Here is a 113,842-nt window from a genome sequence, read left to right on the forward strand (position 1 = left end):
CCACGACGGCCAGGTCGACCTGATCGTCAACACCCCGTACGGCACGGGCGGCCGCCTCGACGGCTACGAGATCCGTACGGCCGCCGTGGCGCGCGGCGTCCCGTGCCTCACCACGGTCCAGGCACTCGCCGCGGCCGTCCAGGGCATCGACGCGCTCAACCGCGGCGACGTAGGCGTCCGCTCGCTCCAGGAGCACGCGAAGCGCCTGACGGCGGCCCGCGACTAGGTCCGGGCAGGACCGACAAGCCCGTACGGCCCGTAGGAGGGGAGGGGGACACCGGATGCGCGACACGCGCCGGGTGTCCCCCTCTTCATGAGCGCACAAGGGAACCCCTCGATGTACAAACTCTTCTTCAACCTGGTCTTCAAGCGGATGGACCCCGAGCGGGCCCACTACCTGGCCTTCCGCTGGATCCGCCTCGCGGCGGCCACGCCGGTGCTGCGCACCTTCGCCGCCGCCGCCCTGGCCCCCCGCTACGAATCGCTGCGCACCGAGGCCCTCGGGCTGCGGATGCACGGCCCCTTCGGGCTCGCGGCGGGTTTCGACAAGAACGCCGTCGCCATCGACGGGATGTCGATGCTCGGCTTCGACCACATCGAGATCGGCACGGTCACGGCCGAGGCACAGCCGGGCAACCCGAAGAAGCGGCTGTTCCGGCTCGTCCCGGACCGCGCGCTGATCAACCGGATGGGCTTCAACAACGAGGGCTCCGCGGCGGTCGCCGAGCGCCTGGCCGCCCGTAACCCGGTCTTCGCGACGGTCGTCGGTGTCAACATCGGCAAGACCAAGGTGGTCCCGGAGGAGGAGGCGGTCGCCGACTACGTCGCCTCCACCGAGCGGCTCGCCCGCCACGCCGACTACCTGGTCGTCAACGTCTCCTCGCCGAACACCCCGGGACTGCGCAACCTCCAGGCGACCGAGTCGCTGCGCCCGCTGCTGACGGCCGTACGGGAAGCCGCGGACCGCGTCGTCACCGACCGCCGGGTCCCGCTGCTCGTCAAGATCGCCCCGGACCTGGCCGACGAGGACGTGGACGCGGTCGCCGACCTGGCCCTGGAACTGGGTCTCGACGGCATCATCGCCACCAACACGACGATCGCCCGCGAGGGCCTCGGCCTCAAGTCCTCCCCGTCCCTGATCAAGGAGACGGGCGGACTGTCCGGCGCCCCGGTCAAGGAGCGCTCCCTGGAGGTCCTGCGCCGCCTGTACGCCCGCGTGGGCGACCGGCTGGTCCTGGTGGGCGTCGGCGGCATCGAGAACGCCGAGGACGCCTGGCAGCGCATCCTGGCCGGCGCGAGCCTCGTCCAGGGCTACAGCGCCTTCATCTACGAGGGCCCCTTCTACGCCCGCGCCATCCACAAGGGCCTGGCCGCGCGCCTGGCCGCCAGCCCCTACGCGACCCTCGCCGAAGCGGTGGGCGCCGAGAACCGAGAGGCCGCGCTGTGACCGCTGTGACCCCTGTGATCCCCTTCGGTGCCCGCCTGCGCGTGGCGATGGACACCCGCGGTCCGCTGTGCGTGGGCATCGACCCGCACGCGGCGCTGCTGGCCTCCTGGGGCCTGAACGACGACATCGCCGGGCTGGAGAAGTTCTCCCGCACGGTGGTCGAGGCGCTGGCCGACTCGGTGGCGGTCTTCAAGCCGCAGGCGGCGTTCTTCGAGCGGTTCGGGTCGAAGGGCATCGCGGTGCTGGAGCAGACCGTGGCCGACGCCCGTGCGGCCGGCACGCTGGTCGTCATGGACGCGAAGCGGGGCGACATCGGCTCGACGATGGCCGCGTACGCGGAGACCTTCCTGTCGCCCTCCTCGCCGCTCTTCTCCGACGCGCTCACCGTCTCCCCGTACCTGGGCTACGGCTCGCTCGCCCCGGCGGTCGAGCTGGCCCGCGCTTCCGGGGCCGGGCTCTTCGTCCTGGCCCTGACCTCGAACCCGGAGGGCGCGGAGGTCCAGCGGGCGGTGCGCGAGGACGGCCGGACGATCGGCGCGACGATGCTCGGGCACCTGGCGGCGGAGAACGCGGGGGCCTCCCCGATGGGCTCCTTCGGCGCCGTCGTGGGCGCGACCCTCGGGGACCTGTCGTCCTTCGACCTCGACATCAACGGGCCGCTGCTGGCGCCCGGCATCGGTGCGCAGGGGGCGACGGCGGCGGACCTGCCGCGGGTCTTCGGCGCGGCCGTCCGCAATGTCGTGCCGAACGTGTCGCGCGGCGTGCTGAAGCACGGGCCGGACGCGGCCGCGCTGCGCGCCTCGGCGCGCGCCTTCGCGGACGAGATCCGCGAGGCCGTCGCGGCGTAGCCCGCCGCGTCCCCGCCCGGTCGCCGGGCGCGTCGCCGCCGGGGTGCGGCCTCGCCCCGGCGCGACCGGTTTCCTTCGCTCCCGCACATCCGGCCCCGCTCCGCCGGCGCCACCGTCCGCCGGGACCCTGCCCGAGGACGTCGGCATGCCGGGGGCGCCTGGTGCCCTGGTCACCCTCCCCGCCCGCCGGGATCGAGGCCGGCCGACCCCTGTGTGACACGGATCACCGACATCGCCGCGGCCTGTACGGACGCGGGCGCCGACGGGCTCTCGGTGGTCAATACCGTTCTCGGCGCGGCCATCGGCCCCGAGGGGGTCGACGGCGGCCTCCCGGGCCCGCGATCCGGCCCGCCGCCGGGCGGTGCCCGCACCGGGTCCACGGGGCGATGCCCGCCGGCGGAGTACGGGGGGTTCCCCTCCCCGGCCTGCGCGGATTGCCTCCGGCCGGGTCGCGCTCGCCGTCGTCCTCGCCGCGGCTCGCGGCGTGGCGGCCGGGACGGCGCCGGTCGACGATCCGTTCGCGCCGCCGAGGAACGCGACGACCCGCGTTCGGCACTCACCGCACGCGGAATCCGGAGCGTTCGAGGGCGCCGTCGGGCCGGCTCGTCGCACTGTCTGACGAAATTCGAACGTCATTCACCGGACAAAACCGGGGTAGTTTGCCCGTGATGTACGGTTCAGTGGAGGCTGACCAGGACTTTTCGTCCGTTCTCGCTGACTGGAGCGGTCATGGCCGCTAGTCTCCGACCAGAGTGAACGAGCAGCGATCGAGCAACACCGCTGTTCGGGCGCTTCCCTGGTGTGGTGCCCACGGGCTCCCCACCGGTCCCTAACCGACAGTTCGACATCCGAGGTGACGTAGGCGTGGCTCTTCCGCCCCTTACCCCTGAACAGCGCGCAGCAGCGCTCGAAAAGGCCGCCGCGGCTCGCCGGGAGCGGGCCGAGGTGAAGAATCGACTCAAGCACTCCGGCGCCTCCCTCCAAGACGTCATCAAGACGGGCCAGGAGAATGACGTCATCGGCAAGATGAAGGTCTCCGCACTTCTGGAGTCCTTGCCTGGCGTGGGCAAGGTGCGCGCCAAGCAGATCATGGAGCGCCTCGGCATCTCCGAATCCCGGCGTGTCCGAGGTCTCGGTTCCAACCAGATCGCCTCTCTGGAGCGTGAGTTCGGCACTCCTGCGGCCTGACGCGTCGCCTGAAGTTCCACCGGCGTTCTCAGGCAGTCCCGAGAAGCTGGATAATCGCTCTATGGCAGCAGAGGTTCGTCCGCGGCTGACCGTGCTCTCCGGCCCTTCGGGGGTCGGCAAGAGCACGGTCGTCGCGCATATGCGCAAGGTCCACCCCGAGGTCTGGCTCTCGGTGTCGGCCACCACCCGCAAGCCGCGGCCCGGTGAGCGACACGGAGTCCACTACTTCTTCGTCAACGACGACGAGTTCGACAAGCTGATCGCCAATGGCGAGCTGCTGGAGTGGGCCGAGTTCGCGGGCAACCGCTACGGCACACCGCGCGGCGCAGTACTGGAACGCCTGGAAAACGGCGAGCCGGTCCTGCTGGAGATCGATCTCCAGGGCGCCCGGCTGGTCCGGGAGTCGATGTCCGAGGCGCAGCTGGTCTTCCTGGCGCCTCCGAGCTGGGACGAGCTGGTCCGCCGGCTCACCGGCCGGGGCACCGAATCGGCGGAGGTCATCGAGCGGAGGCTCGCCACCGCGAAGATCGAACTGGCTGCCGAGTCCGAGTTCGATTCGACCCTGGTCAACACCTCGGTCGAGGATGTGGCGCGCGAGCTGCTAGCCTTGATGAATGTTGTTTGATCGTTGATCGATGTTTCAGTCGATCGGTGTTCGTCAACGGATCTTTCAACCCATCTTCGGAAGGTAGAGCGTGTCCTCTTCCATCACTGCGCCCGAGGGCATCATCAACCCGCCGATCGACGAGCTGCTCGAGGCCACGGACTCGAAGTACAGCCTCGTGATCTACGCGGCCAAGCGTGCCCGTCAGATCAACGCGTACTACTCGCAGCTCGGTGAGGGCCTGCTCGAGTACGTCGGCCCGCTGGTGGACACCCACGTCCACGAGAAGCCGCTTTCGATCGCGCTGCGCGAGATCAACGCGGGTCTGCTGACCTCCGAGGCCATCGAGGCCCCGGCTCAGTAAGGCACGAGTTTTTCCTTCACCACAGGCCCGGCAGAACATCTGCCGGGCCTGTGGTGTGTCATATGTGTCATAGGTGAGTACGGGGACCAGCCGAAGGGGCGTGTGTGGTGGGTAAGCCGAAGGTCGTGCTCGGAGTCAGCGGCGGGATCGCCGCTTACAAGGCGTGCGAGCTGCTGCGCCGGCTGACCGAGTCGGGACACGACGTACGGGTGGTGCCGACGGCGGCGTCGCTGAACTTCGTCGGCGAGGCCACGTGGTCCGCCCTCTCCGGGAACCCGGCGTCCACCGAGGTCTGGGAGAGCGTCCACGAGGTGCCGCACGTGCGCATCGGGCAGTCGGCCGACCTCGTCGTCGTCGCCCCGGCCACCGCCGACCTGCTCGCCAAGGCCGCCCACGGGCTGGCCGACGACCTGCTCACCAACACCCTGCTCACCGCGCGCTGCCCCGTGGTGTTCGCACCCGCGATGCACACCGAGATGTGGGAGCACCCGGCCACCCAGGAGAACGTGGCCACGCTGCGCCGGCGCGGCGCCGTCGTCATCGAGCCGGCCGTCGGCCGGCTCACCGGCAAGGACACCGGCAAGGGGCGACTGCCCGACCCCGAGGAGATCTACGAGGTCTGCCGCGGCGTCCTGCGCCGGGGCGCCCTGCCCGGCGGTACGGGGGGGCCCGACCTCGCCGGCCGGCACGTGGTGATCAGCGCGGGCGGAACGCGGGAGCCGCTGGACCCGGTCCGTTTCCTGGGCAACCGCTCCTCCGGCAAGCAGGGCTACGCGCTGGCCCGTACCGCCGTCGCGCGCGGGGCCCGGGTCACCCTGGTCTCCGCCAACGCCGCGCTCGCCGACCCGGCCGGGGTGGACGTCGTACGGGTCGGGACCGCCACGCAGCTGCGCGAGGCCGTGCTGAAGGCGGCCGCGGACGCCGACGCCGTGGTCATGGCCGCGGCCGTGGCCGATTTCCGGCCGGCCCAGTACGCGGGCGGGAAGATCAAGAAGAAGGACGGCGAGGAGCCCGCGCCGGTGGCCCTCGTACGCAATCCCGACGTCCTCGCCGAGATTTCCGCCGACCGGGCCCGGGAGGGCCAGGTCGTCGTCGGATTCGCCGCCGAGACGGACGACGTGCTCGCCAACGGGCGCGCCAAACTCCTCCGCAAGGGGTGCGACCTCCTCGTGGTGAACGAGGTCGGCGAGAGCAAGACCTTCGGTTCCGAGGAGAACGAGGCGGTCATCCTGGCCTCTGATGGCAATGAGGTGACTGTCCCCTATGGTCCGAAGGAAGCGCTCGCGGACGTGATTTGGGACCAGGTCGCACCGCGCATCGGATCGCGACGCGCCTGAGTGGCGCCTCTTTCCGCGGGCAACTCCTTGCGTCAGAATGGAGTGCCGCAGGTCACACGCCTCCCACAGGGCGAGACGGGTGGTCCGGTGGACGGTGGCGACCGATAAACTGCATCCGGAACGTGATCGGGCGCAGCCTCCGATGTGGTTCCGCCAATGATTCAGCCAGCAGCCGCTGCAACCTCAGGGAGCGTTGTGTCCCGTCGCCTTTTCACCTCGGAGTCCGTGACCGAGGGTCACCCCGACAAGATCGCTGACCAGATCAGCGACACCATCCTCGACGCGCTCCTCACCGAGGACCCGACCTCGCGCGTGGCCGTGGAGACCCTCATCACCACCGGTCTCGTGCACATCGCCGGCGAGGTGACGACGAAGGCGTACGCGCCGATCGCGCAGCTCGTCCGCGACAAGATCCTGGAGATCGGCTACGACTCCTCGAAGAAGGGCTTCGACGGCGCCTCCTGTGGCGTGTCGGTGTCCATCGGCGCGCAGTCCCCGGACATCGCGCAGGGCGTCGACACCGCTTACGAGCAGCGCGTCGAGGGCGATGAGGACGAGCTCGACAAGCAGGGCGCCGGCGACCAGGGCCTGATGTTCGGCTACGCCTGCGACGAGACGCCCGAGCTGATGCCGCTGCCGATCCACATCGCGCACCGGCTCTCCAAGCGGCTCTCCGAGGTCCGCAAGAACGGGACCATCCCCTACCTGCGCCCCGACGGCAAGACCCAGGTCACCATCGAGTACGACGGCGACAAGGCCGTCCGCCTCGACACCGTCGTCGTGTCCTCGCAGCACGCCGCGGACATCGACCTGGACTCGCTGCTCGCTCCCGACATCCGCGAGTTCGTCGTCGAGTACGTGCTGGCCCAGCTCATCGAGGACGGCATCAAGCTCGACACCGAGGGCTACCGCCTGCTGGTGAACCCGACCGGGCGTTTCGAGATCGGCGGCCCGATGGGCGACGCCGGTCTGACCGGCCGCAAGATCATCATCGACACCTACGGCGGCATGGCCCGCCACGGCGGCGGCGCCTTCTCGGGCAAGGACCCGTCCAAGGTCGACCGTTCCGCCGCCTACGCCATGCGCTGGGTCGCCAAGAACGTCGTCGCCGCGGGCCTGGCCTCGCGCTGCGAGGTCCAGGTCGCCTACGCCATCGGCAAGGCCGAGCCCGTCGGCCTCTTCGTCGAGACCTTCGGCACCCACAAGGTGGACGTACAGAAGATCGAGGACGCCATCGGCCAGGTCTTCGACCTGCGTCCCGCCGCGATCATCCGCGACCTCGACCTGCTCCGCCCGATCTACGCCCAGACCGCCGCCTACGGCCACTTCGGCCGCGAGCTGCCGGACTTCACCTGGGAGCGCACCGACCGCGTCGACGCGCTGCGCGCCGCCGCGGGCCTGTAAGCGCCGCAGCTCGTGACGGAAGGCCCCGGACCGCACGGTCCGGGGCCTTCCGCGTGTCCGGGAGACCGGGTGGGCATCGCCGGGCCCCGCCGTTGTCGGTGGGGTTTGGTAAGAATGCGGGTGTGAGCAGCACGAACGAATCCGGGCAGCAGGGCGGGGACGGGCCCGGCGGCCCGCCGGAGCAGCTCGCGCTGATGCGGGAGATGGTCGCCGAGGCGAAGGCCAAGGCACCCAAGGCGAAGCCGCGGACCTGGCGCGGAGCCGCCCTGGCCGAGGAGCTGCCGGTCGCCCGGATCCTCGTCAACAAGGGCGTCCTCCATCTCGACCAGCTGTGGGACTACGCCGTCCCCGCGGAGCTCGCCGAGACCGCGCGGCCCGGCGTCCGGGTCCGCGTCCGCTTCGGGGCCGGCTCCCACCAGGTCCACGGCGGCCGCCGCGAGGGCGGCGGGCTCATCGACGGCTTCATCGTCGAGCGCCGCGCCGAGTCCGACTACAACGGCGCGCTCGCCGCCATCGCCCAGGTCGTCTCGCCCGAGATCGTCCTGGGCCCCCGCATGCTCGCCCTCGCCCGGGCAGTGGCCGACCGGTACGCCGGCAGCCTCGCCGACGTGCTCCAGCTCGCCCTCCCCGCGCGCAGCGCCCGCGCCGAGGCCAAGCCGTCCCCCGAGCCGCTGCCCCCGCCCGGCGCCCCCGAGCCCGTGGGCTGGGAGCGCTACGGAGCCGGCCCCGCCTTCCTGCGGGCCCTGGCCGCGGGCTCCGCCCCGCGCGCCGTGTGGACGGCGCTGCCCGGCCCCGGCTGGGCCGACGAACTGGCCCGGGCCATGGCCGCGACCCTGGCCTCCGGCCGAGGCGCCCTCGCCGTGGTCCCCGACGGGCGCACCGCGGCCCGCGTCGACGCCGCCCTGACCGCCCTGCTCGGCGAGGGACGGCACGCGCTGCTGACCGCGGAGTCGGGACCGGAGAAGCGCTACCGGCAGTGGCTCGCCGTCAGCCGGGGCTCGGTGCGGGCCGTCGTGGGCACCCGGGCCGCGATGTTCGCGCCCGTACGGGACCTCGGACTGGTCGCGATCTGGGACGACGGCGACTCCAGCCACAGCGACGACCACGCCCCCTTCCCGCACGTCCGGGAGGTACTGGAGCTGCGCGCGGTCACCGACGGCTGCGCCTTCCTGGTGGGGAGCACCAGCTGCACCGTGGAGGCCGCCCAGCTCGTCGAGTCCGGCTGGGCCCGGCCGCTGGTGGCCGACCGCGAGACCGTACGGGCGTGCGCGCCCCGGATCCGGACCGTCGGCGACGAGCTGCTGGCCCGGGACGGGGCGGCGCGGGCCGCGCGCCTGCCGAGCCTGGCGTGGGAGACCGTACGGGAGGGGCTCAAGACCGGGCCCGTCCTCGTCCAGGTGCCCCGGCGGGGCTACGTGCCCCGGCTGGCGTGCGAGCGGTGCCGGACGCCCGCCCGGTGCACGGTGTGCGCGGGTCCTCTGGAGGCCCCCGACGAGCGGGACCTGCACTGCGGCTGGTGCGGCCGGCAGGAGAGCGCCTGGCACTGCGAGGAGTGCGGGTCGTTCCGGCTGCGGGCCCAGGTGGTCGGCGCCCGGCGCACCGCCGAGGAACTGGGGCGGGCCTTCCCGGCCGTGCCCGTACGGACCTCCGGGCGCGACCACGTCCTGGACGAGGTCCCGGACCGGCCCGCGCTCGTGGTGTGCACGCCGGGCGCCGAGCCGGTCGCGGCGGGCGCCGGGTACGCGGCGGCGCTGCTGCTGGACGGCTGGGCCATGCTGACCCGGCCCGACCTGCGGGCGGGCGAGGACGCGCTGCGGCGCTGGATCGCGGCGGCCTCGCTGGTACGCGGCGAGGGGCAGGTCGTGGTGGTCGCGGAGCCGACCCTGCGGCCGGTGCAGGCGCTGGTGCGGTGGGACCCCGTCGGGCACGCCGTGCGCGAGCTCGCGGAGCGGTCCCAGCTGGGCTTCCCGCCGGTCTCGCGGATGGCGGCGGTGGCGGGGCGCGGGGAGGCGGTCGAAGCCTTCCTGGCCGGGGCCGCGCTGCCGCCGGACGCCGAGATCCTGGGACCGGTCCCGCTGCCGGGGCGGCGCGGTGAGCCGTCGGCGGGGGAGCGGGCACTGGTCCGGGTCCCGCCGGGCAGCGGTGCCGCTCTGGCGGCTGCCCTGAAGTCGGCCCAGGCGGCCCGGATGGCGCGGGGCGTCCCGGCTTCGGAGGCGGTCCGGGTCCGTATCGACCCGCTGGACATCGGCTGACGGCGCGCGGCCGCGGTGCCGCCGCGCGGGGCCTTCTCCCCGCCCCGCCCTTCCCCCGTTCCCTGGGCTCCGCCCGGACCCGGTCCTCGAACGCCGGACGGGCTGAGTGGCCTGGGCTCCGCCCGGACCCGGTCCTCCAACGTTGGACGGGCTGAAAGACCCCGGGGACGCAGGACGCCCCCGGCGGGGCGACCGGGTGGGTCGCTCCGGCGGGGGCGGGTTCCGTCGGGGGTCGGCGTCCCGGCGGTCTCGGGTCAGCCGTTGCGCGGGCCGGGGAAGGCGGCGGAACGCGCCCCGGCCGCCGAGGCGGCGTGGGATTCCTCGCGCATCGGCTGCGGCGGGACCGAACGGGCCGCCGGGACCGTGGGCAGGGGCCCCAGGGCCCGGGTGGTGGAGCCCTCGGCCACCGGCTCGCGCTCGACGGACTCGGCGCTCTGCGCCCGCCGGGCACCGTAGCGCCGGTGTACGGCCTGCTTGGTGACGCCGAGCGCCGAGCCGACCGCGTCCCACGAGAAGCCGAGCGAGCGGTCGAAGTCCACCGCGGCGGTGACCAGCGTCTCGACGCTGTCCCGCAGCTCCTGCGCGAGACGGACGGTGGGCGCGGGCGCCCGGCCGTAGACGACGAAGCCCGTGGAGGGACCTGAGCGGCGGGGGCGGTAGACGTTGCCGAGCTGGGCGGTGAGCGTACGCAGAGCATCCACCTGCCGGCGAACCCGCTCGATGTCCCGCACCAGGAGGTGCAGGCTGGCCCGTGCTTGGGCGTCGTGGGTGGCGTGGTCGGCCATGAAGAAGCCTCTCGAACCGGTGCTGAAGAGCGGATAGGGCCGCAGACACCGTTCTGTTTCGCGGCCCGTTTCGGTCAATCTCTCTTGACCAACGCGCCACCGGGCGGCCAGGTCACGCTGTGGGGGCGTGTCGGCATATGCGAGGAGCGCGCGTGTGTGCGTACGCCCCCTCGCAGGGCATATGCGTGCAGTCATCTGGTAGCTTTGGGTCGCTCCGCAAGGGGTCGGTTCGGGCTGGACCGCAACCTTCGGGTTGGAAGCCCGCCGCTTCAGCGGTGGGCGGAGTCACAGACTGGTGCGCTGCTGAGCGCCCAGATAGCGAGGTTGGACCCCGTGAAGCTTGTCTTCGCAGGCACCCCCGAGGTTGCCGTGCCCGCCCTGGATGCCCTCATCGCCTCCGGGCGCCACGAGGTCGCCGCCGTCGTCACCCGGCCCGACGCTCCGGCCGGCCGCGGCCGCCGCCTCGTCGCCAGCCCCGTCGCCGAGCGTGCCGAGGAAGCCGGCATCGAGATCCTCAAGCCCACCCGGCCGCGCGATCCGGAGTTCCAGGCTCGGCTGCGCGAGATCGGCCCGGACTGCTGCCCGGTCGTCGCGTACGGCGCGCTCCTCCCCAAGAGCGCCCTCGACATTCCCAAGCACGGCTGGGTCAACCTGCACTTCTCGCTGCTGCCCGCGTGGCGCGGTGCCGCGCCCGTACAGCACTCGATCATGGCGGGTGACCAGGTCACCGGCGCCTCCACCTTCCGCATCGAGGAAGGGCTCGACTCCGGCCCCGTCTACGGGATCCTCACCGAGGAGGTCCGCGCCACCGACACCAGCGGGGACCTGCTGACCCGGCTCGCCTTCGCGGGCTCCGGTCTGCTGCTCGCCACCATGGACGGCATCGAGGACGGCACCCTGCGCGCCGTCGATCAGCCGGCCGACGGGATCTCCCTCGCGCCGAAGATCACCGTCGAGGACGCCCGGGTCGACTGGACGGCGCCCGCGATGCGCGCCGACCGGCTGGTGCGCGGCTGCACCCCGGCGCCGGGCGCGTGGACGGTCTTCCGGGGGGAGCGGCTCAAGCTGATCTCCGTCGGACTGGTCGGCGACCGGACGGACCTCGCGCCGGGCGACCTGAGCGCGGCCAAGAACAACGTCTACGTCGGCACCGGCTCGCACGCCGTCGAGCTGCTCTGGGTGCAGCCGCAGGGCAAGAAGCCGATGAAGGCCGCCGACTGGGCGCGCGGGGTGCGGATCGCTCCCGGCGAGCGCCTGGGCGCCGCCGACGTAGGCTGATTCGGTCCCACTCGGTCCCACTCGGGCCGATGCCCGCCGATGTCCACAGCAGTCGCCCCCGGCGCTGCCCTTCGTTCCATCCCCAGCGTTACGTAACCCCGGAGCACCTTTCACGTGAGCGAACAGCCCCGTAGCCGACCGGCAGCCACCTCGGGCAAGGGCGGCGGCAAGCCGGCCAAGTCGGGCAAGCCGTACCGCCGGCCGCAGAAGGACCCCGTCCGGATGCTGGCCTTCGAGGTGCTGCGGGCGGTGGACGAGCGCGACGCGTACGCGAACCTCGTGCTGCCGCCGCTGCTGAAGAAGGCCCGCCAGGACGAGAGCTTCCAGGCGCGGGACGCGGCACTGGCCACCGAGCTGGTGTACGGGACGCTGCGCCGCCAGGGCACCTACGACGCGGTCATCAAGGCGTGCATCGACCGGCCGCTGCGCGAGGTGGACCCGCCGGTGCTGGACGTGCTCTCGCTGGGCGCGCACCAGCTGCTGGGGACCCGGATCCCCACGCACGCGGCGGTGTCGGCGAGCGTGGAGCTGGCCCGGGTGGTGCTCGGGGACGGGCGCGCGAAGTTCGTGAACGCGGTGCTGCGGAAGATCTCCGCGCACGACCTGGACGGCTGGCTGGAGAAGGTCGCGCCGCCGTACGAGGACGACGCCGAGGAACACCTCGCCGTCTACCACTCGCACCCCAGGTGGGTCGTCAGCGCCCTGTGGGACGCGCTGGGCGGCGGGCGGGCCGGCATCGAGGACCTGCTGGAGGCCGACAACGAGCGGCCCGAGGTCACGCTGGTGGCGCGGCCCGGCCGGTCGACCACCGAAGAGCTGCTGGAGGCGGTCGGCGAGGACTCGGCGCTGCCGGGGCGCTGGTCCCCGTTCGCGGTGCGGATGGCCGAGGGCGGCGAGCCGGGTGCGCTGGAGGCGGTCCGCGACGGCCGCGCCGGCGTCCAGGACGAGGGCAGCCAGCTGGTGGCGATGGCGCTGGCGGCCGTGCCGGTCGAGGGCCGCGACGCGCGCTGGCTGGACGGCTGCGCGGGCCCCGGCGGCAAGGCCGCGCTGCTGGCCGCGCTGGCCGCGGAGCGCGGGGCGTTCCTGCTGGCCTCCGAGAAGCAGCCGCACCGGGCGCGGCTGGTCGAGCGGGCGCTCGCCGGCAACCCCGGCCCGTACCAGGTCATCACCGCGGACGGGACGCGGCCGCCGTGGCTGCCGGGGTCCTTCGACCGGGTCCTGATGGACGTGCCCTGCTCGGGCCTCGGCGCGCTGCGCCGCCGCCCGGAGGCCCGCTGGCGCCGCCGGCCCGAGGACCTGGAGAGCTTCGCGCCGCTCCAGCGCGGGCTGCTGCGCGAGGCCCTGTCGGCCGTCCGTGTGGGCGGCGTCGTGGGCTACGCGACGTGCTCGCCGCACCTGGCGGAGACCCGGGTGGTCGTGGAGGACGTACTGAAGGGCCGGGGCGCGGGCGCCGCCCCGATCGCGGCGGAACTGATCGACGCGCGGCCGTACATGCAGGGGGTGCCGGCGCTGGGCGACGGGCCGGACGTGCAGCTGTGGCCGCACCTGCACGGGACGGACGCGATGTACCTGGCGCTGCTGCGCAGGACGGCGTAGGGGCGGGTACCGAGGCGCGGCGGCGGGTCGCGGCGGGGGTCGTGCGGGCCCCCCGCCGGGCCGGTTTCCCTGCCGGGGGCGGGAGTTTCGGGGTAGTGGCCGGAACCGTTCGGCGGCATGGCACGCTTGGGGCATGGCCGTTCAGATCAATCCCAGCATCTTGTCCGCCGACTTCGCCCGGCTCGCCGAGGAGGCGAAGGCCGTCCAGGGCGCGGACTGGCTCCATGTCGACGTCATGGACAACCACTTCGTCCCGAACCTCTCGCTCGGCGTGCCGATCGTGGAGTCGCTGAGCCGGGCGACGGACATTCCGCTCGACCTGCACCTCATGATCGAGGACCCCGACCGCTGGGCCCCGCAGTACATCGAGGCGGGCGCGGGCTCGGTCACCTTCCACGCCGAGGCGGCCGCCGCACCCGTGCGGCTCGCGCGGGAGATCCGGGCCAAGGGGGCCCGCGCGTCCATGGCGCTGAAGCCCGCGACGCCCATCGAGCAGTACGAGGACCTCCTCCCCGAGCTCGACATGCTGCTGATCATGACGGTCGAGCCCGGCTTCGGCGGCCAGCCCTTTCTCGACATCATGCTGCCCAAGATCCGCCGTACCCGGGAGCTGATCTCCAAGCACGGTCTGGAGCTGTGGCTCCAGGTCGACGGCGGGGTCTCCGCCTCGACCATCGAGCGGTGCGCCGAGGCCGGCGCCGACGTGTTCGTCGCGGGCAGCGCGGTCTACGGAGCGGTCGACCCGGCGGCCGCCGTGCGCACGCTGCGTGAGCAGGCGGGTGCGGCCATCGCGGCGGCCCCCTGGGCTTGCGACCACTGAGACAAGGCTTGGTGAACAGCTCGGTGAACGGGAGCTGTCCAGGCTGATCAACGGCCGCCGTATCTGACAGGATGAACGGCGAGTCGAGAGTGTGAACAGCAGTGAGGAGAACGCGGTGTCTGCAATGTCGGCGGGACGGTCAGCCCTGCGGATGGGACCCGCGGAGCTGGTGCAGGCGGCGGCCATGGCGCGCCGCTTCTACCTGGAGGGCAAGTCCAAGATCCAGATTGCCGAGGAGTTCGGCGTGAGCCGCTTCAAGGTGGCCCGGGTCCTGGAGACCGCTCTGGAGCGCGACCTCGTACGCATCGAGATCCGGGTGCCGGCGGAGCTGGACGCGGAGCGCTCGGACGCGCTGCGCTCCCGGTACGGGCTGCGGCACGCCGTGGTCGTGGAGTCCCCGGCCGATGCCACCGAGGACGCGCCGGACCCGGAGAACCTGGGCGCCGTGGCGGCCGATCTGCTGGGCGAGCTCGTCAACGAGGGCGACGTACTGGGCCTCGCGTGGGGGCGCTCCACCATCCACATGGCCGCCTCCCTGCACCGGCTGCCTCCCTGTACCGTCGTCCAGCTGACGGGCGTGTACGACGCCGGGACGGCCGAGCGCGGGTCCGTGGAGGCCGTACGCAGGGCCGCGCAGGTGTCGGGCGGGGACGCGCACCCCATCTACGCGCCGATGCTGCTGCCCGACCCCGCCACCGCGGCCGCCCTGCGCAACCAGACGGGGATCGCGCGGGCCTTCGAGTACTTCGACAAGGTGACGGTCGCCGCCGTCTCCATCGGGTCGTGGGAGCCGGGGATCTCGACCGTCCACGACATGCTGAGCGACGAGGAGCGGGCGCACTACGCCTCGCTGGGCGTCGCCGCCGAGATGTCGGCCCACCTGTTCGACGCGCAGGGCCGCCGGGTCGGACGTGACCTCGGCGAGCGCTGCATCACCGTGGAGGCGGACCGGCTGCGCCGGATCCCCGAGGTCGTCGCCATCGCCGGCGGACTGCGCAAGGCCTCCGCGATCGGGGCGGTGCTGCGGTCCGGACTCGTGACCAGCCTGGTCACCGACACCGCCGTGGCCGACTACCTGCTCACGGAATCCCAGCCCGGGCTGCGGCCCGCCCTGGAGCGGGCCGACCCCGACGAGTGAGTGTTCGGATTGGTCCCATTGGCCCGACGAACGGCGGCCGAACACGCGCCGCGGGGGTTCGCCGATGCGGATGGTGCCGTAATTGAGATCCGAACGGCGGACCGTTCGACGGCCTGCGGGGCGCATACTGGGTGCAATGACAAAGTCCGCAGTACCTCGCCGCCATTTGCCGTCCAGCCCGTTCAAGGCCCCCGTGGAAGCGCCGCTCCGGCACTTCAGCGTCGGCGACCGGGTTACTCACGACGAGCACGGCCTCGGCCGTGTCGTCGCTGTTGAGGAGGGGATCGCTGTCCTCGTCGAATTCGGGCCGGAGGTCCGCAAGCGCATCCTGAGTCCCTACACCAAGATGGCCGCGCTCTGAAGAGAGCGCGCGATTCGCGGGCGAATCGGATATTTGGCACGATCGGTGCATGATCTTTCGGAACGTGCCCCGATCGTTGCTGCGTGTGCTGGGGGCCGTGTTCCTCTGTGCGGCGCTGGTCGGCGCGGTGGGCTGCGGTGGGAAGAAACCCGCGCCTACCGCCGCCACCACCGGTGCCGCTAGTCCCGGTGCCCCGGTAGATGCCGCCCCGAGCGGGGCGGCGAGTTCCGCCGCGCCCGTGCCGACGCCCGGGTGGCGAAGGGGATGGCCACCGTACGGGCTGCCGCGCTGCCGCAGCAGGCCCGGGACGTACTCGCGCTGATCGACAAGGGCGGGCCGTACCAGTACCGGCAGGACGGGACCGTCTTCGGCAATTTCGAGAAGGCCCTGCCCAGGCAGAAGCGTGGCCATTACCACGAGTTCACCGTGAGGACGCCCGGTGAGCGGGATCGCGGGGCCCGCCGGATCGTGACCGGCGAGGGCGGGGAGTTCTTCTACACGGACGACCACTACAAGACCTTCAAGGCGGTTCTCCGATGACCCTGGACCCGCGGCCGCTGGCCCCCGCGCTCGAAGCCGCCGAAGCCGCGGGCTGGACGACCGTCCGGCTGGATCTGGACGGCGTACGGAGCAAGGCGGAGCTGATGCGGCGGTGTGGCGGGGCGCTGCGGGTTCCCGAGTACTTCGGGGGGAACTGGGACGCGCTGGCCGATGCGCTGCGCGATCTGTCGTGGCTGCCGGACGCGCCCGGGCGGCTGGTGGCGGTGACGTCCTGGCGGGGGTACGCGACCGCGCGCCCCGACGACTGGGAGACCCTGCGGGAGATCCTGGAGGAGGCCGTGGACTTCTGGCGCGAGGGCGACGGGGCCGGTCTGACCGTGCTGCTGGCCGCGTCGCCGGGTGGCAGGGTGCGGCGGAAGCCCGGCGGCGGGCACTGAGCCGGGCCCCGTGACGCCGGCGGGGCCGAGTGGCCGGCTGGGGGTGGCGGAGCCCCGGGGGTGGCCCGGGGCTCCCTGGTGCTAGCCCTTCGGGATCCAGGGCGGGGTCTGCCCCCAGGACCAGACGGGGATCGCGGCCGCGTCGACCGGGGGCGGGTTGGGCCCCGAGTAGATCAGGGCCATGCGGGTGCCCCACTCGATGTAGTAGGCGAAGACCGCGCGGAACTCCGGGTCGCTGGGCAGGCCCACCTCGTCGGCGGTGTCCATCAGCAGGTCCACCCAGCGGCGGCGCTGCCGTTCGGTGATCGCGCGGCCCAGGTGCTTGGTGGCCATGTGCCGGTGACCGCCGTGCGAGGCCGTGTACCGCGCCGGGCCGCCGAAGACCTCCGCCAGCCAGACCGCGACGTGCCGGGCGTGCCCGGAGTCCATGGCGGCGAAGACCGGGGCCAGGATCTCGTCTCGCAGGACATGGGCGTAGAAGGCGTCCGTGAGGCGGTTCATCGCCTCCTCCCCGCCCATCCACTCGTAGATCGTGGGCGTGGTGTCGGGTGTGGTGCTCATGACGGGGTCGACGCCTTTCCCGGGCCGGCCACCTCGGTGACGACGTAGTGCTGCATCTCCTCGATGGCCGTCACGTACGGCCGGATCGCCGTGAAGAACGCCGGGAAGTGCTCTCCCTTGCGGAATCCGTCGAGGTGGGCGTCGACCGAGGTCCAGCGGATGCGCAGGATGTAGAGCTCGGGCTCCTCCTCGCAGCGGGCCAGCTCGTAGTCGATGCACTCCGGCGAGGCCGCCAGGGCGTCGGCGGCCCTGGCGTAGGCGTCCTCGAAGGCCGGTTGGTCGTCCAATGCGATCCGGTAGCGGATGTATTCGACGGTGGTGGTCATGGTGTGCGTCTCTCCCTGGGGTCGGTCGTTGATCGCCGTTGGTCTGGGTCAGCGTCGCGTGATCACGCGCGGATGCGGAGCTGTCGCGGCGTTATGACCCGGACTTCTTGGAGTCGGTGACGTCCGGGCCCTCGGCCCGCACCTGCCGGACCCGGTCCAGGGACTCCCGAAGCTCCGTCAGCCAGGTGTCGGTGTTGCGTCCGACCAGGCGGACGCACCAGGCCAGCGCGTCGGCACGGCTGCGGGCGACGCCTCCCGCGACCAGGGTGTCGAGGACCTGGCGCTCGGGCTGGCGCAGGCGGGTCATGACCGGGACCGAGAGATGGGTGAAGAGGGTCGTGTCCTCGCCCGACCGGACGGCCCAGGACACCTTGCGGCGGTAGAGCTCCTCCGCCTCCCGGGCGACCTCGATCCGCTGTTCACGGGTGCGCTCGCGGAACGCGGCGACCGACTCGGCCGCCGGGAGGGCTCCGACGACCGTGATCTCCTCCCGGTCCACCGTGACCGACAGGAGCGACTCGTAGACGTCCACCGGCAGGCGCTCGGCGAACCATGCCCGGAGCTGTTCGTTCTGCTCGGATGTAATCATGTAATCAACGGTGCGTCCGGTGTGGCCTTGATCGCAAGGGCCCGGGCCGTGTTCGCGGCGTTCGGGACGCTCTTCGTCCGCGATGGCCGGATCTGGCGCCAGGTCGCCGGATGCGGCGGCCGACTGCCGATATCTGGGTAACGTGTGCGGCGAGGGCGGGCCGGCGGCCTCCCCGTGTGCGGACCGCGCGGCAGCCGTTCTCCATGCTCGAGCAGGTTGTCGGATCCAGCTGGTCGCGGGGGAGGCCCGGATGGCTCGCTTAGTCCTGCCGGAGGAATCCGGCAAGGAAATCTCCGAATTGATCGATGTGGCGATCTCGCTGTTCTTCGAGTCCTTACCCCGGCGGGACCAGCGGAACTGGGCCCGCGTATATCTGAACGGCCTCGTGCGCACCGGCGGAAAGAAAACCATCCGCAACATCGCCGGAGCGGGGGCCGGTTCCGTGGAACAGAGCCTGCAGCAGTTCATCAGCAAATCCCCCTGGGAGTGGGCGCCCGTCCGCCGCTCCCTCGCCCAGCACCTCGAACGCGCCGTCCGGCGCCCGCTGGCCTGGGTGGTTCAGCCCATGGTCATCGAAAAGGCCGGCGACCGCTCGGTGGGAGTGGGCCGACAGTTCGTCCCCCAGCTCGGCCGCACCGCCAACTGCCAGCAGGCCGGCGGAATCTGGCTCGTGTCCGGCGACGCCGGATTCCCCGTCGAATGGACGCTCACCCTCCCGCGGCCCTGGACGGCCGAACTCCCGCGCCGCCGGCGGGCCGGCATTCCCGACACCGCGCGCTCGCTCACCCCCGCCCAGGACGCCGTACACGCCGTCCAGCGAATGGCCGCCACCTGGCAACTCCACCGCAGGCCCGTGGTGATGGAGGTGTCCAATGCCGAACTCGCCCAGTGCGTGGAGTCCTTCGCGCTCCAGGACATCCCCTTCGTCTTCAAAGTGGACGGCACCCTGCCCGTCTCCTTCGGTGGGGCGGGCCGGCAAAAACCCGGACCGCACACCGCGCCCGCCCGAGAACTCATCGACTCCCTCCGCGCCCGGCGCCGCGCCGTCGAATGGACCCGGCACGGCCGCGCCGGGGAAGCGGTGGCCCTGCTCGCCTCCGCCGCCGTGTCCGCGGCCTCCGGGGAGGAGCGGCTCGTACCCGCGCCGCCCACCCCGCTGCTGCTCGTCGGAGCGTGGGCCGAGACGGCCCCGCTGCCCTCGGAGTTCTGGATCACCAACATCGGCGACCGGCCGCTCGCGCAGCTGTTCCTGCTGGCCAAGCTCGCCGACCGGGTCGCGCTCGACTTCACCGAGGTGTGCGAACCCGCCGGCATCCGGGATTTCGAGGGCCGCTCCTTCCGGGGCTGGCACCACCACGCCACCCTCGCCAGCGTCGCCCACGCCGCGATGCTGATCGGGGCCCGCGGCCGGGAGCCCGAGCCGTACCCCGGCCCGGTCCGCGGCACCCGCCCGGTCGTCGCGCGCGCCGACGGCCGGGCCGCTGCGCCTCGGCGGGCCGGCGGGACCAAGGTCCCGTAGGAAACGACCAGACGGCCCTATATGTCCTGGACGATCGGCCCGGGACGTGTAAACGCCGGGGCATGGGAGAATGAAGTACGTGCGTTTCCTCGGCTGCCCTGACGTGGGTAGGACGGGCTCCTCCGATTCGACTGGGATGTTCTGCACGTGCGTTTTCTAAATGACCTGAAGCCGCCGTACGACCTGACGTACGACGATGTGTTCATGGTGCCGAGCCGCTCCGCGGTCGGTTCCCGGCAGAGTGTCGACCTCTCCGCCCCCGACGGCACCGGCACTACCATTCCGCTGGTCGTGGCCAACATGACCGCCATCGCCGGCCGCCGGATGGCCGAGACCGTCGCCCGCCGCGGCGGCATCGTCGTCATCCCGCAGGACATCCCCATCGAGATCGTCACCGACGTCATCTCCTGGGTGAAGACCCGCCACCTCGTGCTCGACACCCCGATCACGCTGGCGCCCACCCAGACCGTCGCCGACGCGCTGTCCCTGCTGCCCAAGCGGGCGCACGGCGCCGGCGTCGTCGTGGACTCCGAGGGCCGCCCGGTCGGCGTCGTCACCGACCACGACCTGACCGGCGTGGACCGCTTCACCCAGCTCTCCGAGGTCATGTCGAAGGAGCTGCTGCTCATCGACGCCGACATCGACCCCCGCGAGGCCTTCAACAAGCTCGACGCCGGCCACCGCAAGCTGGCCCCCGCCGTCGACAAGGACGGCAAGCTCGTCGGCATCCTCACCCGCAAGGCCGCGCTGCGCGCGACCCTGTACACCCCGGCCACCGACGCCGACGGCAAGCTGCGCATCGCCGCCGCCGTCGGCATCAACGGCGACTTCGTGGAGAAGGCCAAGCAGCTGCTCGACGCGGGCGTGGACACGATCGTCATCGACACCGCGCACGGGCACCAGGAATCGATGATCAGCGCGATCAAGGCCGTCCGGGCCCTCGACCCGCAGGTCCCGATCGTGGCCGGCAACATCGTCGCCGCCGAGGGAGTCAAGGACCTCATCGACGCCGGCGCCGACATCATCAAGGTCGGTGTGGGCCCCGGCGCCATGTGCACCACCCGCATGATGACCGGCGTGGGCCGCCCGCAGTTCTCCGCGGTGCTGGAGTGCGCGGCCGAGGCGAAGAAGTACGGCAAGCACGTGTGGGCCGACGGCGGCGTCCGCCACCCGCGCGACGTGGCGATGGCGCTGGCCGCCGGCGCCTCGAACGTCATGATCGGCTCCTGGTTCGCCGGTACGTACGAGTCCCCGGGCGACCTGCAGCAGTCGGCCGACGGCCGCCTGTACAAGGAGTCCTTCGGCATGGCCTCGGCGCGCGCGGTGCAGAACCGCACCTCGGAGGAGTCGGCGTACGACCGCGCCCGCAAGGGCCTCTTCGAGGAGGGCATCTCCACCTCGCGGATGTTCCTCGACCCGGCCCGTCCGGGCGTCGAGGACCTGATCGACTCGATCATCGCCGGTGTCCGCTCCTCCTGCACCTACGCCGGTGCGGCCTCCCTCGCGGAGTTCGAGGAGAAGGCCGTCGTGGGCGTCCAGTCCGCGGCCGGCTACGCCGAGGGCAAGCCGCTGCACGCCAGCTGGAGCTAGTCCCCCGCCCGCCTGGTACCCGCGCCGCGGCCCCGGCCCCCGTCCTTCCCGGACGGAGGCCGGGGCCGCGGCCGTTTCGGGTACCGGTCCGGCTGCCGGTCCGGCTCCCGGTCCCGGTCCGGTCAGCGCCTGGGGAGCCGGTCGGCCGGGGCCGAACTGTGCACTCCCGCCCGGTATTTGGGAATGCGTACGGTGATCTTCATGCCGGCCCCGACCCCCGTTTCGATGACGAGGCCGTGGCCGTCCCCGTAGACCTGGCGCAGTCGCTCGTCCACATTGGGCAGCCCGACGCCCGAGGAGGAGCCCGCGTGCTCCCCGGCCAGGATCCGGCGCAGCAGGGCCGGATCCATCCCGACGCCGTTGTCCTCGATGGTGATCAGCGCCTCCGAGCCCGCGTCCCGGGCCGCGATCGTGATCCGGCACTCCTCGGTGGAGTCCTCCAGCCCGTGCTTGACCGCGTTCTCCACCAGCGGCTGCAGGCACAGGAACGGCAGCGCCACGGGCAGCACTTCGGGCGCCACCTGCAACGTCAGCTTCAGCCGCTCCCCGAACCGGGCCCCGGCCAGCGCCAGGTACTGCTCGATGGAGCGCAGCTCCTCGGCCAGCGTGGTGAAGTCCCCGTGCCGGCGGAAGGAGTAGCGGGTGAAGTCCGCGAACTCCAGCAGCAGGTCCCGGGCCCGCTCCGGATCGGTGCGCACGAACGAGGCGATCGCCGCGAGGGAGTTGAAGATGAAGTGCGGGGAGATCTGCGCACGCAGCGCCTTGATCTCCGCCTCCATCAGCCGGGTCCGCGAGCGGTCCAGCTCGGACAGCTCCAGCTGTACGGAGACCCAGCGCGCGACCTCGGTCGCGGCCCGCACCAGCACCGCCGACTCCCGGGACCCGTAGGCCACCAAGGCGCCCAGCATCCCGTCCTCGCCGGTCAGCGGTGCGACCACCGCCCACTTCAGCGGGCACTCGGGCCGCTCGCACTCGGTCCGCACGCTCTGGCTGCGCCCCGAGTCCAGCATCACCGCGACCCGGGCCATCACCCGCTCCTCGTGGTGGTCGGCGCCGGGGCCGTCCCAGGCGAGGACGTGGCCGCGGTCCGTCAGGCACAGGGCCTCGGTGCCGAGCAGGGAGCGCAGGCGTTTGGCGGCCTTGCGGGCCGCGTCCTCGGTGAGGCCGGCGCGCAGCGGGGGAGCGGCCAGCGAGGCGGTGTGCAGGGTATGGAAGGTGGCCCGCTCGACGGGGGTGCCGAGGTCGAGGCCGAGGGCGCGTTCGCCGCGCCGGGCCTGCCACCGGCCGCCCGCCCAGCCGGCGCCGAGCAGCAGCGCGGCGCCGGCCGCCGCAAGGATCGAGAGCACCGCTCCGGTCATGGAGCACCGCCCTTGCCGCCGGCCGCGCCGCCGCCCACACGGGCCGGCGCCTCACCCGCCACGTCCTCCGGCAGGTGCAGCCGGGCCAGGGTCGCCGCCGTCCCCGCCGGGATCCGCCCGCGCGTGCCCAGCGACACCGCCACCATCGTCAGGAACCCCAGCGGGACCGACCACACCGCCGGCCACGCCAGCAGCGTGTTCGCCCAGCCCGCCGGAGCCATCCCGGCCCGCGTGGCCAGCACCGCGCTGAGCGCCGCCCCGCCCCCCGTCACCAGCCCGGCCACCGCCCCCGGCGGGGTCAGCCCGCGCCACCAGATCCCCAGCACCAGCAGCGGGCAGAACGAGGACGCCGACACCGCGAAGGCCAGCCCCACCGCGTCCGCCACCGGCACGTCCGTCGCCGCCACGCTCCCCGCCAGCGGCACCAGGATCGCCACCAGCACCGCGACCCGGAAACTGCGCACCCCCCGCGAAGGCAGCACGTCCTGGTGCAACACCCCGGCCACCGCCATCGTCAGCCCCGACGCCGTCGACAGGAACGCCGCGAAGGCGCCCCCGGCCAGCAGCGCCCCCAGCAGCTCCCCGGCCGTCCCGCCCACCATCCGGGCCGGCAGCACCAGCACCGCCGCGTCGGCCTCGCCGGTCAGGGCCAGCTCGGGGGCGTAGATCCGGCCCAGCGCCCCGTACACCGGCGGCAGCAGGTAGAAGGCGCCGACCAGCCCGAGCACCACCAGCGTGGTCCGCCGCGCCGTCCGCCCGTTCGGGCTCGTGTAGAAGCGCACCGCCACGTGCGGCAGCCCCATGGTCCCGAGGAAGGTGGCCAGGATCAGCCCGTACGTCGCGTACAGCCGCAGCTCGGGCCGGTCCCCGGACAGCGGCTCCGACCAGCTCGACGCGCCGGGCCCGGCATCGGTGCGGGTCTGGGGCACCGGCGAGTCCGGGGCGAAGGCGAGGCGCGCGTGCGCCCGTACGGAATGGTGCCCGGCGCCCAGGGTCACGGACTCGCCCTCGTACGCGTGCCCGTCCACCCGGCCGGTCACCGTCACCGTCAGCGGCGCGTCGAGGGACAGCCGTACGTCCTCGGCCAGGGTGACGGCGGTGTGCTCGCGGAAGACCGCGGGAGCGTCGAAGCTGGCGCGCGGCGCGCCGTCCCCCACCCAGGCCGCCAGCAGGAAGAACACCGGGACCAGCAGGGCGGTCAGTTTCAGCCAGTACTGGAAGGCCTGTACGAAGGTGATGCTGCGCATGCCGCCGGCCGCGACCGCCGTGGTCACCACACAGGCGACGACCACCCCGCCCACCCAGTGCGGGGCCCCGGTCAGGATCTGCAGCGTCAGGCCCGCGCCCTGGAACTGCGGCAGCAGGTACAGCCAGCCGACCCCGAGCACGAACAGCACCGCGATCCGGCGCACGGCCTGCGATTCGAGGCGGGCCTCGGCGAAGTCGGGCAGCGTGTAGGCGCCCGAGCGGCGCAGCGGGGCCGCCACCAGCACCAGCAGGACCAGGTACCCGGCCGTGTAGCCCACCGGGTACCAGAGCATCTGCGGCCCCTGGAGCAGCACCAGGCCGGCCACGCCGAGGAAGGAGGCGGCGGAGAGGTACTCGCCGCCGATGGCCGCCGCGTTGAGGCGGGGGCCGACCGTGCGCGAAGCCACGTAGAAGTCGGAGGTGGTACGCGATATCCGCAGGCCCAGCGCGCCGACCAGCACCGTGACCAGGACGACGACGGTGACCGCGGTCAGCGCGTACGTCTGGTTCACCGGTCGGGTCCTTCGGCTGGGGGCCGCGGGGCGGCGGGGCGGAGCGGGGTCACGGGAGTCTACGCATGCCCCCGGGCCGGTCGACAGGCCCTCCGCACACCGTCCCGCACGCCCGGCCGGATGCCGTCAGAGCGCGGGGTCGCGGTGCTCCGCGCAGTCGCGCAGGGCGATCTCCAGCTCCACGTACGATTCCTCGGCGCGCCGGAAGGCCAGCGTCAGCGCCGCCTCCGCCCGGGGAGGCACCTGCCCGCGCACACCCTCGTGGGCCTCGTACAGTACGTCGGCCCAGCGCGCGGCCGCGCTGCGCAGGCGGGCCAGCAGGGCCTCGGCCTCGACCGGCCCGGCCGGACGGGTACGGGGCAGTCCGGTCAACGTGTCGAGCAGCGCCTGGATTTCGGACATCTGCTACCTCCCGGGGCGGAAGATCCACGATACGCGCGGCCGACCCGCCACGAGGCCGGCCCCGCCACCGCTGCGGCCGACGGCCCCGGCGGATCGCCGTACGCCCCTCCCGGCACGGTGAACGGCCGGCCCGCGCGCCGGACGGTCGCGCGCGGCCCGCCGGCCGGCCCTCGCTCTCAGCCCATCGCCCGGCGCATCAGCAGGTCCCGCAGCTCCCGCGCGTGCCGCCGGCTCACCTGGAGTTCGGCCGGTCCGACGCGGACCGTGGTGGTGCCCGCGTCCAGGCGCAGTTCGTCGATGCGGCCCAGCGCCACCAGGTGGCGTCGGTGGATGCGGACGAACCCGCGCGCGGCCCACCGCTCCTCCAGCGTGGACAGCGGTATCCGCACCAGGTGGCTGCCGTCGTCGGTGTGCAGCCGGGCGTAGTCGCCCTGGGCCTCCACGTACGCGATGTCCGCGATCGCCACGAAGCGGGTGACGCCGCCCAGTTCGACGGCGATCTGGTCGGGGGCGCGATCGGGGCCGTGGTCGGCCGCGGGGCCCGCTTCGGGTGCCGGCAGGCGCGGCGCCGCTTCGGGGACGGCCGCCGCCGGCGGCTCGGCCCGGCCGGACTGCGCGCAGGCCCGCCGCACGGCCTCGGCCAGCCGCTCCGGCCGCACGGGCTTGAGCACGTAGTCCACGGCCTTGAGGTCGAAGGCCTGTACGGCGAACCCCTCGTGGGCGGTGACGAACACGATCAGCGGCGGCCGCGCGAACCCGGCCAGCAGCCGCGCTATGTCCAGCCCGGTCAGGCCCGCCATGTGGATGTCGAGGAAGACCACGTCGATGCCGTCGGCCCCGTCCGGGCCGCTCTCCAGCGCCCGGGTGATCCGGCGCAGCGCCTCGGTGGCGTCCGAGGCGCCCTCGGCGCTGAGCACCCGGGGGTCGGAGCGCAGCAGGTAGAGGAGCTCTTCGAGCAGGGGCGTCTCGTCGTCGACGGCCAGTACGCGCAGCATGAGGCGGATTCTAGGGGGTGTGTCCCGGATCTCCGCGGGAGAAGGAGCGGGCTCCGGTGCGTGCGATCGCGAGGCGCCGGGAGGTCCTGGCAGCGGAGCCACCCGGACGTCGCGGCAACACTGCGGGCGTGCGCGACGGGGCCCGCGGCGCCGCGGGCATCCGAGACGCGCCCCGCTTCGTCGCAAGGGTGCGCGACCCCTGCCTCGGGGGGAGGAGAGGCAGGGGCCGCGCGGTCAGGTGGTCCGGGGAAGTGCCGCGCCGGCGCGCGGGGTGCGGCTACTGGACGGTGATGAGCTTGCCGTCGGGGGCGACCGCGTACCAGGTTCCGCCGACGCCCTGGCCGTTGGTGTCGCCGGCCTGCTTGTCACCGGTGAAGGTGTAGACGGGCCAGCAGTTCACCGTCTGCTGCTTCTTGCCGTCGGGGCGGTCCAGTACCAGGTAGTTCTTCTCGATGATGCCCTTGGCGTCGGCCTTGTCCACCGGGGCCACGACCGGCCACTTGGCCACGCAGTCGCCCTCGCACTTGGAGACCATGGGCCAGGCGGTGTCGGGCTTGAACCGGTACACGGTCATCCCGTTGCCGTCGACGATGTGGTCGCCCAGCTTGGGGTCCTTGGCCACGGTCAGCGCGCCCGAGGCCTGGCCCGCGCCGGCCGGCGGGGCGGCGGGCTTCGCCGCCTTCTTGCCGTCGGGAGCGGCCGCGAACCAGGTTCCGCCGACACCCTGCCCGTTGGTGTCGCCCGCCTTGGTGTCCTTGGAGAAGCGGTACACGGGCCAGCCGGCCACCGTCAGCTGCTTGCTGCCGTCGGTGCGGACCACCTCGCCCAGCAGCGCCGCGTCCATGCCCGCGGCGGCGGTCGCGTCGCCGGCGGCCACCACCGGCCAGGTCGTCGCGCAGTCCCCGTCGCAGTTCGACTTCGACGGCTTCGCGGTGTCCTTGTCGAAGCGGTACAGGGTGAAGCCCGCGCTGTCGGTGAGGACCGAACCCAGCTGGTCGTTCGGCGCGATGGCCAGCTGGCCGGCGGACTTGGCGGCGCTGTCCGAGCCCGATCCCGAGCCCGCGCCTTCGCCGTAGCCGTAGCCGTCGCCGGAGGTCTGGGCGGAGGCGACGGCACCGGCCGGCGCGGTGGTGTCGCCGGCCTTGTCGTCCCCGCCACAGGCGGTCGCGCTGAGTGCGACGACGACCGCCACGGCCGCCAGGGTGGTTCCGCGCTTGATGCCCATCTTGATCTCTCCCACGTTGTGCGTCCCGGTGTCCGCCGCTGCGCCCGTCGGTGCGGAGCGGCGGCAACTGTGTGCAGGACACGCCTCGTTGGAGTCCTTCTGTTCAATCCCTGCGATGTGGGCTGTTTCACTCACCCCGCACCGAACCCGGCCCGCCGCATGGCCGTGGCCACAGCGAGGCCGAGCGTGTGGTGACCGGAGTCGTTGGGGTGCAGGCCGTCCGCCAGGTGCTCGGGGCCCAGCAGGTCACGCCCCGGCAGCAGGGCGAGGCGGTCGTCCCCGGCGGCGATCCGGTCCCGGGTGGCGCGCTCCATCGCGTCGCGCAGGGCGCCGAGGGTGGCGCCCAGCTTGTTCGGGGTGCGCTCCGCGTCGGGCCGCAGCACGGGGGAGAGCAGCAGCAGCGGTGTCCGGGGGTGGCCCTGGCGGACCAGTTCGATGAACACGCGTGTGGTCTCGTACAGGAGCGGGGCCGAAAAGGGCACCCGGGACCAGCAGTTGGTTCCGAAGGCGAGGGTGAGGGCGTCGGCGGGGAGTTCGGCGAGCTGCTCGGCGGTGGCCAGCTCCCCGCGCGCGGCGCCCGCGTAGCCGAGGTTGACCGTGTCCCAGCCGAGCGCCCGCCCGGCGATCGCCGGCCAGCCGTGCGCGGGCCGGGTGGACCACCAGCCCTCGGTGATCGAGTCGCCGTGCACCACCCAGCGCGGGGCGGGCGGCGCGGGGGCGATGCCGCCGCCGACCCCGCGTACGCCGAGGATCAGCGGGGATTGCGTCTCGGGCGGATGGACGGTGAACGGGCCGCAGCCGCCGGGCAGTTCGATGCGTACGACGGCCTCCGGCGCCGGCTCGGTGTACAGCTCGCGCACCACACCGTGCCGGTCCCAGAGGGCGAAGCCGTGCGCGAGGTCGCGCAGTGCGTCGGTGGGACCGGGCACGGTCGCCCGGTAGCGGATCTCCACCGCCCGCGCGCCCTGGGCGGTGAACTCCAGGCGCACTCCGATGGGCAGGGTGGCCCGCTCGCCGGTGTCCCAGGGCAGCCGCATCGTGTCGGCGGGGTCGGCCCGCACCGGGCGGCCCTCGTCCAGCCAGGCCACGCCGCGCAGGAACGGGCCCGGGTCCAGCCACCGTCCGGCGTCGGCGCCGGTCCTGGCGCTGGTGTCCGTGTCCGTGTGCCGCGGGGTTTCCCGCGGCGGGGTCCGCTCCCGGCCCGTGTCCTGGCTCTCGCGCGTGCTCACTGCTCGCCTCCGATCGTCGGGTACGGGAACTTCACGCCGACCCCGCCGTCCACCACGAGCGTCTGCCCCGTGATGTACGAGGACTGCGGCGAGGCCAGGAAGTACAGCGCGGCCGCGATGTCCGCGGTCTCGGCGACCCGGCCCAGCGGGGCGTTCTCCGCGTTGCGCCGCCGCCCCTCCGTGCCCAGCAGCGCCGCGACCCGCGGGGTCCGCACCACCCCCGGTGCCACCGCGTTGACCCGTACCCCGCGCGGGCCCAGTTCGACCGCCGCCGAGCGCACCAGTGACATGAGGCCGGCCTTCGCGGCCCCGTACGCGGCGTGTAGCGGAGCGGCGGTGAGCCCGGAGACGGAGGCGACGAAGACCAGCGGGCCGCCGCCGGCCGCCGCCACGGCCTCGCCGCCGTACTGGACGGCCAGCCAGGCGTGCCGCAGCACCAGGTCGAAGTGCCAGTCCCAGCCGGCGTCGTCCAGCTCGGGCAGGGCGGCGTAGCGGGCCATGCCGACGATGTCGACGACCCCGCCGACCGGGCGGCCGCCGAGCAGCCGCGGGGCTTCGGCGAAGAGCTCCCGCATGGGTTCGCGGCGCGTGACGTCGGCGGTGTACGGGATCCCGCCGGTCTCGGCGGCGACCGCCCGGGCCCGTTCCCCGTCCACGTCGACGCACAGCACGCGGGCGCCGCCGGCGGCCAGCGCGTGCGCGGTCTGGCGGCCGATGCCGTTGCCCGCGCCGAGCAGGACGAGGCCGCGCCCGTCGAGGCGGTGCAGGGCGGCGTAGTCCGGGACGGGGGAGGTGTCCAGGGGAGCGGCGGGCACGGGGGAGGCGTCGGGGGCGCCCGGTGGCTCCGCGGTCATGCCCGCCCCCGGCCGGGCTCGTAGCGGGCCAGTTCCGGGATGACTTCCTTGCCGAGGATCTCCAGGGTCCGCAGGATCTCCCGGTGCTCCAGGTATCCCCACTGGACGTAGCAGATGAGCTGGTCGACGCCGAGGTCCGCGTACCGCTTGGCCTTGGCGACGATCGTCTCGGCGTCGCCGATGAGGATCATGTCGCCGTCGCTGAACTCTCCTACCGGTACGTTCCCTTCGAGGATCGGCGTGAGCAGCGGGAAGGTCCGCTCGCGCTCCTGCGGGCTCAGGTGCGGCAGCTCCCACTCCAAGGTGAACCGCGCGAGGTTCGAGTACCACCAGGCGACCGACTCCCACACTCGGGCGTCCGGGGCCGTGCGCGGCCGCGTCGCGTGGACCAGGGTGTAGGCGGCGACCCGGTCCGTGGTGACGTCGGTGAGCGGGCTCGGGGCCGCGGCCGCCCGGTACGCGGCCACCTGGGCGGCCATCGCCTCCAGCGGCTGCATGATCGAGAAGGAGAGCAGTCCGAGCCCGTGCGCGCCCGCGACCTCCGCCGACCCGGGGGAGGTGGCCGCCATCCAGGCGGGCGGGTGCGGATCCTGCACCGGCTTGGGGGTGACCATGCGGCGCGGGAAGCGGAAGCGCTCCGACTCGTAGGCGAAGTACTCCTCGCGCCACATTCCGGTCACGATCTCGATGGCCTCGCGCCAGTCGTCCCGGGACTTCTCCCGGTCCACCCCGAAGGCCGTCTGCTCCATGGGCGTGGAGCGGCCGGTGCCCCACTCGACCCGGCCGCCGGAGAGCACGTCGACGGTGGCGACCTTCTCCGCGATGCGCTGGGGCGGTGTGAAGGCGAAGGGGGTGAGGGTCACGCCGAAGCCGAGCCGGATCCGCTCCGTGAGCCCGGCCAGGTGCCCGAGGAGCACCTCGGGGGCCGGACAGTGCGAGCGGCCCTCGCGGAAGTGGTGCTCGACCGCCCAGACGGTGCGGAAGCCCATCCGGTCGGCGAGCCGGATCTGCTCGACGGCCTCCCGGTAGGCGCGCTGCTCGGCGGCCCGCTGGCCGTGCGGATGGGCACCCGGCCAGGGCCTCGGTACGTCGATCTCGTAGAGCACGTCCAGATCCATGACGGCACGCTGCGGCAGATCTGACGAAGTGTCAATAATCGGGGTCGTGGAGGGGCTGCGCAGCGATCGATCATCCGTACGCAACAAAGGACCATCCGGGACAGATCCGCGCAACGATCGTGCGCCAATGTGCAAGGATGGTGCATTACGGGCGGTATCACTCAGCTCGTAGGCTCACTCGCTGTACGTGGAGTGGCGTGGACCGCCCGCTCGGCGGTCCCCCCATGCCAGGCAGGCTCCTGCTCTGCCTGCTCCTGCTCCGGACCGCTGCGGTCGACGCCGACAACCCCACCCGCAGTGACAAAGGAGTCCCCTCGTGCTCGATCACGGCCAGGCGCCACCGCTCACCTCCGAGCCCCGCAAGCCTGCTCACCCCCTGCTGCGCCGCAAGCCGGTGGAGCAGTTGGTCGCCGAGGGCGGCCAGGGTGAGGGCGGCGCGCTCAAGCGCTCGCTCACCATGTGGCAGCTGACCATGATCAGCATCGGCGCGACGCTCGGCACCGGCATCTTCGTCGTCCTCGGCGAGGCCACCCCGATCGCGGGCCCCGCCGTCTTCATCGCGTTCATCGTCGCGGGCCTGACCGCGCTGTTCTCCGCGCTCTCCTACGCCGAGCTGGCAGGCTCCATACCGGTCTCGGGCTCCTCGTACTCGTACGCCTACGCCACCATGGGCGAGCTCATCGCCTGGGTCTGCGGCTGGTGCCTGGTCCTGGAGTACGGCGTCTCGGTCGCGGCCGTCGCCGTCGGCTGGGGGCAGTACCTCAACGAGCTGCTCGACGGCACGCTCGGCATCACCATCCCCCAGGGCTTCTCCGCCCCGCTGGGCGAGGGCGGCTACATCAACCTGCCCGCCCTGGTCGTGGTGCTGCTCTGCATGGTGTTCCTGCTGCGCGGGGCCAAGGAGAGCGCCCGGATCAACTCGATCATGGTCGGCGTCAAGATCGTCACGCTCGTGCTCTTCTGCGTCATCGGCTTCATGGGCATCAAGGCCGGCAACTACACCCCGCTGGCCCCGCTCGGCGTCACCGCCATCAGCACCGCCGCCTCCATGCTGTTCTTCTCGTACATCGGCTTCGACGCCGCCTCCACCGCCGGTGAGGAAGCCAAGAACCCGAAGAGGGACCTGCCCCGCGCGATCATGCTCTCGCTGCTGATCGTCACCGCGCTGTACTGCCTGGTCGCCCTGGTCGCCGTCGGCGCCATGCCGTGGCAGGACTTCGAGGGCAGCGAGGCCGCCCTGGCGCAGATCATGGAGAACGTCACCGGGCACGCCTTCTGGAGCGTCATCCTCGCCGCCGGCGCGGTCGTCGCCATCGCCAGCGTCGTCTTCGCCGTCCTCTACGGCCAGACCCGCATCCTGTTCGCGATGTCCCGCGACGGCCTGATGCCGAAGGTCTTCGCGAAGGTCGACCCGAAGTCCGGCACCCCGCGGATCAACACGATCATCGTCTGCCTCTTCTGTGGCACGCTGGGCGCCTTCATTCCGCTCGGCGAGCTGGCCAACGCCACCAGCATCGGCACGCTCTTCGCCTTCGGCCTGGTCAACATCGCCGTCGTCATCCTGCGCTACACCCGCCCCGACATGAACCGCACCTTCCGGGTCGCCCTCTTCCCGGTCACCCCGATCGTGGGCTTCCTCCTGTGCGCCTACCTGATGACGGAGCTGCCGGGAATCACCTGGCTGGTCTTCGGTGGCTGGATGGCGGTCGGGCTCGTGATCTACTTCTTCTACGGCATGCGCCGCTCCAGCCTGGCCACTGTGGCCGCCCTGGCCGCCTCGGCCGCGGAGGCCGCTGAATAGAAGCGATCCACCCCGTGCGACTGAACGATCTCGACGAACGCATCGTGCACGCCCTCGCCGAAGACGCCCGCCGCTCCTACGCGGACATCGGCTCCGAGGTCGGACTATCCGCCCCCGCCGTCAAACGGCGCGTGGACCGGCTGCGCGCCGAAGGGACCATCACCGGTTTCACGGTCCGCGTCGACCCCGCCGCCATGGGCTGGGAGACCGAGGGCTTCATCGAGATCTACTGTCGCCACAACACCTCGCCGGACGACATCCGGCGAGGGCTGGAGCGCTACCCCGAGGTGGTGTCCGCGTCGACCGTCACCGGCGACGCGGACGCCCTCGTCCAGATCTTCGCCTCCGACATGCGGCACTTCGAGCGGGTCCTGGAGCGGATCGCGGGCGAGCCCTTCGTGGAGCGCACCAAATCGGTCCTCGTCCTTTCCCCGCTGCTGCGCCGCTTCACCTCCGGCGCGCCGGCGTAGCGGTCCTGTCCGGCGCGGTCGCCGGGCTCCTCCCGGCCCGGGAAGGGCGCGGCAGCGCGCGGCGCTCCTCCTCGGTCAGGCCGCCCCACACGCCGAAGGGCTCCCGCGTGCGCAGGGCGTAGTCCAGGCAGGCCGTCCGTACCGGGCAGCCCGCGCAGACCCGCTTCGCGGCCGCGTCGCGCTCCTCCCGGTCCTCACCCCGCTCGCCCGCGGGATGGAAGAACCGGGTCGAACCCAGATCGCGGCAGGCCGCGCGGGACTGCCATTGCCAGTGGTGGAGGGCGGAACCGGGCAACCGGGTCACATCGGCCTTGGGTGTCCCGGGAGACGCGGGGGACACGGGGGCCGTGGCGGTCCTGGAGTTCCTGCCGATCATGGTGGTTCGTTCCCTTCGCGTTGCGGTCGACGGACGCTCTCTGCGCGTGTGACCGCTCCGCGTCGTGCCAAACCCCCCGTGCGCGAAGGTCTTCGTGCCGCACACGCGTACCCGCCGCCCGGCCGCTGCCCGGCCCCGCCGCCCGGCCGCCGCCGGCTACCCGCGCCGGGCCCCACTCCCGGACCGGCCGACGGCTCATAGGCCGCCCGGCAGGCTGTGGCCACCTCCAGCGCGCCCGCCGGGCTGACGTGGCAATTCGCCGCGAACGGCGGCCCGTTGGCCCCTGCGGTCGCCGCACTCACCCCGGCACCGCTGCCCAGGATCCACACCCGGCCCCCCTCACCGGGCACGGGATGCGCCGGGACCCGGCCGGCGAGCGGTACTCCCCGCCCAACAGGGCCAGTACGTCGCCCACTTGCCCGGAGTGCTCCGGCGGCTCGGCCCCCGGCGGACGCGGCAGCCGGCGCCGGAGCGCGACGCGGGGTGACGGGCTCGCCGCCGGTCGTCAATCCTTCGTGTCGGGAGTGCGAAGCCCGATGAAGAACGGCTCCCGGCGCAGGGTGAAGCCCATCGCCTCGTAGAGCCCTATGGCCGAGGTGTTCGACGCGGCCGCGTGCAGGAACGGGTTGTCGCCGCGCTCCTCGACGGCGGCCACGACCGCGCGGATCAGCCGCCCGGCCAGCCCCTGGCCCCGGTGGCCGGGGTGCGTGCACACCGCGCTGATCTCCGACCAGCCCGGCGGACGCATCCGCTCGCCGGCCATCGCGATGAGCCGGCCGCCGCGGCGGATCCCGAGGTACGTACCCAGCTCCACGGTGCGGTCGCCGAACGGGCCGGGCTTGGCCAGCTCGACCAGCTCCAGCATCTCCGGCACGTCGGCGAGGCCCAGCAGGACCGCCTCGGGCTCCTCCTTGCCCCGCACCGGCCGGCCGTCCAGCTGTACGCCCGGCAAGGACAGTAGGGTCTCCCAGCCGGCGGGCGGCGTCGGCAGGCCGGTCACCCAGACCTCCTGGCCGGGGCCGACGAGCGCGGCAAGATCGGCCCAGGCGTGCGGGTCCTCGGGGTCGGCGAGCGCGGCGAAGGGCGATACGCCGGAGGCGTAGCGGGCGGCGAGCCCGGCGGGCCCGGTCTCGGCGAAGTCCCGGTGCGGGCCGTCGAGCGCCGCCCAGACAGGATTGTCGAGGACCGCGTCGGGCCGGGACTCACGGGACATGGGAGGAGATTCCTTCCGTACGGCGCGGGCGGTCTTGACGGCCCCGGGCGGCGGCGTGAGGCTGCGATTGCCGCCAGCCTAACGGGGGCCGCGGACGCGAGGGGGACCCGGTGGATCAGCTCATCACGCCGCCGACGGCTGTCCGAGCTGTCTCGGCGTCGCTTCCGCGCTCGCCGGCCTCGGGCTCCGGGACGCCGTGGCCCTGACCGTCCTGCCGCCCGGCTCCGGCTCCGCCGCGCACGAGGGGCTCCGCCGCGCCTACGAGGCCGCCGGGCACCACCACGACGGCGCCCTCACCGTCCCCGCCCTCTGTGACGGCTGGAGCGGCCGGGTGGTCTCCCACCACACGCCCGACATGCTGGAAGACCTCCGCCGGCTCGGCTCGGACCCCGCTTTCCGTACGGCCGGGTAGGGCGCCGAGGGGGGGGGCGACGCGGGAACCGCCCGGGACCCGCTCGGGACGGTCCCAGAGCCCATTCGGGGCCCTCGGGCGGGCCCCGCACAACGAATCGCCGCGTCGGCCCGGCAATGCGCAACGAATCGATGCGCGGAGCGCAACGGTGACGGCTTGTCGCGGTCGAACGCGCGAACGTACCGTCTAAGGAACCCCACCCCTCCTGCCACAGAGGTACGCCCATGCCCCCGCTGCGCACCGCCCTCCTCCAGAGTTCCGGACGGCTCGGCGACACCGCCGACAACCTGAAGGCGCTCGACGAGGCAGCGGCACGTGCCGCACAGGCGCGGGCCGGGCTCCTCGTGACCTCGGAGATGTTCCTGACCGGCTACGCGCTGGAGATCGAGGACATCGCCCGGCTCGCCGAACCGGCCGACGGCATGTCCGCCCGCGCCATCGGCGAGATCGCCCGCCGCCACGGCGTGGCCGTGCTCTACGGCTACCCCGAGCGGGACGGCGAGGCCGTCTACAACGCGGCGCAGCTCATCGGCCCCGACGGGGACCGGCTGGCGAACTACCGCAAGACCCACCTCTTCGGCTGCTTCGAGCAGGACGCCTTCACCCCCGGCGACACCCCCGTGGTCCAGGCGGACCTGAACGGTCTCCGCATCGGCATCATGATCTGCTACGACGTGGAGTTCCCCGAGAACGTACGGGCGCACGCGCTCGCCGGCACCGACCTCCTCCTGGTGCCGACCGCGCAGATGCACCCGTTCCAGTTCGTCGCCGAACAGCTCGTCCCCGTACGGGCCTTCGAGAACCAGATGTACATCGCGTACGTCAACCGCACCGGTCCCGAAGGCGAGTTCGAGTTCGTCGGACTGAGCTGCCTGGCGAGCCCCGACGGGGTCACCCGGACCCGGGCCGGCCGCGGCGAGGAGCTGGTGTTCGGCGAGGCCGACCCCGAGCTGCTGCGGGTCTCGCGCGAGACCAACCCCTACCTGCGCGACCGCCGTCCCGGTCTGTACGCCTCCCTCGTCTGACCGCGGCCGAGCCGCCGCCCCCCGCCTGCCCTTCCCCCCCTGCCCCACCCCGCTAGGAGTCGTACCCCATGACGTCCACGGTGCCCACCACCGCCGTCCCGCACAGTGACGCCTCGCTGCCGATCACGATGTTCGGTCCGGACTTCCCCTACGCGTACGACGACTTCCTCGCCCACCCGGCGGGCCTCGGCCAGATACCGGCGACCGAGCACGGCACCGAGGTCGCGGTCATCGGCGGCGGGCTGTCCGGCATCATCTCCGCGTACGAGCTGATGAAGATGGGCCTCAAGCCCGTCGTGTACGAGGCCGACCAGATCGGTGGCCGACTGCGCACCGTGGGCTTCGAGGGCGCGGGCACCGAGGAGCTGACCGCGGAGATGGGCGCCATGCGCTTCCCGCCGTCCTCCACGGCGCTCCAGCACTACATCGACCTCGTCGGCCTGGTCACCGAGCCCTTCCCGAACCCGCTCGCCGAGGCCACCCCCTCGACCGTCGTCGACCTCAAGGGCGAGACCCACTACGCCGAGACCATCGCCGACCTCCCGCAGATCTACCGCGACGTGGCCGCCGCGTGGAACGACTGCCTCGACGAGGGCGCCGACTTCTCCGACATGAACACCGCGATGCGCGAGCGGGACGTCCCGCGCATCCGCGAGATCTGGGCGAAGCTCGTCGAGAAGCTCGACGACGAGACCTTCTACGGGTTCCTCTGCAAGTCGGAGGCCTTCAAGTCCTTCCGCAAGCGCGAGATCTTCGGCCAGGTCGGCTTCGGCACCGGCGGCTGGGACACCGACTTCCCGAACTCGATCCTCGAGATCCTGCGCGTCGTCTACACCGAGGCCGACGACCACCACCGCGGCATCGTGGGCGGCTCGCAGCAGCTCCCGCTGCGCATGTGGGACCGCGAGCCGGAGAAGATCGTCCACTGGGCGCAGGGCACCTCCCTCTCCTCGCTCCACGAGGGCGCGCCGCGCCCGGCGGTGACCCGCCTGCACCGCACGGCGGGCAACCGCATCACGGTGACGGACGCTTCGGGCGACATCCGCACGTACCGTGCGGCGATCTTCACGGCCCAGTCGTGGATGCTCCTGTCCAAGATCGCGTGCGACGACTCGCTCTTCCCGATCGACCACTGGACGGCGATCGAGCGCACCCACTACATGGAGTCGTCCAAGCTCTTCATCCCGGTGGACCGGCCGTTCTGGCTGGACAAGGACGAGGAGACGGGCCGCGACGTCATGTCGATGACCCTGACCGACCGCATGACCCGCGGTACGTACCTCCTGGACAACGGCCCGGACAAGCCCGCCGTCATCTGCCTCTCGTACACGTGGTGCGACGACAGCCTGAAGTGGCTGCCGCTGTCCGCGAACGAGCGGATGGAGGTCATGCTGAAGTCCCTCGGCGAGATCTACCCGAAGGTCGACATCCGCCGCCACGTCATCGGCAACCCGGTGACCGTGTCGTGGGAGAACGAGCCGTACTTCATGGGCGCGTTCAAGGCCAACCTGCCGGGTCACTACCGCTACCAGCGGCGCCTGTTCACCCACTTCATGCAGGACCGCCTCCCCGAGGACAAGCGCGGCATCTTCCTCGCGGGCGACGACATCTCCTGGACGGCCGGCTGGGCGGAGGGCGCGGTCCAGACGGCCCTGAACGCGGTATGGGGCGTCATGCACCACCTCGGCGGCTCCACGGACTCCACCAACCCGGGCCCGGGCGACGTCTACGACGAGATCGCCCCGGTCGAACTCCCGGAGGACTGACCTCCCCGGCCCCGCCGGCCCCCGATCCGGGCCGTCTTCGCGCGCGCGAGCGCGGAGGCGGCCCGTTCTCATGCCTCCAGGCCGCGCGTCCAGATCAGGTGCTCGCGCCGGCGGAACGCGGCGCGCACCTCGGTGCGCTCCCGTACGTCCGGCAGCTGCGGCGGCCTCCGGTCCAGCCCGAGGCCGCACCGCGCGCACAGGGTGTGGATCCCGTACCCGTCGAGGCCCCATTCCACCGTCCCCCGGTCGGCCGCGCACACGGGGCACACGCCGTCCCGCCCCTGGTGGCCGTCGACGTCCGGCCGGAGCCGCATCACCGCGGGCATCACCTCGACGAGCCGGCCCTCGGGATGGAGCTCGGGGTTCGGCCACCGCAGCCCCTGCGACGGCTGGTGCGGTTCGGGCCCGCGCACCCCGGCCCGCTTCTGCGCCCGCCTCCCGACCTGCCACACGGCGAGCGCGTCCAGCCACAGCAGCCGTGCCTCGTGCAGCTCCTCCACCGCCCGCACCAGCGACTCGGGATCCTCGTCCAGGTCGCGGGGGATCCCGGCGCTGCGGCACAGATGGTGGTAGGTGGCGTAGAAGCCGTACGGGCTGAACTCCGTCAGGCAGGTGCGCAGCGCGGACAGCCGGCGGTAGGGCGCGCGCGTGGTGTCGTGCACCCTGAGCCGGTGTTTGGCGAAGCTGGTCACCGCCCCAGGCTAGGCAGGCGGACGCCCGGGCCGCACCGGGGTTTCAGCCCGTCGGGGTCAGCAGGCAGCGGCCCACGAGGCCGACGCCCGCGTCGAGGGACTCGGTGAACTCCTCGGCCAGATCGGGGGAGCGGCGCAGCGACCACAGCAGCCGGGCCGAGGCCCATGCCCCGTCGCGGGCCCGTTCCAGGCTCCAGGCGCCCAGCAGGTGCGTCAGCGGGTCCGCGATCTCCAGGACGTCCGGCCCCGGCATCAGGTCCTCCCGGATGTGCTCCTCCAGGGAGACCAGCGTGTCGCCGACCCGGTCGAAGTCCGCTTCGAGCGCGGCCGGCTCGCAGTCCAGGGAGCGGCACGTGGCGACCACCGCCAACGCCAGGTCGTGGCCGATGTGCGCGTTGATCCCGGCCAGCGCGTGCTGGAGCGGCCGGATTCCGGGATGGCGGCGGTACTGGAGCAGCGGCCGCCAGCACGCCGGGGCCCGGTCCGTCTCCACCGCCGTCAGATAGCGCTCGGCGAAGCGGACACTGAGCGTCTGCGCCCTGCGTGGCGAGGGGAACGCCCCGCAGGAGATCCGCTCGTGGAGCGTCTGGGTCACCGTGAGGTACACCCGGTTGAAGACGGCGACGCCGTCCCGCTCGGGGAGCCGCTCGTCCAGGGCGCGCATCCGCGCCAGCACCGCTTCCATGGGGACCATGGGAGGCAGCGTCGCAGCCGCGGGCCGGGATCAGGGGAACTTGGCCGTGCGCTTCGCCGGTTCGGGCGAAAAGACGTCAACCCCGCTTGTCGCCGGCCGGTTCGTCCGTCGCGTCGCCCGTCTCGCCGCCCGTCTCGTCGTACGCCGACGTCCCCGCGTCGAGCAGCGGCCCCTGCTGCTTCAGGTGCGCCGGAGCGAAGTACCGCAGCGCGTGGTACCCCGTGATGACGACGATCGTGCCGAGCGCGATGCCGCCCAGTTCGAAGCTGTCGGTGATGTTCAGCTTGACCCCGCCGACGCCGATGATGATGCCCGCCGCGGCCGGCACCAGGTTCAGCGGATTGCGCAGGTCCACCCCGCCGTTGATCCAGATCTGCGCGCCGAGCAGGCCGATCATGCCGTAAAGGATCACGGTGATCCCGCCCAGGACCCCGCCGGGGATCGCGGCGACGACCGCGCCGAACTTGGGGCACAGGCCGAAGAGGAGCGCGAAGCCGGCCGCCGCCCAGTAGGCCGCCGTGGAGTAGACGCGGGTGGCGGCCATGACGCCGATGTTCTCGGAGTAGGTGGTGTTCGGCGGGCCGCCGACCGCGGTGGAGAGCATCGACGCGGCGCCGTCGGCCGCGATGGCGGTGCCGAGCTTGTCGTCGAGCGGGTCGCCGGTCATCTCGCCGACCGCCTTGATGTGCCCGGCGTTCTCCGCGATCAGCGCGATGACGACCGGCAGGGCGATCAGGATCGCCGACCACTCGAAGGCCGGCGCGTGGAAGGCCGGCAGCCCGATCCAGTCGGCCTTGGCGACCCCGGACAGGTCGAGCCGCCAGTGGTCGACGGCCTCCGCCCCGCCCAGCGTGGAGTGGATCTTGCCGAAGACCAGGTCGAAGACCCAGGAGATGCCGTACCCGAAGATCAAGCCGAGGAAGATCGCGATCCGCGACCAGAAACCCCGCAGGCAGACCACGGCCAGCCCGGTGAACAGCATGGTCAGCAGCGCCGTCCACTGGTCCTGCGGCCAGTACGTGGACGCCGTCACGGGCGCCAGGTTGAAGCCGATCAGCATGACGACCGCGCCCGTCACCACCGGCGGCATCGCCGCGTGGATGATCCGGGCCCCGAACCGCTGGACGGCCAGACCGGCCAGGAACAGCGCCGCGCCGACCACGAACACCGCGCCCGTGACCGTCGCGCTGTTCCCGCCGCCCGCCCTGATCGCCGCCGCGACGCCCACGAAGGAGAGCGAGCAGCCCAGGTACGAGGGGACCCGGCCGCGCGTCGCGAGCAGGAAGATGACGGTGGCGACGCCCGACATCATGATGGCGAGGTTCGGGTCCAGTCCCATCAGGACCGGGGCGACGAAACTCGCTCCGAACATCGCCACGACGTGCTGGGCGCCCAGCCCGGCGGTCCGCGGCCACGACAGCCGCTCGTCCGGCCGCACCACCGCGCCGGGGGCGGGGGTCCGCCCGTCTCCGTGCAGGGTCCAGCGCACGCCGAGGCCCATGTTCCACCGCATTTCGTTCGTCCGGTCAAGCTGCGGGGCCGCAGGCGGCCAGGCGCCATATTACGGCTGGATAGCGGCACGTTCGTCCTGATTGACGGCGCCGGCGGACCCCGAGGCCGTCCCGGGCCCGGCCGGGGGCTCCGCACCGGTCCGGGCCGCCGCCGGCCGCTGCCGCAGTACGGCCGCCCCCGCGATCAGCGCGAACGCCAGCAGCGTGACCAGCCCGAACGACACCACCAGCGAGGTCGCGTCGGCCACCGCGCCGATCGCCGACGGGGCGATCAGACCCGAGGTGTACGTGATCGTCGCGACGCCCGCGATGGCCTGCGCCGGGGCCGGGCCGCTGCGCGCGGCGGCAGCGAAGGCCAGCGGGACCACCACGGCGATGCCGAGCCCGATCATTCCGAAGCCGGCCAGGGCCGCGCCCGGATGCCGGACCGTGACCACCAGGAGCCCGCCCGCGGTGGCCAGTACCCCGCCCGCGCGCACCGTGCGTACCGGCCCGAAGCGGTCCACGACCCTGTCCCCGACGAGCCGGGCCAGCGCCATGGTGAGCGCGAAGGCGGTGGTGGAGGCGGCGGCGAGGCCGGCGTCCGTGTGCAGCACGTCCCGCAGGTACACCGCGGACCAGTCCATGCTCGCGCCCTCCGCGAAGACCGCGCAGAAGCCGATGGCCCCGATGAACAGCGCGGACTTGGGGGGCAGCGCGAAGTGCGGCGGCGCCTCGCCGTCCGCGTCGGTGCGAAGGTCCAGTACGCCCCGTACGGCGACCAGCCCGGCCGCCGTCAGGGCGAGCGCGGCGATCAGGTGGTGGAGGCGGGTGTCGGCGCCGGTGTGCGCGGCGACCGTGCCGGCGGCCGAGCCGATCAGGGCGCCCACGCTCCACATGCCGTGCAGGGAGGACATGACCGAGCGCTTCAGCCGGTTCTCGGTCTCCACGCCCAGCGCGTTCATCGCCACGTCCGACATGCCGGCCGTGGCTCCGTAGACGAAGAGCGCGAAGCAGAGCGTCACCAGGTTCGGGGCGAGGCTCGGCAGGGCGAGCGAGAGCGTCCACAGGGCCAGCAGCAGCCGCAGGGCGGTGCGCGCGCCGAGCCGGTGGTTGATCCGCCCGGCGAGCGGCATCGTCAGCGCGGCGCCGAGGGCGGGGAAGGCGAGGGCCAGGCCCAGGGTGCCCGCGCTGAGCTGCGCGTGGTCCTGGATCCAGGGGATGCGGGTCGCGAAGGAGCCGGTGACGGCGCCGTGTGCGCAGAAGACACCGGCTATGGCGAAGCGGGCGCGGCGCAGTCGCGCCGGGCAGAGGTCTGGTTCCCCGGTCATGAGCGCTAAACTATCAGGGACCCTGCCTGATGGTTAATCCCCCCGAAGCTCCTAAGATGACGCCGTGACTCCCGCCAACGCCCCGACACGCGCCGCCACCGCCCCGTCCCGGGGTCCGTCCCCGTCGCCGCCCCCGTCGCCGGCCTCGCCGAGCACGGCCCGGGCCATCAACGACAGGCTCGCCCTGCGACTGCTCCAGGACGAGGGCGCGCTGACGGCCACCCAGCTCAAGAAGCTCACCGGCCTGTCCCGCCCCTCCGTCGCCGACCTGGTGGAACGGCTCACCCAGGCCGGGCTGATCGAGGTCGTCGGAGAATCCGGCGAACAGCGGCGCGGACCCAATGCCCGGCTCTACGGAATCGTCGCGCGGCGGGCGTACCTCGCGGCGCTCGACGTGCGGACGGACAGCGCGACGGCGGTCGTCGCCGACCTGCTCGGGCGGCCTCTGGCGCAGGCGGCGCTGCCGGTGGACGCCGTGGACGAGGCGGTGGACCGGCTGGAGGAGCTCGCGCGCGAGGCGGGCGCGGACGGGCTGCACACGGTGGTGATCGGCGCGCCGGGGCTGGTGGCGCCCGGCAGCGGCGAACTCGGCAACACCCTCGGACTGCCGGCCTGGCACCGGAACCTGGTGGCGGCGATGCAGCGGCGGCTGCCGGCGGTGGTCGTGGTCGAGAACGAGACCAATCTGGCGGCCCTGGCCGAACAGCGCGTCGGGGCGGCGCGGGACGTGGACTCCTTCGTACTGCTGTGGCTCGGCGAAGGCGTCGGGGCGGCGGTGGTCCTGGACGGCCGGCTGCGCCGGGGCGCCTCCGGCGGGGCGGGGGAGATCGGCTTCCTGCCGGTACCGGGCCCGAACGGGCTGCCGTCGGCCACGGACTGCGCGGGCGGCTTCAACTCGCTGGCCGGGCGGGGCGCGGTGGCCGCACTCGCGGCCTCGTACGGATTCCACGGCCCGGTGGAGGAGGCGGCCGCGGGCGCGGCGGGCGACGCCTTCCTGGAGGCCCTGGCCGAGCGGCTCGCGCTGGGCGCGGCGGCCGTCGCGGCGATCCTGGACCCCGGCTGCGTCGTGCTCGGAGGCGAGCTCGGCCGCGCGGGCGGCGCGGGGCTGGCGGCCCGGGTCGCGGGCCGTCTCGCCGCGATGTCCCCGGTCCCGACCGAGGTCCGGGCCACCGCCCTCGGCGATCCCGCGGTCCTCACGGGCGCCCGCCTGGCGGCCCGCGAGGCGGTCCAGGCGGTGCTGTTCGGCTGAGTCGGGGCCGCGGAGGTCGGGTTGCCCCCACTGCCCGCGGCGGTCGGGCACGCGACCTCGGGTCACGCCACCTCGGGCCCGCGGCGGTCGGGTTACCCCCACCCCTGGCCGGGTGGGCCGCCGGATGTACCCGCCCCCTCGCCGACCCGGATGCTGGGCGGCGTCAGCAGAGTCAAAGGGGCTTCGGCGAACGGGGACAGCACGATGACCGGTACACGCATCTTCCAGGGCGTGGCCGCCACGGCCCTGCTCCTCGCCCTCGCGGCCACCGCCGCCGGCCCCGCCGCGGCCGCCACCGGGGCCGCGGGGCGCGCGCCCGCGGGGCCCGTCGGCGTGTGGCAGCTCGACGGCTACGGCACCGTGCTGCGCGTGGAGTCCGGCCGGCTCCAGGAGTACCAGCTCACCGGCATCAGCTGCCTGCCCGGCGAGAGCGCCCGGCGGGTTCCGGGCGGCGCCCCCGGGAACAGCGCTTTCCGCTACGCCACCGAGGACGGCGAGGTCCTCACCGTGCGCCCCGGTTCGGTGCACCTCGACGGCTCCGTCGGCGACCGCGCGACCCGCCGCCTCGCCGCCCTGCCCGAGCGGTGCCGCGAGGCCCCGGAGCCGGGACCGGCCGCGGACCCGGTCACCACCTTCGACGTGTTCTGGCAGACCTTCGCGGAGAACTACCCCTTCTTCGCCGCCAAGGGCGTCGACTGGAACGCCGTACGCGAGAGCCACCGCCCCCGCGTGCACGCCGGCACCACCGAGGACGAACTCTTCGCCGTCTTCCGGGAGATGCTCGCCCCCCTGCACGACGCGCACGTCCACCTCCTCGCCGGCGGCGAACGGTTCTTCGGCGAGGGCCGCCCGGGCACCGCCATCCCCACCCTCGAACTCGACACGCGCGTCAAGGCGTACATCCAGGAGGTGGACCTCGCGGGACGCGCGCCGCAGGAGTTCGCCCAGGGCCGGATCTCCTACGCCGACCTCCCCGACGGCCGCGGCTACCTGCGGCTCTCCGGCTTCGGCGGCTACACCGAGAGCGGGGGCTTCGCCGCCGAGAGCGCCGAGCTGGACCGGGCCCTGGACACCGTCCTCACCGCCGAGTGCACCGCCCGCCTGCGCGGCCTGGTCATCGACCTGCGGATCAACGGCGGCGGCTCCGACGAGCTCGGCCTGCGACTGGCCGCCCGGCTCACGGACCGCCCGTACTTCGCCTACGCCAAGCGCGTGCGCAACGACCCCGCCGACGCGACCCGGTTCACCCGGCCGCAGCCCCTCTACGTCCAGCCCGCGCGGGCCCCCCGCTACACCGGCCCGATCGCCGTGCTGACCGGCGGATCCACCATGAGCGCGGGCGAGACCTTCACCCAGGCCCTACAGGAGCGCCCCGGCCGCACGGTCCGGATCGGACAGCCGACCCAGGGCGTCTTCTCCGACGTCCTCGGCCGCACCCTCCCCAACGGCTGGCGACTGGGCCTTCCCAACGAGCAGTTCCTGACCCGCACCGGGAAGACCTTCGACGGTCCCGGCATCCCGGTCGACCACACCACCCCGGTCTTCACCGAGGAGGAGTTCGACCGGCGCCGCGACTCCGCCTTCACCGCCGCCCTCGACCGCCTTCCGCGCGGTTAGGCCGTCTCCGACCCGTCCGCCCGCCGCGCGAGGAACTCGGCGAAGGTCACCTTGCCCACCGCGTGGGACGGGGTCAGGTGGCCGCCGCGCTTGAAGCCCGCGTACGCCTTCCCCGCGAGCGGGACCGGGACGAGGCGCCGGTGCTTGCCGACCGCCGCCAGGTAGGCGCGGGCCGCGTCCTCGAAGGTGATCACCTCCGGGCCGCCCATGTCCGGGACCCGGCCCGCCGGCGGGGCCGCCGCCAGGGCGGCCAGCCGGTCCGCGACCTCCGCGACCGCGATCGGCTGCCCGCTGACCCCGGCGGGGAGCGGCATCACCGGCAGCTTCGCCACCGCGGCCAGCGCCCGGGCCACCAGGTCGTGGAACTGCGTGGTGCGCAGCACGGTCACCCCGAGGCCGGAGTCCGCCAGCATCCGCTCGACCTTGAGCTTCGTCTTGTAGTAGGGGAGCGGGACCTCGTCCACCCCCACGATCGAGATGTAGACGATGTGCGTGACCGTCCCGGCCCGCCGCGCCGCCGCGATCAGGTGCCCGGCGGCCACGTCGTCACCGCCGCGCGGGCTGCTCGCGCAGTGCACGACCACCCGCACGCCCGCCATCGCGGCGTCCAGGCCGCTGCCGTCCCGCAGGTCGACGGGGTGGTCGGCGGAGTGCCGGCTCAGGACGCGCACCTCGTGGCCCGCGTCCCGCAGCCGCCGTACGACCGGCGCGCCCAGGTTCCCGGTGCCGCCGGTGACGAGGATGGTGTGCTCGCTGCTCATGGTGTCCGTCCTTGGCTGGAGAGTGGATTCATCAGCTGGGACCGGACAGCCCCCGGGAATGTGACAACTGGCGGCGGAGGAATTCCAGCTTCTCCGGGTTGACCACCGTCCACAGGCCGCTCACCAGCCCGTCCTCGAATTCCAGGAGCAGTACCGCCGCCTCGCCGAGGACCAGCGCGGGTTCCCCGTTGACCTCGGCGAAGGAGACCGGCAGGTCCGCCGCGAACTTGCGCAGGGCACCCAGCAGGAAGCGGGCCACGGCCTCCCGGCCCACGACCGGCCGCCGCGCCGCGTTGACGCCGCCGCCGCCGTCCGCCACGTACCGGGCCTCGGCCGCGAGCAGGCCCTCCAGCCGGGCGAGGTCCCGGCCGCGCGCGGCCGCGAGGAAGGTCTCCACCAGGCCCCGCCACTGGGCCGGGTCCGGTGCGAAACGCCGTTCGGGCGCGGCGAGCCGCCCGGCCGCCCGCCGGTGGAGCTGGCGGCAGTTGGCCTCGGAGAGGTCCAGGAGCCCGGCGATCTCCCGATGCCCGTACGCGAAGGCCTCGCGCAGCACGTACACCGCCCGTTCCGTGGGCGTGAGCCGCTCCAGCAGAACCAGCAGCGCCATCGACACGCCGTCCCGCTGCTCGGCCGACTCCAGGGGACCCAGCGTCCCGTCCCCGGTCAGCACCGGTTCCGGCAGCCACGGGCCCACGTACTCCTCGCGCCGGGCCCGTGCCGAGGTGAGCCGGTTGAGACACAGTCGGGTGACGACCTTGGAGAGCCAGGCGCCGAGGTGCTCGATGGAGTCGCGGTCGGCGGCGGAGCTCCAGCGCAGGAAGGCGTCCTGGACGGTGTCCTCGGCCTCCGCGGCCGATCCGAGCACGCGGTAGGCGATGCCGAACATCCGCGGCCGGTGTTCCTCGAAGTCCGCGGCGGGGGCGGCGGGGTGTGCCATCACGGGGACCAGCCTACGGAGGGCCCGTGAGCGCACGCGCGAGGACCCGGTGGCCGCCGGGCCACCGGGTCCTCGCGTTCTCCCCTCACGGGGGACCTTCACCTACGCGGCATCCCCGGGGGGTGTCAGCAGGCGCCCTGGTCCTTCCAGACGCCCCACTCGCCGGTGGTGCCGGGCTCTTCGTTCTGCGTCCACCACTGGGCCTTCCAGTTGTGGCCCTTGTGGGAGACGAGGTTGCCGCTGTTGTAGACCGTGCCCGGCACGTACGCCGGGTTGGTGCACGCGCCACCCGTCGGAGGCGTGGTGGTGGGGGGCGTGGTGGTCGGCGGGGTCGTCGTGGGCGGGGTCGTGGTCGGCGGGGTGGCGGCGCCCGGCTGGACCACGGTGACGCCGCGTGCCAGGTCGCCGGCGAGCGAGTACGTCGTGCCGGAGATGTTCACCGTCCAGTTGGAGGGCGTGGAGACCGGCAGGTAGTAGTTGAAGGCCAGGTCGACGGAGGCGCCCGGGGCCAGCGTCTGCCACGCCGGGAGCTTCAGCGAGACCCGGTGGAAGTCACCCTTCAGACCGCCGGCGTTGCCGCCGGTGTGGTCGCTCTTGATCACCTTGGTGCCGAAGCCCGACTGGTCGGAGGCGTTGGGCGGAGCCGAGGTCGAGTAGTCGAACTGGAACTCCGTGCCACCCGGCAGCGTCGTCTGCGTGTTGTTGGTGATCTTGAGCTTCGGCGTGATCGGGTAGTTGGAGTCGCCCAGCTTGAACTCGGTGAACTCCGTCTTGATGTCCACGGCCTGCGTCGGCAGCACGGCGTTGGACTTCTTCGCGCCGTACGGGGAGGCCGCCTTGAACTTGTCGTACATCAGGGAGGTGAGCGTGTCGCCCATCTCGTACTGGCCCTTCGCGGCGTTCCAGCCGTAGTCGCCGGCCATCTCCCAGACCATGGTGCCGCCGATGCCGCGGTCGACCACGTAGTCGGCCTTGGCCGCCACCGACTGCTCGTCCTCCGTGGAGAGGAAGACCTTCTTCTGCGCGTTCCACAGCCACGGCGCGACCAGGGTCGAGTCGTACTTGCGGGCGTAGGTGCCGGTCAGCGTGGTGTTCGCCGGGAAGCCGTACTTGGTGACGTAGTCGCCGACGATCCCCTTCTCGAGGTTCTTGGCGTGCCACATCGGGTTGGAGCCGGCCGGGGACTCGACGCCGTTGGTGTCCTTGTCGTGCCACAGGTTGTCGATGCCGACCGCGCCGTCACCGCACTTGGTCAGGCCCGCGCCGGCCGGGCAGGTGGTCGCGGAGGCCTTGCCCCACAGGCCGTCGGTGCCGCCCTGTACGTTCTTGTGGCCGCGGGTGTAGTACGGCAGGCCGATGTTGATGCGGCCGGCCGGCATGGAGCCGCGGAAGTAGTGGTAGGCCCAGTCGGTGTTGAGGTACCCGACGCCGCCGTACTGCGAGCTGCCGTAGACGTTCGCGGCGGCCAGCTCGGCGTCCTTGCCGTCGTCGAACAGCGAGGCGTTCGGGCCGACGAACTCGTTCCAGGCGCCGTGCAGGTCGTAGGACATGATGTTGACGTAGTCCAGGTACTTCTGCATCTGGAACGTCTCCATGCCCCGCAGCAGGTAGCCGGAGGAGGGGGCGGCGACGGTCAGCAGGTAGTGCTTGCCGTCGGTGGCGCCGGCCCGGTCGAGCCTCTCGCGCAGGCTCTTCATCAGGGCGTCGTAGCCCTTGACGAGACCGGCCCGGCGGGCGTTGGACAGCTGCCAGTCCAGCGGGTTGCCCGCGTCCTTCATGGTGGTGGGGTACTCGTAGTCGATGTCGACGCCGTTGAACCCGTACTTGCGGATGAACTCGACCGAGGAGTCCGCGAAGGTGTCGATGCCGGCCTGGTTGACCGAGCCGTCGGCGTTGGTGGCCATCGAGTAGAAGCCGCCGGAGGCGACGCGGTTGCCGTCGTCGCCGAAGTAGCCGCCGGTCTCCGCCCAGCCGCCGACCGAGATCAGCGTCTTGACGTTCGGGTTCTGCTTCTTGAATTTGTTCAGCAGGTTGAAATTGCCCTTGTACGGGAGGGCGGGGTCCATCTCGGCGCCCGCGACGCCGGGCCAGGTCATCCCGGTGGCGGAGTTGTTCGCGTTGTCGGCGCCGACGGAGATCTTGTTGTCGCCGCCCACGTGGGCGAATGCGTAGTTCAGGTGCGTGACCTTGGACCACGGGATGTTGTGGGGCAGGTAGGCGGGGGTGCCGTCCTTGCCCGTGCGCCAGCCGGTGAAGTAGCCGATGACGCGCCGCTGGTGGTCGGCGCCCATCTTCTCGCGGCCCTCGGTGTCGTAGACCGAGCAGTACGGGACGTCGACGCCCGGGGTCTTGTACAGGCCGTCGGGGCGACAGGACTCGTTGTCGGCGGCGTGCGAGACGCCTGCCGAGAGGCCCGCTACCAGCAGACCGGCGATTGCGGCGCCGGACGTCAGGAGCATGGCTCTCATCCGTGTGGGGGACAGCATTGTGCCTCCTGGGGAGGGGAGGATGGCAGGACACAACAGGCGTGGAAGTGGTGCGTGTTGGCCCGCGACGTGCGCACATCTGACGGGCTGTCTCCCGGGGAAGATGAAGGGAACGTTAAGAGGACTAGACCAACCCGTCAATAGGTCTGGACCAAAGTGGGGCCGGCTCGCCCCCGGATCGGTCCCGTATCGATCCGGATTCGGGCAGGACCGGGCTGCCGTCCGGGCGGGATCCGACGGGATCGGCCGAATGGCGCAAGGAAAGTGTCGGAGAGTGACCGAATGTGTGACCCAGGCCACATTGACTCACTCGCGTGGCCGCCGATCACCCGTGGCACACTGGCTGCAGTACCAGTAGCAGCGCACTCCGGGGTCGGTGTAATTCCGAACCGGCGGTATAGTCCGCGACCCGTCCGCAGCCAGCGGCCGGTTGACCAGGTGAAATTCCTGGACCGACGGTTAAAGTCCGGATGGGAGGCAGTGCGCGGCGGGCCAGTCACCGGTACGCCGCCGTCGGCGGTCCATCGGCGTATCCCTCGGGATGCGTGATCGATCGGACCGTTTTCCGGCCTCGGCGTTCCCGCGTGTGCTACCCGCTTCATCTGTCGTATCCCGACAGGCCCCGGAGTCCGTGCCCTATGAGGCAGGAGGACCCGGTGGCGACACACGCCGACGCGCACGACAGCGGCAGCCCCGTCAGCGGCGCCGATGACGCGGACACCCGCGACGCATCCGCCATGGCCCGAGCCATCGAGCTCGCGGCCCGCGCGATCGGCTCCACCCACCCCAACCCGGTCGTCGGATGCGTGATCACCGACGCCGCGGGCACCGTCGTGGGCGAGGGCTGGCACGAGCGGGCCGGCGGCCCGCACGCCGAGGTCCACGCCCTGCGGGCGGCGGGCCCCGCCGCCCGCGGCGGCACCGCCTACGTCACCCTGGAACCCTGCAACCACACCGGCCGTACGGGACCCTGCGCACAGGCACTCGTCGAGGCCGGCGTCGCCCGCGTCCTCTACGCCGTCGCAGACCCGAACCCGCAGGCCACCGGCGGCGCCGACACCCTGCGCGCCGCCGGGATCACTGCCGAGGCCGGGCTGCTGGCCGCCGAGGCCGAGGAGGGCAACGCCGCCTGGCTGACCTCCGTACGGCTCGGGCGCCCGTACATCCTGTGGAAGTACGCCGCCACCCTCGACGGCCGCGTCGCCGCCGCGGACGGCACCAGCCGCTGGATCAGCTGCCCCGAATCCCGGGCCGACGTCCACCGGCTGCGCGCCGAGGCCGACGCCGTCGTCGTCGGCTCGGGCACCCTGCGCGCCGACGACCCGCACCTCGCGGTGCGCGGCCGGGACGGCTTCGCCGCCGCCGACCAGCCGCTGCGCGTGGTCCTCGACACCCACGCCACCATCCGGCCGACCGCCCGGGTCCTCGACGACGCGGCCCCGACTCTGGTCGTCGTAGCCGAGAACCTCGAAGACAGAGCCACCCGGCACCTCGCCGGCGTGGAGCTGGCCCGCCTGCCCCACGACAAGTACGGCATCTCGGTCGACGCCCTGCTCGCCGAACTCCACCGGCGCGGGATCCGCTCCGTACTCCTCGAAGGCGGCCCGACCCTGGCCGGCGCCTTCGTCGCCGCCGGAGCGGTCGACAAGGTCGTCGGCTACCTCGCCCCGGTCCTCCTCGGCGCCGGCCCGAACGCGCTGGCCGACGCCGGCATCTCCACCCTCGCCGAAGCGCTCCGGCTCGAGATCACCGAGACCGTCCGCATCGGCACGGACATCCGCGTCACCGCCGTACCCGCGGTCCGCGCCGTCCCCACCCTCCTGACCTCCCACACCGCCCTCAAGGAGCACTGAGTGTTCACCGGAATCGTCGAAGAACTGGGCGAAGTCACCGCCGTCGAGGAACTCCCCGAGGCCTCCCGCTTCCGCCTGCGCGGCCCCCTCGTCACCGAGGGCGCCAAGCACGGCGACTCGATCGCCGTCAACGGCGTCTGCCTGACCGTCGTGGAGACCGCCGACGGCGAGTTCACCGCCGACGTCATGCAGGAGACCCTGAACCGCTCCAGCCTCGGCGCCCTGACCGCGGGCTCCCGGGTCAACCTGGAGCGCCCGATGGCCCTGGGCGGACGCCTCGGCGGCCACCTGGTCCAGGGCCACGTGGACGGCACCGGCGCGATCCTCTCCCGCACCCCCTCGGAGCACTGGGAGCTCGTCAAGGTCGCGCTTCCGGCGAACCTCTCCCGCTACGTCGTGGAGAAGGGCTCCATCACCGTCGACGGCGTCAGCCTCACGGTGGTCGAGGCCGCGGCCGACTGGTTCACCATCAGCCTCATCCCCACCACCCTCGCGCTGACCACGCTGGGCATCAAGCAGCCCGGCGACCCGGTCAACCTCGAGGTCGACGTCCTCGCCAAGTACGTCGAGCGCCTGCTCGTCGCCGGCACCGACCCGCTGCACACTCAGGAGACGGCCCAGTGAGCGCCCTGACCTGGCTCAACACCGAGGCCTTCGAGGTCTTCGACCAGAAGGTCATCTGGTCCGACATGATCGGCAACCTGATGGGCCTGGGCGCCCTCGCCCTCGGCTGGCGCCGCTCCATATGGACCTGGCCCGCCCAGCTCCTGTCCGGGCTGATCCTCGTCGGCGCCTACGCCTCCGCCCATCTCGCCGGGGGCGTCGGCAAGCAGCTCCTCGTCATCGGCGTGGCCGCGTTCGGATGGCAGGCCTGGCAGAAGGGCAAGCGGAAGGCCCAGGACGGCTCCATCGCCGTACGCACCGCCACCTGGAAGGAACGCGGCATCCTGCTGGCCGGCGCGGCCGCCGGGACGCTGGCCGTCGGCGGCCTCTTCACGCTCTACCCGAGCCTGTCGTGGAGCCCGTGGGCCGACGCCTACATCTTCGTCGGCACCATCGTCGCGATGGTCGCCCAGGCCCGCGGCCTCGTCGAGTTCTGGTTCGCCTGGCTCCTCGTCGACCTGGTCGGCGTCCCCCTCGCCTTCAACAGCGGACTGGCCTTCTCCGGCCTCGTCTACGTCGTGTACTTCGCCCTCGTCCTCTGGGGCGCCTACGACTGGTACCAGCGCTCGCGCACCACCCCCGCCCCGGCCCTGGAAGGAGCAACGGCATGACCTCCCTGAACCCCGTCCTGAAGCCCGTGCCCGACGTCGAGCTGGAGGAGACCTTCCGGCTCGACCCCGTCGAGCAGGCCATCCGCGACATCGCGGCCGGCCGCCCGGTGGTCGTCGTGGACGACGAGGACCGCGAGAACGAGGGCGACCTCGTCATCGCGGCGGAGAAGGCCACTCCCGAGATCATCGCGTTCATGATGAGCGAGTGCCGCGGCCTGATCTGCGCCCCGATGGAGGGCCCCGAGCTGGACCGCCTCGAACTCCCGCAGATGGTCCAGCACAACACCGAGTCGATGCAGACCGCCTTCACCGTCTCCGTCGACGCGAGCGGCGCCCACGGCGTCACCACCGGCATCTCGGCCGCCGACCGCGCCACCACCCTGCGGCTGCTGGCCGACGGGGTCTCCGGCCCCGGCGACTTCGTCCGCCCCGGCCACGTCTTCCCGCTGCGCGCCAAGCCCGGCGGCGTCCTGGTCCGCAACGGCCACACCGAGGCCGCGGTCGACCTCGCCCGCCTCGCGGGCCTGCGCCCGGCCGGAGCCATCGTGGAGATCGCCGGCGAGGACGGCGTCATGCTGCGGCTGCCCGAGCTGATCCCCTTCGCCCGCAAGCACGGCCTGACGATCATCTCGATCGAGGACCTGGTCGCCTACCGCCGCTCCGCCGAGCCGACCGTGCGCCGCGAGGCCCAGGTCAGCCTGCCGACGTCCTTCGGCCACTTCACGGCGTACGGCTACCGCTCCACCGTCGACGGCGTCGAGCACGTCGCCCTCGTCCACGGCGAGATCGGCGACGGCGAGGACGTCCTGGTCCGGATGCACTCCGAGTGCCTGACCGGAGACATCTTCCAGTCGCAGCGCTGCGACTGCGGCCCCCAGCTGCACGCCGCCATGGAGCGCGTCCAGGCCGCGGGCCGCGGTGTGATCGTCTACCTGCGCGGCCACGAGGGCCGCGGCATCGGACTGCTGTCCAAGCTGCGCGCGTACGAGCTCCAGGAGCTCGGCCGCGACACCCTCGACGCCAACCTGGAGCTGGGCCTGCCCGCCGACGCCCGCGACTACGGGGCCGGCGCGCAGATGCTCGCCGACCTCGGCGTCCACAGCGTGCGACTGCTGACCAACAACCCCGACAAGGCGGCAGCCCTCGTGAGCCACGGCATCGAGGTCTCCGACCGGGAGTCGATGCCCGTGGAGGCGGGCGAACACAACCTGCGCTACCTGCGCACCAAGCGGGACCGGATGGGCCACGACCTGCCCTGGCTGGACGCGGTCGTCACCACGTCCGCCTGCGGCAACCAGTAGCCGGCAACCCCCCAACACCTTCACCTTTCACCCACCAGACACGGAAACACCGAGGAGCAGAGCTGTGAGCGGCAAGGGCGCACCCGAACTGAGCGTGAAGAACTGCGGAGACCTGCGAGTCGCCGTGATCGCGGCCCAGTGGCACGAGAAGGTCATGGACGGCCTGGTGGACGGCGCCCTGCGGGCCCTGCACGAGCTGGGGATCGACGAGCCCACCGTGCTCCGCGTCCCGGGCAGCTTCGAGCTCCCGGTCGTGGCGAAGGTACTGGCCGGTCGCGGTTACGATGCCATCGTCGCCCTCGGCGTGGTCATCCGCGGCGGCACCCCGCACTTCGACTACGTCTGCCAGGGCGTCACCCAGGGCCTGGTGCAGGTGTCGATCGACACCGGAGTCCCCGTCGGCTTCGGCGTACTGACCTGCGACGACGACGAGCAGGCACTGGACCGTGCCGGCCTCGAGGGGTCGAACGAGGACAAGGGGCACGAAGCGGTCACCGCCGCCGTCTCCACCGCCATGACCCTGCGCACCGTCAGCGAGCCCTGGCGCTAGGCGGCAGCCGCACACCCCGTATTCTGAGGACCATCATGGCCAACACACCCCCCAAGAGCTTCGAAGAGCTCTTCACCGAGCTCCAGCTCAAGGCCGCCAACGGCGACCCCAGCACCTCCCGTACCGCCGAGCTCGTCGCCAAGGGCGTCCATGCCATCGGCAAGAAGGTCGTCGAGGAGGCCGCCGAGGTCTGGATGGCCGCCGAGTACGAGGGCAAGGAAGCCGCCGCCGAAGAGATCTCCCAGCTGCTCTACCACGTCCAGGTGATGATGGTGGCGCGCGGGATCTCCCTCGACGACGTCTACGCGCACCTCTAGGCCGCGACAGTTCCGCGCGTGCCCCGGCGCAACGGCGCCGGGGCGTCCGCGCGCCCGTACCCGTACCAGCACACCCTTTCGCACCTACGCACCAAAGGAAGCCCCATGCTGCGCATCGCCGTCCCCAACAAGGGTTCACTCTCCGGACCGGCGTCGGCGATGCTCCATGAGGCCGGCTACCGGATGCGCAAGGAGTCCAAGGAGCTCGTGGTCGTCGACCCCGAGAACGAGGTGGAGTTCTTCTACCTCCGCCCCAAGGACATCGCGATCTACGTGTCCTCCGGCAAGCTCGACATCGGCATCACCGGCCGCGACCTGCTGCTCGACTCCGGCGCCAGCGCCGAGGAGATCCTGCCGCTGAACTTCGGCCGCTCCACCTTCCGCTACGCCACCATCCCCGGCACCGCGAAGGGCCTCGAGGACTTCCACGGGATGACCATCGCGACCTCGTACGAGGGAATCGTCGCCAAGCACCTCGCCGAGAAGGGCATCGAGGCCTCCGTCGTCCACCTCGACGGCGCGGTCGAGACCGCCATCCAGCTCGGCGTCGCCCAGATCATCGCCGACGTCGTCGAGACCGGCACCAGCCTGCGCAACGCCGGCCTGGAGGTCATCGGCGAGCCGATCCTGACCTCCGAGGCCGTCGTCATCCGCGGCAACGGCACCGACCCCGATGACCCGCAGGCCCAGCAGTTCCTGCGCCGCCTCCAGGGCGTCCTGGTCGCCCGCAGCTACGTGATGATGGACTACGACTGCCGCGCCGAGCACCTGGAGCGCGCGGTCGCCCTCACCCCGGGCCTGGAGTCGCCGACCGTCTCCCCGCTGCACAACGAGGGCTGGGTCGCCGTCCGCGCGATGGTCCCCGCCAAGGAGGCCCAGCGGATCATGGACGACCTGTACGAGCTCGGCGCGCGCGCGATCCTCACCACCTCGATCCACGCCTGCCGCCTCTGACACGTGCGCCGGTCCTCCGGGCCGGCGCCCGATCCGCCGGCACCCCGATCCATCACGCCGCCACCCGCCGCCACCCGAAGGCACTGACGAACATGGCCGACGCCACCGCCCAGCCCGCACTGCCCGCCCTGCCGGTCACCTTCCGGCCGACCCGCACCCGGGCCGTCCTGCTGGGCGTCGGCGCCGCCATGTTCGCCACCATCACGGTGATCGCCCTGATCCTCGACACCCTGCACCCCGGTGAGCGGATCGCCTTCGTCTTCACCGCGGCCCTGCTGTCCTCGGTCCTCGTCCTGCTCAGCCGCCCCAAGGTGGTCGCCGACCGGGACGGGGTCACCGTCGTCAACCTCACCAACACCCGCCGCCTGGAGTGGGCGCAGATCCTGCGCGTCAACCTCCGCCCCGGCGACGCGTGGGTCTTCCTCGACCTGAGCGACGGCACCAGCCTGCCCGCCCTCGGCATCCAGCCCGGCGTCGCCAAGGCACAGGCGATCGCCGACGCCCGCGCCCTGCGCGCCCTCGCCGAGGCCCACGGCACCGGCTCAAAGAACGACTGAGCCCGGCAGGCCTCGTCGCTGCGTCCCATTGCGGCGGCGATCTCAATGACTACCCTGGTGTGGGGGCGCGACGGTGCGCCCTCCCACCGGCCCCGGACCCCGCGGCCCGTGGGCACCTGCAACTTGAGGAGTGACTCCCTCCAGCAATGGACGGATCGTCCGGTAGTACCCGCGCCGCCCTCCCCATGGAGCCGGCGGCATGACCATCCCGCTACTCCTGCTCACGGCGGCATTCGCCCTGATCCTCGCCAACGGTTTCTTCGTGGCGGCCGAATTCGGCCTCGTCACGGTGGAGAGACCCGAGGCCGAACGCGCCGCCGCCGAAGGTGACCGCCGTGCCCGCACGGTCGTCAAAGCCCTGCGGGAGCTGTCCTTCCAGCTCTCCGGCACCCAACTCGGCATCACCATCACCTCCCTCGTGGTCGGCATGCTCGCCGAGCCCGCCCTCGCCGCCCTGCTGGCCGGGCCGCTCGCCGCGACCGGCCTTCCCGGGGGCGCCGTCCCCGGCGTGGCCGTCGTCATCGGCATGCTGCTCGCCTCCGCCGTCCAGATGGTCGTCGGCGAGCTCGTCCCGAAGAACTGGGCGGTCTCCCGGCCGCTCCAGGTGGCCCGCTTCGTCGCCGGCCCGCAGCACGCCTTCTCCAGCGCCTTCCGGCCGGTCATCGCGGCCCTCAACGCCGTCGCCAACCGGCTCGTCCGGGCGCTGGGCGTCGAGCCCACCGAGGAGATGGCCTCCGCCCGTACGCCGGGCGAACTGGTCTCCCTGGTCCGCCACTCGGCCCAGGCCGGCGCCCTCGAACAGGACACCGCCGACCTCTTCGTGCGCACCCTCTCGCTGGGTGAGCTCACGGCCCAGCTGGTCATGACCCCCCGGGTCAAGGTCAGCGCCCTCCAGCACACGGCCACCGCCGCCGACGTGCTCAACCTGACGCGCGCCACCGGCCTGTCCCGCTTCCCGGTCTACCGCGAGCGCATCGACGAGATCACCGGGGTCGTCCACCTCAAGGACGCCCTCGCCGTGCCCGAGGCCGAGCGCGCCCGCACCAGCGTCAGCCGGATCTGCGTAGCCCCGCTGCTGGTGCCCGGCTCCCTGCCGGTGCAGCCGCTGCTGGAACGGCTGCGCAGCGAACAGCCCATGGCCGTGGTCGTCGACGAGTACGGCGGCACCGCCGGCGTCGTCACGCTGGAGGACATCGTGGAGGAACTCGTCGGCGAGGTCCGCGACGAGCACGACCTCGCGGAGGACCAGAGGCCCGAACTGGCCGCCGTACCCGCCGAGGACGGCCGCCCCTCCTGGGAGGCCGACGGCAGCTGCCGCGTGCAGACCCTGCGCCGGATAGGCCTGGAGGTCCCCGAAGGCCCGTACGAGACCGTCGCCGGCCTCGTCGCCGACCTGCTCGGCCGCATCCCCGCCCCCGGGGACCGCGCCGAACTCCCCGGCTGGAAGCTCTCCGTCCGCCAGGTCGGCCGCTACCGCGCCGAACGGGTCCGGCTCGTACGCACCGCCCCGCTGGGCTCCGGCGCGCTGGGACACGTACCCGCCCCCGCCGAGCTGGAAGCGGTGGGTGGCCGGTGAACGCGCTCCAGCTCCTCTTCGCCCTGCTCCTCGTCCTGGCCAACGGCTTCTTCGTCGGCGCCGAGTTCGCGCTCGTCTCCGTCCGCCGCAGCCAGATCGAGCCCCTGGCCGCCGGCTCCAAGCGGGCCCGCCAGGTGCTCCACGGCCTGGAGAACCTGCCGCGCATGATGGCCGCCGCACAGTTCGGCATCACCATGTGCTCGCTCACCCTCGGCGCGGTCGCCGAACCGACCGTGGCCCGGCTGCTGGAGCCCGTCTTCCACGCCGCCCACGTGCCCGAAGGCCTGATCCACCCCCTCGGTTACGCGCTCGCGCTCGCCGCCGTGGTCTTCCTGCACCTGGTCATCGGCGAGATGGTCCCCAAGAACCTCGCCATGGCCGCGCCCGAGAAGACCGCCCTGTGGTTCAGCCCCGGCCTGGTCGCCTTCGCCCGCCTGTGCGGGCCGGTCACCACCGCCCTCGGCGCCTGCGCCACGCTGGTCCTGCGGCTCTTCAAGGTCGAGCCCAAGGACGAGGTCGAGGCCGTCTACACCTCCGCCCAGCTCGGCCGCCTGCTCAAGGACTCCCGGCAGGCCGGGCTCCTGGAACCGGTCGAGCAGGAGCGCCTGGAGGACGCGCTGGAACTGGGCAGCCGCCCCGTCACCGACGTCCTCCTCGCCCCGGACCGGCTCGTCACCGTCGGCCCCGCCGTCACCCCGCGCCAGATCGAGCAGCTGACGGTCCGCACCGGGTACTCCCGCTTCCCCGTCCGCGCGGAGAGCGGCGCCTTCATGGGCTACCTGCACGTGAAGGACGTACTGGACCTGGAGGACCGGGAACGGGCCGTGCCCCAGCGGGTCTGGCGGCGGATGACCACCGTCTGCTCCACCCTCCCGCTCGACGACGCCCTCAGCGTCATGCGCCGGGACGCCACCCACCTCGCCCAGGTCGCCGACCCGGCCGGCCGGGTGCTCGGCCTGGTCGCCATGGAGGACGTACTGGAAACCCTGGTCGGAGAGGTACGCGACCCCGCGCACCGCACGGCTCCGCCCGCCCGGCGGGCGGCTGCCACCGTCCCCGCCCCCGTCTCGCAGGACGTCCTGGCGAGCTGACCCCGCCCGGCCGGAGCCCCCGCTTCCTACAGAGGCGGGGGCTCCGGCCGTTCCTGGGGACCCCGGCCCGAAAGGACCTCCCCGTAGGCCTGCATCAGGTCCGCCAGCCGCAGCGTGGACAGATCGTCCCGGGACGGCTCGCCCGCGAAGCCGGCCAGCCGCAGGTCGCGGTAGGCGCAGCTCTTCTCGTACAGGGTGCGCAGGAACCGGCCGTTGCCGAGCTCGTCGATCCAGCCCTGCTCCACCACGTGGCCGCTGATGCTCCGCAGCTCCTCCTGTGCCTCCTCGTCCCACCGGTCGCCGTTGGAGTCCGCCAGCACCCCGCCGATCGAGGACAGCTCCAGCGGCCGGTAGCTCGGGAAGTCCACCCGCGTGGTGAACCGCGAGGACAGTCCCGGATTGGTCGCCAGCAGCCGGTCCATCCCCGCCGGATAGCCCGCCAGGATCACCACCAGGTGGTCGCGGTTGTCCTCCGCCCGCTTCAGCAGCACCTGCAGGGCCTCGTCGCCGTACGCGTCGCCCTTGCTGTACCCGGAGTTGGAGAGGCTGTACGCCTCGTCCACGAACAGGACCCCGCCGATCGCCGAGTCGATCAGCTCGTTGGCCTTCACGGCCGTCTGTCCGAGGAACTCGCCGACCAGGTCCGCGCGCCCCGCCTCCACCAGGTGGTCGCCGCCGAGCAGGCCCAGCGCGTAGAACACCCGGCCGAGGATCCGCGCCACCGTCGTCTTGCCCGTGCCCGACGGCCCCGAGAACACGAAGTGGCGCTTCGGCGGCTGCACCGGCAAACCCTGGACCGCCCGCAGCCGGGCCATGTGCAGCTGTGCGGAGAGTGCCTTCACCTGCCGCTTGACCGGCTCCAGGCCCACCATCCGCTCCAGCTCCGCGAGCGCCTCGGCCAGCGCCGCCGGATCCGCGGGCCCGGCCGGCAGCCCGACGGGCCCCGGCTGCGCGGGCAGCGTCACCTTGTGCCGTACGCCGGCCGGCCGGCCCGCGCCGGGTCCCGGCGGCGGCGCGCCCGGGCCGTGCCGCGGCTCCGGCGGCTCGGCCGCCGTCAGCGGGTCCGGCTCCGCCTGCCCGTCCGCCGCGATGTCCTGGACCGGGCCGCCGCCCAGCGCCACCGCCGCGAAGTCCCCGCCCGAGGGGGGCAGGCCGTGCCCGCCCGGGCCCTCGTAGCCCAGGCCGCCCGCGTACCCGGCCAGCCCGTCGGCGTCCTCGCTGTCCTCGATCGCCGTCAGCCGGGCCGCCGTGTCCATGAACGCCGGGTCCACCCGGTGCACCGCCCGGTACAGCGGCAGCGCCGCCGCGCTGCGCCCGGTCCCCTCGTGCGCCCGCGCCAGCCAGTACCGCAGCTCCTTGCGCTGTGGCTGCTCGCTGCGGCAGCGCATCAGCGAGGCCGACAGCAGCGGCTCCGCCTGCCCGTACATCTCCAGCCGGACCCGGGCCATCCCGCCGAACAGGCCCGCCTCGATGCCCAGCAGCGGATCGTCCACCAGGGACTCGGTGTGCCGGACCAACTGCTCCCAGTCCTTGACCAGATAGGCCCGGCAGGCGTGCAGGAAGCGCACCTGCTGATCGGTGTCCACGGGCGGCAGGGCGGCGAGCGCCTGGTCCAGCTCGGGCACGTGGCGGCCGTCCAGCCAGTGCGAGGCGTGCGCCAGCAGCAGGTCGCGCCGGCTCTCCAGTACCGGCTGCACCCACCAGCCCAGCCAGTACCAGGAGTTGAGGGTCCGCCGGTGGCGGGCCCGCTGTTCCCCGAAGCGGTCCCGGTGTGCGTACATCCGCAATAAGGCGTTGGTGGTGTCGACCCGGAGCGCGTGCAGGCCCAGCCAGGCGTCGGCCATCGCCGGATCCAGTCGTACCGCCGTCCGGAACTCCTCCTCGGCCTGCGGGTATGCGCCCATCGTGCAGGCGTCGACGCCCCGCAGCCAGGCGAGTTCGGCCGGGGCGTGTGCGCTGCCCACCGCGGCGAAATCCATCACGTCCCCCACAAGCCTGCCCCCGTGGTGCGTGACAACCCCCGTGTCGCGCACGCGAGTTGTCCCAGCGCTGATGAAATCAGGGGTGCATCGTACCTGCGGTTACGCACCTTACGTAGGGTGCGTCGAAGACGGGTCGGGTGTGCGCCCACGGCATGCATGGTGACACAGGGTGAGGGTCCGGCGCGCATCCGCTCCGTGTGATGGCGCCGCAAGGGGTGGTCGCGGGGCGGCGCGGGGGCAGAACGAAGCCCCCGATCGCGGGGGAACAATCGGGGGCCTCGCGTCCGCGGCGGCCTGTGAGGGCCGCGTATTCAGAACGTAGGGCCGCTGCCGCCCCCGGTCAAGCGGCCGGGTGGAGCCTGCGGCCGGCGGATTTCCGGGGCCGTCAGGCCCGGGGGAGTTCGTGACCCTGGGTGACGGAAGTCGTGGTTCCAGCGGTCTCAGCAGTCCCGGAAGACCACTCGTATCCCGTACCGCTCTGCCGTACCAGGATGTCCGCGAAGGGGCGCGAAGGATCATCCGAGAAGTGCGCGAGCTCCGCGCGCTCCCATCCGTCCCAGAAGTCGGAAAGTTCACGCCCGTCCCGGTTTCGCCCGCACCCCCAGGACTTCGCGCGCGGCGTCTCCATCCACAACAGCCGCGCCAGCCGCGGGCGCAACGCGCGCCGCCCGGCGCCGACCCCCTCGACGAGCAGGACCGGAGCCGGCTCCAGCACCCGCTCCGGCCCGAAGTGCCGCAGGGTCCAGTCGTACGGGGCCCAGTGCGCGGGCCGGCCCGCGGCGAGCGGCTCCAGCACCTGCGCGCGCAGCCGCTCGTCCCAGCCGAAGAGCTCCTCGTGCGTGGCCACGTCGTCCAGGTGCAGTACGGGCGCACCGCCCAGCGCCTGCGCGAGCAACCCCGCGAAGGTGCTCTTCCCGGACCCGGCATGCCCGTCGATCCCGATCAGCCGCACCGGTCCGAGCGAGGCCGGCAGGCCGGCGAGCTCGCTCGCGAGCGACTGAAGTGACTGAGGCGACGACTGGGACTCCACCGCCCCAGCCTATGGTCCCCGCCGGAGGCCCGGCCCCGGCCCCGGCCCCGCGTCCCGCCCCCGCGCCCCGGCCCCGCGTCACCCCGACACGTGCCCCCGGCTTCGCCGCCCGGCGGGCGGGAACTGGAAGGGTGGAGCAGTCGACACCGCACCGACCCTTGGGGGCCACGCCGATGACCGCAGCCACACCACGCCGGGCCCTGCTGGCCGTAGCCCTCGCGGCCGCCACCGCGGTCACCGTCCCGGGCGGGAGGGCTTCGGCGGCCGGCCCGGCGCCGAGCGGCCGCCCGAACGCCGGCGCGGGGCCCGAGCCCGCGAGCCCCGCCGACCCGCAGGCCGCGACCACGGCCGAAGCCGCGGCCGCGGCCACCCGCAAGACCGTGGACAACCGGTTCTGGTACTCCCACGCCCACTGGACCGCCGGCACCCACCAGGGCACCACCGCCATCGCCGGCGCCCGCCCGGGCCTGGAGATCAAGACCGCGGTCGGCCGCACCGAGTACGCGGACCCGCACACCGCAAAGAAGAGCACCTGGGAGTACGCCGTCTGGACCTCCCCCGTGCACGCCTCCACCGTGCCCGCCACGGAGGCCATCGCCTCCTGGAACGCCCGTACCCCGGCCGGCACCTGGATCCAGATCGAACTGCGCGGCACCTACACCGACGGCACCGCCACGCCCTGGTACGTGATGGGCCGCTGGGCCGCGGGCGACGGGGACATCCGCCGCACCTCCGTGGACGGCCAGACCGACGGCAAGTCCACCGTCTGGACCGACGCCCTGGCCGTGGACGCCCCCGCGACCGGGCTGCGGATCAAGGACTGGCGGCTGCGCCTGACCCTGTACCGCAAGCCCGGCGCCGGGCGCGGACCGACGGTGTGGCTCGCGGGCGCCATGGCCTCGGACGTCCCGGACCGCTTCACCGTCCCCGCCTCCGTACCCTCCGGCACGGCCCACGAGCTGAAGGTGCCGAGGTACTCGCAGGAGACGCACGCGGGCCAGTACCCCGAGTACGACAACGGCGGCGAGGCCTGGTGCAGCCCCACCTCCTCACAGATGATCATCGAGTTCTGGGGCCGCAGGGCCAGCGCCAAGTCCCTGACCTGGGTCAAGAAGGACTACGCCGACCCGCAGGTCTGCCACGCCGCCCGCTCCACCTACGACGCCGCGTACAAGGGCTGCGGGAACTGGCCGTTCAACGCCGCCTACGCCGCCACCTACCGGCAGCTGGCCGGCATCGTCACCCGGCTCGGCTCCCTCGCCGACCTGGAGACCCTGGTCCGGGCCGGAGTCCCGGTCATCACCTCGCAGTCCTTCACCGCCGAGGAGCTCACGGGCGCGGGCTACGGCACGGCGGGCCACCTGATGACGGTCGTCGGCTTCACCGCGGCCGGCGACGTGATCGCCAACGACCCGCACTCGGCCGACAACCCGGCCGTACGCCGCGTCTACCGGCGGCGGCAATTTGAAATCAACTGGCTGCGCACCAAGCGCCGCAACGCCGCGGGCAAGGCCGTCTCCGGCACCGGCGGCATCTGCTACCTCTACGGACCGGTCCGCCCGAACGCCGCCCAGATCCTCGCGCTGCGGGCGGTCGGGGTGATGTGAAACTTCCATTGACCCGGATGTATGACAAGCGGACCATAGGGGAATAAAGGGCACATAAAGGCTTCACGCTTCAATAGGAGGCGGCCCGCCATGACCACCCACCCCATCGAACACCACCCCGACCTCGCTGAGATGCGCACGCGGTTCGAGCGCGTGACCAGCACCCCGGCCGCCCAGGCCGTCGAGGCGCTGGCCCTCCTCACGGGCCTGTTCCTGGCAGCATCGCCCTGGATCGTCGGATTCAGCGTCCTCAGCTCGCTGGCGATCAACAACTTGATCGCCGGCTTGGCTTACTGCCTGTGCATGGGCGGGCTCGGTTCCGCGTACGAGCGCACCCACGCGATGGCGTGGACGGCGGTCGGCCTCGGGGCCTGGACGATCGTCGCGCCCTGGGTCATCTCGGGTGAGGTCGACACGACCCGCACCGTGCTGACCAACGTCATCACGGGTGCCATCGCCCTCTGCCTCGCCCTGGCCATGGCGGCCATGGCGGGCCGCGAACGCGCCACCTGATCCGCCGCACGCTCCGCACTCCCCGCGCCCCCGGCTTCCCGCTCCACCGCCGGGGGCGTGAGGTTCGTCACCCAGGTGGGCTGGTTCTTCTAGCCTCCGGGTCCGGCTCCGGCTCGACCCGCCAGTGCCGGTCCGGCACCCCCACCAGCGCGTACAGCCTCCGCACGGGTGAGCGCCCGGGCGCCAGCACCACCCCGGCCAGCGCCGCGAACACCCCCGCGCCCGGCCACCAGCCCAGCAGCCGTACGAGGACGCTCGCACCCAGCGCCCCCGCGAACGGCAGCAGGTAGACCCCCGCTCCGGCGATCGCCACCGCGATCACCCGGGGGACCTTCAGGTCGGCCGCCGCCCCCGGCAGCCGCCAGCCCTCCACCAGCCAGCCGATCTCCGCCAGCAGCATCGTGCCGATCACGGCCGTGCCGAAGACCAGCAGGGCCAGGAAAGTCCCCGTGGTCGCGAAGGCGAGGCAGTGGTTGAGGGCCGAGTCCCCGGCCGCGCCGGTCGCGGACCATCCGGCGAAGGCCCGCGGATCGGCGCTGAGCAGCCGCTGGTACCCCGTGCCGTCCCACCCGTGGATCAGGGTGAAGAACAGCAGGAAGTACCCGGCCACCGCCTGGAGGTACCCCCAGTACCCGGCCCCGACCAGGACGAACAGCCGCGCCGCCAGGAAGCCGAGCAGCGCGCCGACGACCGGCGAGGCCGCCTGGAAGAGCGCGAAGCCGGCCCACACCCCGTCGTGGCCGCGCGCCGCGTGCATGGTCGACCAGGCCGGGTTCTGCCACAGCAGGTACACCCCGGTCGGGGCCGGCAGCAGCGCCGCGTAGAGCAGGGTCAGGGCCAGGTACGGATTGGCCGCGCGGCTCCTCGTGCGGACCCCCTCGCCCCGGACCGACCGCTCCCACCACTGCAACTGGCGCCCGGCGGCCACCGCGAAGGTGGCACCGACCCCGTACGCCCACAGCGGCGCGGCCTGCACCGGGATCACGAGGCGTCCAGCCGTAGGCCGTCGGTCTCGATCACGTCGGAGGTGACGAGCGCCTGCTCCGCCGAGACCCGGGTCATGAAGACGAACGGCGGGATGACCGGGGGAGCGGGCAGCCCGTCCGGGCTGAAGGTGACGCACAGCAGCCCTTCGATGCACCCGCTGAACTTCGTCAGGTACAAGGTCACGTCTCCGCGCAGGTCGAGCGTCCTGGCGGCAAGCCCGTACTCGTCGTGGCCGTCGCGGGTGCGCAGCCGGTAGTCGGTCAGCGTGGCCGCGCGCATCCGCAGCACCAGTACCTTCAGTGGGCCGTCCGCCGTGGGCACGTGGGTGACGCCCGCGAAGGTGAAGCCCTGGGGTGCGAAGAGCGAGGTGGTCACGGTCGGGGGAGTGCGCGCGGCCATCGGCGCCGCCGGGGCCGCCGCCTTCGCCCCGGCCGCCCGCGCCTCGGGGGCGCCCGCCCCCGCCACCAGCGAGATGAGCAGCACCACCGGCAGCGCGGCGGCCAGCGTGCGCGGCCCGCTGCCGTCCAGGCTGGGGACGTACGGGCCCTCGTCCTCGGCCTCCGGATCGGGCAGCGGGGTCCAGCCGAAGGCCAGCGCGCTGCCCGCGATGCCGAGCAGCATCCCGAGGAGGAAGCCGCCGAGGTTGGTCGCCACGAAGGACAGCACCGAGAGCAGCAGCGCGTGGACGGAGACGTAGGCCCGGGCCTGCGGCAGCAGCCACAGGAACAGGCCCGCCGCGATCAGCGCGGCCCCGATCCCGATCGCGGCGATCCCGCCGAGGCCCAGGCTGACCAGCACGGTGAGCGGGGAGAGCGGGACCAGCAGGAGCTCGGTCCCGCCCAGGATCACCAACAGCCCGCCCCAGAAGGGGCGGGTACGGCGCCAGGCGCGCAGCCGCCGCCGGGGGCCGGGCAGCGGGAGCCGCCGCTCCAGCCACCCGCCGCCCGGCCCCACGGGCCCGCGGGGCCCTAGAAGCACTTCGTGCCGTCCAGGCTGACGTTCAGCTTCAGGCCCTTGAGGTGGAAGTTGCCGCCGGTCGCCGACCAGGCGTGCGACTTCACGTCCAAGACCTCGATGTTCCCGGCCTGGAGGCCGAACTTGCCGGCCTCGCCCGTCACCCCGGCGACCTGGTCCAGGGTGGAGGCGTCGCGGCCGATCTGGGCAGTCCCGAAGACGGCGTCGCCGGCCAGGTCCTCGCCGTCGATGACGAGATTGCTGGCGGTGACCTGACCGGCCTGGCCGCCGGCGGTCAGCTTGAAGACCACCTTGCCCACCGGGGTCTCCACCTCGGCGGCCTGGCAGATGTCCGCGAGGGTGGCCTCGCCGATGCCGAGCAGCGCGACCGGGTGCCCCTTGCCGTCGACGGAGCGGTCCGTCTGTACGTAGGAGGCCAGGCCCTTGCTGCTCAGTTTGGAGGAGGAGACCTGGAAGCTGGTCCCCGAGACTGCGAAGGAGGCGGCGAGCGCGCCCTGTGCCATGACCATCGCCATCGCCCCGACCGCGACGACCGCGGGCATCGCGACGGCGGCCGTCCTCTTCCAGTCGACCCGGCCCTCGGCCGGTGTTCTCGTCTTTCCGTTGCCCATGATGTGTTCCTCCCGTACGTCGTCCGGTGCGCAGGGGGAGTGCAAGGGGGAGTGCGCGCAGGTCTGCCATACTTCGGGCATCCTGTGGCAGTTCGAGGCTAGGGCTGAATTTGAATAATAGTCAACAGCGCGGAACGACCGGGCGTTCGCAGGTTCGGCGGGCCGAACTGATAGCGATCGGGCGCAAGTTGTTCGCCGACACCTCGTACGACGCGCTCTCGATGGACGACATCGCCAAGCACGCCGGAGTCGCCAAGGGGCTCATCTACTACTACTTCAAGAGCAAGCGCGGCTATTACCTGGCCATCGTCGAGGACTCGGTGGCCGAGCTCGTCACCCGCGCCGCCGCCGACGCCGAGATGCCCGCCGCCGAGCGCGTGCGCACCACCATCGACGGCTACCTGTACTACGCCGAGCACCACCAGGCCGCCTACCGCACCATCGTCACCGGCGGCGTCGGCTCCGACTCCGAGGTCCTCGCCATCCGCGACGCGGTGCGCGAGGAGCTCGTCGCGACCATCGCCGAAGGCGCGTACGGCCACCGCTCCGTCCCGCCGCTGGCCCGGCTGGCGCTGGTCGGCTGGCTGTCGGGCGTCGAGGGCAGCACGCTCGAGTGGATCGGCTCGCCCGAGGCCCCGGAGGCCGGGGCGGCGGGCGCGCGTGGCACGGAGATCGCGGGCGGCACGGTGATCGCGGGCGGGGCGTCAGGAGCCCCCGGCCGCCCCGGCCGGGACGAGGTCGGAGCCCTGCTGGTGCGCACGCTGCGCGCGACACTGACGGTGATCGGGGAGTTCGTCCCCGAGTGCCCGGCCCCGCCCCTGCCCGAGGACGATCTCCTGCCCGTGACGGGAAGCCCCTGATCGGGCATACTCAACCGCCGCAGCCCCTTGAACTGGTCCTTCCCGCGATCCGGGACGGCACCATCGGCTGTGAGCCCCGAGACCCGGCGTCGCGTACCACCCTCACGCGCCGCCCCGTGCTTGACGAGTGAGGAGAGCGCCGCCATGACCGACCGCGCGCAGCAGCCGGTGGAACGTCAGCTGCCCACCGAGGAGTCCCGCGACCTGCTCGCACTCGTACGCGAGATCGCGCAGCGGGAGATCCGCCCCCGAGCCGCCGAGGAGGAGGACACCGGCCGCTTCCCCCGGGAGGTCTTCGGTCTGCTCTCCGAGTCCGGGCTGCTCGGCCTCCCCTACGCCGGTGAGTTCGGCGGCGGCGACCAGCCCTACGAGGTCTACCTCCAGGTGCTGGAGGAGCTGGCCGCGGCCCGCCTGACCGTCGGACTCGGCGTCAGCGTGCACTCGCTGGCCTGCCACGGCCTGGCCGGCTACGGAACCAAGGAGCAGCAGGCCGCCCACCTGCCCGCGATGCTCGGCGGCGGCCTGCTCGGCGCGTACTGCCTCTCCGAGCCGGGCGCCGGCTCGGACGCGGCCTCGCTGACCACCAAGGCGGTCCGCGACGGCGACGACTGGATCATCGACGGCACCAAGGCGTGGATCACCCACGGCGGGGTCGCCGACTTCTACACCGTCCTGGCCCGCACGGGCGTGGACGGCCCGAAGGGCATCACGGCCTTCCTGGTGCCCGGCGACGCGGCGGGGCTGACCGCCGCCGTTCCCGAGAAGAAGATGGGCATGAAGGGCTCGCCCACCGCCCAGCTGCACTTCGACGGCGTACGGGTCCCCGACACGCGCCGCATCGGCGAGGAGGGCCAGGGCTTCACCATCGCCCTGGCCGCCCTGGACGCCGGCCGCCTCGGTATCGCCGCCTGCGCGATCGGCGTGGCCCAGGCCGCCCTGGACGAGGCCCTGGTCTACGCCCTGGACCGCAAGCAGTTCGGCCACCCCATCGCGGACTTCCAGGGCCTGCGGTTCATGCTGGCCGACATGGCGACGAAGATCGAGGCGGGCCGCGCGCTGTACCTGGCGGCGGCACGGCTGCGGGACGCGGGCAAGCCCTTCTCCCGGCAGGCGGCGATGGCCAAGCTGTTCTGCACCGACGCGGCGATGGCCGTCACCACCGACGCGGTGCAGGTGCTGGGCGGCTACGGCTACACGGCGGACTTCCCGGTCGAGCGGCTGATGCGCGAGGCGAAGGTCCTCCAGATCGTGGAGGGCACGAACCAGATCCAGCGCATGGTGATCGCCCGCCACCTGGCGGGCCCCGAGTCCCGCTAGCTCTGTGACCGGCAAGGTTCACCGGGTCGCGCCGCGGGCCGCCCGCCCGCCCCTGACCGACGCCGGGCCGGACGGGCTGTTCGCCGCGTACGGGCCCGGCCACCGGGACGCGTCCTTCGGGCGACTTCCACGCCCGGTGCGGTTCGCGCCCGGCGGCGGCGGGCCTGCTCGTGCTCCGAGCGGTCAGCCGCCGAAGAGGGGGCCGCTCGGCCAGATGGGCGAGGAGGCGATCTTGGACCACTCGGGATCGCGCCGCCCGGGCACGGTCCGGCCGTCTTCGGCCCAGCGGGTGAGCAGCGCACTGTAGATGGGCGGGTCGGCGGTGAGCTGAACCGATTCTTCGTGCCCTGCCGCCGGTGCCCGCCGGCGGCGTCCCACCCTCGGCGCGGAAGTCTCCATCGTGGTCATGCCGGGCCAACGCGCCACCGGACCCACGGGTAACCCCGCCCATCCGTTCGACCGTTCAGCAGCCGCCCGGCCCGGCGCCCCGGGCAGCCGCCCCGCGCCGCCGCCTCCTGCCGCCGCCTCCTGCCGCCGCCCCGCCCCGCGCCGCCGCCTCCTGCCGCCGCCCTGTGCCGCCGCGCCGGGGCACCGCCCCGGGTAGCCGCCCCGCCGCCCGCTCCCACTCGTGTCGCACGACGTGTCGCTCTGACAGTCCGTGCCACAACTCTGGCCCCCGCCCGGCAATCTGACGTACCGTCATTTCCGCCCGAGGTGCCGTCCCGCGCACCCGTCCCCGGAGGTTCGCCATGCCCGCCGACCGGCCCGTATCGCTCGACGAATACCCCATCCACCAGGCCCCGTTGTCGATGAAGCACCTCGTCACCGGCGACCGCAACGCCTACGACCGCTGCATCTTCCACGTCTTCGACCACGCAGGCCGAGCCGTCCTCATCCTCGGACTCGGCGTCTACCCCAACGCCGGCGTCATCGACGCCTACGCGACGCTCCGCCTGGGCGACGAACTCCTCGCCGTCCGCGCCTCCGACGCCCTCACCGACGACCGGATGAACCTCTCCGTCGGCCCGCTCCGCATCACCGTCGACGAACCCCTGAAGCGGATCACCCTCAGCTGCGCCGCCGACCCCGCCGACCCCGAAGGGCTCGCGTACGACATCACCTGGACCGCCGAGTTCCCCGCGCTCTGGGAGCCGCACCACACACAGCGCCGGGGCGACCGGCTCATCCTCGAAGGCCGCCGCTTCGTCCAGGCGGGCAACGTCACCGGCACCATCCGCGCCAAGGGCGAGGAGTTCGTCCTCGACGCCGCCGAGTGGACCGGCACCCGCGACCGCAGCTGGGGCGTGCGACCGATCCCCGGGGAGGACGGCGGCCGGGCCGCCGAGGAGCACCGGCCCGAGGGCTTCCACTGGCTCTGGATACCCGTCCGCTTCGAGGACCGCTTCCTGATGGTCATCGCCCAGGAGGACGCCGACGGCCACCGGGGCCTCAGCGAAGCCGTCCAGGTCTTCCCCGAAGGCAGCGGCCTGGGCGACGTCCAGCTCGGCTGGCCGCACACCGACATCCGCTACCGGCCCGGCAGCCGCCACCCCGTGAGCGCCGTCGTCCACCTCACCGACCCGGCCGGACGCAAACCCCTCGAACTCGGCGTGGAGATCCTGAACTCCTCCCCGCTCGCCGTCGGCGCCGGCTACCCGCCCGCCTCCGACTGGCAGCACGGCAGCTGGCAGGGCCGCGGCTGGACCGACCGCCGCGTGTACGACCTGTCCGACCCCGCCGCCCACCCCATGGCCGCCTTCGGGGTCACCGACCACTCGGCCCGCTTCACCCTCGACGGCCGCACCGGCTTCGGCATCTTCGAGCACGGCAGCTTCGGCCGCCACGACCCGAGCGGCTTCGCCGACTACGGCTCCGTGGCCCCGTAGGAGCGGACCGCGAAGCCCGCGGGCCGGCCGGCTGACCGGCCGTCCTGCCGGGCCCGGCGTCCGCGGCACGGAAGAAGCAGCAGCCAAGCCAGAGAAGGGGTACCCCATGGCAGGACCGGCACCACGCCCCCGCACCTCCACCCGCGAACCAGAGGAGCTCGGCCGGCGCCTCGCCGCCTGGCTCGACGCCGAACTACCCGGCGCCAAGGTCGCCAACGTCTCGGTGCCCGGCTCCAATGGCATGTCCAGCGAGACCCTGCTCTTCGACATAGAGCACCCCGACGCCCCGATCCGCGCCTGCGCGCTGCGCCTGGCCGCCGATCCGGCCGCCTACACCGTCTTCCCCTCCTACGACATGCCCCGCCAGCACCGCGTGATGAGCCTGGTCGGTGCACACACCGACCTGCCCGTCCCGCGCGTGCAGTGGCTCGAAGAGGATCCCGGGCCGCTCGGAGCCCCGTTCTTCGTCATGGCCCGCGCCGAAGGCCGCGTACCGCCCGACGTGATGCCCTACACCTACGAGGGCAACTGGCTGCACGCCGCGACCGACGCCGAACGCGCCGTGCTCCAGGAATCGAGCGTCTCCCTGCTGGCCCGGCTGCACGACCAGTTCCCGCCGGAGGAAGCGGAGTTCCTCCTGCCGGAGGGCGACGGCAGCCCGCTGCGCCGCCACGTCGAGGCCCAACGCGCCTACTACCACTGGGTGGTTACCGGCAAGTCCCGGTCCCCGCTGCTGGAACGGGCCTTCGACCGGCTCGAGGAGCTCTGGCCGGCCGACGAGGGCGGGCCGGCCGTCCTCAACTGGGGCGACGCGCGCATAGGCAACGTCATCTACGCGGCGGACGGGTTCGAGCCCGTCGCCGTGCTCGACTGGGAGATGGCGGCCTGCGCCCCGCGCGAGGTCGACCTCGGCTGGACCGTCTACCTGCACCGCTTCTTCCAGGACCTGACCGTCGGTTTCGGCCAGCCCGGTCTCCCGGAGTTCCTGCGCCGCGAGGACATCGAGAGCCGGTACGCACAACTCACGGGCCACACGCCGCGGGACATGGAATTCCACACCCTCTACGCCGCCCTGCGGCACGGGATCGTGATGCTGCGCATCGCCTACCGGCAGGCCCACTTCGGCGAGGTGGAGGTCCCGGCGGATCCGGACGGCCTGATCCTGCACCATGCCAGCCTGGCCGCCATGGTGCAGGGAACGTACTGGTAGTGCGCTCAGGCCGCCTGCGCGTGCTGCCGCATCTGCGGCAGCACCGCGGGCGCGGGCGTGCGTACCGGACGCGAGCCGGGGCCGCCGACGTGCGAGAACGGCTGCGTCCGCCAGTCCAGCCCCTGCGGCAGCGCCAAGTGCACGACGGGCTCCAGCTCCTGGGCCTCGTCGGTGCCGAAACCGAGGGTGGGCAGCGCGTCGGAGGCGGGCCGTCCCGTGCCCGCGCACACCGTGAGCCCGAAGGGGTTCCACGGGGTCAGGCAGAGAGCGTGCTGCGGCAGGTACTCCTCGCCCGCGACGAGGGCGATCGACTGCCCGCAGTCGGGGCAGGTCGCGTGGTGGATCTCGAACCCCTCGGCGTATCCGAGGTAGTCGTCATCGTCGGCGTAGTCGCCCTCGACGGATTCCAGGGGCTCCGGTTCGATGCGACCGGCGCGCTTGGTGTTCAGCATGGATGTACTCCCCCTTGGGTGGGCCGGGCGGGCAGGTTCCTCGGCCACGGCCACCCCAAGCATTTCCCGCCACGCGGCACGAGTAACCACTTCCGGCCGCCGTACGCCCTCATACCCTTGTGGCCTTGGTCACATGCCTGCCGCAGATGCCACCTCAATCCGTGGACACGGCTGTGCCGGAAGCGGTTCAGGGCCGTAGGTTGTGCGGCTATGAGCGCAATGGAGGAGCTGGACCGCCAGATCGTGGATCTGCTCGTGCGGGACGGGCGGATGAGCTACACGGACCTGGGGAAGGCCACCGGACTGTCGACGTCGGCGGTCCATCAGCGAGTACGCCGCCTGGAGCAGCGCGGGGTCATCCGCGGCTACGCCGCCGTGGTCGACCCCGAGGCCGTCGGGCTGCCCCTGACGGCCTTCATCTCGGTCAAGCCCTTCGACCCGAGCTCGCCGGACGACATCGCGGAGCGGCTGGCCGGGGTCCCGGAGATCGAGGCCTGCCACAGCGTCGCGGGCGACGAGAACTACATCCTCAAGGTCCGCGTCGCGACCCCGCTGGAACTGGAAGACCTGCTGGGCCGCCTGCGCACCCTCGCCCACGTCGCCACCCGCACGACGGTGGTCCTCTCCACCCCGTACGAATCCCGCCCGCCGCGCGTCTGATTCCTTCTCGACGCGCCGCTTGCACGGCTCGGCCCCGAAGGGCTTCCCCGGCTTCGCGCCGCTGCGCCGGACTCCGTCCGGCGGCCGCCGCACGACGAGCCGGACTCCGGGGCGGAGCCCCGGTTTCGGGAAGGGGCGGGTAGGGAGCAGCGCCGCAGGCCCCCACGCGCACCGGCCGGCCCGCCCGCTCCAGCCCCGCGCCCGGAAGCGCGCCGTCGACGAACGGTGCGAGCACCCCGTCGAACAGGGGAAACTTCTCGCATGACAGACCGCACCGCCGACTCCGACTCCGCCACCGCCGCCGGAGGCACCCGCACGGTCCTCCTCCGCGGCGGAGAGGTCCACAGCCCCGCCGACCCCTTCGCCACCGCGATGGTGGTCGAGCGCGGCCACGTCGCCTGGGTCGGCTCCGAGGGCGCGGCCGACGCCTTCGCCCAGGGCGTGGACGAGGTCGTCGACCTCGACGGCGCGCTGGTCACGCCCGCCTTCACCGACGCCCACGTCCACACCACCTCCGCCGGCCTCGCCCTCACCGGGCTGGACCTCTCCACGGCCGCCTCCCTCTCCGAAGCCATCGGTCGCGTACGCGCGTACGCGGACAGCCGCCCCGCCGACCGGGTGCTCCTCGGCCACGGCTGGGACGCCTCCCGCTGGCCCGAGCGGCGCGCCCCCCGACGGAGCGAGCTCGACGAGGCCACCGGCGGCCGGCCGCTCTACCTCAGCCGCATCGACGCGCACTCCGCCGTGGTCACGACCGCCCTGCTCCGGCTCGTACCCGGCGTCGAGGCGGTCACTGACGAGCCGCTGACCCGCGACGCCCACCACGCCGTACGCCGCGCCGCGCTCGACGCCCTCACCCCGGCCCAGCGCGCCGAGGCCCAGCGGGCCGCCCTCGACCGGGCGGCCTCCCTCGGCATCGGCTCCGTCCACGAGTGCGGCGGCCCCGAGATCTCCTCCCCGGAGGACTTCAGCGCCCTCCTGGAGCTGGCGCGCACCCACCCCGGCCCCCGCGTCTTCGGCTACTGGGCCGACCGGGACCTCGGCCGGGTCAAGGAGCTCGGGGCCGTCGGGGCCGCCGGAGACCTCTTCGTCGACGGCGCCCTCGGCTCGCACACCGCCTGCCTGCACGCCCCGTACGCCGATGCCGGCCACACCGGCACCGAGTACCTCGACGCCCGGGTCGTCGCCGAGCACGTGGCCGCCTGCACCGAGGCGGGCCTCCAGGCGGGCTTCCACGCCATCGGCGACGCCGCGATCACCGCCGTGGTCGAGGGCGTCAGGGCCGCCGCCGACAAGGTCGGCCTCGACCGCGTCCGCGCCGCCCGGCACCGCGTCGAGCACGCCGAGATGATGAGCCCGGCCACCATCGCCGCCTTCGCGGAGTTCGGCCTCACCGCCTCCGTGCAGCCGGCCTTCGACGCGCTGTGGGGCGGCGAGGAAGGCATGTACGCCGACCGGCTCGGCGCCGAGCGCGCCCGCACCCTCAACCCGTACGCCGCCATGCTCAAGGCGGGCGTGCCGCTCGCCTTCGGCTCCGACGCCCCCGTCACCCCGCTCGACCCCTGGGGCACCGTCCGCGCGGCCGCCTTCCACCGCACGCCCGCCCACCGCATCTCGGTACGGGCCGCCTTCGCCGCCCACACCCGAGGCGGCTGGCGGGCCCTGGGCCGCGACGACGCCGGCATCCTCGTCCCCGGGGCCCCGGCCGACTACGCCGTCTGGCAGACCGCGGAACTGGTGGTCCAGGCCCCCGACGACCGGGTCGCCCGCTGGTCCACGGACCCCCGCTCCGGCACCCCCGGGCTGCCTGACCTGACCCCCGGCGCGGACCTGCCGGTCTGCCTGGCCACGGTCGTCGGCGGCCGGGAGGTATTCGTACGGCCACAGGGGTGATCCGGGGGGCCGTGGTTCGGTAAGGGCGCCCGGACCCGGATAGGTTCGGCCGGGTCCACCACCGGACGTCCGTACCGGACGGATCCGTCCGCTCAGCCGCGCCCGCGCCTCGGGGGCGAGGGAAGGTTTCGCCGGGCGGCGGGTGGCCTCAGGTCGGGGCCCGGCGGTCCAGTAGACAACGGTCAGGCGGCCCGCAGCCAGCGGGAGCCGGTCCGGCCCGAAGGACCGCGGGCCCCGATCGCTGTTCTAAAATCATCCTCTGCGACACGACGTACAGGATGTACGAGAACGCAAAAGGGGAATCAGTGAGCGACGGCGGACAGCGAAGCTACGGACCGCTCGGCACGGCCTTGGTGATCATTCCGACCTACAACGAGGCGGAGAACATCGGGCTGATCGTCGGCCGCGTCCGCGCGGCTGTACCCGAGGCCCACATCTTGGTCGCGGACGACAACAGCCCGGACGGCACCGGAAAGCTCGCCGACGAGCTGGCGGCCTCGGACGAGCACGTGCACGTCCTGCACCGCAAGGGCAAGGAAGGGCTCGGAGCCGCCTATCTGGCCGGTTTCGGCTGGGGCCTGGAGCACGGCTACGGCGTCATCGTCGAGATGGACGCCGACGGCTCCCACCAGCCCGAGGAGCTGCCCAGGCTGCTCACCGCGCTGGAGGGCGCCGACCTGGTGCTGGGCTCCCGCTGGGTGCCGGGCGGCCGGGTGGTCAACTGGCCCAAGAGCCGCGAGTTCCTCTCCCGGGGCGGGTCCACGTACTCCCGGCTGATGCTCGGGGTTCCGATCCGCGACGTCACCGGCGGCTACCGCGCCTTCCGTCGCGAGACCCTCGAAGGCCTCGGCCTGGCGGACGTGGCCTCGGCGGGCTACTGCTTCCAGGTCGACCTGGCCCGCCGGGCCGTCCGCAAGGGCTTCCGCGTGGTCGAGGTGCCCATCACCTTCGTCGAGCGCGAGTTCGGCGACAGCAAGATGAGCAAGGACATCGTGGTGGAGGCCCTGTGGCGGGTCACCCAGTGGGGCCTGAAGGAGCACGCGGACAAGCTGACCGCCAAGGTCCGCGGGAAGTAGCCCCGCCGCCCGCCGCCGCCCCCTAGGGGATGCCCGGTACCTCCGGCTGAGGACGTTTTTACACCGGCCCAGGCACACTGGGGGGTATGACGACCGGAGTTCCGACCTCTACGGCCCCCCGGCGGCGTTCGCCCGCCCGTACGATGCTTCCCCTGGCCATCGCGGCCTGGCTGATCCTGGAGATCTGGCTGCTCAGCCTGGTCGCGGGAGCGGTCGGCGGCGGGGCCGTCGCCCTGCTGCTCGTGGGCGGCCTGGTGCTGGGTGCGGTGGTCATCAAGCGGGCCGGGCGGCGCGCCTTCAAGAATCTGGCGGACACCTTCCAGCAGGCGCAGGCCGGCAAGCAGCCCACCGCGCAGCAGCCCGGCTCGGGCAACGGCATGACCATGCTGGCCGGCCTGCTGCTGATGATGCCGGGCCTGCTCTCCGACGCGGCGGGCCTGCTCTTCCTGCTCCCGCCCGTCCGGGCCTGGGCCGGGCGCCGGGCCGCCCGCTCGCTGGAGCGCAAGATGGCCTCCGCGCCGGCCGGCACCTTCGGCGACGCCTTCCAGCAGTCCCGCATCCACTACCCGGACGGCAAGGTCGTCCAGGGCGAGGTCGTCCGCGAGGACCAGCCGGGCGGACAGGGGCCGGCGTCCGGCCCGGAGAGCGGCTACCGCCCGCCGCTCACCCCCTGACCTGCTCCCGGTCCCTGGGAACGGACGGGAAGAACGGACGGGACGAACGAACGCGAAAGCCGAGGGGCCCCGCCACACTGTGTGGCGGGGCCCCTCGGCTTCGTGCTGTCTTGCTGTGGTGCTGCTGTGCTGTGCTGTCGTCCGGCTGTCAGGCGGACTTGCGGCTGTCCCGCGGATGCACGGCAATGTTCATGGCGCCGGAACGAAGGACCGCCAGCCTCTCGGCCAGCACTTCCTCCAGCTCCTCGCGGGTACGCCGCTCCATGAGCATGTCCCAGTGCGTTCGCGCAGGCTTGCCCTTCTTCTCTTCGGGCCCGTCCCCGTCAACCAGGAGTGCCATGGCGCCGCACGCCTTGCACTCCCACTCCGGCGGAATATCTGCCTCAACCGAGAACGGCATCTCAAATCGATGTCCGTTCTGGCATGCGTACTCCACCGCCTGGCGCGGGGCCAGATCGATGCCGCGGTCCGTCTCGTAGCTGGTAACCACGAGCCGCGTACCGCGGAGAGCTCGCTCACTCATGAATCGTGCCTCCCGGGCTTGTCGCCCACAGGACAGGTGTCGCTGTCGTCGTCATCCGGTCAACGTCCGGTCGGCGGTATAGATTCCCGCTCCGGGTCATGCGTCGCCCGTCGTGCCGCCCCTTGTTGTACCCACCAGTGCCCGTTTTGTCACATCTGGCAGCAGATGTCACCCAGCGTCTTCGCTTCATCAGCACGCAGTAACGGTCCGCCTGGCAGGCCAAAGGCGTACACTACCGGCCCTTCGCTTGAACGTCGAAATTCGTTCCGAATTCGCGTCCAGGGCCCGTAGTGGATCCGGGCGGATCCGCCCGGATCCGGGTCGATCGCCGCTCAGATCCGCTCGGGTACAGGATTGCCCGCCGCCTCCACCGCGCGCCGCACCGGCACTCTGGCGAGCAGCACGAAACCCAGTGCGAAGAAGACCACCAACGAGATGATCGCGTCCCGGTAGCTGCCCGTGACCTGGTAGGTGAGCCCGAAGACGAGCGGCCCCACCCAGCTCAGCCCGCGGTCGCTCATCTCGTACGCCGAGAAGTACTCGGCCTCCTTCCCCGCCGGGACCAGGTGCGAGAACAGCGAGCGCGACAGCGCCTGGCTGCCGCCCAGCACCAGTCCGATCATCGAGGCGAGCGCGAAGAACCACATCGGGGTCCGGGCCGGCAGGAAGTATCCGGCGGCCAGCGTGACCCCCCAGGCGAGCAGCGATCCGAGAATCGTCCGCTTGGCTCCGTACCGCACGGCCAGCCGGCCCATGCCCAGCGCACCGGCCACCGCCAGGACCTGCACCAGCAGGACGGCCACGATCAGCGTCGACTGCTCCAGCTCCAGTTCTTCCGATCCGTAGATCGAGGCCTGGGAGATCACGGTCTGCACGCCGTCGTTGTAGATCAGGTACGCCAGCAGGAACGACAGGGTCAGCGGATAGCGCCGCATGTCCTTCAGCGTGGCCACCAGCTGCTTCCAGCCGCTGACGGCCGGCCCCGCGCCCGGCTCCCGGACCACGGCCCGGTCCCGCAGGCGCCGCAGCGGGATGACCGCGAAGGCGCCCCACCACAGCCCCGCCGAGGCCAGGCAGATCCGGACGGCCTCGCCCTCGGTGAGCCCGAAGGAGTCGTGGCCCTGGTAGACCACCAGGTTCAGCACCAGGACGAAGGCGCCCGAGGTGTACCCGAAGGCCCAGCCGCGCGAGGAGACGGTGTCCCGCTCGTCCGGTGTGGAGATCTGCGGCAGGTAGGCGTTGTAGAGCACCATCGAGACCGACAGCGAGGCGTTCGCGACGATCAGCAGCAGTCCGCCGAGCAGATAGCGGTCGCCGCCCAGGAGGAACATCCCGGTGGTCGCCGCCGCGCCCGTGTAGGCGGCCGCCGCCAGCAGCGGCTTCTTGCGGCCGCTGCGGTCCGCCAGCGCGCCCACCAGCGGCATGATCAGGACGGCCACGATCACCGAGGCCGACACGGAGTACGCGAAGTACGAGCCGGCCCGGACCGGGATGCCCAGCGGGTGGACGTACCCCTCGGAGTCGGCGGCCGCCTTGGCCACCGCCGTCAGGTACGGCCCCAGGAACACGGTGAGCACGCTCGACGAATACACCGAGCAGGCGAAGTCGTAGAAGTACCAGCCCTGCTGCTCCCGCTTGCGGGAGGCGGCGGCCGTTCTCTCGCCCTCGGCCCCCGGTTCCGCTTCTGCCGTCGTGCGCGCACTCATCGGTGCCCCCTCGCTGGTCCCCGTACCGCAGCGGCCGCCGCGCCGGGCGCGGAGGCCGAACGGGCTTGTCAGGCCCAGGCCCCGCGCCGGTCCAGCACCGTGCGCAAGATGTCGATCCGGTCGGTCATGATGCCATCGACTCCCAGGTCGAGGAGTGCCTCCATGCGTTCCGGTTCGTTCACGGTCCACACGTGCACCTGGAGCCCCCGCGCGTGGGCCGTCCGCACGAAGCGCCGGTCCACCACCCGGATCCCCGCCTGGGTCTCCGGGACCTGCGCCGCGACCGCGCCCGCGCGCAGGGCCGCCGGGATCGCGAACGAGCGCAGCCGCAGCCCGAGCACCCCGCGGACCCCGTACGAGGTCGCCAGCCGGGGGCCCGCGATCTTCTGCGCCCGGGCCACCCGGGTCTCCGAGAAGGAGCCCACGCACACCCGGTCCCAGACCCCGGCCCGCGCGATCAGGTCGACCAGCGGGTGCAGGGCGGACTCGTCCTTGAGGTCCACGTTCCACCGGGCGTCCGGGAACTCCTCGAGGAGGTCCTCGAAGAGCGCCAGCGGCTCCGTCCCGGCGACCCGGGCCTCACGGATCCGGCTCCACGGCTGCTCCCGGATGCGGCCGTGCCCGTCGGTGACCCGGTCCAGGGTCGCGTCGTGGAAGGCGACCAGCTTCCCGTCGGCGCTGGCGTGCACATCGGTCTCGAAGTACCGGTACCCGGCGTCTGCGGCCCGCCGGAACGCGGCGGCGGTGTTCTCCAGCCCGTCCGCGGCCCCGCCGCGGTGCGCGAAGGGGATCGGAGCCGGGTGGTCGAGATACGGATGGCGAAGTCGTACGTGCGTCACCGCGGCAGTATGCCCGCTGTTCCCCCAGGGGCGGGAGCGCCCCGATGGCCGCGCGATGAACGCCACACCCCCGCGCCCGCCCGCCGCCCCGAGGCCGGCACAGGGCCCCCTGGTCCGCCCGGCGCGGTCCGTGCCACCCTGTAACCGCAGAACGATCCAATCCGGCTCCCCGTGGGCCGGCAGGGGCCAATTCGACGAAGGTGGACCGGACCCATGGCGCAGTGGACCTCGGCCGTAGGGGCCGCACAGCTCGGCCGGCTCATCACCTCCCAGCAGGGGCGGCCCGCCGTGCCCGGCGCGCGCAAGCTGCCCGCGTACCGCACGCTCGCCGACGGCATCCGGCTGCTCGTCCTCGAGGGCCGCGTGCCCGTCGCCGCCCGGCTCCCCGCCGAGCGGGAGCTCGCCGTGGTGCTCTCCGTCAGCCGCACCACCGTCGCCGCCGCCTACGAGGCCCTGCGCGGCGAAGGGTTCCTGGAGTCCCGCCGGGGCGCCGGCAGCTGGACCGCCGTACCCGCCGGCAACCCGATGCCGGCCCGCGGCCTGGAGCCCCTGCCCCCCGAGTCCCTCGGCTCGATGATCGACCTCGGCTGCGCCGCCCTCCCGGCCCCCGAGCCCTGGCTCACCAAGGCCGTCCAGGGCGCTCTGGAGGAGCTCCCGCCGTACGCGCACACCCACGGCGACTACCCGGCCGGGCTGCCCGCCCTGCGCCGCATGCTCGCCGACCGCTACACCGAGCGCGGCATCCCGACCATGCCCGAGCAGATCATGGTCACCACGGGAGCGATGGGCGCCATCGACGCCATCTGCAGCCTCTTCGCGGGGCGCGGCGAGCGGATCGCCGTCGAATCCCCCTCCTACGCCAACATCCTGCAGCTGATGCGCGCCGCCGGGGTCCGCCTCGTGCCCGTGGCCATGGGAGAGGGGCTGAGCGGCTGGGACATGGACGTCTGGCGCCAGGTGCTGCGCGACTCCGCGCCCCGTCTCGCCTACGTCGTCGCCGACTTCCACAACCCGACCGGGGCGCTCGCCTCCGACGAGCAGCGCCGCGCGATGGTGGAGGCGGCCCGCTCGGCGGGCACCGTGCTCGTCGCCGACGAGACCATGATCGAGCTCCAGTTCGACCCGGCGATGGAGATGCCGCGCCCGGTCTGCTCCTTCGACCCGGGCGGCTCCACCGTCATCACCGTCGGCTCCGCCAGCAAGGCCTTCTGGGCCGGCATGCGCATCGGCTGGGTCCGCGCGGCCCCCGACGTCATCCGCAGCCTCGTCGCGGCCCGCGCCTACGCCGACCTGGGCACGCCGGTGCTGGAACAGCTCGCGGTGAACTGGCTGATGCGCACCGGCGGCTGGGCCCAGGCCGTGGAGATCCGCCGCGACCAGGCCCGCGAGAACCGGGACGCGCTGGTGGCCGCGGTGCGCCGGGAGCTGCCGGACTGGGAGTTCCGGGTGCCGCTGGGCGGTCTGACCCTGTGGGCCCGCGCGGGCGGGCTGTCGGGCTCCCGGCTGGCCGAGGTGGGGGAGCGGGTCGGTGTACGGGTCCCCTCGGGGCCCCGGTTCGGCGTCGACGGCGCCTTCGAGGGGTACGTCCGGCTCCCGTTCACGGTGGGCGGTGCCGTGGCCGAGGAGGCGGCGGCCCGGCTGGCGGCCGCGGCCCGGCTGGTCGGCACGGGCGCGGGCGGTAGCGGCGCGGAGCCGCCGCGCACCTTCGTCGCCTAGGGCCCAGGGCCCAGGACGCGGAGAGACGGCCTGCCTGCGGGCAGTTACGGGGCGTCCGCCGGGACCTCTGGGATCTCCGAGGCGTCGATGGCGCCGGTCGAGGGGCCCTGGGCCTGGGCCGGCGGCTGGACGATGTGCAGCGGTTTGCCCAGCGTGACGTGGTCCGGGACGGGCGCCGGCGCCGCCCGCCGCTCGGGCAGGAGGTCCAGTACCGCCTGCCGGTGCGCCGGGTGGGTGGCGTCGTCGTAGGGGTCCGGCGTGGCGGGCACCTGCAGCCGGTGCACGGGACCGGTGCCGAGCCGGGCGTACCCGCGCCCCGGCGGCAGCTGGGCCGTCGGCGTGGTGTGCGGGGGGAGGCCCAGTACGTCGGCGATCTGCTGGATCGCGGCGGACCCGAGCACGACCCGGGCCCTGGTGTGCTGCCAGACGGAGTCGTGCAGCAGCTCCAGGTGGTCGAACTGCTCGGCCACCACCACGGTGATGTGGGCGGCGCGTCCGTGCCGCAGCGGCACCTGCAGCTGCGCGAGCGGATCGGGGCCGCCCTCGGCGGTGGCCAGGTGGGCCAGCACGCTGGGGCGGTCGAGCAGGATCCACAGCGGGCGCCGGGTGTCCTCGGGGGCGGGCCGGCCGGCCTCGCGGGCGCGGTGGATGGCGATCAGCCGCCGCTCTGTCTCGCGTGCGGCCCACTCCAGCGTGGCCAGCGCCCCGTTCGGCCCGCATTCCACGGCGAGGACGCCGGCGCGGCCGCAGAGGCAGGAGTACTCGCCGCTGCCGCCGCCCTCCACGACCAGTACGTCGCCGCCGTGCCGCAGGGCCTGCAGGGCGATCGAGCGCAGCAGGGTGGACGTTCCGCTGCCGGGCTGCCCGACGGCCAGCAGGTGGGGCTCGGTGGAGCGGGAGCCGGTGCGCCAGATGACCGGGGGCATGTCGCGGGGCTCGTCGCCCTCCAGTACGGGCAGGGTGCGCTGCACGCTGCCCGGGTCGGTGAAGCCGAGCACGGCCTCTCCGGGCGAGGTCACGAAAGGCTGGGCGGCGATGCCTGTCGGCAGCGCCGCCAGCACGCTCAGGTCGAGCTGGTTGCCCTCCTCGTCCCAGTCGAAGAGATACTCCCGTCCGCGCCCGGACTTGGCGTGCAGCAGTGCCTCGATCCGGACCCTCGACGCCGCCTCGCCGTCGGTGAAGTAGGCCGGGTAGCGGATGTGGAGCCGGGTGACGCGGCCCGCCTCGTCGAACTCGTAGCCGCTGAAGGCCTTGTCCCAGTCCCCGCCGTGGGCGAAGAGCGGACTCGGATCCTCCGGGATGGAGAAGTACGGCACGAGGGCTTCGTAGAGGGAGCCGAGGCGTTCGGTCTCGGCATCGCTGGGCCCGGTCTTCACCGGGGTGCGGTCGCGCCCCTGCCAGGCCGCCGCCGCCATGAGGGTGATCAGGGCGGTGAGGGGTCCGTAGGGGACGAGCGCGACCACGAGGACGCAGGCGGCTCCCAGGAACAGCGCGGGACCACGCTTGTCCTTGGGGGTGTCGCACCATTTGCGCCGCCCGGCCGAGGCCAGGATGCGCAGGCCGCGTCCGATGGTGAGGAGCGGATGGAGGACGTCCGTGGCGCTGTCGGCGGCCGTGCGAGCGAGGTCGCGGCCCCGGGTCAGCGACACGGTGCCGCTGCTGAGGATGCGGGGAAGTGGGCGCCGGGCCACGGGCGTCTCCTGGAGTTTTGGGTGCTTCGGGTGGGTGCCGGCGGCGGGCGCTAGAGCCTGATCCCGCCGAGGAGGCTCGCGAGGCTCGCCGTGCTCGCCGTGATGCTGGGGGCGATGGCGGAGCCGGCGAGGAAGAAGCCGAAGAGCGCGCACACGAACGCGTGCGTCAGCTTCATGCCGTCCTTCTTGAAGAAGAGGAAGCAGATGATGCCGAGCAGTACGACACCTGAGATGGACAGGACCATGAGAGGTTCTCCTGGTGGGTGGGGACAGTCACCATCAGTTCTTCCAGGCTCACAGGAAGTATCAATGCGACAAAAGGTGCATACGGGTGAATCCAGGAGTTTTTCACTTGACCGGCCCAGCCTGGCTGGCGCGCCGGGTGCCGCGGGCGCAAGGGGTCGCAGGGTGATCATTGCCTCGGCCCGCCCCGCTCATGTGCAGGTCCGGGCGCTACGCTGGCGATTCACCCGTACGGACGCATTTGCCGTGCGCACCCCTGCCCCCTGCCCGTGAAAGGCGGTACGACCGATGAGTGAGCACGTCGAGAACAGCTCCCAGGGCTCCCCGGACGTTCCCGACGAGGACGTCATCGAGCTGGCCACCAAGATCTTCGACCTCGCCCGGCAGGGTGAGACCGAAACGCTCGCCGCCTACCTCGACGCGGGCGTCCCCGCGAACCTCACGAACGACCGCGGCGACACCCTCGTCATGCTCGCCGCCTACCACGGCCACGCCGACGCCGTCGCGGCCCTGCTGGCCCGCGGTGCGGAAGCCGACCGAGCCAACGACCGCGGCCAGACCCCGCTCGCCGGAGCGGTCTTCAAGGGCGAGGAGGCCGTCATCCGCGCACTGCTCGCCGGCGGCGCCGACCCGAACGCCGGAACGCCCTCCGCCGTGGACACGGCCCGCATGTTCGCCAAGGCCGACCTGCTGGAACTTTTCGGAGCCAAGTAGTCCACTTTTGGCGGTTTCTTGCGCGGCCGTTGCCCGGTCCAGACCTCACGGGTTGGTCACGGCGGCCTTAAATGTGGTCGCGGCGCACAAACCGCCTGGGTCATCATGGCGTCGGATTCGATTCGCGGGCATGGCGGACGGGCAGGAGCGGGCAGGACACAACGGGTGTCCGACCCCCACCCCTGCCGGGGGACCGCCGCCCTGGCCGCGAAGCACCGACGAGAGTGAGAAGGCAATGGTCTACATCGAGCGGAACAAGACGGCGACGGCGGACGTCCTCACATGCTGTTACGCGGCCCTGTGAATTCCGATTCCCGGTCGCGTCCCCAGCTTGATTTGAGGCCACTCCCATGTTCGAACCAGTCATAGCGCCTAGCGGCACCCTGCTCGGGCTCCTCCAGCGGGGCCGCGGCGACGGCACGCTGCACGCACTCGCGGCGCCCAGGGCCGAGGCCCTGACGGCGCTCAACCAGTGCGTGACCGGCGATCCGCGCCAGGACTGGCAGATCGAGAACCGCTCCTTGTACTACGCCCGGCTGTACGTGGACCTCGACGGCCCCCTGGGCGAGATCGAGACCCACCTCTTCGGCGTCGACGACCTCGTCGACGAGGACGACCGCCGCACCGGCCTCGCCCTGTCCGTGCTCGGACACCTGGCCTCGTACGGCCGCGACGACGCGCTCATGCTGCTGCGCCGCTACGCCGCCACGGGCGCCAACTGGGCCTGGGCCCTCGACGAGCTCGCCCTGCGCGACGACGACGAGGGACTGCGCTCACTGGCAGGCCCGGTCCTCGCCCGCTTCCCCGCCACCGCCGAGGGCGAGGCGCGGCTGGCCGCCGCCGTCCGCGACGCCTACGAGCCCAGGCCCTGGTGCCTGTGGGAAGAGGCACCCGGGGCCCCCGAGTACGCCGCGCGCTTGCGCGCCGCCCGCCAGCAGGGCTCCTTCGACCGCTGGCAGCGCCAGCTCACCCCGCGCGGCCCCCAGCCCGGCTGGGGCGTCCAGGCCGTCTTCGACTGGGCCGCCGACGGGCTGCGCCGGGGCACCCCGCTGCACGTGCCCGCCGCCCGCTGCCTCGCCGCCGTGGCCACCCCCGAGGACCGCTCCGCGATCCTCGCGGCCGCCGCCGGCGCCTCCGGCGAGGCCGCCCGGGCCACCGCACTGCACCACCTGGTCCTCGCCGAGCCGGAGAACCCGGCCGTACTGGACCTCATCGAAGCCGCCGGGGACGAGCCGGCCGTGGCCGCCTACGAGCGCATGTGCGGCCCCGGCGCCGTCGAGCGGGCCCGGCGCTGGGTCCACCGGCCCGACGCCCTCGGAGCGGCCGCCGCGACCCTCCTGGCCGCCCGTGGCGGAGCCGAGGACGCCGCCCTGGTACTGGGCGCCCTGCGCTCCACGGTCCGCGGCTCCGGCCCCGACTCGGTGCCGCTCTTCGCCCTGGTCGACGGAGCCGGCCGGCTCGCGATCGGCTGCGCGGCCCCGGTGCTGCGCCACATCTACCGCGAGACGGCCTCCTCCCACCTGCGCGGCCGGGCCGCCCGGGCCCTGGCGGCCACGGACCCCTCCTTCGCGGCGGGCTTCGCGGTGGAGTGCCTCTGGGACTGCGAGGAGACGACCCGCGAGGTGGCCGCCCGCCACGCCGAGACGGCCGACGCCCGCGTGGCGCCGAGGCTGCGCCGCCTGGCCATGGACCCGGCGGAGGAAGAGGACGTGCAGTCGGCGGTACGGAGCCGGATCGCTCCGGAGTCGGCGGTGTAGGCACGGGCCGGCGGGCCCGGACGCCCGCGCCCGCCGCTCACACCTCCGCTCACACCTCCACGAACCGCACCCCCGCCCCCGGCCGCGCCTGCGCGGCGGCGTCCAGGGCGGGGCCCGGGGGGACCACCCCCACGACCGGGTAGCCGCCCGTCACCGGGTGGTCGGCCAGGAAGACCACCGGCCGGCCGTCCGGGGGGACCTGGACCGCGCCGAGCACCATGCCCTCGCTCGGCAGCTCTCCGGCCCGGGCCCGGGCCAGCGGCGGCCCCTCCGTGCGCAGGCCGATGCGGTTCGAGGCCGCCGAGACGACGTACCGCGCGCGCAGCAGCCGCCCCGTCACCGACTCCCGCTCGAACCAGTCGGCCCTCGGCCCCAGGCGCAGCGGGAGCACCAGCTCCGAGGGCGGGCCCGGCGCCGCCAGGGCGTCCACCCCGGCCACCGGGTCCGGACCGGGCGCCCCCACCGGCAGCAGCGCCCCCGCCGCCAGGACCGGCGGGCCCAGACCCGACAGCAGGTCCGTCGAGCGACTGCCGAGGACCGGCTCCACCGCGAACCCTCCCCGCACCGCGACGTAGCTCCGCACTCCCGACTCCGCCCGGCCCACCTCCAGCTCCGCCCCGGCGCGCAGCAGGACCGGGGCTCCCCAGGCGGCCGCGCGCCCGCAGACCCGTACCCCGCAAGGGGCACCGGTGACCGCCACCACCAGCGGGCCGCCCAGGGCGCGCAGGGCCACGCCGTCCAAGGTCGTCTCCAGGACGGCCGCTCGCGGAGGATTGCCCAGCAGGCGGTTCGCCAGCGCGTGCGCCCCCGTGTCGAGGGCCCCCGACCGGGGGACGCCCAGGTGCGCGTACCCGGGCCGGCCCAGGTCCTGGACGGTGGTCAGCGCGCCCTGCCGCAGGACCTCCAGGGCCCTCACGGCGCCACCCGCGCGAACCGCACCCGTACCCCCGGCGCGAACAGCGCGGCCGGCTCGCGCGCCGGGTCCCACAGCACCGCGTCGGTGGACCCGATCAGCTGCCAGCCGCCGGGGGAAGAGCGCGGGTACACCCCCGCGTACTCGCCCGCCAGCGCCAGCGAGCCCGCCGGGACGGCCGTACGGGGCGTCGCGCGCCGGGGCAGGCGCAGGTGCTCGGGAAGCCCCGTCAGGTAGCCGAAGCCCGGCGCGAACCCGCAGAAGGCGACGCGGAAGACGATCCCGCCGACGATGCCCGGGACCTCCTCGGGCCGCACCCCCCACAGCCCGGCCACCTCCGCAAGGTCCGGCCCGTCGTAGCGCACCGGGACCGTCACCGGCGGCGGCCCCTCGTCCGCCGCGAGCCGGGCCGGCTCCCAGCGGGCGATCCGGGCCGCGAGGGCCCCAGGCTCCCGAACGCCGTCCAGCAGCACGGTCCGGGCGGCGGGCACGACCTCCCGTACGCCGCCCAGCTCGCCCGCGTCCCGCCGGCGCAGCAGCTCCGCGTGGAGCGCGGCCACCTCCTCGGCGGAGTCCACCTCCAGCAGCAGGGCGTCCGCGCCCACGGCCAGGGCGCGCACCGGCCCGCTCACGCGAAGGCCTCCACCCGGACCCCGGCCCCGCCGAGCGCTTCCCGCACCCGCAGGGCCAAGGCCGCCGCCCCGGGGGTGTCGCCGTGCAGGCACAGGGAGCGGGCGACGACCGGGATCCGGGATCCGTCCGCGGCCGTCACCGCGTGCCCGGCCGCCATCGAGACCGCGCGGGCGACCACCGCGACCGGGTCGTGGACCACGGCGCCCGGCTCCCCGCGCGGTACGAGGGTGCCCGCCGGGGTGTAGGCGCGGTCGGCGAAGGCCTCCGGGACGGCCGGCAGCCCGGCCCGCTCGGCGGCGGCCAGCAGGAGCGAACCGGGCAGTCCGAGCACCGGGAGCCCCGCCTGCCCGGCCGCCAGCAGGACGCCGGAGACCACGGCGCCGGCCTGGTCCGCGTCGTACACGGTGCGGTTGTAGAGCGCGCCGTGCGGTTTCACGTAGGACACCTTGGAGCCGGCCGCCCTCGCGAAGACCTCCAGCGCCCCGATCTGGTACGCCACCTCGTCGGCCAGCTCGCCGGCCGGCACGTCCATGGCGCGGCGGCCGAAGCCGGCCAGGTCCCGGTACGAGACCTGCGCGCCGATCCGCACCCCGCGCGCGGCCGCCAGCTCGCAGACGCGGCGCATGATGGACGGGTCGCCCGCGTGGAAACCGCAGGCGACGTTGGCGCTGGTGACGACGGACAGCAGGGCCTCGTCGTCGGTCAGCGTCCACCGCCCGAAGCCTTCGCCGAGATCGGCGTTGAGGTCGATCACGGGGGTGACCGCCGGGGTGTCCGGTGTGATCATGGAAGCCATGCGGTGAGCGTAGAACAGGGCGCGCACCGAGTTCTCGTCGACAGGAACGCCGGTCGCAAGGATCGGGCCGAACCATCCCGTTTGGGATGTTGTCAGGGTCAGCGCCTAGTCTTTGCCCGTGACTCTCCCCGCCCCGGCGAAGACCCTTCCGTCCCCGGCGCCGGGCCCGGCCGCCGACGAGGGCCTGGCCCGGCGGCTGCGCGCCCTCGCCTGCACCGCCCCGCTGCACGACCTCGACGTACGCAAGGCCAATCTGGCCGGCGAGTACGGGGTCTACGCGATGGCGGAGGTCGCGCTGTCCGCGATCGACCTGGTCACGCTCAACATGGACTTCGACACCGGAGCCGACCACGAGCAGATAGTGGCCAGGCTGCTGCCGCGCGTCGCCGCCCAGGCGCCGGGGCGCCCCGCCGCCGAGCACGAGCGGGTGGCCCGCTGGGTGCTGGAGAACCTGATCAACGTCGGCAGTGTCGACCGCGGCTTCCGGGCGATCTACGGCACCTTCGGCCCGGACGGGGTCTACGTCCGCCGGGACTACGACTTCAAGCTGATCGAGGAAGTCCCGGGCTACGGCGGCGCGGTGTACCTGCGCACGACCGACGAGGCCGTCAACGTCCTGGTCGGCGCCCTGGACACGGACGTCACCAGCGCGCAGATCGCCGCCGAGGTCAAGCTGGAGGTCCTCATCAGCCGGGGCCGGCTCGCCGACGCCCAGCTCGCCGCCGAACAGGCCCGCTACCGGACGGTCCAGTACGCCGAGATCCTGCGCCGCACGCTCGACGCGACCCGGCGCAACGTACGGGCCGTGGACTGGCTGGTGACCGTCCCCGACATGATCGCCGAAGCCCTCGACCACGTCGCCGACCGCTACCGCCACGAGAACGCGATCCTGACCAACATCCGCAAGGCGCGCGACGAGGCCGAGGAGCCGGACAACAAGCGGCGCGCCGCCGAGCTGGTCGACATCGTCAAGGACTGCATCCGCCGCCACACGCAGCTGCAGTCCCGGCTGCTGGACGCCGGCCCGCTCTTCCGCGCCGAACAGGACCGCCAGGCCTTCGCGGCGCCCGCGCCGCGCACCGGCATCGACCTGTACGGGCAGCTCGTCGCCCCCGTGCTGCCGCTGCCCGTCGCCGACGCCTCCCGGGTCACGGACGCCTTCTTCGCGGCGGGGGCCGGCCTGCGGACCCCGGTCTCGGTCCGCGTCGCCGACCTGGTCGAGATCCTGCTGACCCCGCCGGTGGAGCGGGAGCACCTCGGCGCGGAGATGCCCGAGCCGGACCTGATCGCCACCCCCGACGACAGCCGCTTCAGCGAGGAGCAGCTCGCCGCCGCGATGGAGCTCCTGGAGCTCCCGCACGACGCCCCGCGCCGGCTGTCCGGCCTCCTGGCCGAGGCCCGCCGCTCCGACCCGGACCTGCCCTACCTGGTCGCCCTGCTGGCCGTCCACGCGGCGAGCCCGGCGGTGGGCACGGCCTACCGCCAGGGCGAGGAGCGGCTGCTGTTCGCGGTGGACGACGGCACGGAACTCGACGACCCGGAGTTCGGCGGAGCCGACCTCATCGTCGGCACCGCCCTCCTGGACGCGGCCGCCATGACGGCTGACCGCACGGAGGCGGCATGACCATGCCCTCGCCGGGTCGCGGAACGGGTCCCGCCGCAGCCGGCCGGCCCACGCCGCCCGCCGCCCCGGCGCCGGTGTGCTCCCGGCCGGCCGCACCGGCCGCCGCCCGTGCGGCCCGAGCGGCCGCGCCCCACACCGACCGCACCAGAGCCACCCGCACCAGAGCCACCCGCACCAGAGCCACCCGCACCAGAGCCGACCGCACCAGAGCCGACCGCACCAGAGCCACCCGCACCGCCGAGGAGACGTACCCGTGAGCGACCACCACGCCGAGCACCCCGCGTGGAGCGAGCCCGACGGGCAGTCGGCCGTCCCGGCCGCCCCGGGCCGCCAGGCCACCGCGTCCGTGACCCCGGCGGACGCCGCCGACGCGGCCCGGCTCGTCGCGTTCGGGCTCCAGCCCAAGCTGCTGCCCGCCCGCGACGCCGAGTACGCCGAGCTGCTGCGCCGCTACCGCGAGGACACCGCCTTCGGCCGGCTCGCCGACGCCGTCGCCACCGGGCTGGGCCTCGTCGTCCTGGAGGTGTCCCCGCGCGCCGGGATGGCCGTCGCCGCCGGCGAGGACTCCGTCTTCGCCGTCCGGATGGGCGACTACGCCCGCCGCGCCGCCGCCGACTCCGCCGACCGCTTCCTGCACGGCCTCGCCCACCTCGCCGTCGCCGCCCTGGCCTTCCCCCGCCCCGAGGACCTCGCCGACGACGGCTACATCGGCCGGATCACCGTCAACGGCGTCGACGCCTTCGTCCGGCAGACCTGCCGCCGCCTGGAGGAGCGCGCCGAGGAGCTCGGCGAGAACACCGACCCGGCCTCCGACGCCCCCGGCCTGGAGGCCGCCTGGCGGGTCTACGCCCGCCGCAGCGCGACCGGCGCCACCAAGGACGCCCGCCGCCTGGCCGGTTCCACCACCGGCATCGTCGGCAAGGCCGCCGCCTTCCTCACCGACTCAGGCTTCCTCCAGCGCACCGGGGACGAGGCCGGCGGCACCTACCGCACCACCCCCCGCTACCAGCTCCAGGTCCGCGACATGGCGGGCAGCGCGGCCATGGCCGAGCTGCTGGAGCTGGGCGTGGTCCCCGTCAGCGACGGCTCCGCGACCCTCCTGCCGCCGCCCGAGGGCGACGACCTGGAGCTCGCGGCCGACGCCGGCCTGCCCTTCCACGCCTAGCCCGCGCCCCGCTCCCCGTACCCGTACGACCTACGAGAGACCACGAGAGTCCGCCGCCATGTACGAGCTGTCCCGGATCCGCCTCTACTCCATCGGGCCCGCAGGTGCGCGCTACGCCGACACCGTGCTCGACCTGCGCGGAGTCGGCCGGCCGGTGCCCCACCCGGCGCCCGCCCAGGCGGAGTTCTTCGAAGACGAGCCCACCGGCCCGCCGCGCCGCCCCGCGCCCGCCGGCGTGCTCTTCCTGGAGAACGGCGGCGGCAAGTCCGTCCTGCTCAAGCTGATCTTCTCGGTCATGCTGCCCGGCCACCGCAACACCCTCGGCGGCGCGAGCTCCGGCGTGCTGCGCAAGTTCCTGCTCGCCGACGACTGCGGCCACGTGGCCCTGGAGTGGCAGCACACCCAGACCGGCGAGTGCGTGGTCGTCGGCAAGGTCAGCGAGTGGCGCGGCCGCCAAGTCTCCAACGACCCACGCAAGTTCGCCGAAGCCTGGTACTCCTTCCGTCCCGGACCGGGCCTCAGCCTGGACAACCTCCCGGTGGCCGAGGCCACTTCGGTGCGCCCGCCCGTCGAGGGAGTCTCGGGAGCCAGTGGCCGCCGCCGCACGATGAAGGGCTTCCGCGACGCCCTCACCGAGGCCGGGAAGGCCTACCCGCACCTCGAGGTGTACTTCGAGGAGATCCACGACCGCTGGAACGAGCACCTCACCGAGCTCGGCCTCGACCCCGAACTCTTCCGCTACCAGCGCGAGATGAACGCCGACGAGGGCGAGGCCGCCGGCCTCTTCGCGGTGAAGAAGGACTCCGACTTCACCGACCTGCTGCTGCGCGCCGTCACCGACACCCGCGACACCGACGGGCTCGCCGACCTCGTCCACGGCTTCGGCAACAAGCTCGGCCGCCGCTCCGAGCTGATGGCCGAACGGGACTTCACCGCAGGCTCCGTGGACCTTCTCACCAAGATCGTCGAGGCCTCCGGAACCCGTACCCGGCTGCGCGAGGTCCACGCCGGCGCCGAACGCCGCACGCGCTCCCTCGCCCGGCGGCTGTCCGCCCGCGCCACCGAGGAGCGCGGCCGCGCCGCCGACCTCGCGCAGCGGGTCACCGGCGCCGCCCACGAGGTCACCGCCGCCGAATCCGCGCGCTCGCGCAGCGCCGCCGTCTCCGCCGAACTCGCCTACCGGCACGCCTCGCTGGCCCTGACCGTCGCCGACAAGGCCGCCGCCGCCCAGCGCCGCGAGCTCCTCGAAGCCCGTACCCTGCACTCCGCCTGGCAGGCCGCCGAGAACGTCCTGCGCCACCGCGCCGCCGCCGACCGTTCCGCCCGGGTCGCCGTCGCGATCCTGGAGGCCGAGCGGGACGCCGCCCCGGCGCTGGCCGCCCGGGCCACCGCCGCCACCGAGCTCGTACGGGCCCTGCACACCGCCGCCGAGCAGGGCGAGCGGGCCGCCAACGAGGAGGAGGAGCGCTCCGCCGTCCTCCAGGAGACCGGCGAGGCCGCCCACCGCGCCGCCACCGCCGCCGCCACGGCCGCCCAGCGCGCCCGCAGCGAGGCCGAGCACCTGCGGGCCCGCCTCGCCGAGGTCCAGCAGGAGACCGCCGAGGCCGTCCGGGCCGGCTGGCTCGACGACTCCGCCCCCGACGCCGACCCGGCGCGCGCCGCCCTGGCCGCCGCCGACGCCGAGAAGACGGCCGTGGCCGCCTGGCACGAGTCCCGCGAGGCCGCCCGCGCCGAGGCCGAAGCCGCCCGCGAGGCCACCGGCACGGAATCCCGCGCCGAACTGACCGCCGCCCGCGCCGCGGACGCCGCCGACGCGGCCGGAGCCGCCCACGACGCGGAGCACCGGGCCGCCGCCAAGCTCGCCGAGGCACCGCGCCTGGCGGCCCTCCTGGGAGCCCCGGAGGCGGCCGGAGCGGCCGCCGCCCCCGGCGCGGTCGGCCACGTCGGGGCAACGGGCTCCCCGGACCGCCCCGAAGCCACCGGCGGGCTCACGGTCGCCGACCTCGACCGGGGCGCCGACGACCTGCGCGCCCTGCTCACCGACGCGGTCGCCTCCGCCGAACGCCAGCTCTTCGAGCTGCGCACCGCGGCCGCCGACGACTCCCGCATCCTCGGCGCCCTCGGCGACGGCGGCCTGCTGCCGCCCGGCCCCGACGTCCTGGCCACCGTCGAGTACCTCGGCGAACACGGCATCCCCGCCCTGCCCGGCTGGCGCTACCTCGCCCAGTCGGTGGACCCGGCCGACCACGCCGCCGTCCTCGCCGCCCGACCCGAACTCGTCGACGGCGTCGTCATCACCGACCCGGACACCCACACCCGGGCCCGCGAAGTGCTCTCCGGCGCCGCCCTGCTGCCCCGTTCGACGGTCGCCGTCGGCACCGCCGCCGCCCTGCTCGCACCCGTGCCCCCCGGCGACCCGGACACCGCCGTGTCCAGTATTTTCATCGTTTCGCCGAACCCGGCCATGCACGACGAGCACGCCGCCGACGAGGAGCGCCAGGCGCTGCGCGCCCGCACCACCGCCCGGGACACCGAGATCCGCGAGCTCGCCGCCCGCCTCTCCGGCGACCGAGAGCTCGCCGCCCGGCTCGCCTCCTGGCGCACCGGCTGCCCGCCCGGCCGCCTCACCGAGCTCGCGGAGCAGGCCGCCGCCGCCCGCGCCTTCGCCGAGGAGGCGGAGGCCGAGCTCGCGCAGGCCCGTGCCGTACGCGCCGACGCCGACGAGGCCGCCGCCGACGCGGCCCGCGTCCGCGAGGAGCGCCAGGACGCCGCCCAGCGCGCCCGCCGCGTCGCCGACGTCCTCGCGGGCCTGGCCCACCGGCTGCGCGAGCGCGCCGGCTGGCAGGCCAGGCTGCGCGAACTCGCCGAGGACGCCGCCGAGTCCGAGGCCCGCGCCGAGGTCTGCCTCGACCGGGCCCGCGCCGCCGACGAGGACCGCCGCGCCGCCCAGCGCGCCGCCGACGACGCCCGCCGCACCGCCCGTGCCCTGCGGGCCGAGCGCGCCGAGATCGCCGGCGCACCCGAGCCGCTGCCCGAGGCCCCCGCCGAGGAAGCGGGCGCCCGCAAGGCCCCGCTCCCGGACCTCCGCGAGGCCTACCGCGCCGCCTCGCAGCTCTACGAGAAGGTCGGCGTCGGCGCCGACCTGCGCGCCGAGCAGGCCCGCGCCGAGAGCGACGAGAGCGCCGCCCTCGCCGAGCTCGACCGCCTGACCAACAAGGTCCGCACCCGCGCCGCCCAGCTCCTCGAAGGCACCGACGGCGCCGACGGCCCCTCCCGGCAGGCCGCGGCCGCCCGCGCCGAAGCCCTCGTACAGATGCTGGAGACCCGCGCCTCCACCGCCAGCGAGCAGCTCGGCCGGCTCCGGGGCGAGGCCGAACGGCACGCCCCCGCCGAAGGCGAGGCGCACACCGAACTGCCCGAAGAGCTGATCCCCGGCGACGTCGGAGCCGCGCAGGCCATGCTCCGCACCGCCACCGCCCAGCTCGGCGCCCACACCGCCGCCGTGGAGTCCGCCCGCGCGGCCCACGCCGACCTGCTGCGCGCCCACCGCACCGCCGAGGAGGGTGCGGGCGGTTTCGACGAGACCGCGGCCATGCTCAGGGACCTCCTGCGCGACCACACCCACCAGGAGGACGAGCAGGAGCCGGTAGCCCACCCCGGCACCCTGGAGGAGGCGCGCCGGTCCGCCACCGAGGCCCGCCGCGCGCTACGGGCCTGCGCCGCCGACCTGTCGGCCGCCGAGGCCGCCGTCCGCGAGGCGAGCGACGTCCTGGTCCGGCACGCCAATGCCAACCGCTACGAGCAGGTACGCACCCCCGCGCGCCAGCAGATCCGCGAACTGCCCGCCTCCGCCCTGCCCGAGCACGCGGCGGCCTGGGCCGTCGCCTTCGCCCCCCGGCTGCGCGTCCTCACCGACGAGCTGGCGCAGCTGGAGCGCAACCGCGACAGCATCGTCGACCGGCTGCGCGGACTCGTGGACTCGGCCCTGGCCACCCTGCGCTCCGCCCAGCGGCTCTCCCAGCTCCCCGAGGGCCTGGGGGAGTGGTCGGGCCAGGAGTTCCTGCGCATCCGCTTCGAGGAGCCCGACCAGGCCACCCTCACCGAGCGGCTCGGCGAGGTCATCGACGAGGCGACCCGCGCCGCCGTGAAGAAGAACAGCACCGCCTCCTTCGGCGAGGGCCGCCGCGACGGCATGTCGCTGCTGCTGCACGGGGTCCAGGCGGCCCTGGAGCCCAAGGGCATCGCGGTGGAGATCCTCAAGCCGGACGCGGTGCTGCGCGCCGAGCGGGTCCCGGTCGGCCAGATGGGCGACGTCTTCTCCGGCGGCCAGCTGCTCACCGCCGCGATCGCGCTGTACTGCACGATGGCGGCGCTGCGCAGCAACGACCGGGGACGGGACAAGCACCGGCACGCGGGCACGCTGTTCCTCGACAACCCGATCGGCCGCGCGAACGCCACGTACCTGCTGGAACTCCAGCGGGCCGTCTCGGACGCGCTCGGCGTCCAGCTGCTCTACACGACGGGCCTGTTCGACACCACGGCCCTCGCCGAGTTCCCGCTGGTCATCCGGCTGCGCAACGACGCCGACCTGCGGGCGGGGCTGAAGTACATCAGCGTCGAGGAACACCTGCGCCCGGGCCTGCCCCAGCAGTCCCCGGACGAGGAGACGATCCACGGCGAGATCACGGCGACCCGCATGTTCCGCCGCAACGCCACCCTCGCCTGACGCGCGTACGGGACCGGGCCCGCCGCCTACCGCCGGCCCGTGGCGGGCAGGGAGCCGCCGTCCCGGGGTATTCGGGGCGCGGCCGTCCGGCGGGGCCGCGCCGTACTGCTGGGCTCCGAGAGGACCCCGTACCGCTGGTTCCACGTCTGCCGGGTGATCAGCACGTCGAGCACGGCCCAGGTGGCCACGACGGTGCCCGCTATCCCGGTGAGCACCAGCGGGAAGGCCAGCCAGGATCCGGTGATCGTCAGGAAGAACGCGACCGTCGCGTCGGTCAGCGTCACGGCCACGATCAGCACCGCGCGCACCGCCGACTCCCGCACGGGGTCCGGCATCCGACGCCGTCCCGGTCCGTCCACCCACAGGGACCGCTCCGGCGCGCCGGACCCCGCGCCGCCGTCCTCGTACTTCTTCCCCATGGTCCCCTGCCTGCCCCCGGTGGCGCCGGTCATGCCCGCCTCGAACAGGTAGACGTACGAGGCGGTCGGGAGATTCCCGTATCGCTGAGGTGCACACCGCCTCGCGAACATCGCGGAACGAATAATTCCAGCCATCCATTCTCATGCGGGAACTGACGCCGCACCAAGTGTCATCTGCCACATATCGGGCCGCACTTGGCGGGAGCTATCGGACAACTCGTGATCTCCCCCCGGGCCCCCGGCCGAAAACGTCCGGACACGCCTTCGAACCTTCGTCGTGGCAGTAGTAGGCTCACGCCGTTTAAATGACGGAACACCGACCCCCGACAACGGGGTTGAGCTGGGGAGGCTGGGGAGGCCATGCGCTTTCGCGGGAAATCCATCCGCCGGAAGATCGTGGCGTTGCTCCTTGTGCCGCTCGTCTCCCTGACCGCCCTCTGGGGCTTCTCGACCGTGCTCACGGGCCGTCAGGCCGTCCAACTCCTCGATGTCGCCTACGTCATCGACAAGGTCGGCTACCCCATCGAGGACGTCGTCCGCGTCATCCAGAAGGAACGCCGCCAGACCCTCGTGGTCATCGGCGACCCCCGCGCCTCCACCGCCACCTCCGAGCTCGCCAAGCGCCGCGCCGAAACCGACGGGGCGATCGCGAAGATCACCGCCGACGCCGAGGACCCCGAGGTCGTCGACGAGCTCAGCGCGGCCACCGCCCAGCGCCTGCGCTCCATCCTCGACGCCCTCCACGGCATCGGCGCCCTGCGCGCCGCGGTGGACTCCTCGGGCTCCCTCGACACCGGCCAGGCCCTGGAGCTCTACAACCGGCTCGTCGACCCCTGCTACGAGTTCCTGCTGAACCTTCACGCACTCGAGAACGTGGAGATGGACAAGCAGGGCCGCGCCCTGGTCGGCATCACCCGCGCCCGCGAGACGCTCTCGCGCGAGGACGCGGTCGTCGCGGCGGCCCTCGCCGCCCGCAACGTCAGCCCGGCCGACATCCGGCGCGTCTCCGACTACGTCGCCAACCGCAAACTGCTCTACGAGTTCAACCTCGCGATCCTCCCGTCGGCCGACCGGGACCAGTTCGAGCAGTACTGGAACAACCCCGAGAGCCGGGCCCTGCGCGAGGCGGAGGAACGGTTCATCGCGGCGGGCACCGGCAAGACCACGCGCAACGTCGCCCCCGCCCAGTGGGACGGCGCCGCGCAGAGGGTCCTCGACGACCTCGCCGAGATGGGCACCGGCGCCGGCGACCGCTACCAAGAGCGCGTCGAGCCGGTGGCCATGAGCGTCCTGGTCCAGGCCGCCGTCGCCGGCATCCTCGGCTTCATCGCCCTCCTCGTCTCCCTCGTCCTGTCCGTACGCATCGGCCGCGAGCTGATCCGCGACCTGTCCCGGCTCCGCAAGGAGGCCCACGAGGTCTCCGGCGTCCGCCTCCCCGGCGTGATGCGCCGCCTCGCCGCCGGCGAGCACGTGGACGTGGAGACCGAGGCGCCCCGCCTGGAGTACGAGAAGGACGAGGTCGGCCAGGTCGGCCAGGCCCTCAACAGCCTCCAGCGCGCGGCCATCGAGGCCGCCGTCAAGCAGGCGGAGCTACGGCGGGGCGTTTCCGAGGTCTTCGTCAACCTGGCCCGCCGCAACCAAGTGCTGCTGCACCGCCAGCTCACCCTGCTCGACACCATGGAGCGGCGCACCGAGGACACCGAGGAGCTCGCCGACCTCTTCCGCCTCGACCACATGACCACCCGCATGCGCCGCCACGCCGAGGGCCTGGTGATCCTCTCCGGCGCCGCGCCCTCCCGGCAGTGGCGCAAGCCCGTCCAGCTGATGGACGTCGTACGGGCGGCCGTCGCCGAGGTCGAGGACTACGAGCGCATCGAGGTGCGCCGACTGCCCCGCCTGGGCATCGCAGGCCCGGCGGTCGCCGACGTCACCCACCTCATCGCCGAACTCCTGGAGAACGCCACCGTGTTCTCCCCGCCGCACACGGCGGTCCAGGTCCTCGGCGAGCGCGTGGCCAACGGCTTCACCCTCGAGATCCACGACCGGGGCCTCGGCATGACCCCGGAGGCCCAGCTCGACGCCAACCTCCGGCTGGCCGAGACCCCCGAGTTCGAGCTCTCCGACACCGACCGTCTCGGCCTCTTCGTGGTCAGCCGCCTCGCGCAGCGCCACGACGTCAAGGTCGGCCTCCAGCCCAGCCCCTACGGAGGCACCACCGCGGTGGTCTTCCTCCCGGTGGCCCTGCTGACGGAGGCCCCCGAAACCAACGGCACCGGCATCCGGCTGGCCGGCGGCAAGGCCGTCGGCGGCTCCGCCCGCCCCGCGGCGGCGGCCGTCGAGGGCGCGCCCGCCGACCGCCGGCTCCCGGCCGGCGCCGAACTGCGCGGCCCCGTCGAGCTGGAGGCCCCGATCGGCCTGCTGGGGCTGGACGACCCCGCCACCGTCCTCGACGAGACCCCCAGCGGCGTCGCGGGCCTCACCGGGGTCACCGCGACCGGCGCCGGCTCCAAGGGGGGCCGGCCCGCCATGGCCACCCTCGACGACGAGACCCCGCCGAACGGCACCTCGCGCAGCGCCCTGCTCGGCCTGCGCCCGGCGGGCCGCCCGCACGCGGAGCGGCACACCGAGCGCGGCGGAGCCTGGAAGGGCGACCGCATCGCGGACCGCAGGGGCGACCGGGCCGCCGACGCGTCCGGGGAGCGCGGGGGGTTCCGTACGGGCGAGCGGGCCGTGGACGGCGCCGCGGACCACGGCGTCGCCCGCCTCGTGGACCGTCACTCGGGCCGGGACGGCTTCCACGACCGGGACCGCGACCGGGGCCGCGAGTCCCTGCCCCCCACGGGCCCGGTCCGCCTGGAGCCCACCCGCCAGGACCCCGCCCGCTCGGAGGGCCCCCGCACCCCGGGAGCCGTACCGCTCCCGCGCCGCCGCCCCACCCCGACCCTGGTCGCCGAGCACGGCCGCCGCGTGGAGCCCCGCCCGGTCTCGGCGGTCCCGGACCCGGCCCCGGACGCTGCGGAATCGGGCCCGGCCACCTCCGGCAACGGCGCGGCCGCGGGGCTGCCCCGCCGGATCCGCCAGGCCAGCCTCGCGCCCCAGCTCAAGGACGCCCCGGCTCCCGCACCCGCGGTCGCCGACCCGATGGCGGACCGCGACGCGGACGACGTACGGCGCCGCATGTCCGCGCTCCAGCGCGGCTGGACGGCGGGCCGCGACCAGCACGCCCGGCAGCAGGCGCAAGAGGAACAGGCGCAACAGGCACAGCAGGACCCGCGACAGGACGCAGGGCACGACGCACGGCACGACGCACGGCAAGACCCACCGCACGACGCACCGCACCAAGCAGCACCGCAGTCCGGGACCGAGGCCGGCGCCCCTGCCGCCGACGGACCGGGATACGAGAACGAAGGGGACGGTCGATGACCGCACCGCAGTCCGGCAACGACACCAGGGGCCGCGGCTCCGGCTCGCTCAACTGGCTCCTCGACGAGCTCGTCGACCGGGTCGCCAGCATCCGCAAGGCGGTGGTCCTCTCCGGCGACGGCCTGCCCACCGGCAGCTCCAAGGACCTCACCCGGGAGGACAGCGAGCACCTGGCGGCCGTGGCCTCCGGCTTCCACAGCCTGGCCAAGGGCGTCGGCCGCCACTTCGACTCGGGCAAGGTCCGCCAGACCGTGGTCGAGCTGGACGAGGCGTTCCTCTTCGTCATGGCGGCCGGCGACGGCAGCTGCCTGGCGGTCCTCGCCGACTCCGACTCCGACGTGGGCCAGGTGGCGTACGAGATGACCCTCATGGTCAAGCGCGTGGGTGACCACCTGGCGACCGCCCCGCGCACCGGGCTACCCGCCGGAGGGTGAGACGGACGGCATGAGCGATCCAGGCCAGGACCACCCCGCCCGCACCCCCGGCGCGGTCGCCGACGGGACCCCCGAGGAGGCACCCGCCGCGGCCGGAGACCAGTGGTTCGACGACGACGCGGGTCCCGTCGTACGCCCGTACGCGATGACCCGCGGCCGGACCAGCCACGCCGGTCAGCACCGGCTCGACCTGATCGCGCTCGTGGTCGCGGAGCCTGCGGCCGACGACCCGGTCTGGGACGCGACGCTGTCCCCGGAACACGCCCACATCCTCGGGCTGTGCCGGGAACGCCCGCAGTCCGTCGCGGAACTCGCGGCGGACCTCGACCTCGCCATCGGCGTCGTACGCGTCCTGATCGGCGACCTCGCCGCCGACGAACTGGTCCACGTGACCCGGCCGGTACCCCCGGCCGAACTGCCCGATGAATCCATACTGCGTGAGGTGATCGATGGCCTTCGGGCGCTCTAGCCGCGCCGGCGCCATGCATGCCGTGTCGCCGGTCGAGCCGCTGACCCTGAAGATCCTGGTCGCGGGCGGTTTCGGGGTGGGCAAGACCACCCTGGTCAGTGCGGTGAGCGAGATCAGACCGCTCCGGACGGAGGAACGGCTCTCCGAGCCGGGCCGCGGAATCGACGACACCGGGGGAGTCGAGGGCAAGAACACCACGACCGTGGCCATGGACTTCGGGCGCATCACGCTGCGCGAGGACCTGGTGCTGTACCTGTTCGGCACGCCCGGACAGGACCGGTTCTGGTTCCTGTGGGACGAGCTGGCCCAGGGCTCGCTCGGCGCGGTGGTCCTCGCCGACACCCGCCGCCTCGCCGACTGCTTCGCCGCCATCGACTACTTCGAACGGCGCGAGATCCCCTTCGTCGTCGCGGTGAACTGCTTCGACGGCGCCGACCGGCACCCCGTGACCTCCGTACGGGAAGCCCTCGACCTCACCCCCGAGGTGCCGGTGCTGCTGTGCGACGCGCGGGACCGGGAGTCCGTCAAGGACGTCCTGGTGGGGGTCGTGGAGCACGCGATGTCGCTGGCCCGTGCCCGGCGGCGGAGCCTGACGGCGGGCGCGTAGCCAGGGACCGTGGACCGGGTACCGACATGGAGGCGGCCCGTACCCCCGCCGACTGGGGTACGGGCCGCAGCTCTCATGGGGGGATTCGGGTGTCCCGGTCGCGGAGCGGGACTGTGGAGCGAGTGTGAACCCGCCGCCAGGGGCCGTCAAGCGTTCGGACAACAGCGGCTGTTCAGCGGGTCCACCCCGTGCGTCGCCGACCACGGCACGCCGCCGCGACACCCGGCCGCGGAGGCGCTACCGGACGGCGCTACCGGATGGCTCGACCGGACTGCGCTACCGGACGGCGCTACCGGACGGCGATGACCGCCGACCCGTGGCCGAACAGCCCCTGGTTCGCAGTGATCCCGGCCCGCGCGCCCGGCACCTGCCGCTCCCCGGCCGTCCCCCGCAGCTGCCACGTCAGCTCGCACACCTGCGCGATGGCCTGCGCCGGCACCGCCTCCCCGAAGGAGGCCAGCCCGCCGCTGGTGTTGACGGGGATCCGGCCGCCGAGCGCGGTCGCGCCCTCCCGTACGAGCTTGGCCCCCTCGCCCTCCCCGCACAGGCCGATGTCCTCGTACCACTCGAGCTCCAGCGCGGTGGACAGGTCGTACACCTCGGCGAGCGAGAGGTCGTCCGGTCCCAGCCCCGCCTCCTCGTAGGCGGCCCGCGCGATCGAGGACCGGAAGGAGCCGGGCGCGGGCGCCGCGCCGGTCACCGAGTCGGTGGCGATGTCCGGCAGGTCCAGGACCGTACGGGGATAGGTGGGAGTCACCGTGGACACGGCCCGGATCCGCACCGGGTCCGCGATCCCCCGCGAGCGCGCGAAGTCCATGCTGCTCAGCACGAGCGCGGCGCCGCCGTCGGAGGTGGCGCAGATGTCGAGCAGCCGCAGCGGATCGGCCACGATCGCCGAGGCGGCGACCTCCTCGGCCGTCACGGCCTTGCGGTAGCGGGCGTTCGGGTTCAGCAGACCGGCGGCCGCGTTCTTCACCTTGACCTGTGCGAAGTCCTCGCCGGTGTCCCCGTACAGGGCCATGCGGCGGCGGGCGTACAGCGCGAAGTACGCCGGGTTCGTGGCCCCCAGCACCCGGAAGCGCAGCCAGTCCGGGTCGTCCGGCCGGTCCCCGCCCGCGGGGGCGAAGAACCCCTTGGGGGCGGCGTCCGCCCCGACCACCAGCACGACGTCGGCGAGCCCGGCCAGGATCTGCGCCCGGGCCGCCCCGACGGCCTGGGCCCCGGAGGCGCAGGCCGCGTACACGCTGGTCACGCGAGCCCCCTGCCAGCCGAGCGCCTGGGCGAAGGTGGCGCCGGCCACGTAGCCCGGGTAGCCCGACCGTACGGTGTCGGCCCCGACGATGGACTGCACGTCCGTCCACCGGAGCCCCGCGTCGGCGAGCGCGGCCAGGGCGGCGGCCCGCCCGTACTCGACGAAGCTGCGGCCCCACTTGCCCCACGGGTGCATGCCGGCCCCCAGGACGGCGATGTCGGCGCTCACCGGTCCACCCCCACCGGCCGGAAGTGCCAGGTCGTCCAAGTGGTGCCGGCCGCGTCCTCGTTCAGTACGCCGGCCACGACCTCGACCTCCATCCCGACCGCCAGATCGGCGACGCCCACCCCGGGAGCCGTCTGGCCGAGCACGACCATCCCCTCGGCCTCCAGCTCCACGGCGACCAGGGTGTACGGGGTCCAGGGCGCGTCCGGGTCGGACACGTACGGGGCCGGCGGCCGGTACCGCCCGTCGGTGTAGGACCAGACCCGGCCGCGCGGGGACAGCGGAGTCTCGGCGAGCTCACCGCCGCCGGGGCAGCGCGGATTGCGGCAGTACGCGTCCTCGCGCGGGAAGAACACGGCGGCGCAGGCGGAGCACCGGGTGCCGAGCAGGCGGAAGCCGGTACCGGTCCCCGTATCGGCGCCCGGGCCCGCGCCCGCGCCGGTGTCGCCCTCCGTGAACCACCCGTCGACGACGGGTGTGCGTGTGCGTTCCAAGACCCCTCCCGAAACCAGAATCTGATGGACCGTCAGAAGTCTGTCACGGGAAGGCGCCACCGGTCACCCGTTCGCGGCGAGCCACTTCCGCGCGATCTCGCCCAGCTCCGCGTCCCGTCCGGTCAGCATCATCCGGATCATCTGCGCGTCCCCGCGCAGCGACCACCCCGGATTCCCGAAGGTGGCCGGGTTGTTCTTCTCGATCAGGAAGTGCGCCGGCCAGGCGGTCCCGTACCCGATGAGGGGCAGCGCCGCGACGTAGCGCCGCCGGCCGCGCGCCAGCCCATAGGTGGTGAGCGCGAGGCCGGTGAGGGTGCCGGCGAGGTGGACCCAGCGGGTGGCGGCTCGGGAGTGCATGGCGACGTAGTAGGGCCAGAATTCCTCGTACGAACTGAAAGTCATGCCGGCACCGTACTCACGGCCCGACGGCCGCGACAGAGACGGGAAAGTCGAAGTACGTGTCCGGGAACGCCTCCGGCCGGTAGGTGAAGTGCCACCACTCCTCGGGCAGGTTCACGAACCCCTGGGCGGCCAGCGCGCCCCGCAGGAGCTCCCGGTGATCGCGGGCGCGGCCCGTGACACGGGGGTCGTCGGTGTGCGCCAGCGGATCGAAGAAGTCGAAGGGGGTCCCCATGTCGAGGGGTTCGCGACGAAGGTCCGTGAGCGTCACGTCGACCGTGCTCCCGCGGCTGTGCCCGGACTTCTCGGCGATGTACCCCTCCGGGATCAGCCGGTCCTTCTCCACCGCGGGATAGAACTCCGCCTTGGTCCGCTGGTCCGCCCCGTCCCCGGCCCACCGCACGAACCGGTCCACGGCCCGCTGCGGCCGGTAGCAGTCGTACACGAGGAGGGAGTACCCGTGCCGCAGCACCTCGCGCTGCGCCCGCCCGAGGGCCTCGGCGGCGGGCCGGGCGAGCAGGCAGACGGGCTCCTCGTAGCCGTCCACGACGGCGCCGGTGAAGTTGTGGGCGGTGGCGTACCGCATGTCCTGGCCGATCGTCGGATCGACCCGGGCCAAGGCCGTGAATCCGGGGGCGGGAGCCCCGCTCAACAGCGCTCCCATACAGCTCACAACAGCCAGCGTCCGCATGCCCCTTGGCATACCATCGCCGCATGCCGGCACACCTGAGGGACTCGCACTGCTCCACCTGTGGAGCACTGTTCGATTCGGCCGTGTGGCCGCGCGCGTGCCCCTCGTGCGGCGCCGTCGCCTACCGCAACCCCCTCCCGGTGGCGGTCGCCCTGCTTCCCGTCGAGGACGAGGCGGGCACCGGCCTGGTGGTCATCACGCGCACCATCGAGCCGGCCCTCGGCGGCGTCGCCCTGCCCGGCGGCTTCATGGACTTCGGCGAGGACTGGCGCGAGTCGGTCGTCCGCGAACTCCGCGAGGAGACCGGCATCCACGCCCCCGCCCGCGACGTCACCCTGGCCGACGCCCACAGCTCCCCGGCCGGCCACCTGCTCGTCTTCGGCCTCCTCCCGGTCCGCCCGGCCGACGCACTCCCCGCGTCCGCCGCCACCGACGAGACGACGGGCTGGCACGTCCTGCGGGGTCCGCGGGAGTTGGCGTTCCCGCTGCACACGAAGGTGGCACGGAAGTGGTTCCGGGGGCGGTACGCGTAAGCGGACCCCGTCCACCCACGGGCCCGGCGGTACGGCGGCCGAGGGTTCCGCGCGGTTTCCGGGGCGGTCCGTTCGGAAGGCGAACCCTTTACCCGCGCCTGATGGCATGTACCGGTCAAATCTGCCAGGCTTCCGGCAGCCGTCACCCCCACGGCCGCCTCAAAGGAGTTTCCTGTGAGACCGACCCCCCACAAGGTCATCACCGCGACCGCGTTCGCCATCGCCGCGCTGATCGCCTCCGTACTTCCCGCGACACAGGCCGCAGCCGCCCCGGCCGCGGCCGCCGCCTGCACCCCCGCCCAAGCGGTCGTCAACGGCGGCTTCGAAAGCGGCACTTCACCCTGGACCCAGTCGCAGACCAGCGTGATCACCAACCGCGCCGGCCAGAGCGCCCACGGCGGCGCCTACTTCGCCTGGCTGGGCGGCGTCGGCAGCACGCACACCGACACCCTCTCCCAGGGCGTCACCGTCCCCTCCGGATGCAGTACGGCGACGCTCACCTTCTGGCTGCGCGTCACGACCGCCGAGACCACCTCGTCGACGAAGTACGACAAGCTGACGGCGAAGATCGGCGCCACGACCCTGGCGACGTACTCGAACCTCGACAAGAACACCGGCTACGTCCAGAAGTCCTTCGACGTCTCGGCCTTCGCCGGCCAGAGCGTGAACCTCGTCTTCACCGGCACCGAGGACTCCAGCCTGCAGACGAGCTTCGTCGTCGACGACGTCGCCCTCGACACCTCCGGCGGCACCACCCCGCCGGGCGACTCCACGCGTACGCCGGCCTCGCCCGCGTACAACGTCAGCCTGAGCAGCAACGCGAGCGGCACCGTCTGGACCGGCCACGAGAGCGCGACCTTCACCAACGCCTCCGCCACCGCGCTCGGCGAGGTGTACCTGAGGCTCTGGGACAACTACCACGGCACCTGCTCCGCCATGCCCATCGTCGTCAGCAACGTCACGGGCGGCACCGCGGGCGCGCTCTCGGTCGGCTGCACCGCCCTCCAGATCACCCTGCCGACGCCGCTGACGCAGGGACAGAGCGCCACGATCGGCTTCGATCTCGGCATCACCGTGCCGAGCGGCGCCGACCGGTTCGGTCACGACGGGGCCTTCTCCTTCATCGGCAACGCCCTGCCGGTGCTCGCGGTCCGGGACGGGGCCGGCTGGCACCTGGACCCCTACACCAACAATGGCGAGTCGTTCTACTCGCTGGCCTCCGACTTCAGCGTGGCCCTCGACCACCCGAGCGGCCTGCTCGTACCGGCCACGGGCGGGTCGGTCGACACCCCGGGCACCAGCGGGCGCACGGTCACCACCGCCACCGCCTCCAAGGTCCGCGACTTCGCCTGGGCGGCGGGCCCGTTCAGCAAGATCTCCGGCACCTCGGCCGCCGGAACACCGGTCAACGTCTACTCCGTCTCGGGCATCACCTCGGCCGACGCCCAGTCGATGCTCACCACCGCGAAATCCGCCGTGGACGCCCACTCGGCCAGGTTCGGGGCGTACCCGTACGGCGAACTCGACGCGGTGATCGACAACAACTTCTGGTTCGGCGGCATGGAGTACCCCGGCTTCGTCCTCGACCTGGTCAGCACCACGGCACTCACCCACGAGATCGCCCACCAGTGGTTCTACGGAATCGTCGGCGACGACCAGTACAACAACCCGTGGCTCGACGAGGCGTTCACCGACTACGCCACCGACCTGGCACAGAACAAGACGGGTACCGGCTGCTGGAGCAGCGTCTCCTGGGCCTCCTCCGCGGAGAAGATCAGCAACTCGATGGCCTACTGGGACACCCACTCCTCCCGGTACTCCACCGTCATCTACGGCTACGGCAAGTGCGCCCTGCACGACCTGCGCCGCGTCCTCGGTGACTCCGCCATGGCCAAACTGCTCAAGGACTACGCCACTTCGCACTGGTACGGAGTCTCCACCACGGCCGAGTTCAAGACGGCCGCCCAGGCCGCCACGACCACGGACCTGACCTCCTTCTGGACCCAGCACCGCATCGACGGCTGACCGGGGACCGGTCCGCCGCGGCGGGCGCCACCCGGCGTCACCCGCGGCGAACCGGAGCCGACTGCCCGAACCCCCGCACCATCACGCCCTCCACCGGCGCCCCGGCCCCGTCCTCCACCACCACCGCGTCCCCGGCCCACCGCACCGCGTACCGCTCCACCTCGCCCGGCTCGAAGCCCGGGCCCGGATCGCGGATCACCACCCCGCCGCCCGTGCGGCCCCGCGCCGGGGCCCACGCCTCCAGGGCCACCGACCCGTCGGGCGCCCGGACCGGCAGCAGCGAGCCCGCCCGTGCCAGCACCGGGATCCGATCCGCCGGCGCGTCCAGCAGGACCTGGCCCGGCCCCTCGTACGCCTCGCCCGTCGCCGTGTCGTACCAGCGTCCCCGGGGCAGTCGCACCGCCCGCCGGTCCGCCCCGCACTCCAGCACCGGAGCCACGAGCAGCGCGTCGCCCAACAGGAAGGCGTCCTCGCAGTCCCGCAGCGTCCGGTCCTCCGGTGCCCCCCACCACAGGGGGCGCACGTAGGGGGCGCCGGTCCGCCGCGCGAGGTGGGCCAGCGTGACGAAGTACGGCCGCAGCCGCTCCCGTTCCGCCAGGACCGTCCGCGCGGCAGCCGTCGTATCCGGCCCGAACTCCCACGGTTCGCGCCGGCCCGCCCAGATCGCCGAGTGGGTCCGGAACATCGGCAGGTACGCGCCCAGTTGCATCCACCGCAGATACAGCTCGGGGGAGGGCGAGCCCCAGAACCCGCCGACATCGGGCCCCGAGTACGGCACGCCGCACAGGCCGAGCCCCAGGACCAGCGCCAGCGAGGCCCGCAGCCCGTCCCAGCTGCTCTCCACGTCCCCCGACCACGTGCCCCCGTACCGCTGCATCCCCGCCCACCCCGACCGGGAGAAGAGGAACGGCCGCTCGGCCGGGCGCAGTCGTACGAGACCCTCCCAGCCCGCCCGCGCCATCCCGAGCGCGTACACGTTGTGCGCCTCCCGGTGGTCCCCGCCGGCCCCGTCCAGTACGTGCCGCGCCGAGCGGGGGAGCGTCCGGTCCCCGAAGGGCGCGAAGGACACCGGCTCGTTCATGTCGTGCCAGACGCCGGCGAAGCCCTGCGCGAGGCGCTCCGCGTACAGCCCGCCCCACCACTCCCGCGCCTCGGGATCGGTGAAGTCCGGGTACGCGCACTCGCCCGGCCACACCTCGCCCCGGACCTCCCGGCCCGCCGCGTCCCGTACGAAGGCCCCGCGCGCGCCGACCGCCAGGCCCGAGGTGTGGACCGCGTCGCCCGCCTTGACCGCCGGGTCGACGATCGAGACCAGCCGAACCCCCGACCCGGCCAACTCCTTCGCGAGGCCCGGCAGATCGGGAAAGGTGTCGCGGTCGACGGTGAAGACCCGGTGGCCGTCGTAGTGGTCGATGTCCAGGTGGACGGCCGACAGCGGCAGCCCCCGCTCCGCGTAACCGGCCACGATCCGGCGCACCTCCGCGGCGCTCCCGAACCCCCACCGCGCGTGCTGGTAGCCGAGCGCCCACTCCGGCGGCACGGCGGCCGCGCCGGTCAGCCCCGACCAGCCCTGCAGCACCCGCCCCGGCGGACCCACCAGCACCCAGCACCGCAAGGGGCCGCCCTCCATGCGCAGTTCGCACGACCCCGGACGGTCCGCGCCGGAGCCGGCGCCCTCCTCGCCCTCCCGCAACACCACCCGCCCGTCCCAGGAGTTGTCGTGGAACACCAGGTGCGTGCCCGCGTCCGCGACCACCAGCTGCACCGGCATGGTGATGTACAGGGGGTCCACGCGCGGCCCGACCCCGCCCTTGGGATCGGTGTTCCACAGCCGGTAGGACCCGTCCCTCAAGCGGGGCCCCGCCGCCCGCCCGCCGAGCCCGAAGACCCGCGCGTCCGCCGCGACCTCGCTCCGCAGCAGCCACCGCGCCGGCCGCGGCCCCGCCGGCGCCGCGTCCGGCGCGCCGTCCGCTCGGTCCGCCGGATTCCCCGCCGGACGCACCGGCTCCCACCAGCGCGGCGGCAGCTCCCGGCGCAGCACCGCACCGCCCGGCGTGCGCACCTCGACGGCCCCGTGCCGGGACACCGCCACCGTCACCCGCTCGGAGACCACCCGCCAGCCACCCGCGGTGTCCGGCTCCAGGACGGCGCGCGGATCGGGTTCCGGCCCGTCGCCGACCACCGCGTACGAGGGCGTGGGCAAGGCCCCGTCCCAGCCCCAGAACACCGCCCCGCCCGCGGTGACCCGTACGAGCAGCTCCGAACGGGTGAACCGCAGTACGCCCCCGCCCGGCAGGGGCTCCGTACCCGTCAGCAGGCCCGGCACCCGCGCCCGCTCCGCGCCCCGGGGTGCGAGCCCCGCCGCGTCCACGCGCCCGTTGCGCCAGGCCGAGCGCCAGGCGCGCCGCCCCCGCTCACTGCCGAGGTCCCGTACCGCACGCACCAGCTCACGACCGTCCATGGCGCCCACCCTGCCACCGGCACCCGGCCCAGAAGGTGGCGTTCAACTGCCGTTCACTCTCAAAAGGATCACAACCGACCGTCGATGACGGCTCTGGTGCGGATGTCGATCACATGGCATCGTCCCTGTGAGCCTTCGCGTGGACACCCCCCGCGCGGTGGCACCGTACGAACACCACACGACACGCCCACGAAGCGCGAGCCGCAGACGTGACCGGGAGCCGACCCATGACCGCAGCCACCCCACCCGAGCCCCTCTGGGCGCCTGGCCCCGACCGGATCGCCGCGGCCCGGATCACCGCCTTCCAGGCCTGGGCCGCCGAACACCACGGAGCCCCCGCCGACGGCGGCTACCCGGCCCTGCACAGCTGGTCCGTCGACGAGCTCGACACCTTCTGGCAGGCCGTCGCCGAGTGGTTCGACGTACGCTTCACCACTCCCTACGAGGCCGTCCTCGCGGACCGGTCCATGCCGGGTGCCCGCTGGTTCCCGGGCGCCACCCTCAACTACGCCGAGCACGCCCTGCGCGCCGCCGAGGACCCGGCACGCGCCGCCGACGCGGCCCTGCTCCACGTGGACGAGACCCACGAGCTCACCCCCGTCACCTGGGCCGAGCTCCGCCGCCAGGTCGGCGCGCTCGCCGCCGAACTGCGCGCCCTGGGCGTACGCCCCGGAGACCGGGTCAGCGGCTACCTCCCCAACATCCCCGAGGCCGTCACCGCACTCCTCGCCACCGCCGCCGTCGGCGCCGTCTGGACCTCCTGCGCCCCCGATTTCGGCGCCCGCAGCGTCCTGGACCGCTTCCAGCAGGTCGAGCCCGTCGTCCTCTTCACCGTCGACGGCTACCGCTACGGCGGCAAGGAGCACGACCGCCGCGACACCGTCGCCGAGCTGCGCGCCGAGCTCCCCTCGCTGCGCGCCGTCGTCCACATCCCGCTCCTCGGTACGCCGACCCCCGCGGGCGCCCTCACCTGGGCGGACCTGACCTCCGCCGACACCGAGCCCGTCTTCGAGGCGGTCCCCTTCGACCATCCCCTCTGGGTCCTCTACTCCTCCGGCACGACCGGCCTGCCCAAGGCCATCGTCCAGTCCCAGGGCGGGATCCTCCTCGAACACCTCAAGCAGATCGGCCTGCACTGCGACCTCGGCCCCGAGGACCGGTTCTTCTGGTACACCTCCACCGGCTGGATGATGTGGAACTTCCTCGTCTCCGGCCTGCTCACCGGAACCACCGTCGTGCTCTACGACGGCAGCCCGGGATTCCCCGACACCGGTGCCCAATGGCGCATCGCGGAGCGGACCAAAGCCACCCTGTACGGGACTTCCGCCGCCTACGTGATGGCCTGCCGCAAGGCGGAGGTCCATCCCGCCCGCGACTTCGACCTCTCCTCCGTGAAGTGCGTGGCCACCACCGGCTCCCCGCTGCCCCCGGACGGCTTCCGCTGGCTGCACGACGAGGTGGCCGAGGACCTCTGGATCGCCTCCGTCAGCGGCGGCACCGACGTCTGCAGCTGCTTCGCCGGCGCCGTCCCCACCCTCCCGGTCCACATCGGCGAGCTCCAGGCCGCCTGCCTGGGCACGGACCTCCAGGCCTGGGACCCCGCGGGCAAGCCCGTCATCGGCGAAGTCGGCGAGCTCGTCGTCACCAACCCGATGCCGTCCATGCCGATCCGCTTCTGGAACGACCCCGACGGCAGCCGCTACCGCGACAGCTACTTCGAGATGTTCCCCGGCGTCTGGCGCCACGGTGACTGGATCACGATCACCGACTACGGCTCCGTCGTCATCCACGGCCGCTCCGACTCCACCCTGAACCGCCAGGGCGTCCGGATGGGCTCCGCCGATATCTACGAGGCCGTGGAGAGGCTCCCCGAGATCAAGGAATCCCTGGTCATCGGCCTGGAAGAGGCGAACGGCGGCTACTGGATGCCGCTCTTCGTCCACCTCGCGCCCGGCGCCGTCCTCGACGAGGACCTCCGCGCCCGGATCAAGGCGACGATCCGCGAGGAGCTCTCCCCGCGGCACGTCCCCGACGAGATCATCGAGGTCCCGGGCATCCCGCACACCCTCACCGGCAAGCGCATCGAAGTCCCGGTCAAGCGCCTCCTCCAAGGCGCCCCCATGGCCAAGGCGGTCAACCCCGGCTCCGTCGACAACCTGGACCTCCTGCACTTCTACGAGGAGCTCGCCCGCACCCGGGCCTGAGCCCGACGCCACTGTCAGTGGCAGTGATTACTCTGAGTGAGCACGTGACTGCGCACCCAGGGGGAACCGATGCCACGCTCCGACGACAGCAGGACCGGAACCACGGCGGGACGACCCGCCCGCACCAGCAGGCGCCGCACACTGCGCCGCGAAGCCCCCAGCACCGTCGGCCTCCTGGCCGACGCCGGGGACTTCGCGGCCATGCGCGCCTACCGCAGCTTCGCCTTCGACGACCACCGCGACTACCTCGACCACGTCGAGCGCCTGCTCCGCTCGCTGGCGGCCCAGGGCATCCACACCACCGTCGCCCTCTTCGACCCCGAGGACTACGCCGAGTACTGCGCCCGGCAGGGACTCGATCCGGACACCCCCGGCGGCCGCACCCGGTTCACCGCCGAACTGGCCGGCGGCAGCGGACTCCCGTACGCCGGCCAGCCCATCGACGAGCTGCTCCCGCTCCTCGTGGACGAGGCCGTCCGCCAAGCCACCTGGGAGTACGCCACCACCCTCCTGTCCGGAGTCGGCAACTGCGCCGACTGCGGACAGGACATCGGGACCGCCTCCCTCGAGCGCGCCGCCGACGCGCTCAAACGCCTCGTCGACCGGGCCGGCCCGGGCCACCACCACCTCGTGTGCAGCGTCCCCGCCGAGGACGAACAGCTCCTGGCCGTGCTGCACGCCGACACTCCCGGGGCCGGGCCGCCCCGGATCGGGGGCCGCGAGGGCCTCGACTTCGTGACCGTCCTCGCCGCGGGCCTGGCGCTGGGCGGACCCGGGGGAGTGGTCCTGCGCAGCACCGCCGAGGGACTCCGGGACCGGGTCCACGGCTGGCGCCTGGACCGCGGCCGCCTGGTACCCCTCTCGGCGGCGGCCGTCTTCAACGCCTACTGCACCGACGCCGACACCGGAGAACCGGTCGCCCCCGAACCGGGCGTCGAGTACTGCCCCGGCTACGAGGTCGACGAACCGGGCCCCCACCACTGAGCCGAACGAGTGGGGTGACCCGCGGCCGGAAACGGCCGAGGGGCCCTCGCCACCGGCGAGGGCCCCTCGATCGACAAGACACCGTCCGGCTACTCGCCGGACAGCACCGCCTGGGCGGCCACACGGGCCTCCTCGGCGCTCTCCGCGGCACGCGCGGCCGCGGCCGCACGCTCGCACTGCGCGAGGGTGTACTTGGCGAGCGCCGCGCGTACATAGGGGATCGAAGCGGCACCCATGGACAGAGAGGTGACACCCAGACCCGTCAGCACACAGGCCAGCAGCGGGTCGGAGGCGGCCTCGCCACAGACACCACAGCTCTTGCCCTCGGCCCTGGCCGCGTCGGCCGACATGGCGATCAGGTCGAGCAGCGCGGGCTGCCACGGGTCCTGCAGCCGCGACACGGCGCCGACCTGCCGGTCGGCGGCGAAGGCGTACTGAGCCAGGTCGTTGGTGCCCAGCGACAGGAACTCGACCTCCTGCAGGATCGAGCGTGCCCGGAGCGCGGCGGAGGGGATCTCCACCATCGCGCCGAACTTCGCCCGCAGGCCGGCATCGCGGCACGCGTCCGCGAAGGCCTTGGCGTCGATCCGGTCGGCCACCATCGGGGCCATGACCTCGAGGTAGACCGGCAGCCCCTCGGCGGCCTTGGCCAGTGCGGTCAGCTGCGTGCGCAGCACGTCCGGGTGGTCGAGCAGCGAGCGCAGGCCACGGACACCCAGAGCCGGGTTCGGCTCGTCGGCCGGGGTCAGGAAGTCCAGCGGCTTGTCGGCGCCGGCGTCCAGGACGCGTACGACGACACGACCCTCGGGGAAGGCCTCGAGCACCTTGCGGTACGACTCGATCTGCTTCTCTTCGGTCGGCGCCTTCTTGCTGTCGTCCAGGAAGAGGAACTCGGTGCGGAACAGGCCCACACCCTCGGCCCCCGCCTCGACGGCGGCCGGCACGTCCGCCGGACCACCGATGTTGGCCAGCAGCGGCACCTTGTGGCCGTCGGACGTCGCACCCGGACCGGACGAAGCGGAGAGCGCCGCCTTGCGCTCGGCGGCCGCGGCCTCCAGCTCGGCCCGCTTCTCCGGGGAAGGGTCCACGAAGAGGTCGCCCGTGCTGCCGTCGACGGCGATCAGGGTGCCCTCGGCGATCTCGCCGGCACCCGGCAGCGCCACGATGGCCGGCACGCCCAGCGCCCGCGCGAGGATCGCGCTGTGGCTGGTCGGCCCGCCTTCCTCGGTCACGAAACCGAGGACCAGCGCCGGGTCGAGCAGAGCGGTGTCGGCGGGAGCGAGGTCACGCGCGATCAGCACGTACGGCTCGTCGCTGTCCGGCACACCCGGCATCGGCACGCCGAGCAGGCGCGCGACGATGCGGTTGCGCACGTCGTCCAGGTCGGCGACGCGGCCGGCCATGTACTCGCCGGCACCCGCGAGGAGCTCGCGGTAGTGGGAGAAGGCGTCGTACACACCGCGCTCGGCGGTGCTTCCGACGGCGATCCGCCGGTCGACGTCCGTCATCAGCTCGGGGTCCGTGGCGATCATCGCCTGGGCCTCGAGCACGTGCTGAGCCTCGCCACCGGCCAGCTGGCCGCGCGCGATCAGGTCGGCCGACACAGCTTCCACGGCCTGACGGGCGCGCCCCTGTTCGCGCTCCGCCTCGTCCGCGTTGATCTGCTTCGCCGGCGGCTCGAGAACCGCCGTGCCCATGTGCCGAACCTCGCCGATCGCCACACCGTGGCTCACGCCGACGCCTCGCAGCGTTGTCTCCATTTCACCCGTCTCCGATTGAGCGACGGCCCCGCCGCCGCGATGGATGTCCGACTCGCCTATGGAGGCGGACACGTCACTGCCAGCTGAAGAGGACGTCCGACGCCTTCACGTCGCCGGACTCGACCACGTCGGAGAGGGAGTCCGCGGTGGCCTCCAGCGCCACGATGGGGCAGATGGAGGACTTGCCCGCGGCCTCGACGGCAGCAGGGTTCCAGCGGATGACGGCCTGGCCGCGACTCACGGTGTCGCCCTTGTTGACGAGGAGCTCGAAGCCCTCGCCGTTGAGCTGGACGGTGTCGATGCCCAGGTGGGTGAGCACACCGTGTCCTTCGTCGTCGACGACGACGTACGCGTGCGGGTGCAGGGAGACGACCACACCGTCGACGGGGGCCACCGCCTCCGAGGGCTCCTGCACGGGCTTGATAGCGGTGCCGGGTCCCACCATCGCGCCGGAGAACACCGGATCGGGCACTGCCGCGAGTCCGATGGCGGTCCCGGCGAGTGGGGACGTCACGCTGGTCATGGGGGGCCTCCCAGGGGTGGGGCTTCTTCGTGTCGCCGTCACAACCTGTCCTGGACGGCTTACTTTGAGAAGGGTAAGTCATGAGACGTCCCGGTTCCGCCCGAACTGCACCTCTTGTACAGAGGTCAGGCAGGAGGTCCCGAGGGGGTCGGGTGACAACCTAGTGGACTAGACCATACGCCTGAATCGATTTGCCTGGGCACTGGCGGACCTGTACTGTCGTGACTCCCGCCAGGAAGCCCCGCGTGAACATCTCGCGAACGGCTGATGGACGGGCATCCTCCTCTTTCACTACCGATCTTGACCCTGACGCTTTTCTGCGCGCCTATTCGGCAAACGGAGAGTGGTCAGGGAGACGGAAAAGGACTGATAGAGTCGGAACCGCCGGAAAGGGAAACGCGAAAGCGAAGAACCGGAAGGCGGAAAACAAGCGAGACCGGCTCTGATAGAGTCGGAAACGCAAGAACGAAGGAAGCGCCCG

103 protein-coding genes and 1 riboswitch (1 of these 104 running past the window's edge) are annotated in these 113,842 nt (G+C 73.2%); of the genes, 59 read left to right on the plus strand and 44 right to left on the minus strand.

Annotated features, from left to right (window positions below):
- The 9 genes from carB to J7F03_RS09620 all read left to right on the plus strand — a co-directional run.
- Positions 1-226 carry the end of a carbamoyl-phosphate synthase large subunit gene (gene carB, locus J7F03_RS09580; protein ID WP_214948220.1) on the plus strand. The gene continues 3,086 nt to the left of window position 1, outside the view, so 226 of the gene's 3,312 nt are visible here — the last part of the coding sequence; its start codon lies beyond the left edge, outside the window; its stop codon occupies positions 224-226.
- A gap of 111 nt (positions 227-337) precedes the next feature.
- Positions 338-1,447, plus strand: coding sequence for a quinone-dependent dihydroorotate dehydrogenase (locus J7F03_RS09585; RefSeq protein WP_214948342.1), 1,110 nt, complete (start codon positions 338-340; stop codon positions 1,445-1,447).
- Positions 1,448-1,452: 5 nt separating this feature from the next.
- Positions 1,453-2,295 (plus strand): orotidine-5'-phosphate decarboxylase, encoded by an 843-nt coding sequence (pyrF, locus tag J7F03_RS09590; protein ID WP_214948343.1) that lies wholly within the window; start codon positions 1,453-1,455, stop codon positions 2,293-2,295.
- 864 nt (positions 2,296-3,159) lie between these two features.
- The gene (locus J7F03_RS09595; protein ID WP_214948221.1) at positions 3,160-3,483 is read left to right on the plus strand and encodes an integration host factor, actinobacterial type; all 324 of its coding nucleotides are present in this window, start codon (positions 3,160-3,162) and stop codon (positions 3,481-3,483) included.
- Between the two features lie 61 nt (positions 3,484-3,544).
- Entirely contained in the window at positions 3,545-4,108 is a 564-nt protein-coding gene (gmk, locus tag J7F03_RS09600; protein ID WP_214948222.1) for a guanylate kinase, read from the plus strand.
- A gap of 70 nt (positions 4,109-4,178) precedes the next feature.
- Complete coding sequence (gene rpoZ / locus J7F03_RS09605) at positions 4,179-4,451, plus strand: DNA-directed RNA polymerase subunit omega (RefSeq protein ID WP_004948662.1); 273 nt, start codon at positions 4,179-4,181, stop codon at positions 4,449-4,451.
- Between the two features lie 107 nt (positions 4,452-4,558).
- Complete coding sequence (coaBC, locus tag J7F03_RS09610) at positions 4,559-5,788, plus strand: bifunctional phosphopantothenoylcysteine decarboxylase/phosphopantothenate--cysteine ligase CoaBC (RefSeq protein ID WP_214948223.1); 1,230 nt, start codon at positions 4,559-4,561, stop codon at positions 5,786-5,788.
- A gap of 195 nt (positions 5,789-5,983) precedes the next feature.
- Positions 5,984-7,192, plus strand: coding sequence for a methionine adenosyltransferase (gene metK / locus J7F03_RS09615; RefSeq protein WP_214948224.1), 1,209 nt, complete (start codon positions 5,984-5,986; stop codon positions 7,190-7,192).
- A 122-nt stretch (positions 7,193-7,314) separates the two neighbouring features.
- Complete coding sequence (locus tag J7F03_RS09620; RefSeq protein ID WP_214948225.1) at positions 7,315-9,444, plus strand: primosomal protein N'; 2,130 nt, start codon at positions 7,315-7,317, stop codon at positions 9,442-9,444.
- Positions 9,445-9,698: 254 nt separating this feature from the next.
- On the opposite strand, the gene J7F03_RS09625 is transcribed toward J7F03_RS09620, so the two are convergent.
- Entirely contained in the window at positions 9,699-10,229 is a 531-nt protein-coding gene (locus J7F03_RS09625; RefSeq protein WP_214948226.1) for a hypothetical protein, read from the minus strand.
- 333 nt (positions 10,230-10,562) lie between these two features.
- On the opposite strand from J7F03_RS09625, the gene fmt reads away from it, so the two are divergent.
- The 7 genes from fmt (at position 10,563) to J7F03_RS09660 (ending at position 16,360) form a co-directional block, all read left to right on the plus strand.
- A complete protein-coding gene (fmt, locus tag J7F03_RS09630) occupies positions 10,563-11,507 on the plus strand; it encodes a methionyl-tRNA formyltransferase (protein WP_214948227.1) in 945 nt (314 codons plus the stop codon).
- A gap of 114 nt (positions 11,508-11,621) precedes the next feature.
- A complete protein-coding gene (locus tag J7F03_RS09635) occupies positions 11,622-13,103 on the plus strand; it encodes an RsmB/NOP family class I SAM-dependent RNA methyltransferase (protein ID WP_214948228.1) in 1,482 nt (493 codons plus the stop codon).
- A 133-nt stretch (positions 13,104-13,236) separates the two neighbouring features.
- The gene (gene rpe / locus J7F03_RS09640) at positions 13,237-13,923 is read left to right on the plus strand and encodes a ribulose-phosphate 3-epimerase (protein WP_214948229.1); all 687 of its coding nucleotides are present in this window, start codon (positions 13,237-13,239) and stop codon (positions 13,921-13,923) included.
- A gap of 91 nt (positions 13,924-14,014) precedes the next feature.
- Positions 14,015-15,061 carry a sugar-binding transcriptional regulator gene (locus tag J7F03_RS09645; RefSeq protein ID WP_214948230.1) on the plus strand — a complete coding sequence of 349 codons (1,047 nt, stop codon included), beginning with the start codon at positions 14,015-14,017 and terminating at the stop codon, positions 15,059-15,061.
- 136 nt (positions 15,062-15,197) lie between these two features.
- Positions 15,198-15,422: a hypothetical protein gene (locus tag J7F03_RS09650; protein WP_112452447.1), complete on the plus strand. Its 225-nt coding sequence runs from the start codon at positions 15,198-15,200 to the stop codon at positions 15,420-15,422.
- A gap of 264 nt (positions 15,423-15,686) precedes the next feature.
- Entirely contained in the window at positions 15,687-15,962 is a 276-nt protein-coding gene (locus J7F03_RS42615; protein WP_214948231.1) for a ribonuclease domain-containing protein, read from the plus strand.
- Positions 15,959-16,360 carry a barstar family protein gene (locus J7F03_RS09660; protein WP_214948232.1) on the plus strand — a complete coding sequence of 134 codons (402 nt, stop codon included), beginning with the start codon at positions 15,959-15,961 and terminating at the stop codon, positions 16,358-16,360. The genes J7F03_RS42615 and J7F03_RS09660 overlap by 4 nt, the downstream gene beginning before the upstream one ends.
- Positions 16,361-16,441: 81 nt before the next feature.
- Here J7F03_RS09660 and J7F03_RS42295 read toward each other — a convergent pair whose 3' ends face one another.
- From J7F03_RS42295 to J7F03_RS09670, 3 genes are all read right to left on the minus strand, one after another.
- Positions 16,442-16,921, minus strand: a complete 480-nt coding sequence (locus tag J7F03_RS42295; RefSeq protein WP_308379276.1) for a group II truncated hemoglobin — start codon at positions 16,919-16,921, stop codon at positions 16,442-16,444.
- The gene (locus J7F03_RS42300) at positions 16,918-17,247 is read right to left on the minus strand and encodes an antibiotic biosynthesis monooxygenase (RefSeq protein ID WP_308379277.1); all 330 of its coding nucleotides are present in this window, start codon (positions 17,245-17,247) and stop codon (positions 16,918-16,920) included. The genes J7F03_RS42295 and J7F03_RS42300 overlap by 4 nt, the downstream gene beginning before the upstream one ends.
- Positions 17,248-17,338: 91 nt before the next feature.
- Positions 17,339-17,836 (minus strand): hypothetical protein, encoded by a 498-nt coding sequence (locus J7F03_RS09670; RefSeq protein WP_214948233.1) that lies wholly within the window; start codon positions 17,834-17,836, stop codon positions 17,339-17,341.
- 250 nt (positions 17,837-18,086) lie between these two features.
- On the opposite strand from J7F03_RS09670, the gene J7F03_RS09675 reads away from it, so the two are divergent.
- Together J7F03_RS09675 and J7F03_RS09680 are read left to right on the plus strand one after the other, a co-directional pair.
- Positions 18,087-19,355 carry a transposase gene (locus tag J7F03_RS09675; RefSeq protein ID WP_214948234.1) on the plus strand — a complete coding sequence of 423 codons (1,269 nt, stop codon included), beginning with the start codon at positions 18,087-18,089 and terminating at the stop codon, positions 19,353-19,355.
- Between the two features lie 147 nt (positions 19,356-19,502).
- Positions 19,503-20,945 (plus strand): GuaB1 family IMP dehydrogenase-related protein, encoded by a 1,443-nt coding sequence (locus J7F03_RS09680; protein ID WP_214948235.1) that lies wholly within the window; start codon positions 19,503-19,505, stop codon positions 20,943-20,945.
- A gap of 122 nt (positions 20,946-21,067) precedes the next feature.
- Here the strand turns inward: J7F03_RS09680 and J7F03_RS09685 are convergent, their stop codons facing one another.
- From J7F03_RS09685 to J7F03_RS09720, 8 genes are all read right to left on the minus strand, one after another.
- Positions 21,068-22,303, minus strand: coding sequence for a histidine kinase (locus J7F03_RS09685; protein WP_214948236.1), 1,236 nt, complete (start codon positions 22,301-22,303; stop codon positions 21,068-21,070).
- Positions 22,300-24,063, minus strand: a complete 1,764-nt coding sequence (locus J7F03_RS09690) for a cation acetate symporter (RefSeq protein WP_214948237.1) — start codon at positions 24,061-24,063, stop codon at positions 22,300-22,302. Before J7F03_RS09690 ends, J7F03_RS09685 begins: the two co-directional genes overlap by 4 nt.
- A gap of 126 nt (positions 24,064-24,189) precedes the next feature.
- On the minus strand, positions 24,190-24,465 hold the full coding sequence (locus tag J7F03_RS09695) for a hypothetical protein (protein ID WP_214948238.1): 276 nt from the start codon (positions 24,463-24,465) through the stop codon (positions 24,190-24,192).
- 176 nt (positions 24,466-24,641) lie between these two features.
- On the minus strand, positions 24,642-25,460 hold the full coding sequence (locus tag J7F03_RS09700) for a LytTR family DNA-binding domain-containing protein (RefSeq protein ID WP_214948239.1): 819 nt from the start codon (positions 25,458-25,460) through the stop codon (positions 24,642-24,644).
- Positions 25,461-25,737: 277 nt separating this feature from the next.
- Positions 25,738-26,685 carry an SCO0930 family lipoprotein gene (locus tag J7F03_RS09705; protein WP_214948344.1) on the minus strand — a complete coding sequence of 316 codons (948 nt, stop codon included), beginning with the start codon at positions 26,683-26,685 and terminating at the stop codon, positions 25,738-25,740.
- A gap of 131 nt (positions 26,686-26,816) precedes the next feature.
- The gene (locus tag J7F03_RS09710; protein WP_214948345.1) at positions 26,817-27,800 is read right to left on the minus strand and encodes a GDSL-type esterase/lipase family protein; all 984 of its coding nucleotides are present in this window, start codon (positions 27,798-27,800) and stop codon (positions 26,817-26,819) included.
- 110 nt (positions 27,801-27,910) lie between these two features.
- On the minus strand, positions 27,911-28,768 hold the full coding sequence (locus J7F03_RS09715) for an SDR family NAD(P)-dependent oxidoreductase (RefSeq protein WP_214948240.1): 858 nt from the start codon (positions 28,766-28,768) through the stop codon (positions 27,911-27,913).
- Entirely contained in the window at positions 28,765-29,886 is a 1,122-nt protein-coding gene (locus J7F03_RS09720; protein WP_214948241.1) for an LLM class flavin-dependent oxidoreductase, read from the minus strand. Before J7F03_RS09720 ends, J7F03_RS09715 begins: the two co-directional genes overlap by 4 nt.
- Before the next feature lie 316 nt (positions 29,887-30,202).
- Between J7F03_RS09720 and J7F03_RS09725 the strand changes: the two genes are divergently transcribed.
- Both J7F03_RS09725 and J7F03_RS09730 read left to right on the plus strand, forming a co-directional pair.
- On the plus strand, positions 30,203-31,687 hold the full coding sequence (locus J7F03_RS09725) for an amino acid permease (protein WP_214948242.1): 1,485 nt from the start codon (positions 30,203-30,205) through the stop codon (positions 31,685-31,687).
- A 14-nt stretch (positions 31,688-31,701) separates the two neighbouring features.
- Positions 31,702-32,157 carry an Lrp/AsnC family transcriptional regulator gene (locus J7F03_RS09730; RefSeq protein ID WP_214948243.1) on the plus strand — a complete coding sequence of 152 codons (456 nt, stop codon included), beginning with the start codon at positions 31,702-31,704 and terminating at the stop codon, positions 32,155-32,157.
- On the opposite strand, the gene J7F03_RS09735 is transcribed toward J7F03_RS09730, so the two are convergent.
- The gene (locus J7F03_RS09735; RefSeq protein ID WP_374104294.1) at positions 32,135-32,533 is read right to left on the minus strand and encodes a WhiB family transcriptional regulator; all 399 of its coding nucleotides are present in this window, start codon (positions 32,531-32,533) and stop codon (positions 32,135-32,137) included. The genes J7F03_RS09730 and J7F03_RS09735 overlap by 23 nt on opposite strands.
- A gap of 505 nt (positions 32,534-33,038) precedes the next feature.
- A complete protein-coding gene (locus J7F03_RS09740; RefSeq protein ID WP_214948244.1) occupies positions 33,039-33,746 on the minus strand; it encodes a GNAT family N-acetyltransferase in 708 nt (235 codons plus the stop codon).
- A 196-nt stretch (positions 33,747-33,942) separates the two neighbouring features.
- Between J7F03_RS09740 and J7F03_RS09745 the strand changes: the two genes are divergently transcribed.
- From J7F03_RS09745 to J7F03_RS09755, 3 genes are all read left to right on the plus strand, one after another.
- Positions 33,943-34,158 carry a hypothetical protein gene (locus J7F03_RS09745; RefSeq protein WP_214948245.1) on the plus strand — a complete coding sequence of 72 codons (216 nt, stop codon included), beginning with the start codon at positions 33,943-33,945 and terminating at the stop codon, positions 34,156-34,158.
- A gap of 224 nt (positions 34,159-34,382) precedes the next feature.
- Positions 34,383-35,183 (plus strand): carbon-nitrogen hydrolase family protein, encoded by an 801-nt coding sequence (locus tag J7F03_RS09750; RefSeq protein WP_214948246.1) that lies wholly within the window; start codon positions 34,383-34,385, stop codon positions 35,181-35,183.
- Positions 35,184-35,251: 68 nt separating this feature from the next.
- On the plus strand, positions 35,252-36,949 hold the full coding sequence (locus tag J7F03_RS09755) for an NAD(P)/FAD-dependent oxidoreductase (RefSeq protein ID WP_214948247.1): 1,698 nt from the start codon (positions 35,252-35,254) through the stop codon (positions 36,947-36,949).
- Between the two features lie 68 nt (positions 36,950-37,017).
- On the opposite strand, the gene J7F03_RS09760 is transcribed toward J7F03_RS09755, so the two are convergent.
- From J7F03_RS09760 to J7F03_RS09775, 4 genes are all read right to left on the minus strand, one after another.
- A complete protein-coding gene (locus J7F03_RS09760; RefSeq protein WP_214948248.1) occupies positions 37,018-37,641 on the minus strand; it encodes a hypothetical protein in 624 nt (207 codons plus the stop codon).
- Between the two features lie 43 nt (positions 37,642-37,684).
- Positions 37,685-38,335, minus strand: coding sequence for a DUF5995 family protein (locus J7F03_RS09765; protein WP_214948249.1), 651 nt, complete (start codon positions 38,333-38,335; stop codon positions 37,685-37,687).
- A gap of 76 nt (positions 38,336-38,411) precedes the next feature.
- Positions 38,412-39,836 carry a uracil-xanthine permease family protein gene (locus J7F03_RS09770; protein ID WP_214948347.1) on the minus strand — a complete coding sequence of 475 codons (1,425 nt, stop codon included), beginning with the start codon at positions 39,834-39,836 and terminating at the stop codon, positions 38,412-38,414.
- 60 nt (positions 39,837-39,896) lie between these two features.
- Entirely contained in the window at positions 39,897-41,156 is a 1,260-nt protein-coding gene (locus J7F03_RS09775; protein WP_214948250.1) for an MFS transporter, read from the minus strand.
- A 166-nt stretch (positions 41,157-41,322) separates the two neighbouring features.
- On the opposite strand from J7F03_RS09775, the gene J7F03_RS09780 reads away from it, so the two are divergent.
- Together J7F03_RS09780 and J7F03_RS09785 are read left to right on the plus strand one after the other, a co-directional pair.
- Positions 41,323-42,405 carry an ROK family transcriptional regulator gene (locus tag J7F03_RS09780; protein ID WP_308379308.1) on the plus strand — a complete coding sequence of 361 codons (1,083 nt, stop codon included), beginning with the start codon at positions 41,323-41,325 and terminating at the stop codon, positions 42,403-42,405.
- 204 nt (positions 42,406-42,609) lie between these two features.
- A complete protein-coding gene (locus J7F03_RS09785) occupies positions 42,610-44,022 on the plus strand; it encodes a S41 family peptidase (RefSeq protein ID WP_214948252.1) in 1,413 nt (470 codons plus the stop codon).
- Here J7F03_RS09785 and J7F03_RS09790 read toward each other — a convergent pair.
- The 3 genes from J7F03_RS09790 to J7F03_RS09800 form a co-directional block, all read right to left on the minus strand.
- Positions 44,019-44,783, minus strand: coding sequence for an SDR family oxidoreductase (locus tag J7F03_RS09790; RefSeq protein WP_214948253.1), 765 nt, complete (start codon positions 44,781-44,783; stop codon positions 44,019-44,021). The genes J7F03_RS09785 and J7F03_RS09790 overlap by 4 nt on opposite strands.
- 31 nt (positions 44,784-44,814) lie before the next feature.
- Positions 44,815-45,720, minus strand: coding sequence for an RNA polymerase sigma factor SigJ (gene sigJ / locus J7F03_RS09795; protein ID WP_214948348.1), 906 nt, complete (start codon positions 45,718-45,720; stop codon positions 44,815-44,817).
- 125 nt (positions 45,721-45,845) lie between these two features.
- Positions 45,846-48,206 carry a chitinase C-terminal domain-containing protein gene (locus tag J7F03_RS09800; protein WP_214948254.1) on the minus strand — a complete coding sequence of 787 codons (2,361 nt, stop codon included), beginning with the start codon at positions 48,204-48,206 and terminating at the stop codon, positions 45,846-45,848.
- 358 nt (positions 48,207-48,564) lie between these two features.
- Positions 48,565-48,694, plus strand: a riboswitch (FMN riboswitch).
- A 150-nt stretch (positions 48,695-48,844) separates the two neighbouring features.
- Between J7F03_RS09800 and ribD the strand changes: the two genes are divergently transcribed.
- From ribD to J7F03_RS09850, 10 genes are all read left to right on the plus strand, one after another.
- Complete coding sequence (gene ribD / locus J7F03_RS09805; protein WP_214948255.1) at positions 48,845-50,059, plus strand: bifunctional diaminohydroxyphosphoribosylaminopyrimidine deaminase/5-amino-6-(5-phosphoribosylamino)uracil reductase RibD; 1,215 nt, start codon at positions 48,845-48,847, stop codon at positions 50,057-50,059.
- On the plus strand, positions 50,060-50,683 hold the full coding sequence (locus J7F03_RS09810) for a riboflavin synthase (RefSeq protein WP_214948256.1): 624 nt from the start codon (positions 50,060-50,062) through the stop codon (positions 50,681-50,683).
- Positions 50,680-51,333 (plus strand): nicotinamide mononucleotide transporter family protein, encoded by a 654-nt coding sequence (locus J7F03_RS09815; protein WP_214948257.1) that lies wholly within the window; start codon positions 50,680-50,682, stop codon positions 51,331-51,333. Before J7F03_RS09810 ends, J7F03_RS09815 begins: the two co-directional genes overlap by 4 nt.
- Positions 51,330-52,634 carry a bifunctional 3,4-dihydroxy-2-butanone-4-phosphate synthase/GTP cyclohydrolase II gene (locus J7F03_RS09820; protein ID WP_251071614.1) on the plus strand — a complete coding sequence of 435 codons (1,305 nt, stop codon included), beginning with the start codon at positions 51,330-51,332 and terminating at the stop codon, positions 52,632-52,634. The genes J7F03_RS09815 and J7F03_RS09820 overlap by 4 nt, the downstream gene beginning before the upstream one ends.
- Before the next feature lie 64 nt (positions 52,635-52,698).
- Positions 52,699-53,184 (plus strand): 6,7-dimethyl-8-ribityllumazine synthase, encoded by a 486-nt coding sequence (gene ribH / locus J7F03_RS09825; protein WP_214948258.1) that lies wholly within the window; start codon positions 52,699-52,701, stop codon positions 53,182-53,184.
- Positions 53,185-53,219: 35 nt separating this feature from the next.
- Positions 53,220-53,501: a phosphoribosyl-ATP diphosphatase gene (locus tag J7F03_RS09830; protein WP_214948259.1), complete on the plus strand. Its 282-nt coding sequence runs from the start codon at positions 53,220-53,222 to the stop codon at positions 53,499-53,501.
- Positions 53,502-53,606: 105 nt separating this feature from the next.
- On the plus strand, positions 53,607-54,455 hold the full coding sequence (gene hisG / locus J7F03_RS09835) for an ATP phosphoribosyltransferase (RefSeq protein WP_214948260.1): 849 nt from the start codon (positions 53,607-53,609) through the stop codon (positions 54,453-54,455).
- Positions 54,456-54,547: 92 nt separating this feature from the next.
- Entirely contained in the window at positions 54,548-55,012 is a 465-nt protein-coding gene (locus tag J7F03_RS09840) for a PH domain-containing protein (protein ID WP_214948261.1), read from the plus strand.
- A 199-nt stretch (positions 55,013-55,211) separates the two neighbouring features.
- Positions 55,212-56,588 carry a hemolysin family protein gene (locus tag J7F03_RS09845; protein ID WP_214948262.1) on the plus strand — a complete coding sequence of 459 codons (1,377 nt, stop codon included), beginning with the start codon at positions 55,212-55,214 and terminating at the stop codon, positions 56,586-56,588.
- Entirely contained in the window at positions 56,585-57,679 is a 1,095-nt protein-coding gene (locus J7F03_RS09850; RefSeq protein ID WP_214948263.1) for a hemolysin family protein, read from the plus strand. The genes J7F03_RS09845 and J7F03_RS09850 overlap by 4 nt, the downstream gene beginning before the upstream one ends.
- Positions 57,680-57,705: 26 nt before the next feature.
- Here the strand turns inward: J7F03_RS09850 and J7F03_RS09855 are convergent, their stop codons facing one another.
- Both J7F03_RS09855 and J7F03_RS09860 read right to left on the minus strand, forming a co-directional pair.
- Positions 57,706-59,658: an AAA family ATPase gene (locus J7F03_RS09855; protein ID WP_214948350.1), complete on the minus strand. Its 1,953-nt coding sequence runs from the start codon at positions 59,656-59,658 to the stop codon at positions 57,706-57,708.
- A 388-nt stretch (positions 59,659-60,046) separates the two neighbouring features.
- Positions 60,047-60,691, minus strand: coding sequence for a uridine kinase (locus tag J7F03_RS09860; protein WP_214948264.1), 645 nt, complete (start codon positions 60,689-60,691; stop codon positions 60,047-60,049).
- A 173-nt stretch (positions 60,692-60,864) separates the two neighbouring features.
- Here J7F03_RS09860 and J7F03_RS09865 point away from each other — a divergent pair, with 173 nt between their 5' ends.
- Together J7F03_RS09865 and J7F03_RS09870 are read left to right on the plus strand one after the other, a co-directional pair.
- Positions 60,865-62,298 (plus strand): peptidase C39 family protein, encoded by a 1,434-nt coding sequence (locus tag J7F03_RS09865; protein WP_214948265.1) that lies wholly within the window; start codon positions 60,865-60,867, stop codon positions 62,296-62,298.
- A gap of 90 nt (positions 62,299-62,388) precedes the next feature.
- The gene (locus J7F03_RS09870) at positions 62,389-62,811 is read left to right on the plus strand and encodes an SPW repeat protein (RefSeq protein ID WP_214948266.1); all 423 of its coding nucleotides are present in this window, start codon (positions 62,389-62,391) and stop codon (positions 62,809-62,811) included.
- Between the two features lie 67 nt (positions 62,812-62,878).
- Here the strand turns inward: J7F03_RS09870 and J7F03_RS09875 are convergent, their stop codons facing one another.
- From J7F03_RS09875 to J7F03_RS09885, 3 genes are read right to left on the minus strand one after another with little or no spacing between them, the layout of a single operon-like run.
- Complete coding sequence (locus J7F03_RS09875; RefSeq protein WP_214948267.1) at positions 62,879-63,796, minus strand: hypothetical protein; 918 nt, start codon at positions 63,794-63,796, stop codon at positions 62,879-62,881.
- Complete coding sequence (locus J7F03_RS09880) at positions 63,793-64,776, minus strand: DUF6114 domain-containing protein (RefSeq protein WP_308379287.1); 984 nt, start codon at positions 64,774-64,776, stop codon at positions 63,793-63,795. The genes J7F03_RS09875 and J7F03_RS09880 overlap by 4 nt, the downstream gene beginning before the upstream one ends.
- Positions 64,767-65,315 (minus strand): DUF6230 family protein, encoded by a 549-nt coding sequence (locus J7F03_RS09885; protein ID WP_251071691.1) that lies wholly within the window; start codon positions 65,313-65,315, stop codon positions 64,767-64,769. The genes J7F03_RS09880 and J7F03_RS09885 overlap by 10 nt, the downstream gene beginning before the upstream one ends.
- A gap of 179 nt (positions 65,316-65,494) precedes the next feature.
- Here J7F03_RS09885 and J7F03_RS09890 point away from each other — a divergent pair, with 179 nt between their 5' ends.
- Together J7F03_RS09890 and J7F03_RS09895 are read left to right on the plus strand one after the other, a co-directional pair.
- Positions 65,495-66,244, plus strand: coding sequence for a TetR/AcrR family transcriptional regulator (locus J7F03_RS09890; protein ID WP_214948269.1), 750 nt, complete (start codon positions 65,495-65,497; stop codon positions 66,242-66,244).
- A 144-nt stretch (positions 66,245-66,388) separates the two neighbouring features.
- Positions 66,389-67,561 (plus strand): acyl-CoA dehydrogenase family protein, encoded by a 1,173-nt coding sequence (locus J7F03_RS09895; protein WP_214948270.1) that lies wholly within the window; start codon positions 66,389-66,391, stop codon positions 67,559-67,561.
- Between the two features lie 183 nt (positions 67,562-67,744).
- On the opposite strand, the gene J7F03_RS09900 is transcribed toward J7F03_RS09895, so the two are convergent.
- Positions 67,745-67,969 carry a hypothetical protein gene (locus J7F03_RS09900; RefSeq protein ID WP_214948271.1) on the minus strand — a complete coding sequence of 75 codons (225 nt, stop codon included), beginning with the start codon at positions 67,967-67,969 and terminating at the stop codon, positions 67,745-67,747.
- A 341-nt stretch (positions 67,970-68,310) separates the two neighbouring features.
- On the opposite strand from J7F03_RS09900, the gene J7F03_RS09905 reads away from it, so the two are divergent.
- On the plus strand, positions 68,311-69,447 hold the full coding sequence (locus tag J7F03_RS09905) for a hypothetical protein (protein ID WP_214948272.1): 1,137 nt from the start codon (positions 68,311-68,313) through the stop codon (positions 69,445-69,447).
- A gap of 106 nt (positions 69,448-69,553) precedes the next feature.
- A complete protein-coding gene (locus J7F03_RS09910) occupies positions 69,554-70,657 on the plus strand; it encodes a phosphotransferase family protein (protein WP_214948273.1) in 1,104 nt (367 codons plus the stop codon).
- Positions 70,658-70,662: 5 nt separating this feature from the next.
- Here J7F03_RS09910 and J7F03_RS09915 read toward each other — a convergent pair whose 3' ends face one another.
- Positions 70,663-71,109 carry a hypothetical protein gene (locus J7F03_RS09915; RefSeq protein ID WP_214948274.1) on the minus strand — a complete coding sequence of 149 codons (447 nt, stop codon included), beginning with the start codon at positions 71,107-71,109 and terminating at the stop codon, positions 70,663-70,665.
- A 219-nt stretch (positions 71,110-71,328) separates the two neighbouring features.
- On the opposite strand from J7F03_RS09915, the gene J7F03_RS09920 reads away from it, so the two are divergent.
- The 4 genes from J7F03_RS09920 to fxsA all read left to right on the plus strand — a co-directional run bounded on the left by J7F03_RS09920 (position 71,329) and on the right by fxsA (position 75,412).
- The gene (locus tag J7F03_RS09920) at positions 71,329-71,769 is read left to right on the plus strand and encodes an Lrp/AsnC family transcriptional regulator (protein ID WP_214948352.1); all 441 of its coding nucleotides are present in this window, start codon (positions 71,329-71,331) and stop codon (positions 71,767-71,769) included.
- 261 nt (positions 71,770-72,030) lie between these two features.
- Positions 72,031-73,662: an amidohydrolase gene (locus tag J7F03_RS09925; protein ID WP_214948275.1), complete on the plus strand. Its 1,632-nt coding sequence runs from the start codon at positions 72,031-72,033 to the stop codon at positions 73,660-73,662.
- Between the two features lie 278 nt (positions 73,663-73,940).
- Positions 73,941-74,738: a polyprenol monophosphomannose synthase gene (locus J7F03_RS09930; RefSeq protein WP_214948276.1), complete on the plus strand. Its 798-nt coding sequence runs from the start codon at positions 73,941-73,943 to the stop codon at positions 74,736-74,738.
- Between the two features lie 86 nt (positions 74,739-74,824).
- On the plus strand, positions 74,825-75,412 hold the full coding sequence (fxsA, locus tag J7F03_RS09935; RefSeq protein WP_214948277.1) for an FxsA family membrane protein: 588 nt from the start codon (positions 74,825-74,827) through the stop codon (positions 75,410-75,412).
- Between the two features lie 148 nt (positions 75,413-75,560).
- Here the strand turns inward: fxsA and J7F03_RS09940 are convergent, their stop codons facing one another.
- The 3 genes from J7F03_RS09940 to J7F03_RS09950 all read right to left on the minus strand — a co-directional run bounded on the left by J7F03_RS09940 (position 75,561) and on the right by J7F03_RS09950 (position 78,480).
- Positions 75,561-75,935, minus strand: a complete 375-nt coding sequence (locus J7F03_RS09940) for an RNA polymerase-binding protein RbpA (protein ID WP_031146696.1) — start codon at positions 75,933-75,935, stop codon at positions 75,561-75,563.
- Positions 75,936-76,267: 332 nt separating this feature from the next.
- Positions 76,268-77,641, minus strand: coding sequence for an MFS transporter (locus J7F03_RS09945; protein ID WP_214948278.1), 1,374 nt, complete (start codon positions 77,639-77,641; stop codon positions 76,268-76,270).
- Positions 77,642-77,709: 68 nt separating this feature from the next.
- The gene (locus J7F03_RS09950; RefSeq protein ID WP_214948279.1) at positions 77,710-78,480 is read right to left on the minus strand and encodes a glycerophosphodiester phosphodiesterase; all 771 of its coding nucleotides are present in this window, start codon (positions 78,478-78,480) and stop codon (positions 77,710-77,712) included.
- A gap of 213 nt (positions 78,481-78,693) precedes the next feature.
- On the opposite strand from J7F03_RS09950, the gene J7F03_RS09955 reads away from it, so the two are divergent.
- Entirely contained in the window at positions 78,694-80,196 is a 1,503-nt protein-coding gene (locus J7F03_RS09955) for a PLP-dependent aminotransferase family protein (protein WP_214948280.1), read from the plus strand.
- Between the two features lie 44 nt (positions 80,197-80,240).
- Here the strand turns inward: J7F03_RS09955 and J7F03_RS09960 are convergent, their stop codons facing one another.
- Positions 80,241-81,887, minus strand: a complete 1,647-nt coding sequence (locus tag J7F03_RS09960) for an ATP-binding protein (protein WP_214948281.1) — start codon at positions 81,885-81,887, stop codon at positions 80,241-80,243.
- A 50-nt stretch (positions 81,888-81,937) separates the two neighbouring features.
- Positions 81,938-82,132 (minus strand): hypothetical protein, encoded by a 195-nt coding sequence (locus J7F03_RS09965; protein WP_214948282.1) that lies wholly within the window; start codon positions 82,130-82,132, stop codon positions 81,938-81,940.
- 286 nt (positions 82,133-82,418) lie between these two features.
- On the opposite strand from J7F03_RS09965, the gene J7F03_RS09970 reads away from it, so the two are divergent.
- Both J7F03_RS09970 and J7F03_RS09975 read left to right on the plus strand, forming a co-directional pair.
- Positions 82,419-82,844 (plus strand): ankyrin repeat domain-containing protein, encoded by a 426-nt coding sequence (locus J7F03_RS09970; RefSeq protein ID WP_214948283.1) that lies wholly within the window; start codon positions 82,419-82,421, stop codon positions 82,842-82,844.
- A gap of 350 nt (positions 82,845-83,194) precedes the next feature.
- On the plus strand, positions 83,195-84,601 hold the full coding sequence (locus tag J7F03_RS09975; protein WP_214948284.1) for a HEAT repeat domain-containing protein: 1,407 nt from the start codon (positions 83,195-83,197) through the stop codon (positions 84,599-84,601).
- A 49-nt stretch (positions 84,602-84,650) separates the two neighbouring features.
- Here the strand turns inward: J7F03_RS09975 and J7F03_RS09980 are convergent, their stop codons facing one another.
- The 3 genes from J7F03_RS09980 to J7F03_RS09990 are packed head-to-tail and all read right to left on the minus strand — an operon-like array spanning position 84,651 to position 86,943.
- Positions 84,651-85,517, minus strand: a complete 867-nt coding sequence (locus J7F03_RS09980) for a biotin-dependent carboxyltransferase family protein (RefSeq protein ID WP_308379289.1) — start codon at positions 85,515-85,517, stop codon at positions 84,651-84,653.
- The gene (locus tag J7F03_RS09985) at positions 85,514-86,146 is read right to left on the minus strand and encodes an allophanate hydrolase subunit 1 (protein WP_374104295.1); all 633 of its coding nucleotides are present in this window, start codon (positions 86,144-86,146) and stop codon (positions 85,514-85,516) included. The genes J7F03_RS09980 and J7F03_RS09985 overlap by 4 nt, the downstream gene beginning before the upstream one ends.
- Positions 86,143-86,943, minus strand: a complete 801-nt coding sequence (locus J7F03_RS09990) for a LamB/YcsF family protein (RefSeq protein WP_251071615.1) — start codon at positions 86,941-86,943, stop codon at positions 86,143-86,145. Before J7F03_RS09990 ends, J7F03_RS09985 begins: the two co-directional genes overlap by 4 nt.
- Before the next feature lie 118 nt (positions 86,944-87,061).
- On the opposite strand from J7F03_RS09990, the gene J7F03_RS09995 reads away from it, so the two are divergent.
- The 3 genes from J7F03_RS09995 to J7F03_RS10005 all read left to right on the plus strand — a co-directional run bounded on the left by J7F03_RS09995 (position 87,062) and on the right by J7F03_RS10005 (position 94,458).
- Positions 87,062-88,567, plus strand: a complete 1,506-nt coding sequence (locus tag J7F03_RS09995) for a hypothetical protein (RefSeq protein ID WP_308379290.1) — start codon at positions 87,062-87,064, stop codon at positions 88,565-88,567.
- A gap of 253 nt (positions 88,568-88,820) precedes the next feature.
- Entirely contained in the window at positions 88,821-89,732 is a 912-nt protein-coding gene (locus J7F03_RS10000; protein ID WP_214948286.1) for a hypothetical protein, read from the plus strand.
- Positions 89,733-89,790: 58 nt separating this feature from the next.
- Positions 89,791-94,458 (plus strand): hypothetical protein, encoded by a 4,668-nt coding sequence (locus J7F03_RS10005; protein WP_214948287.1) that lies wholly within the window; start codon positions 89,791-89,793, stop codon positions 94,456-94,458.
- A gap of 26 nt (positions 94,459-94,484) precedes the next feature.
- On the opposite strand, the gene J7F03_RS10010 is transcribed toward J7F03_RS10005, so the two are convergent.
- A complete protein-coding gene (locus tag J7F03_RS10010; protein WP_374104296.1) occupies positions 94,485-94,988 on the minus strand; it encodes a hypothetical protein in 504 nt (167 codons plus the stop codon).
- 285 nt (positions 94,989-95,273) lie between these two features.
- Between J7F03_RS10010 and J7F03_RS10015 the strand changes: the two genes are divergently transcribed.
- From J7F03_RS10015 to J7F03_RS10030, 4 genes are read left to right on the plus strand one after another with little or no spacing between them, the layout of a single operon-like run.
- Complete coding sequence (locus J7F03_RS10015; RefSeq protein ID WP_374104297.1) at positions 95,274-98,300, plus strand: nitrate- and nitrite sensing domain-containing protein; 3,027 nt, start codon at positions 95,274-95,276, stop codon at positions 98,298-98,300.
- The gene (locus J7F03_RS10020) at positions 98,297-98,734 is read left to right on the plus strand and encodes a roadblock/LC7 domain-containing protein (protein ID WP_214948289.1); all 438 of its coding nucleotides are present in this window, start codon (positions 98,297-98,299) and stop codon (positions 98,732-98,734) included. The genes J7F03_RS10015 and J7F03_RS10020 overlap by 4 nt, the downstream gene beginning before the upstream one ends.
- Positions 98,735-98,744: 10 nt before the next feature.
- On the plus strand, positions 98,745-99,203 hold the full coding sequence (locus J7F03_RS10025; protein ID WP_214948290.1) for a DUF742 domain-containing protein: 459 nt from the start codon (positions 98,745-98,747) through the stop codon (positions 99,201-99,203).
- The gene (locus tag J7F03_RS10030) at positions 99,184-99,810 is read left to right on the plus strand and encodes an ATP/GTP-binding protein (RefSeq protein WP_214948291.1); all 627 of its coding nucleotides are present in this window, start codon (positions 99,184-99,186) and stop codon (positions 99,808-99,810) included. The genes J7F03_RS10025 and J7F03_RS10030 overlap by 20 nt, the downstream gene beginning before the upstream one ends.
- Before the next feature lie 289 nt (positions 99,811-100,099).
- Here J7F03_RS10030 and J7F03_RS10035 read toward each other — a convergent pair whose 3' ends face one another.
- From J7F03_RS10035 to J7F03_RS10050, 4 genes are all read right to left on the minus strand, one after another.
- Positions 100,100-101,290: a lipid-transfer protein gene (locus J7F03_RS10035; protein ID WP_214948292.1), complete on the minus strand. Its 1,191-nt coding sequence runs from the start codon at positions 101,288-101,290 to the stop codon at positions 100,100-100,102.
- Positions 101,287-101,781: a zinc ribbon domain-containing protein gene (locus J7F03_RS10040; protein WP_214948293.1), complete on the minus strand. Its 495-nt coding sequence runs from the start codon at positions 101,779-101,781 to the stop codon at positions 101,287-101,289. The genes J7F03_RS10035 and J7F03_RS10040 overlap by 4 nt, the downstream gene beginning before the upstream one ends.
- A 63-nt stretch (positions 101,782-101,844) precedes the next feature.
- Positions 101,845-102,183 (minus strand): DUF962 domain-containing protein, encoded by a 339-nt coding sequence (locus J7F03_RS10045; protein WP_214948294.1) that lies wholly within the window; start codon positions 102,181-102,183, stop codon positions 101,845-101,847.
- Positions 102,184-102,196: 13 nt separating this feature from the next.
- Positions 102,197-102,844: a M15 family metallopeptidase gene (locus tag J7F03_RS10050; protein ID WP_251071697.1), complete on the minus strand. Its 648-nt coding sequence runs from the start codon at positions 102,842-102,844 to the stop codon at positions 102,197-102,199.
- Positions 102,845-102,894: 50 nt separating this feature from the next.
- On the opposite strand from J7F03_RS10050, the gene J7F03_RS10055 reads away from it, so the two are divergent.
- Together J7F03_RS10055 and J7F03_RS10060 are read left to right on the plus strand one after the other, a co-directional pair.
- Positions 102,895-103,404, plus strand: coding sequence for an NUDIX domain-containing protein (locus J7F03_RS10055; protein ID WP_214948296.1), 510 nt, complete (start codon positions 102,895-102,897; stop codon positions 103,402-103,404).
- A gap of 174 nt (positions 103,405-103,578) precedes the next feature.
- Positions 103,579-105,429, plus strand: a complete 1,851-nt coding sequence (locus J7F03_RS10060) for a M1 family aminopeptidase (protein ID WP_214948297.1) — start codon at positions 103,579-103,581, stop codon at positions 105,427-105,429.
- A 37-nt stretch (positions 105,430-105,466) separates the two neighbouring features.
- On the opposite strand, the gene J7F03_RS10065 is transcribed toward J7F03_RS10060, so the two are convergent.
- Complete coding sequence (locus J7F03_RS10065; protein WP_214948298.1) at positions 105,467-107,890, minus strand: glycoside hydrolase family 31 protein; 2,424 nt, start codon at positions 107,888-107,890, stop codon at positions 105,467-105,469.
- Positions 107,891-108,117: 227 nt separating this feature from the next.
- On the opposite strand from J7F03_RS10065, the gene J7F03_RS10070 reads away from it, so the two are divergent.
- Together J7F03_RS10070 and J7F03_RS10075 are read left to right on the plus strand one after the other, a co-directional pair.
- Positions 108,118-110,094, plus strand: coding sequence for an acetoacetate--CoA ligase (locus J7F03_RS10070; protein WP_214948299.1), 1,977 nt, complete (start codon positions 108,118-108,120; stop codon positions 110,092-110,094).
- Between the two features lie 69 nt (positions 110,095-110,163).
- Positions 110,164-111,078, plus strand: coding sequence for a hypothetical protein (locus tag J7F03_RS10075; protein WP_214948300.1), 915 nt, complete (start codon positions 110,164-110,166; stop codon positions 111,076-111,078).
- Between the two features lie 89 nt (positions 111,079-111,167).
- On the opposite strand, the gene ptsP is transcribed toward J7F03_RS10075, so the two are convergent.
- Positions 111,168-112,838 carry a phosphoenolpyruvate--protein phosphotransferase gene (gene ptsP, locus J7F03_RS10080; protein WP_214948301.1) on the minus strand — a complete coding sequence of 557 codons (1,671 nt, stop codon included), beginning with the start codon at positions 112,836-112,838 and terminating at the stop codon, positions 111,168-111,170.
- 73 nt (positions 112,839-112,911) lie between these two features.
- Positions 112,912-113,361 (minus strand): PTS glucose transporter subunit IIA, encoded by a 450-nt coding sequence (locus J7F03_RS10085; RefSeq protein ID WP_214948302.1) that lies wholly within the window; start codon positions 113,359-113,361, stop codon positions 112,912-112,914.
- Between the last annotated feature and the right edge of the window lie 481 nt (positions 113,362-113,842).

This window comes from Streptomyces sp. ISL-43, assembly GCF_018614195.1.
GTDB lineage: Bacteria > Actinomycetota > Actinomycetes > Streptomycetales > Streptomycetaceae > Streptomyces.

Coding starts and splice junctions, on each gene's coding strand:
- J7F03_RS09585 (WP_214948342.1), top strand. CDS start 338: ATGTACAAACTCTTCTTCAACCTGGTCTTCAAGCGGATGGACCCCGAG.
- gmk (WP_214948222.1), top strand. CDS start 3,545: ATGGCAGCAGAGGTTCGTCCGCGGCTGACCGTGCTCTCCGGCCCTTCG.
- J7F03_RS09625 (WP_214948226.1), bottom strand. CDS start 10,229: ATGGCCGACCACGCCACCCACGACGCCCAAGCACGGGCCAGCCTGCAC.
- rpe (WP_214948229.1), top strand. CDS start 13,237: ATGGCCGTTCAGATCAATCCCAGCATCTTGTCCGCCGACTTCGCCCGG.
- J7F03_RS09650 (WP_112452447.1), top strand. CDS start 15,198: ATGACAAAGTCCGCAGTACCTCGCCGCCATTTGCCGTCCAGCCCGTTC.
- J7F03_RS42615 (WP_214948231.1), top strand. CDS start 15,687: ATGGCCACCGTACGGGCTGCCGCGCTGCCGCAGCAGGCCCGGGACGTA.
- J7F03_RS09660 (WP_214948232.1), top strand. CDS start 15,959: ATGACCCTGGACCCGCGGCCGCTGGCCCCCGCGCTCGAAGCCGCCGAA.
- J7F03_RS42295 (WP_308379276.1), bottom strand. CDS start 16,921: ATGAGCACCACACCCGACACCACGCCCACGATCTACGAGTGGATGGGC.
- J7F03_RS42300 (WP_308379277.1), bottom strand. CDS start 17,247: ATGACCACCACCGTCGAATACATCCGCTACCGGATCGCATTGGACGAC.
- J7F03_RS09670 (WP_214948233.1), bottom strand. CDS start 17,836: ATGATTACATCCGAGCAGAACGAACAGCTCCGGGCATGGTTCGCCGAG.
- J7F03_RS09675 (WP_214948234.1), top strand. CDS start 18,087: ATGGCTCGCTTAGTCCTGCCGGAGGAATCCGGCAAGGAAATCTCCGAA.
- J7F03_RS09685 (WP_214948236.1), bottom strand. CDS start 22,303: ATGACCGGAGCGGTGCTCTCGATCCTTGCGGCGGCCGGCGCCGCGCTG.
- J7F03_RS09695 (WP_214948238.1), bottom strand. CDS start 24,465: ATGTCCGAAATCCAGGCGCTGCTCGACACGTTGACCGGACTGCCCCGT.
- J7F03_RS09700 (WP_214948239.1), bottom strand. CDS start 25,460: ATGCTGCGCGTACTGGCCGTCGACGACGAGACGCCCCTGCTCGAAGAG.
- J7F03_RS09705 (WP_214948344.1), bottom strand. CDS start 26,685: ATGGGCATCAAGCGCGGAACCACCCTGGCGGCCGTGGCGGTCGTCGTC.
- J7F03_RS09715 (WP_214948240.1), bottom strand. CDS start 28,768: ATGACCGCGGAGCCACCGGGCGCCCCCGACGCCTCCCCCGTGCCCGCC.
- J7F03_RS09720 (WP_214948241.1), bottom strand. CDS start 29,886: ATGGATCTGGACGTGCTCTACGAGATCGACGTACCGAGGCCCTGGCCG.
- J7F03_RS09735 (WP_374104294.1), bottom strand. CDS start 32,533: ATGATCGGCAGGAACTCCAGGACCGCCACGGCCCCCGTGTCCCCCGCG.
- J7F03_RS09740 (WP_214948244.1), bottom strand. CDS start 33,746: ATGTCCCGTGAGTCCCGGCCCGACGCGGTCCTCGACAATCCTGTCTGG.
- J7F03_RS09750 (WP_214948246.1), top strand. CDS start 34,383: ATGCCCCCGCTGCGCACCGCCCTCCTCCAGAGTTCCGGACGGCTCGGC.
- J7F03_RS09755 (WP_214948247.1), top strand. CDS start 35,252: ATGACGTCCACGGTGCCCACCACCGCCGTCCCGCACAGTGACGCCTCG.
- J7F03_RS09765 (WP_214948249.1), bottom strand. CDS start 38,335: ATGGTCCCCATGGAAGCGGTGCTGGCGCGGATGCGCGCCCTGGACGAG.
- J7F03_RS09770 (WP_214948347.1), bottom strand. CDS start 39,836: ATGGGCCTCGGCGTGCGCTGGACCCTGCACGGAGACGGGCGGACCCCC.
- J7F03_RS09775 (WP_214948250.1), bottom strand. CDS start 41,156: ATGACCGGGGAACCAGACCTCTGCCCGGCGCGACTGCGCCGCGCCCGC.
- J7F03_RS09785 (WP_214948252.1), top strand. CDS start 42,610: ATGACCGGTACACGCATCTTCCAGGGCGTGGCCGCCACGGCCCTGCTC.
- J7F03_RS09790 (WP_214948253.1), bottom strand. CDS start 44,783: ATGAGCAGCGAGCACACCATCCTCGTCACCGGCGGCACCGGGAACCTG.
- sigJ (WP_214948348.1), bottom strand. CDS start 45,720: ATGGCACACCCCGCCGCCCCCGCCGCGGACTTCGAGGAACACCGGCCG.
- J7F03_RS09800 (WP_214948254.1), bottom strand. CDS start 48,206: ATGCTGTCCCCCACACGGATGAGAGCCATGCTCCTGACGTCCGGCGCC.
- ribD (WP_214948255.1), top strand. CDS start 48,845: ATGAGGCAGGAGGACCCGGTGGCGACACACGCCGACGCGCACGACAGC.
- J7F03_RS09820 (WP_251071614.1), top strand. CDS start 51,330: ATGACCTCCCTGAACCCCGTCCTGAAGCCCGTGCCCGACGTCGAGCTG.
- J7F03_RS09830 (WP_214948259.1), top strand. CDS start 53,220: ATGGCCAACACACCCCCCAAGAGCTTCGAAGAGCTCTTCACCGAGCTC.
- hisG (WP_214948260.1), top strand. CDS start 53,607: ATGCTGCGCATCGCCGTCCCCAACAAGGGTTCACTCTCCGGACCGGCG.
- J7F03_RS09840 (WP_214948261.1), top strand. CDS start 54,548: ATGGCCGACGCCACCGCCCAGCCCGCACTGCCCGCCCTGCCGGTCACC.
- J7F03_RS09845 (WP_214948262.1), top strand. CDS start 55,212: ATGACCATCCCGCTACTCCTGCTCACGGCGGCATTCGCCCTGATCCTC.
- J7F03_RS09855 (WP_214948350.1), bottom strand. CDS start 59,658: ATGGATTTCGCCGCGGTGGGCAGCGCACACGCCCCGGCCGAACTCGCC.
- J7F03_RS09865 (WP_214948265.1), top strand. CDS start 60,865: ATGACCGCAGCCACACCACGCCGGGCCCTGCTGGCCGTAGCCCTCGCG.
- J7F03_RS09870 (WP_214948266.1), top strand. CDS start 62,389: ATGACCACCCACCCCATCGAACACCACCCCGACCTCGCTGAGATGCGC.
- J7F03_RS09885 (WP_251071691.1), bottom strand. CDS start 65,315: ATGCCCGCGGTCGTCGCGGTCGGGGCGATGGCGATGGTCATGGCACAG.
- J7F03_RS09895 (WP_214948270.1), top strand. CDS start 66,389: ATGACCGACCGCGCGCAGCAGCCGGTGGAACGTCAGCTGCCCACCGAG.
- J7F03_RS09900 (WP_214948271.1), bottom strand. CDS start 67,969: ATGACCACGATGGAGACTTCCGCGCCGAGGGTGGGACGCCGCCGGCGG.
- J7F03_RS09905 (WP_214948272.1), top strand. CDS start 68,311: ATGCCCGCCGACCGGCCCGTATCGCTCGACGAATACCCCATCCACCAG.
- J7F03_RS09910 (WP_214948273.1), top strand. CDS start 69,554: ATGGCAGGACCGGCACCACGCCCCCGCACCTCCACCCGCGAACCAGAG.
- J7F03_RS09915 (WP_214948274.1), bottom strand. CDS start 71,109: ATGCTGAACACCAAGCGCGCCGGTCGCATCGAACCGGAGCCCCTGGAA.
- J7F03_RS09920 (WP_214948352.1), top strand. CDS start 71,329: ATGGAGGAGCTGGACCGCCAGATCGTGGATCTGCTCGTGCGGGACGGG.
- J7F03_RS09925 (WP_214948275.1), top strand. CDS start 72,031: ATGACAGACCGCACCGCCGACTCCGACTCCGCCACCGCCGCCGGAGGC.
- J7F03_RS09930 (WP_214948276.1), top strand. CDS start 73,941: ATGTACGAGAACGCAAAAGGGGAATCAGTGAGCGACGGCGGACAGCGA.
- fxsA (WP_214948277.1), top strand. CDS start 74,825: ATGACGACCGGAGTTCCGACCTCTACGGCCCCCCGGCGGCGTTCGCCC.
- J7F03_RS09940 (WP_031146696.1), bottom strand. CDS start 75,935: ATGAGTGAGCGAGCTCTCCGCGGTACGCGGCTCGTGGTTACCAGCTAC.
- J7F03_RS09945 (WP_214948278.1), bottom strand. CDS start 77,641: ATGAGTGCGCGCACGACGGCAGAAGCGGAACCGGGGGCCGAGGGCGAG.
- J7F03_RS09955 (WP_214948280.1), top strand. CDS start 78,694: ATGGCGCAGTGGACCTCGGCCGTAGGGGCCGCACAGCTCGGCCGGCTC.
- J7F03_RS09965 (WP_214948282.1), bottom strand. CDS start 82,132: ATGGTCCTGTCCATCTCAGGTGTCGTACTGCTCGGCATCATCTGCTTC.
- J7F03_RS09970 (WP_214948283.1), top strand. CDS start 82,419: ATGAGTGAGCACGTCGAGAACAGCTCCCAGGGCTCCCCGGACGTTCCC.
- J7F03_RS09975 (WP_214948284.1), top strand. CDS start 83,195: ATGTTCGAACCAGTCATAGCGCCTAGCGGCACCCTGCTCGGGCTCCTC.
- J7F03_RS09990 (WP_251071615.1), bottom strand. CDS start 86,943: ATGGCTTCCATGATCACACCGGACACCCCGGCGGTCACCCCCGTGATC.
- J7F03_RS10005 (WP_214948287.1), top strand. CDS start 89,791: ATGTACGAGCTGTCCCGGATCCGCCTCTACTCCATCGGGCCCGCAGGT.
- J7F03_RS10010 (WP_374104296.1), bottom strand. CDS start 94,988: ATGTTCGCGAGGCGGTGTGCACCTCAGCGATACGGGAATCTCCCGACC.
- J7F03_RS10020 (WP_214948289.1), top strand. CDS start 98,297: ATGACCGCACCGCAGTCCGGCAACGACACCAGGGGCCGCGGCTCCGGC.
- J7F03_RS10025 (WP_214948290.1), top strand. CDS start 98,745: ATGAGCGATCCAGGCCAGGACCACCCCGCCCGCACCCCCGGCGCGGTC.
- J7F03_RS10030 (WP_214948291.1), top strand. CDS start 99,184: ATGGCCTTCGGGCGCTCTAGCCGCGCCGGCGCCATGCATGCCGTGTCG.
- J7F03_RS10045 (WP_214948294.1), bottom strand. CDS start 102,183: ATGACTTTCAGTTCGTACGAGGAATTCTGGCCCTACTACGTCGCCATG.
- J7F03_RS10050 (WP_251071697.1), bottom strand. CDS start 102,844: ATGGGAGCGCTGTTGAGCGGGGCTCCCGCCCCCGGATTCACGGCCTTG.
- J7F03_RS10055 (WP_214948296.1), top strand. CDS start 102,895: ATGCCGGCACACCTGAGGGACTCGCACTGCTCCACCTGTGGAGCACTG.
- J7F03_RS10065 (WP_214948298.1), bottom strand. CDS start 107,890: ATGGACGGTCGTGAGCTGGTGCGTGCGGTACGGGACCTCGGCAGTGAG.
- J7F03_RS10070 (WP_214948299.1), top strand. CDS start 108,118: ATGACCGCAGCCACCCCACCCGAGCCCCTCTGGGCGCCTGGCCCCGAC.
- J7F03_RS10075 (WP_214948300.1), top strand. CDS start 110,164: ATGCCACGCTCCGACGACAGCAGGACCGGAACCACGGCGGGACGACCC.
- ptsP (WP_214948301.1), bottom strand. CDS start 112,838: ATGGAGACAACGCTGCGAGGCGTCGGCGTGAGCCACGGTGTGGCGATC.
- J7F03_RS10085 (WP_214948302.1), bottom strand. CDS start 113,361: ATGACCAGCGTGACGTCCCCACTCGCCGGGACCGCCATCGGACTCGCG.